At 71.6% G+C, this 114,881-nt stretch carries 104 protein-coding genes and 2 tRNA genes (2 of these 106 cut by a window edge); 69 read left to right on the top strand and 37 right to left on the bottom strand.

Annotated elements, in window-relative coordinates:
* On the top strand, positions 1-142 hold the 3' portion of the coding sequence (locus ABD831_RS06515; RefSeq protein ID WP_142177103.1) for a YgjP-like metallopeptidase domain-containing protein. Its footprint begins 410 nt before the window's first position; only the last 142 of its 552 coding nucleotides appear in the window; its start codon lies off the left edge, out of view; it ends in the stop codon at positions 140-142.
* A 74-nt stretch (positions 143-216) separates the two neighbouring features.
* Here the strand turns inward: ABD831_RS06515 and ABD831_RS06520 are convergent, their stop codons facing one another.
* A complete protein-coding gene (locus ABD831_RS06520; protein WP_344943320.1) occupies positions 217-828 on the bottom strand; it encodes an NUDIX hydrolase in 612 nt (203 codons plus the stop codon).
* Entirely contained in the window at positions 825-2,675 is a 1,851-nt protein-coding gene (locus ABD831_RS06525) for a zinc-dependent metalloprotease (RefSeq protein ID WP_344943323.1), read from the bottom strand. The genes ABD831_RS06520 and ABD831_RS06525 overlap by 4 nt, the downstream gene beginning before the upstream one ends.
* A gap of 174 nt (positions 2,676-2,849) precedes the next feature.
* Between ABD831_RS06525 and ABD831_RS06530 the strand changes: the two genes are divergently transcribed.
* On the top strand, positions 2,850-3,299 hold the full coding sequence (locus tag ABD831_RS06530; RefSeq protein ID WP_344943326.1) for a molybdenum cofactor biosynthesis protein MoaE: 450 nt from the start codon (positions 2,850-2,852) through the stop codon (positions 3,297-3,299).
* Between the two features lie 14 nt (positions 3,300-3,313).
* Positions 3,314-4,435 (top strand): YlbL family protein, encoded by a 1,122-nt coding sequence (locus ABD831_RS06535; RefSeq protein ID WP_344943329.1) that lies wholly within the window; start codon positions 3,314-3,316, stop codon positions 4,433-4,435.
* Between the two features lie 78 nt (positions 4,436-4,513).
* Here ABD831_RS06535 and ABD831_RS06540 read toward each other — a convergent pair whose 3' ends face one another.
* The gene (locus ABD831_RS06540; protein WP_344943332.1) at positions 4,514-5,044 is read right to left on the bottom strand and encodes a PPA1309 family protein; all 531 of its coding nucleotides are present in this window, start codon (positions 5,042-5,044) and stop codon (positions 4,514-4,516) included.
* A 197-nt stretch (positions 5,045-5,241) separates the two neighbouring features.
* On the opposite strand from ABD831_RS06540, the gene ABD831_RS06545 reads away from it, so the two are divergent.
* The 3 genes from ABD831_RS06545 (at position 5,242) to ABD831_RS06555 (ending at position 9,134) form a co-directional block, all read left to right on the top strand.
* A complete protein-coding gene (locus ABD831_RS06545; RefSeq protein WP_344943335.1) occupies positions 5,242-8,259 on the top strand; it encodes a UPF0182 family membrane protein in 3,018 nt (1,005 codons plus the stop codon).
* Between the two features lie 144 nt (positions 8,260-8,403).
* Positions 8,404-8,477, top strand: a tRNA-Met gene (locus ABD831_RS06550).
* 147 nt (positions 8,478-8,624) lie between these two features.
* Positions 8,625-9,134 carry a hypothetical protein gene (locus ABD831_RS06555; RefSeq protein ID WP_344943338.1) on the top strand — a complete coding sequence of 170 codons (510 nt, stop codon included), beginning with the start codon at positions 8,625-8,627 and terminating at the stop codon, positions 9,132-9,134.
* Positions 9,135-9,933: 799 nt separating this feature from the next.
* Here the strand turns inward: ABD831_RS06555 and ABD831_RS06560 are convergent.
* Positions 9,934-10,389, bottom strand: coding sequence for a hypothetical protein (locus ABD831_RS06560; RefSeq protein WP_344943340.1), 456 nt, complete (start codon positions 10,387-10,389; stop codon positions 9,934-9,936).
* A gap of 545 nt (positions 10,390-10,934) precedes the next feature.
* Between ABD831_RS06560 and ABD831_RS06565 the strand changes: the two genes are divergently transcribed.
* On the top strand, positions 10,935-11,567 hold the full coding sequence (locus tag ABD831_RS06565; RefSeq protein WP_344943342.1) for a carbohydrate ABC transporter permease: 633 nt from the start codon (positions 10,935-10,937) through the stop codon (positions 11,565-11,567).
* Between the two features lie 93 nt (positions 11,568-11,660).
* Positions 11,661-12,527, top strand: a complete 867-nt coding sequence (locus ABD831_RS06570; RefSeq protein ID WP_344943345.1) for a hypothetical protein — start codon at positions 11,661-11,663, stop codon at positions 12,525-12,527.
* Positions 12,528-12,566: 39 nt separating this feature from the next.
* Here ABD831_RS06570 and ABD831_RS06575 read toward each other — a convergent pair whose 3' ends face one another.
* Together ABD831_RS06575 and ABD831_RS06580 are read right to left on the bottom strand one after the other, a co-directional pair.
* Complete coding sequence (locus ABD831_RS06575) at positions 12,567-14,267, bottom strand: aminotransferase class V-fold PLP-dependent enzyme (RefSeq protein WP_344943349.1); 1,701 nt, start codon at positions 14,265-14,267, stop codon at positions 12,567-12,569.
* A gap of 88 nt (positions 14,268-14,355) precedes the next feature.
* The gene (locus ABD831_RS06580) at positions 14,356-14,721 is read right to left on the bottom strand and encodes a hypothetical protein (protein WP_344943352.1); all 366 of its coding nucleotides are present in this window, start codon (positions 14,719-14,721) and stop codon (positions 14,356-14,358) included.
* Between the two features lie 120 nt (positions 14,722-14,841).
* Between ABD831_RS06580 and ABD831_RS06585 the strand changes: the two genes are divergently transcribed.
* The gene (locus ABD831_RS06585; RefSeq protein ID WP_344943354.1) at positions 14,842-16,239 is read left to right on the top strand and encodes a M16 family metallopeptidase; all 1,398 of its coding nucleotides are present in this window, start codon (positions 14,842-14,844) and stop codon (positions 16,237-16,239) included.
* Positions 16,236-17,624 carry a M16 family metallopeptidase gene (locus tag ABD831_RS06590; RefSeq protein ID WP_344943357.1) on the top strand — a complete coding sequence of 463 codons (1,389 nt, stop codon included), beginning with the start codon at positions 16,236-16,238 and terminating at the stop codon, positions 17,622-17,624. The genes ABD831_RS06585 and ABD831_RS06590 overlap by 4 nt, the downstream gene beginning before the upstream one ends.
* On the opposite strand, the gene ABD831_RS06595 is transcribed toward ABD831_RS06590, so the two are convergent.
* The 5 genes from ABD831_RS06595 to ABD831_RS06615 all read right to left on the bottom strand — a co-directional run bounded on the left by ABD831_RS06595 (position 17,611) and on the right by ABD831_RS06615 (position 22,107).
* Positions 17,611-18,216 (bottom strand): GNAT family N-acetyltransferase, encoded by a 606-nt coding sequence (locus tag ABD831_RS06595; protein ID WP_344943360.1) that lies wholly within the window; start codon positions 18,214-18,216, stop codon positions 17,611-17,613. The two genes, ABD831_RS06590 and ABD831_RS06595, sit on opposite strands and share 14 nt — an antisense overlap.
* A 55-nt stretch (positions 18,217-18,271) precedes the next feature.
* Positions 18,272-19,063 carry a histidinol-phosphatase gene (gene hisN / locus ABD831_RS06600; protein WP_344943363.1) on the bottom strand — a complete coding sequence of 264 codons (792 nt, stop codon included), beginning with the start codon at positions 19,061-19,063 and terminating at the stop codon, positions 18,272-18,274.
* A 65-nt stretch (positions 19,064-19,128) separates the two neighbouring features.
* A complete protein-coding gene (gene rsgA, locus ABD831_RS06605) occupies positions 19,129-20,175 on the bottom strand; it encodes a ribosome small subunit-dependent GTPase A (protein WP_344943366.1) in 1,047 nt (348 codons plus the stop codon).
* A complete protein-coding gene (gene aroA, locus ABD831_RS06610; RefSeq protein ID WP_344943369.1) occupies positions 20,172-21,545 on the bottom strand; it encodes a 3-phosphoshikimate 1-carboxyvinyltransferase in 1,374 nt (457 codons plus the stop codon). Before aroA ends, rsgA begins: the two co-directional genes overlap by 4 nt.
* Positions 21,546-21,576: 31 nt before the next feature.
* The gene (locus ABD831_RS06615) at positions 21,577-22,107 is read right to left on the bottom strand and encodes a DoxX family membrane protein (protein WP_344943373.1); all 531 of its coding nucleotides are present in this window, start codon (positions 22,105-22,107) and stop codon (positions 21,577-21,579) included.
* 147 nt (positions 22,108-22,254) lie between these two features.
* On the opposite strand from ABD831_RS06615, the gene ABD831_RS06620 reads away from it, so the two are divergent.
* Genes ABD831_RS06620 through rsrA form a run of 4 tightly spaced genes read left to right on the top strand, consistent with a single transcriptional unit; the run spans position 22,255 to position 24,918 of the window.
* Positions 22,255-23,109, top strand: coding sequence for an SOS response-associated peptidase (locus ABD831_RS06620; RefSeq protein WP_344943376.1), 855 nt, complete (start codon positions 22,255-22,257; stop codon positions 23,107-23,109).
* Entirely contained in the window at positions 23,106-23,747 is a 642-nt protein-coding gene (locus ABD831_RS06625) for an alpha/beta hydrolase family protein (protein WP_344943379.1), read from the top strand. The genes ABD831_RS06620 and ABD831_RS06625 overlap by 4 nt, the downstream gene beginning before the upstream one ends.
* A 17-nt stretch (positions 23,748-23,764) precedes the next feature.
* On the top strand, positions 23,765-24,619 hold the full coding sequence (locus ABD831_RS06630) for a sigma-70 family RNA polymerase sigma factor (protein ID WP_344943382.1): 855 nt from the start codon (positions 23,765-23,767) through the stop codon (positions 24,617-24,619).
* Entirely contained in the window at positions 24,616-24,918 is a 303-nt protein-coding gene (gene rsrA / locus ABD831_RS06635; RefSeq protein ID WP_344943385.1) for a mycothiol system anti-sigma-R factor, read from the top strand. Before ABD831_RS06630 ends, rsrA begins: the two co-directional genes overlap by 4 nt.
* A gap of 83 nt (positions 24,919-25,001) precedes the next feature.
* Here the strand turns inward: rsrA and ABD831_RS22225 are convergent, their stop codons facing one another.
* The gene (locus tag ABD831_RS22225; RefSeq protein ID WP_369791897.1) at positions 25,002-25,076 is read right to left on the bottom strand and encodes a 50S ribosomal protein bL37; all 75 of its coding nucleotides are present in this window, start codon (positions 25,074-25,076) and stop codon (positions 25,002-25,004) included.
* Between the two features lie 493 nt (positions 25,077-25,569).
* On the opposite strand from ABD831_RS22225, the gene ABD831_RS06640 reads away from it, so the two are divergent.
* From ABD831_RS06640 to ABD831_RS06650, 3 genes are all read left to right on the top strand, one after another.
* Positions 25,570-26,847, top strand: coding sequence for an HD-GYP domain-containing protein (locus ABD831_RS06640; protein ID WP_344943388.1), 1,278 nt, complete (start codon positions 25,570-25,572; stop codon positions 26,845-26,847).
* Positions 26,844-28,136, top strand: a complete 1,293-nt coding sequence (locus tag ABD831_RS06645) for an HD-GYP domain-containing protein (protein WP_344943391.1) — start codon at positions 26,844-26,846, stop codon at positions 28,134-28,136. Before ABD831_RS06640 ends, ABD831_RS06645 begins: the two co-directional genes overlap by 4 nt.
* Positions 28,137-28,308: 172 nt before the next feature.
* The gene (locus ABD831_RS06650; protein ID WP_344943395.1) at positions 28,309-29,517 is read left to right on the top strand and encodes an NAD(P)-dependent malic enzyme; all 1,209 of its coding nucleotides are present in this window, start codon (positions 28,309-28,311) and stop codon (positions 29,515-29,517) included.
* On the opposite strand, the gene ABD831_RS06655 is transcribed toward ABD831_RS06650, so the two are convergent.
* From ABD831_RS06655 to ABD831_RS06665, 3 genes are read right to left on the bottom strand one after another with little or no spacing between them, the layout of a single operon-like run.
* On the bottom strand, positions 29,514-30,173 hold the full coding sequence (locus tag ABD831_RS06655) for a CbiQ family ECF transporter T component (RefSeq protein ID WP_344943398.1): 660 nt from the start codon (positions 30,171-30,173) through the stop codon (positions 29,514-29,516). The genes ABD831_RS06650 and ABD831_RS06655 overlap by 4 nt on opposite strands.
* Entirely contained in the window at positions 30,170-30,877 is a 708-nt protein-coding gene (locus ABD831_RS06660) for an energy-coupling factor ABC transporter ATP-binding protein (protein ID WP_344943401.1), read from the bottom strand. The genes ABD831_RS06655 and ABD831_RS06660 overlap by 4 nt, the downstream gene beginning before the upstream one ends.
* Before the next feature lie 7 nt (positions 30,878-30,884).
* A complete protein-coding gene (locus ABD831_RS06665) occupies positions 30,885-31,541 on the bottom strand; it encodes a biotin transporter BioY (protein ID WP_344943405.1) in 657 nt (218 codons plus the stop codon).
* Positions 31,542-31,593: 52 nt separating this feature from the next.
* Between ABD831_RS06665 and ABD831_RS06670 the strand changes: the two genes are divergently transcribed.
* Positions 31,594-32,565: a zinc-binding dehydrogenase gene (locus ABD831_RS06670; protein WP_344943408.1), complete on the top strand. Its 972-nt coding sequence runs from the start codon at positions 31,594-31,596 to the stop codon at positions 32,563-32,565.
* Between the two features lie 11 nt (positions 32,566-32,576).
* On the opposite strand, the gene ABD831_RS06675 is transcribed toward ABD831_RS06670, so the two are convergent.
* Both ABD831_RS06675 and cofD read right to left on the bottom strand, forming a co-directional pair.
* Entirely contained in the window at positions 32,577-33,635 is a 1,059-nt protein-coding gene (locus ABD831_RS06675; protein ID WP_344943411.1) for a coenzyme F420-0:L-glutamate ligase, read from the bottom strand.
* On the bottom strand, positions 33,632-34,639 hold the full coding sequence (gene cofD, locus ABD831_RS06680; RefSeq protein ID WP_344943414.1) for a 2-phospho-L-lactate transferase: 1,008 nt from the start codon (positions 34,637-34,639) through the stop codon (positions 33,632-33,634). The genes ABD831_RS06675 and cofD overlap by 4 nt, the downstream gene beginning before the upstream one ends.
* Positions 34,640-34,883: 244 nt before the next feature.
* Here cofD and ABD831_RS06685 point away from each other — a divergent pair, with 244 nt between their 5' ends.
* From ABD831_RS06685 to ABD831_RS06695, 3 genes are read left to right on the top strand one after another with little or no spacing between them, the layout of a single operon-like run.
* A complete protein-coding gene (locus ABD831_RS06685) occupies positions 34,884-35,150 on the top strand; it encodes a WhiB family transcriptional regulator (protein WP_020143018.1) in 267 nt (88 codons plus the stop codon).
* 52 nt (positions 35,151-35,202) lie between these two features.
* Entirely contained in the window at positions 35,203-38,457 is a 3,255-nt protein-coding gene (locus ABD831_RS06690) for a glycosyltransferase family 2 protein (protein ID WP_344943417.1), read from the top strand.
* Entirely contained in the window at positions 38,454-39,920 is a 1,467-nt protein-coding gene (locus ABD831_RS06695; RefSeq protein WP_344943420.1) for a DUF5719 family protein, read from the top strand. Before ABD831_RS06690 ends, ABD831_RS06695 begins: the two co-directional genes overlap by 4 nt.
* Before the next feature lie 86 nt (positions 39,921-40,006).
* Here the strand turns inward: ABD831_RS06695 and map are convergent, their stop codons facing one another.
* Positions 40,007-40,789, bottom strand: coding sequence for a type I methionyl aminopeptidase (gene map, locus ABD831_RS06700; protein WP_344943423.1), 783 nt, complete (start codon positions 40,787-40,789; stop codon positions 40,007-40,009).
* A gap of 62 nt (positions 40,790-40,851) precedes the next feature.
* Here map and ABD831_RS06705 point away from each other — a divergent pair, with 62 nt between their 5' ends.
* Complete coding sequence (locus tag ABD831_RS06705) at positions 40,852-41,154, top strand: helix-turn-helix domain-containing protein (protein WP_344943426.1); 303 nt, start codon at positions 40,852-40,854, stop codon at positions 41,152-41,154.
* Positions 41,155-41,194: 40 nt separating this feature from the next.
* Here ABD831_RS06705 and ABD831_RS06710 read toward each other — a convergent pair whose 3' ends face one another.
* Complete coding sequence (locus ABD831_RS06710; RefSeq protein WP_142177141.1) at positions 41,195-41,629, bottom strand: metallopeptidase family protein; 435 nt, start codon at positions 41,627-41,629, stop codon at positions 41,195-41,197.
* Positions 41,630-41,754: 125 nt separating this feature from the next.
* On the opposite strand from ABD831_RS06710, the gene ABD831_RS06715 reads away from it, so the two are divergent.
* From ABD831_RS06715 to ahcY, 7 genes are all read left to right on the top strand, one after another.
* Positions 41,755-42,147 (top strand): DUF3499 family protein, encoded by a 393-nt coding sequence (locus ABD831_RS06715; protein WP_142177142.1) that lies wholly within the window; start codon positions 41,755-41,757, stop codon positions 42,145-42,147.
* Between the two features lie 8 nt (positions 42,148-42,155).
* Positions 42,156-43,673, top strand: a complete 1,518-nt coding sequence (locus tag ABD831_RS06720) for a phosphomannomutase/phosphoglucomutase (protein WP_344943431.1) — start codon at positions 42,156-42,158, stop codon at positions 43,671-43,673.
* Complete coding sequence (locus ABD831_RS06725) at positions 43,670-43,903, top strand: Trm112 family protein (RefSeq protein ID WP_142177143.1); 234 nt, start codon at positions 43,670-43,672, stop codon at positions 43,901-43,903. Before ABD831_RS06720 ends, ABD831_RS06725 begins: the two co-directional genes overlap by 4 nt.
* Before the next feature lie 5 nt (positions 43,904-43,908).
* Entirely contained in the window at positions 43,909-45,057 is a 1,149-nt protein-coding gene (locus tag ABD831_RS06730) for an SIS domain-containing protein (protein WP_344943435.1), read from the top strand.
* Between the two features lie 93 nt (positions 45,058-45,150).
* Entirely contained in the window at positions 45,151-46,542 is a 1,392-nt protein-coding gene (locus ABD831_RS06735; RefSeq protein ID WP_344943438.1) for a mycothione reductase, read from the top strand.
* A 42-nt stretch (positions 46,543-46,584) separates the two neighbouring features.
* Positions 46,585-47,526 carry a DUF808 domain-containing protein gene (locus ABD831_RS06740; protein ID WP_344943441.1) on the top strand — a complete coding sequence of 314 codons (942 nt, stop codon included), beginning with the start codon at positions 46,585-46,587 and terminating at the stop codon, positions 47,524-47,526.
* 148 nt (positions 47,527-47,674) lie between these two features.
* Positions 47,675-49,111 (top strand): adenosylhomocysteinase, encoded by a 1,437-nt coding sequence (gene ahcY, locus ABD831_RS06745; RefSeq protein WP_344943443.1) that lies wholly within the window; start codon positions 47,675-47,677, stop codon positions 49,109-49,111.
* Positions 49,112-49,226: 115 nt separating this feature from the next.
* On the opposite strand, the gene ABD831_RS06750 is transcribed toward ahcY, so the two are convergent.
* Positions 49,227-50,690: a hypothetical protein gene (locus tag ABD831_RS06750; protein WP_344943446.1), complete on the bottom strand. Its 1,464-nt coding sequence runs from the start codon at positions 50,688-50,690 to the stop codon at positions 49,227-49,229.
* A gap of 168 nt (positions 50,691-50,858) precedes the next feature.
* Here ABD831_RS06750 and ABD831_RS06755 point away from each other — a divergent pair, with 168 nt between their 5' ends.
* The 9 genes from ABD831_RS06755 to secA all read left to right on the top strand — a co-directional run bounded on the left by ABD831_RS06755 (position 50,859) and on the right by secA (position 62,746).
* Positions 50,859-51,395, top strand: a complete 537-nt coding sequence (locus tag ABD831_RS06755; RefSeq protein WP_344943449.1) for a hypothetical protein — start codon at positions 50,859-50,861, stop codon at positions 51,393-51,395.
* Between the two features lie 118 nt (positions 51,396-51,513).
* Positions 51,514-52,191: an MtrAB system response regulator MtrA gene (gene mtrA / locus ABD831_RS06760; protein WP_185744626.1), complete on the top strand. Its 678-nt coding sequence runs from the start codon at positions 51,514-51,516 to the stop codon at positions 52,189-52,191.
* 1 nt (position 52,192) lies between these two features.
* The gene (gene mtrB, locus ABD831_RS06765; protein WP_344943454.1) at positions 52,193-53,932 is read left to right on the top strand and encodes an MtrAB system histidine kinase MtrB; all 1,740 of its coding nucleotides are present in this window, start codon (positions 52,193-52,195) and stop codon (positions 53,930-53,932) included.
* On the top strand, positions 53,929-55,725 hold the full coding sequence (locus ABD831_RS06770; protein WP_344943457.1) for an LpqB family beta-propeller domain-containing protein: 1,797 nt from the start codon (positions 53,929-53,931) through the stop codon (positions 55,723-55,725). The genes mtrB and ABD831_RS06770 overlap by 4 nt, the downstream gene beginning before the upstream one ends.
* A 433-nt stretch (positions 55,726-56,158) precedes the next feature.
* Complete coding sequence (locus ABD831_RS06775) at positions 56,159-56,704, top strand: ComF family protein (RefSeq protein ID WP_344943460.1); 546 nt, start codon at positions 56,159-56,161, stop codon at positions 56,702-56,704.
* 270 nt (positions 56,705-56,974) lie between these two features.
* Positions 56,975-57,628 (top strand): ribosome hibernation-promoting factor, HPF/YfiA family, encoded by a 654-nt coding sequence (hpf, locus tag ABD831_RS06780; RefSeq protein ID WP_344943464.1) that lies wholly within the window; start codon positions 56,975-56,977, stop codon positions 57,626-57,628.
* Between the two features lie 128 nt (positions 57,629-57,756).
* Entirely contained in the window at positions 57,757-58,446 is a 690-nt protein-coding gene (locus ABD831_RS06785; RefSeq protein ID WP_142177153.1) for a response regulator, read from the top strand.
* Positions 58,443-59,672: a winged helix-turn-helix domain-containing protein gene (locus ABD831_RS06790; protein WP_344943469.1), complete on the top strand. Its 1,230-nt coding sequence runs from the start codon at positions 58,443-58,445 to the stop codon at positions 59,670-59,672. Before ABD831_RS06785 ends, ABD831_RS06790 begins: the two co-directional genes overlap by 4 nt.
* Before the next feature lie 245 nt (positions 59,673-59,917).
* A complete protein-coding gene (gene secA, locus ABD831_RS06795) occupies positions 59,918-62,746 on the top strand; it encodes a preprotein translocase subunit SecA (RefSeq protein ID WP_344943471.1) in 2,829 nt (942 codons plus the stop codon).
* A 126-nt stretch (positions 62,747-62,872) separates the two neighbouring features.
* Here secA and ABD831_RS06800 read toward each other — a convergent pair whose 3' ends face one another.
* Positions 62,873-63,433, bottom strand: coding sequence for an Rv3235 family protein (locus tag ABD831_RS06800; protein ID WP_344943474.1), 561 nt, complete (start codon positions 63,431-63,433; stop codon positions 62,873-62,875).
* A complete protein-coding gene (locus ABD831_RS06805) occupies positions 63,433-64,341 on the bottom strand; it encodes a LysM peptidoglycan-binding domain-containing protein (RefSeq protein WP_344943476.1) in 909 nt (302 codons plus the stop codon). The genes ABD831_RS06800 and ABD831_RS06805 overlap by 1 nt, the downstream gene beginning before the upstream one ends.
* A 199-nt stretch (positions 64,342-64,540) precedes the next feature.
* Here ABD831_RS06805 and ABD831_RS06810 point away from each other — a divergent pair, with 199 nt between their 5' ends.
* Positions 64,541-65,086: a hypothetical protein gene (locus ABD831_RS06810; protein ID WP_344943479.1), complete on the top strand. Its 546-nt coding sequence runs from the start codon at positions 64,541-64,543 to the stop codon at positions 65,084-65,086.
* A gap of 45 nt (positions 65,087-65,131) precedes the next feature.
* Here the strand turns inward: ABD831_RS06810 and ABD831_RS06815 are convergent, their stop codons facing one another.
* Complete coding sequence (locus ABD831_RS06815; protein ID WP_142178454.1) at positions 65,132-65,359, bottom strand: helix-turn-helix domain-containing protein; 228 nt, start codon at positions 65,357-65,359, stop codon at positions 65,132-65,134.
* Between the two features lie 284 nt (positions 65,360-65,643).
* Here ABD831_RS06815 and ABD831_RS06820 point away from each other — a divergent pair, with 284 nt between their 5' ends.
* Together ABD831_RS06820 and ABD831_RS06825 are read left to right on the top strand one after the other, a co-directional pair.
* Positions 65,644-66,306 (top strand): SAF domain-containing protein, encoded by a 663-nt coding sequence (locus tag ABD831_RS06820; protein WP_344943482.1) that lies wholly within the window; start codon positions 65,644-65,646, stop codon positions 66,304-66,306.
* The gene (locus ABD831_RS06825) at positions 66,303-67,847 is read left to right on the top strand and encodes a CpaE/TadZ family protein (protein ID WP_344943484.1); all 1,545 of its coding nucleotides are present in this window, start codon (positions 66,303-66,305) and stop codon (positions 67,845-67,847) included. Before ABD831_RS06820 ends, ABD831_RS06825 begins: the two co-directional genes overlap by 4 nt.
* Positions 67,848-67,861: 14 nt before the next feature.
* Here ABD831_RS06825 and ABD831_RS06830 read toward each other — a convergent pair whose 3' ends face one another.
* A complete protein-coding gene (locus ABD831_RS06830) occupies positions 67,862-69,196 on the bottom strand; it encodes a hypothetical protein (RefSeq protein ID WP_344943486.1) in 1,335 nt (444 codons plus the stop codon).
* Between the two features lie 2 nt (positions 69,197-69,198).
* Entirely contained in the window at positions 69,199-69,585 is a 387-nt protein-coding gene (locus ABD831_RS06835) for a hypothetical protein (RefSeq protein WP_344943489.1), read from the bottom strand.
* Positions 69,586-69,625: 40 nt separating this feature from the next.
* On the opposite strand from ABD831_RS06835, the gene ABD831_RS06840 reads away from it, so the two are divergent.
* The 8 genes from ABD831_RS06840 to pruA all read left to right on the top strand — a co-directional run bounded on the left by ABD831_RS06840 (position 69,626) and on the right by pruA (position 76,830).
* Positions 69,626-71,047, top strand: coding sequence for a wax ester/triacylglycerol synthase family O-acyltransferase (locus ABD831_RS06840; protein ID WP_142177161.1), 1,422 nt, complete (start codon positions 69,626-69,628; stop codon positions 71,045-71,047).
* A complete protein-coding gene (locus ABD831_RS06845; protein ID WP_344943493.1) occupies positions 71,047-71,490 on the top strand; it encodes a DUF6912 family protein in 444 nt (147 codons plus the stop codon). Before ABD831_RS06840 ends, ABD831_RS06845 begins: the two co-directional genes overlap by 1 nt.
* Positions 71,491-71,502: 12 nt before the next feature.
* A complete protein-coding gene (locus tag ABD831_RS06850) occupies positions 71,503-72,018 on the top strand; it encodes an NUDIX domain-containing protein (protein WP_142177163.1) in 516 nt (171 codons plus the stop codon).
* Positions 72,019-72,069: 51 nt separating this feature from the next.
* Positions 72,070-72,681: a TetR/AcrR family transcriptional regulator gene (locus tag ABD831_RS06855; protein WP_344943497.1), complete on the top strand. Its 612-nt coding sequence runs from the start codon at positions 72,070-72,072 to the stop codon at positions 72,679-72,681.
* A 250-nt stretch (positions 72,682-72,931) separates the two neighbouring features.
* Positions 72,932-73,768 carry an alpha/beta hydrolase gene (locus tag ABD831_RS06860; protein ID WP_344943500.1) on the top strand — a complete coding sequence of 279 codons (837 nt, stop codon included), beginning with the start codon at positions 72,932-72,934 and terminating at the stop codon, positions 73,766-73,768.
* 60 nt (positions 73,769-73,828) lie between these two features.
* A complete protein-coding gene (locus ABD831_RS06865) occupies positions 73,829-74,542 on the top strand; it encodes an SGNH/GDSL hydrolase family protein (protein WP_344943503.1) in 714 nt (237 codons plus the stop codon).
* A gap of 154 nt (positions 74,543-74,696) precedes the next feature.
* Positions 74,697-75,095 carry a DUF4870 domain-containing protein gene (locus ABD831_RS06870; RefSeq protein WP_344943506.1) on the top strand — a complete coding sequence of 133 codons (399 nt, stop codon included), beginning with the start codon at positions 74,697-74,699 and terminating at the stop codon, positions 75,093-75,095.
* Between the two features lie 106 nt (positions 75,096-75,201).
* On the top strand, positions 75,202-76,830 hold the full coding sequence (pruA, locus tag ABD831_RS06875) for an L-glutamate gamma-semialdehyde dehydrogenase (protein WP_344943508.1): 1,629 nt from the start codon (positions 75,202-75,204) through the stop codon (positions 76,828-76,830).
* A 67-nt stretch (positions 76,831-76,897) separates the two neighbouring features.
* Here pruA and ABD831_RS06880 read toward each other — a convergent pair whose 3' ends face one another.
* The 3 genes from ABD831_RS06880 to ABD831_RS06890 all read right to left on the bottom strand — a co-directional run bounded on the left by ABD831_RS06880 (position 76,898) and on the right by ABD831_RS06890 (position 78,296).
* Positions 76,898-77,395: a DUF2505 domain-containing protein gene (locus ABD831_RS06880; RefSeq protein WP_344943511.1), complete on the bottom strand. Its 498-nt coding sequence runs from the start codon at positions 77,393-77,395 to the stop codon at positions 76,898-76,900.
* A 101-nt stretch (positions 77,396-77,496) separates the two neighbouring features.
* Positions 77,497-77,988, bottom strand: coding sequence for a hypothetical protein (locus ABD831_RS06885; RefSeq protein ID WP_344943513.1), 492 nt, complete (start codon positions 77,986-77,988; stop codon positions 77,497-77,499).
* Entirely contained in the window at positions 77,985-78,296 is a 312-nt protein-coding gene (locus ABD831_RS06890; RefSeq protein ID WP_344943516.1) for a hypothetical protein, read from the bottom strand. Before ABD831_RS06890 ends, ABD831_RS06885 begins: the two co-directional genes overlap by 4 nt.
* A 221-nt stretch (positions 78,297-78,517) precedes the next feature.
* Here ABD831_RS06890 and ABD831_RS06895 point away from each other — a divergent pair, with 221 nt between their 5' ends.
* Both ABD831_RS06895 and ABD831_RS06900 read left to right on the top strand, forming a co-directional pair.
* Positions 78,518-83,728, top strand: a complete 5,211-nt coding sequence (locus tag ABD831_RS06895) for an NAD-glutamate dehydrogenase domain-containing protein (protein ID WP_344943519.1) — start codon at positions 78,518-78,520, stop codon at positions 83,726-83,728.
* A gap of 148 nt (positions 83,729-83,876) precedes the next feature.
* Positions 83,877-85,364: a sensor histidine kinase gene (locus ABD831_RS06900; protein ID WP_344943523.1), complete on the top strand. Its 1,488-nt coding sequence runs from the start codon at positions 83,877-83,879 to the stop codon at positions 85,362-85,364.
* A 169-nt stretch (positions 85,365-85,533) separates the two neighbouring features.
* On the opposite strand, the gene ABD831_RS06905 is transcribed toward ABD831_RS06900, so the two are convergent.
* A complete protein-coding gene (locus ABD831_RS06905) occupies positions 85,534-85,782 on the bottom strand; it encodes a WhiB family transcriptional regulator (protein ID WP_142177174.1) in 249 nt (82 codons plus the stop codon).
* A 344-nt stretch (positions 85,783-86,126) separates the two neighbouring features.
* On the opposite strand from ABD831_RS06905, the gene ABD831_RS06910 reads away from it, so the two are divergent.
* Positions 86,127-86,609, top strand: a complete 483-nt coding sequence (locus ABD831_RS06910; RefSeq protein WP_344943526.1) for a hypothetical protein — start codon at positions 86,127-86,129, stop codon at positions 86,607-86,609.
* Here the strand turns inward: ABD831_RS06910 and ABD831_RS06915 are convergent.
* The 5 genes from ABD831_RS06915 to ABD831_RS06935 all read right to left on the bottom strand — a co-directional run bounded on the left by ABD831_RS06915 (position 86,602) and on the right by ABD831_RS06935 (position 93,737).
* Positions 86,602-87,450 (bottom strand): GDSL-type esterase/lipase family protein, encoded by an 849-nt coding sequence (locus ABD831_RS06915; RefSeq protein WP_344943529.1) that lies wholly within the window; start codon positions 87,448-87,450, stop codon positions 86,602-86,604. The genes ABD831_RS06910 and ABD831_RS06915 overlap by 8 nt on opposite strands.
* Positions 87,451-87,454: 4 nt before the next feature.
* The gene (locus ABD831_RS06920; RefSeq protein ID WP_142177175.1) at positions 87,455-87,631 is read right to left on the bottom strand and encodes a DUF6104 family protein; all 177 of its coding nucleotides are present in this window, start codon (positions 87,629-87,631) and stop codon (positions 87,455-87,457) included.
* 161 nt (positions 87,632-87,792) lie between these two features.
* Positions 87,793-91,734, bottom strand: a complete 3,942-nt coding sequence (locus ABD831_RS06925; RefSeq protein ID WP_344943533.1) for a multifunctional oxoglutarate decarboxylase/oxoglutarate dehydrogenase thiamine pyrophosphate-binding subunit/dihydrolipoyllysine-residue succinyltransferase subunit — start codon at positions 91,732-91,734, stop codon at positions 87,793-87,795.
* Between the two features lie 156 nt (positions 91,735-91,890).
* A complete protein-coding gene (locus ABD831_RS06930) occupies positions 91,891-92,694 on the bottom strand; it encodes an ABC transporter permease (protein ID WP_344943536.1) in 804 nt (267 codons plus the stop codon).
* Positions 92,691-93,737: an ABC transporter ATP-binding protein gene (locus ABD831_RS06935; RefSeq protein ID WP_344943538.1), complete on the bottom strand. Its 1,047-nt coding sequence runs from the start codon at positions 93,735-93,737 to the stop codon at positions 92,691-92,693. The genes ABD831_RS06930 and ABD831_RS06935 overlap by 4 nt, the downstream gene beginning before the upstream one ends.
* A 193-nt stretch (positions 93,738-93,930) precedes the next feature.
* Here ABD831_RS06935 and ABD831_RS06940 point away from each other — a divergent pair, with 193 nt between their 5' ends.
* Together ABD831_RS06940 and ABD831_RS06945 are read left to right on the top strand one after the other, a co-directional pair.
* Positions 93,931-95,334 carry a hemolysin family protein gene (locus ABD831_RS06940; RefSeq protein WP_344943541.1) on the top strand — a complete coding sequence of 468 codons (1,404 nt, stop codon included), beginning with the start codon at positions 93,931-93,933 and terminating at the stop codon, positions 95,332-95,334.
* Positions 95,331-96,368 carry a hemolysin family protein gene (locus ABD831_RS06945; protein ID WP_344943544.1) on the top strand — a complete coding sequence of 346 codons (1,038 nt, stop codon included), beginning with the start codon at positions 95,331-95,333 and terminating at the stop codon, positions 96,366-96,368. Before ABD831_RS06940 ends, ABD831_RS06945 begins: the two co-directional genes overlap by 4 nt.
* 40 nt (positions 96,369-96,408) lie before the next feature.
* On the opposite strand, the gene ABD831_RS06950 is transcribed toward ABD831_RS06945, so the two are convergent.
* Both ABD831_RS06950 and ABD831_RS06955 read right to left on the bottom strand, forming a co-directional pair.
* Positions 96,409-97,113 (bottom strand): ASCH domain-containing protein, encoded by a 705-nt coding sequence (locus tag ABD831_RS06950; protein WP_344943547.1) that lies wholly within the window; start codon positions 97,111-97,113, stop codon positions 96,409-96,411.
* Positions 97,114-97,255: 142 nt separating this feature from the next.
* Positions 97,256-97,330 (bottom strand) — tRNA-Arg (locus tag ABD831_RS06955).
* 98 nt (positions 97,331-97,428) lie between these two features.
* On the opposite strand from ABD831_RS06955, the gene ABD831_RS06960 reads away from it, so the two are divergent.
* The 13 genes from ABD831_RS06960 (at position 97,429) to prmC (ending at position 113,186) form a co-directional block, all read left to right on the top strand.
* Positions 97,429-98,223 carry a DALR anticodon-binding domain-containing protein gene (locus ABD831_RS06960; RefSeq protein WP_344943550.1) on the top strand — a complete coding sequence of 265 codons (795 nt, stop codon included), beginning with the start codon at positions 97,429-97,431 and terminating at the stop codon, positions 98,221-98,223.
* Between the two features lie 2 nt (positions 98,224-98,225).
* Positions 98,226-99,644, top strand: a complete 1,419-nt coding sequence (lysA, locus tag ABD831_RS06965; RefSeq protein ID WP_344943553.1) for a diaminopimelate decarboxylase — start codon at positions 98,226-98,228, stop codon at positions 99,642-99,644.
* A gap of 84 nt (positions 99,645-99,728) precedes the next feature.
* A complete protein-coding gene (locus tag ABD831_RS06970) occupies positions 99,729-101,045 on the top strand; it encodes a homoserine dehydrogenase (RefSeq protein ID WP_344943556.1) in 1,317 nt (438 codons plus the stop codon).
* Positions 101,045-102,139, top strand: coding sequence for a threonine synthase (gene thrC, locus ABD831_RS06975; protein ID WP_344943558.1), 1,095 nt, complete (start codon positions 101,045-101,047; stop codon positions 102,137-102,139). Before ABD831_RS06970 ends, thrC begins: the two co-directional genes overlap by 1 nt.
* Positions 102,140-102,143: 4 nt before the next feature.
* Positions 102,144-103,121, top strand: coding sequence for a homoserine kinase (locus tag ABD831_RS06980; protein ID WP_344943560.1), 978 nt, complete (start codon positions 102,144-102,146; stop codon positions 103,119-103,121).
* Between the two features lie 271 nt (positions 103,122-103,392).
* Complete coding sequence (gene rho / locus ABD831_RS06985; protein ID WP_425582803.1) at positions 103,393-105,570, top strand: transcription termination factor Rho; 2,178 nt, start codon at positions 103,393-103,395, stop codon at positions 105,568-105,570.
* A gap of 159 nt (positions 105,571-105,729) precedes the next feature.
* A complete protein-coding gene (locus tag ABD831_RS06990; RefSeq protein WP_142177187.1) occupies positions 105,730-106,131 on the top strand; it encodes a response regulator in 402 nt (133 codons plus the stop codon).
* A 13-nt stretch (positions 106,132-106,144) separates the two neighbouring features.
* A complete protein-coding gene (locus tag ABD831_RS06995) occupies positions 106,145-107,203 on the top strand; it encodes a HEAT repeat domain-containing protein (RefSeq protein ID WP_344943568.1) in 1,059 nt (352 codons plus the stop codon).
* Entirely contained in the window at positions 107,200-108,648 is a 1,449-nt protein-coding gene (locus ABD831_RS07000) for a glycosyltransferase family 2 protein (RefSeq protein WP_344943571.1), read from the top strand. Before ABD831_RS06995 ends, ABD831_RS07000 begins: the two co-directional genes overlap by 4 nt.
* Entirely contained in the window at positions 108,645-110,726 is a 2,082-nt protein-coding gene (locus ABD831_RS07005; protein WP_344943574.1) for a sensor histidine kinase, read from the top strand. The genes ABD831_RS07000 and ABD831_RS07005 overlap by 4 nt, the downstream gene beginning before the upstream one ends.
* Positions 110,727-110,913: 187 nt before the next feature.
* A complete protein-coding gene (rpmE, locus tag ABD831_RS07010) occupies positions 110,914-111,129 on the top strand; it encodes a 50S ribosomal protein L31 (protein WP_142177191.1) in 216 nt (71 codons plus the stop codon).
* A gap of 87 nt (positions 111,130-111,216) precedes the next feature.
* Positions 111,217-112,305, top strand: coding sequence for a peptide chain release factor 1 (prfA, locus tag ABD831_RS07015; RefSeq protein ID WP_344943578.1), 1,089 nt, complete (start codon positions 111,217-111,219; stop codon positions 112,303-112,305).
* An 8-nt stretch (positions 112,306-112,313) separates the two neighbouring features.
* The gene (gene prmC, locus ABD831_RS07020) at positions 112,314-113,186 is read left to right on the top strand and encodes a peptide chain release factor N(5)-glutamine methyltransferase (RefSeq protein WP_344943581.1); all 873 of its coding nucleotides are present in this window, start codon (positions 112,314-112,316) and stop codon (positions 113,184-113,186) included.
* Between the two features lie 31 nt (positions 113,187-113,217).
* On the opposite strand, the gene ABD831_RS07025 is transcribed toward prmC, so the two are convergent.
* A complete protein-coding gene (locus tag ABD831_RS07025) occupies positions 113,218-113,817 on the bottom strand; it encodes a TetR/AcrR family transcriptional regulator (protein WP_344943584.1) in 600 nt (199 codons plus the stop codon).
* 143 nt (positions 113,818-113,960) lie between these two features.
* On the opposite strand from ABD831_RS07025, the gene ABD831_RS07030 reads away from it, so the two are divergent.
* Complete coding sequence (locus ABD831_RS07030; protein WP_344943588.1) at positions 113,961-114,638, top strand: NADPH-dependent F420 reductase; 678 nt, start codon at positions 113,961-113,963, stop codon at positions 114,636-114,638.
* A 1-nt stretch (position 114,639) separates the two neighbouring features.
* Positions 114,640-114,881: the start of an SDR family oxidoreductase gene (locus tag ABD831_RS07035; protein ID WP_344943591.1), read on the top strand. 634 nt of this gene lie beyond the right edge of the window; only the first 242 of its 876 coding nucleotides appear in the window; it begins with the start codon at positions 114,640-114,642; its stop codon lies beyond the right edge, outside the window.

The following is a 114,881-nucleotide window of genomic DNA, read 5'->3' on the forward strand; positions in this document are numbered from 1 at the left end:
CCACGAGCTCGCACACCTGCTCCAGCCCGGTCACGGGCCGGACTTCTGGGAGCTGTTGCGCGGCTACCCGCGCCTCGAACGCGCCCGCGGCTACCTCCAGGGCGTCTCGGCGGCAGCGGGTCTCGATCTCAGCGACGAGTGAGCGCGCCCACCAGCTCCGCCTGACGGCATACGACCACGTATGCCGTGACGCGCGCTCCCGCACACCGCGTCGGTTCAGCGGGGGAGGCGGCGCAGAGCAGCGTCGACGAGCGGCTGCAGGTCCTCTCGTGTGCCCTCGGGCAGGCCGTCGACCGGCCACCACCGCACGTCGATCGACTCGGGGCTGACGGCGGCCTCGGCCGTGCGCGGGGTCACGGCTGCGAAGCGGATGTCCAGGTGCTCGCGGCACCGCCCGAAGTCACCGTCCAGCATGTGGCGGTCGAGCTGGACGATCTCCGGAAGGGCCGAGATGTCGGAGATGCCCGACTCCTCACGCGCCTCACGCGTTGCCGCATGCCACACCGAGGCGTCGCCCGGCTCGAAATGACCCCCGAACTGGAACCAGGCCCGGGCCCGGCGGTGCAGGGTGAGCAGAACCGATCCGCCGCCCTCGTCGAGCACGATGACGCTTCCCGTCAGGTGCGCCGGCGGTCCGGCCTTGCTCACGGCGTCAGGGTGCGCGTGCAGGTGGTCGAGGAAGTCGCGTCGCAGCGTCTCCTGCTGCTCGTCGGGCGCCTCCCACGTCTCCAGCCGGCGGACGACGTCGTCGTGGAGCCGGCGCCAGCTCGCGGCGTCGGTGCTGTCCGGTGGGGTGGGGCCGGTCAGGGCGGGTCCCGTCGCCGTCACCGGGTCGGGCCCGCGTCGCCCTGGGTGTCCGACGGTTCGTCGCCGTCGGAGCGGTCGGGCTGGTCGGTTTGGTCGGACCGGTCGCCCTCGGCTGTCGGTTCGGGAGCTGTCCCGCGCTCGCGGTCGGCGTCCTCGAGGATGCCTTGAAGCACGGAGTCGAGGTCGGCGCCCAGCCCAGCGCCCTCGGCTCCGGGGCTCGCGTCCGTCAGGGCGGCCTCCGAGCCGGTGCCGGTCGCGCGCTGGACGAAACCGATGGGGTCGTCGAGGTCGGCGGAGGTCGGCGCCAGGTCCGGGTGGGCCCAGCGACCGTCGCGCAGGGTCGCCCCTCCGCTGCTCTCGAGGGCCGCCCAGAGGTTCGCGGCGTCACGCAGCCGGCGCGGGCGCAGCTCGAGACCGACGAGCCCGGCGAAGGTCTTCTGCGCCGCACCACCGACGCGGCGTCGGCGGATCGTCTCGGCCAGCGCTGCCGACTGCGGCAGGTGCTGGGCCGTGGTGCGGTCGGTGACGTGGTCGACCCAGCCCTCCGCCAGGGCGAGGAGGGTCTCGAGGCGGTCGAGCGCGGCCCGTTGGGCGGGAGTGGGTTGGGGCCGGAAGAGGTTGCCCTGCAGCGCCGACCGGAGCGCCTCCGGGTCGGACGGGTCGATCGTCGACAGCGCGGACTCGATGGCCTCGGTGTCGATGGTGATGTTGCGGGCGTAGTCGGACACGGCCGAGAGCAGCTGCGGCCCGAGCCACGGCACCTGGGAGAAGAGGCGGACCCGTGCGGCCTCGCGCACGGCGAGGTAGAGACGCACCTGTGCCACATCGATCTCGAGCGACTCGGCCAGCTGGGCGACGTTGCCGGGCAGCAGGGCGACGAGGCCGGGCTCGGTCAGCGGCAGGCCGACCTCCGTGCCGCTCACGACCTCCGTCGCGAGCGTGCCGACGGCCTGGCCGAGCTGCGCCGAGAACATCTGCCGGCTGAGGTTGCCGAGCATCGGAGCCCACTGCTCGACCATCTGCCGCGGGTCGAAGCCTTCCGGCAGACCCTCGGGCAGCGCGTCGCCGAAGGCTTCCGGACCGAGCTCGCCGACCTGCTTGCGCATGGCCTCGGACGTCGCGGCGGTGACGCCGTCGGAGACGGGCTCGATGAGCTCGAACCAGCGCGGCATCGTCGCATCGACCCACTCGGCGCGGCTGAAGCCGGTCGCCCGCCACGCGGGGGAGTCGAGCGTCGTCTGCTCGTCGAGCCACAGGGTCGCCACGGCGACGGCGTCGGTCACCGCGCGAGCGGCGGCCTCGTCGTGCACGTCGTTGCCCTCGACGCCCATCACGTGGCGGCGGGCGACCTCGGTGGCCATGTCCCGCGAGCCGGTCGGCGACTCCTGCGCCGCCATGAAGGTGCCGAGCTGGGCTCGCATCGCGGCCTGCGTCGCGGGGTCCGTGGGGTCGACACCCATGCTCTTCATGACCTCGGCGAGCTCCGGGTTCTCGGCGGCCTCGCCGAGCACCTTCTCGAGCATCGCGCCGAGGTCGGAGGGGTCCATGCCGCCGAGGTCGGGCAGCCCCGGGAAGCCCCCACCGAACCCGCCGCCGGCACCCGCGCCGAAGCCGACCGGGCCCGACCCTTGGCCGGGCGAGCCCCCACCGGGGCGGTTCAGCGGCAGCCCGAACGGGGACCCCTCGCGCGGACGCCCCTCGTCGCCGGGTGTGCCCTGCTGGTCCGGGCCGTCCTGCGCGTGTCCGGTCTCAGGCTCGCCACCGGGCTCGACACCTCGCTCACCGCCGGGCTCACCGCCGGGCACCGTGCCGGACTCGTCGTCCTTGTCGCTGTGGTTGTCGTCACCGCGTCCACGGTCGTCGGCCATGCCTGCTCATCCCCACTCGAACGGATCTCGTCACGGCCGTCCGGCCGCACATCAAGACAACCACGGATCGACCCCGTTGGTTCCCGGTGCCGGGCCCGTCGGCGCCGTGTCCGGTGCTCCGGTCGCGACGGCAACGGCACGCGCGTGTCGGCCACGCGGCATACCATTGCGGGCGTGACGGTCACCCTGGTCGAGATCCGCGAGACACCCCTGTCTGTCGACGAGGTGCTCGCGAGCGTCTCCTCGCCCCGCGCCGGTGGGGTGTGCCTGTTCGTCGGGACCGTGCGTGACCACGACGGGCCGGCCGCCGCCGACGTCGACGGGGCAGCCGACAAGACGGTGGCCGCGCTCGACTACTCCGCGCACCCGCAGGCCGCCGAGACCGCACGGGTGCTCGCGGACCGGTTGGCCGGCGACGGTCGCGCGGTCCGGATCGCCGTCGTGCACCGCGTCGGGCACCTCGAGGTGGGCGACGTCGCCGTCGTCGTCGGGGTCAGCGCCGAGCACCGCGGTGAGGCCTTCGAGGTCTGCCGCGAGCTCATCGACGAGTTCAAGGCCACGATCCCGATCTGGAAGCACCAGAGGTTCGCCGACGGCGCCGACGAGTGGGTCGGGCTGCCGTGAGGACGATCAAGCGCGTGCCGGAGCAGCCCTCCGGCACCGACCTGCCGACGCGCGCCGAGGTGCTCGAGGACGAGGGCCGCGGTCGGTTGACGCGCGGCAACAAGGCGGTCCTCGCCGCCTTCTTCCTCTTCCTCGTGGTCATGGTCGTCGGCTCCGTCGTCCACCTGCCGTATGCCGTCATGAGCCCGGGCCCGACGCAGGACACCCTGGGCACCTCGACCGACGGCAAGGGAAAGCCGATCATCGCGATCTCGGGTCTGCCGACCTACCCGACCGACGGGGCGCTGCGCTTCACGACGGTGCGTGTCGAGGGCGGCCCCGGCTACCCCGTCGACGCCTGGGACATCCTGCAGGCGTGGATCGACCCGGCCCGCGACGTCCTCCCGGTCGACGACGTCTTCGACCCCAAGGTCACCCAGGAGCAGGTGGCCGAGGAGAACGCCATCCAGATGGAGGGCTCGCAGGAGGAGGCCACCGCCGTCGCGCTGCGGGCGATCGGCAAGCAGGTGCCGACCCACGTCGCCATCGCCGGCATCACCGACGCCTCCAAGGCCAAGGGATTGCTCGAGGTGGGGGACCGTCTCGACCGCATCGACGGCGTGGAGATCGCCTCCACCCAAGCGGTCCGCGACGTGCTGCAGAAGAAGAAGCCCGGTGACTCGGTGTCGATGACCGTCACCCGCAAGGGCAAGGAGCAAACGCTCGAGGTCCCGACAGTGGCCGGGCAGGGCGGACGTACCGCCCTCGGAGTGCTGCTCGGGCTCGACCACGACTTCCCGGCCAAGGTCGCCATCGATGCCGGGGCCATCGGCGGACCGTCCGCGGGGCTGATGTTCTCCCTCGGCATCTACGACAAGCTGACGCCCGGCCCCTTGGCCGGAGGCCGCCAGATCGCGGGCACCGGCACGATCGACGACCAGGGTGTGGTCGGTCCGATCGGCGGCATCCGGCAGAAGCTGGCCGGCGCCCGCTCGGACGGCGCGGAGTACTTCCTCGCCCCCGCCGACAACTGTGACGAGGTGGTCGGGCACGTGCCCGACGGCCTCGACGTCTTCAAGGTCGGCACCTTCGACGAGGGCCGCACGGCCGTCGAGGCCATCGCCAAGGGGCAGACGGGCTCGCTGCCGCGCTGCTGAAGTGCTGCCGGTGAGGCGCACCGGTGAGGTCGCGCCGCTGAGGTCCCGCCTGCGGACCCCGCCGACGCGGCCCTGAACTCAGTCCTCGAACGTCGCCTTGAGCGCCTCGACGAGCCCCGGCGCGATGTCCTTGCCGGTCGCGACGGCGTCGTCTGAGTCGTGGTCGCGCTGACGGAGCAGGCAGATCGACGCCCCGCCGCGCAGGACGGCCACGACGAGCCGCACGTCCTTGCGGTCCGGGTGGGCGGCGAGGTGGTCGACGGCGTCCTCGCCGCGCGACGGCAGCTCACGTTCGGCCTCGGGCGGCACCACCATCCGCTCGATGGCGAAGGCGCAGCCGTCGACCTCGTCGGGCCAGGCGAGCCGGCCGAGCAGGGTCTCGAGCGAGGTCGTCGTCGGCAGGCCCTCCTGCTCGATGGCCGTCAGGGCTCCCTCGGCGAGGTCCGAGGGTCCCATCTGCTCGCGCAGCTGCGGCTCGCGCTCGAGCAGGTCGGCGGTGCGCACGAGGGCGAAGAGCCGGGCCGGCTGGTCCCAGCCGGCGGCGGCGACGTGGCGCTCGGTGTCGAGGGCGGCGATGGCGAGGGGGTCGATGACGGGCTGTGCGTTCACGTGCCCATGCTGCCGTATGCCGGCGGCGGGGCCGGCACGAGACCCGCGAGGACCGGCCTGGTCTCGTGCCGGTCACGTTGGGGTATCACGCAGCGGGTGCGCCGGGAGCGCGGGTTATGGTTGCCGCAGGCGGCCGGAGGAGGCTGCCCACGGGTCCGCCCGACCACCTGCCCGCCCCAGCACCCAAGGCACTCGACGTGAGCGACAGCAACTTCGGCCCCCCGCCGGGCAACAAAGACGACGACTCGGGCCCGGCCCGACGCGGCGACACCACCGCGCTCCCACCCACACGGCGCCCGCTCGTCACCTCGCTCGTCGTGGCGGCAGCACTGCTCGTGGTGATCGCGATCGCGGCGCAGTTCTGGACCGAGGTGCTGTGGTACCAGTCGGTCGGATTCTCCGGTGTGTTCAGCACCCAGGTCGTCACGAAGATCCTGCTGGGTCTCGTCGGCGGTCTGCTGACGGCGGCGATGGTGTGGTCGAGCATCCACTTCGCCTACCGCAACCGGCCGATCTACGCCCCCTCGCCCGACACCCAGGCCATGGAGCACTACCGCCAGCTGGTCGAGCCGATGCGCCGCACCGCGACGGTTGCGGCGCCGCTCGCCGTCGGCCTCTTCGCCGGCCTGTCCGCCGCGACGCAGTGGGACACGTTCCTGCTCTGGCGCAACGGCAGCCCGTTCGGCACCAACGACCCCGAGTTCGGTCTGGACATCGGCTTCTTCGTCTTCGACCTGCCCTGGATCAACTTCGTCGTCGCGTTCCTGACGATGATCCTCGTCATCGGTTTCATCACCGCCGCGTTCACGCACTACCTCTACGGCGGCATCGTCGCCAGCACGAAGATGCGCTCGACGCAGGCGGCCCGCGTGCACCTGTCGGTCATCGCCGCCGTCCTGGTGCTCGTGCGGGCCGTGGCCTTCTGGATCGACCGCTACAATCTCGCGACCGCGCAGTCGACGAAGATCACCGGCATCCAGTACACCGAGTCGCACGCGATCATCCCGACGAAGGGGATCCTCGCGATCGCTGCCGTCATGTGCGCCGTCATGTTCCTCACGACGATCTGGACGCGTTCGTGGCGCCTGCCGCTCGTGGGGGTCGCGGTGCTCGCCGTCATCGTCGTCGCGGTCGGCGGCATCTACCCGGCTCTCGTGCAGTCGCTGAAGGTGCGACCGTCGGAGAAGTCGCTCGAGCTTCAGTACATCAAGCGCAACATCGAGGCGACGCGAGCGGCCTACGGCTTCAACGCCATCGACGTCCAGTCCTACGACACGAAGACCGTCGCAGCACCGGGCCAGCTGCGCGGTGACGCGGCCACGGTGCCGGGCATCCGCCTCATCGACCCCAACGTCGTGGGCCCGACCTTCAAGCAGCTCGAGGCGAGCAAGGGCTACTACCAGTTCGCCGACGTGCTCGACGTCGACCGCTACCAGATCGACGGCAAGTCCCAGGACACCGTCATCGCCGCCCGTGAGCTCGACCTCAACGGTGTGCCCGACGCGCAGCGCAACTGGCTCAACGACCACACCGTCTACACCCACGGCTACGGCGTCGTCGCGGCCAAGGGCAACACCCGCGAGAGCGACGGTCGTCCGACCTTCTTCGAGTCGCAGATCGGCACCGAGGGCGCGCTCGGCAAGTACGAGCCGCGCATCTACTTCGGCGAGAACTCGCCCGAGTACTCCATCGTCGGCGGCAACAAGCAGGAGTTCGATTACCCGGACCCCGAGGGCACCGGGCAGATCAACTACACCTACGCCGGCACGGGCGGCGTGCAGCTCGACGCCATCAAGCGTCTGGCGTATGCCGTGAAGTACCGCGAGATCAACTTCCTCCTCTCCGACGCGGTGACCAACGACTCGCGCGTGCTCGACCACCGCACGCCGCGAGAGCGCGTGCAGCGCGTCGCGCCGTGGCTCACCCTCGACGGCAACGCCTACCCGGCCGTCGTGGACAACCGGGTGCTCTGGGTCCTCGACGGCTACACGACGTCGGCCAACTACCCGTACTCGCAGAACACGACGCTCGACACCGCCACGGAGGACGCCGTCACGAGCACCCGCACCTCGGTGCGCGCCGTGCAGGCCGGTCAGGTCAACTACGTCCGCAACTCCGTCAAGGCCACGGTCGACGCCTACGACGGCACCGTGACGCTCTACCAGTGGGACGAGCAGGACCCCGTGCTCAAGGCGTGGATGTCGATCTTCCCCGGCACCGTCAAGCCGCTCAGCGACATCAAGGGCTCGCTCATGTCGCACCTGCGCTACCCGGAGGACCTCTTCAAGGTCCAGCGCACGCTGCTGGAGAAGTACCACGACCAGGACGCAGGGTCCTTCTACGGGGGCCAGAACTTCTGGCGGGTGCCCGACGACCCGACCCAGCCGGCCGAGAGCCTGCCCCAACCGCCGTACTACCTCTCGCTCGCCATGCCCGACCAGGCGAGTCCGGCCTTCTCCCTCACGTCGACCTTCATGCCGACCGGCGACCGCAACGTGCTCTCGGGCTTCCTCGCGGTCGACGGTGACGCCGGGTCCGAGACCGGGAAGAAGTCCTCGAACTACGGCAAGCTGCGCCTGCTCGAGACGACGGGCGGCTCGGTCAACGGGCCGGGCCTGGTCTACAACGACATGCGGACCTCGACCGTGACCTCGAACGACGCATCGCTCGGGCGGCAGCTGACCTTGGCCCAGTTCATCTCGACGACGTCGTCGACCGGGGCCAGCGTCATCTTCGGCAACCAGCTGACGCTGCCCGTCGGTGGGGGACTCCTCTACGTCCAGCCGATCTACGTCCAGGCTCGTTCGACCGGGTCGGGCACCTACCCTCGCCTGTCGGCGGTCGCGGTCGCCTTCGGAGACAAGATCGCCTGGGCCGGGTCGCTCGACGCGGCACTCAACGACCTCTTCGGTGGCTCGTCGGGAGCCCAGGCGGGTGACACCGGAACGACGCCCACCCCGGTACCGACCCCGACAGGGACTGCGACGCCCACCCCGACGCCGTCAGGCACCGCGACCCCGGCGCCGACCGGCACCCCGGACGCGGCCGCACTGTCCAAGGCGCTCAAGGATGCGCAGGCGGCCTACGTCAAGGGCGAGGCGGCCCTGCGCAAGGGTGACTTCGCGGCCTACGGCCAGGCGCAGTCCGAGCTCAAGAGCGCCCTCGAACGGGCGGTCAACGCCTCTCCGCAGGGCAGGGCGACAGCCACGCCCTGACGAACGACGCTCGACAACTGCTTGTGGCAGCACGCGAATCGCGTGCTGCCACAAGTCTTTTCGGCCTTCGGCACGCTGATTCAGCGCACATGGCCGTCTCGATTTGGTCCTGCGCGAGGTTTCGCGTAACGTTGCTCTTGCCGACGCGGGGTGGAGCAGCTCGGTAGCTCGCCGGGCTCATAACCCGGAGGTCGCAGGTTCAAATCCTGCCCCCGCTACTGATCGCGTCAGCGAAGACGAAGGGCCCGGAGAGATCCGGGCCCTTCGTCGCGTTCGGCTCCAGCACTGGCGTGTTTCCGCCCGTCAGGCAAGGCTGGTCCTCGAGGCGCCGACCGATGGCGCCTCGAGAGGCTGGAGGGGGCCACGTGGCGGAGACGGCGAGGACCCGAGGCCGGGCGACGCGCCTGATCGCGCGCGGCAACCCCGGAGGACTGCTCTACGGGGCGATCATCACCGGTGCCGTCATGAGCGCCACGGCCAACCATGCGCCCTCGACGGCGCGAGTCGTCGTCGCGGCGGTCTTCGTGCTCGGGGTCTACTGGCTGGCCGACGTCTACGTGCGCGCCTTCGCCGACCAGTTCGAGCACGGACGCTCGCCCCTGGCGCGGCGGCTGCTCGACGCCGCCCGTCACGAGTCGCGCGTGCTCCTCGGTGGCGTGCCCGCGCTCGTGGTGGTGGTGCTCGCCTCGCTGCTCGGTGCCGACACGGCCCTTGCCGTCTATCTCGCCCTGTGGTTGACCGTCGTCGAGCTCGGAGCCATCGGCTACCTCGCGGCCCGCCACGCCAGCGCGAGCCGCCGGGAGGCCTTCGTCGAGTCGCTCGCCGCAGCCCTGCTCGGGATCGTCATGGTCCTGGCCAAGACCTTCCTGCACTGAAGCCCGCCCAGGGTCGAGGGCGAAGTCCGCAGGCAGACCCTCGACCGTCACCTCGCCTGAGGCCTCGACGACGACCGAGACGGAGGCCTCACCGACCTGCAGCCCCTTGACCGTGAGTGCGCCGAACGGCAGGGGGAGGGCCGGACGCACACGCACGCGGGGGCCCGGAACGTCCACCGTGATCCCGAGCGCCACCGTGAGCAGCGCGGCGGCCCAGGCATGCGGGCAGCAGGATGCCGGGCATGGCGCCCACTGCCGGATCGTGGCCGAGTCGGCGACGAGCTCGATGAGGCGGCAGTCGAACGCCTCGCCGACGTCCAGTAGCTTGGTCGCGACCAGTGCGGCCCGATGGGTGTGGCCCTGGCGTGCCATCCCCAGGACGCAGGTGGCGGTGTCGTCCACCCACCGCGATCCCGCGTGGTAGCCGATCGAGTTGGGCCGCCGTTGTCGGTCGCGAGCGTCCGTGATGCCGAAGTCACCCAGCATCGTTGTGCCGACCAGCATGTCGGTGACGCGCTGGGCTTCGACTGAAGTGAGCGACCCTGTGCCGAGCGTGAATACGAGACCTCCGGGCGGTGCGAGAGTAGGCACTCCTCACATCACCCGGAGGTTCTCCTCGTCATCAACAGGTCGCCATCGTCCTAGCTGCCTACAACTAGAGCCGAAGCGAGTTCAGTGGGACGCAAAGACGATGACTAACACTGCTCAAGCCACAACCGTGTACTCGAGTGTCGCTGGCGGACTATACCGAGTGCTCCTGAGCGTGATTGGGCACGTCCAACTCGACGCAAAAAATTTGCTACGCGACCGGGGTCGCAAGCCACGCCCCCTTGACAGGCTGGAAAGACACACGCTGCGTCACGAGTGTGGGACCACGACCCCATACTCGTTCGAGATCTGCACCAATCGCCGCCTCCGAGAAGGAGTAATAGACGTGATCGTGAACAGAGTAGCCACTGTAAATGTAACGGTTGGGGTTGTAAGAGTAGCTCCGCACGTAGTTGAGTGCGAAGGTCGATCCAGACCAGATCTCGTCCCCGGCAACGTCACCCGCGCGTGCAAAGACGACGCCCCCGCGCGTGATCCCGTGCTTGGAACTGTAATCGCCGATGCCGTTGAAACCGCCAGAATAGGACATCGAAGAGTTGATCCAGTGAATCCCCACCGTTGTCCCCGCGCAGGTGCGCAGGTCACGATAGGTGACAGACGCGTTGATGGTTACCACGCCCGAGACGTATTTTCCCGTCTTTGTCATCGTGGCTGACTCGTAGCAGTAACTGGCCGCGTTGGCTGACGGAGCCGCCATGAGTGCGAAACAGCCTGCCAGAGCCGCGGTGATTGAAACGCTGAGTGCCCGCAAGAAGAACCTGCCACGAAACCTGCGACTAACCACAAAACACCTCCTCGCATAGAAACGAATTCGCCCGGACTCAGGCGTGCGCTTCAGTATGCACGTGTGGAGTGCAGGGCGGCGTCAAATCAGAAGCAAAGTCCCGCGGACGTGAAGCGGACATGGCTCTGCGCTTTCACGCATACCTCCAGCTGTGATTGCCGCCACAGAGGAGCGCCTGGAGGTTTGAGTTTCATGCGCCTGCCCAGCGCGGTTCACCTGTCACGTGGTTGACTCAGCGCGAGTCGCGACGAATTGCCGCCCCACCGAACAATGGCCATCAGGCAACGGGCGCGCTTCGTGAGGGCTGGGCAAGACTATGCGCTGTCGCTGGTGCCCAACCCCTTCACCGCGCAGGTGTGGCAGCGCATCTTCGGCCAAACCGGGGACTCGTCGGTCCCGGTCACGACGTGGGGGCAGAACTCGGTCCTCATCACCCTCGTCGTCACCGCGGCCCGCGTCTTCCTCGACTCGCTGGCCGGCTACGCGCTCTCCGGCTGCACTTCCGCGGCCGCAAGGCCGTCTTCGCCGGTCTCCTCGCCGTCATGGCGGTGCCGGGGGTCGCCCTGCTCATCCCGAAGTTCCTCATGGTCAACTACCTCGGCATCTACGACACCTACACGGCGATGATCCTGCCGCTCATCGTCGACGCCGCCGGTGTCTTCATCATGAAGCAGTTCTTCGACTCCGTCCCGGTGTCGGTCGAGGAGGCCGCCCGCATGGACGGCGCGAGCATCTTCCGGACCTTCTGGTCGGTCGTGCTCCCCATGGCCAAACCGGCCCTCATCACCCTGACCATCCTGTCCTTCCAGGGGTCGTGGAACGAGTTCTCGCACTTCCTCGTGGTGACCAAGGGGACCGCTGAGCACCAGACGCTCGTCACCGGCCTCGCGAGCCTGATCAGCGGCGGCCAGGGTGCCAGCACGCAGTACCCGCTCAAGCTCGGCACCGCCCTGCTCACGACGATCCCGGTCGCGCTGCTCTTCTTCGCCCTGCAGCGCTACTTCATCCGGGGCGCCAACGAGGGCGGCGTCAAGGGCTGATCCCCGGTCCTGTCTCTTGCGGATTTCGCCTGCCGGGCCGGGCCCCGTCTGCGACAGTCGCAGTCCCGGGGTCCGGCACGCAGGAGGTGCGTCATGTCATCGAGACCAAGGCTGTCGGCCGCGGCTGCGATGCTCGTGCTCATGGTCGGGTCGGTCGTGCTGTCGGCGCAGCCGTCGGCCGCCGCGACGGCGCCGGGCCGCGCGATGTGGGTCTGGTCGTGGACCGACGCCGGGTCCGTCGTCCAGCTCGCCCGGACCCGTGGTGTCGGCACGCTCTTCGTGGCCGTGCCCGCCGACCTGACGACGAGCCCGAGCCTGCCGAAGGTGCGCGACCTCGCGACGCAGGCCCGTTCTGCAGGACTGCGCGTCGACGCGCTCGGCGGCGACCCCGGCTGGGTCGACAACCCGACGTGGGCGGTCGACCACTGGGTCAACCCGACCATCGCGACGGGCCTGTTCACCGGGCTGCACGTCGATGTCGAGCCGTGGACGACGACGGCCTGGACGACGAGTCAGTCGACGACCGTGTCGAGGTACCTCTCGATGCTCGACCGGCTCGTGTCGGCGAGCGGCGCGCGTCCCGTCGAGGCGGACATCCCGTTCTGGTTCGACCAGATCAAGGCGGGCAGGAGGTCGACGCTCGACAAGGAGACGATGCGCCGCGTCTCGGCCGTCACGCTCATGGCCTACCGCAACACCGCAGCCGGGACGGACGGCACCCTCGCCATCGCTGCGTCGGAGCTCGCCTCGGCCGCCGCCATGGGCAAGCCGGTGCGCATCGGGCAGGAGACGACCTACCTCGGCAGCGACCCGACCGAGGTCAAGCAGACCTTCTACGGCCAGACCCTCACCCGGATGGACGATCAGCTCGCACAGGTGGACTCGGGGGCGAGCGCCTACGCGAGCTATGCCGGCATCGCCGTGCACGACTTCACGGGGTATGCCGCGATGGCCCCGTGACGCCCACCGGCGTCGACGCCCAGGGCCGGCCGGGCTCGGTCAGCGGGACAGGCTGCGGACCGGGAGCTCGAACCACCGCAGGTGGTCGAAGTCGGCGTTGACGTGGGCCTCGTCGCACCGCTCGGGTGTCGCAGCGGCGAGGACTGCGCGAGCGTCGGCGAGGTGACCGTCGAGAGCGTCCTCACCCAACCTCTCGTGCTGCGCCGGGTAGGTGAGGTGGCCCCCCTCGAAGGTGACCTGGTGAAGTCGCAGGGGCGGCTCGACGGGGCCGTCCTGGTGCTTCCACAGGCCCGTCGCCGGCTCGAAGACGTAGTCACCGAGGAGGCGCCAGCCGTCCCGCGCGACAAGGCGTACCGCCTCGATGACGTAGTCGGCGACGACGTCGGAGATGAAGTAGTTGAAGTTGACGCGCACCCATCCCGGCTTGATGCCCTCGCAGCCGCGCCCGATCTCCCGCTCGAACTCGTGGGAGCGCTCGAGGTCGATGCCGAGCAGGTAGTGGCCGTAGGGGCCGGCGCACGAGCACCCGCCCCGGGCCTGGATGCCGAACAGGTCGTTGAGGACGGCGACGACGAAGTTGTGGTGCAGGTAGCGCTCGCCGTGCGCGCGCACGACGAAGGAGACGATCGAGAGCCGTTCGGCGTCGAGGTTGCCGAGGATCTCGATCGCGGGCTCGTCCCGCCAGGCCGCCACGGCGCGCTGGAGGAAGCGGTCCTCACGGGCCCGGATCGTCGGGACGCCGACGGCCTCCTTGAGCTTGAGGACGAGCCCGGCGCGGATCGACTCGATGATGGCCGGGGTGCCGCCCTCCTCCCGGTGCGCGGGGTCGCTGAGGTAGTCGTGGTCGTCGGGGTTGACGTAGGCGACGGTGCCGCCGCCCGGCACGTCGGGCACCCGGTTGGTCATCAGCTCGCGGCGCACGACGAGGACGCCGGGTGTGCTCGGGCCGCCGATGAACTTGTGGGGGCTCAGGAAGACGGCGTCCTTGTATGCCGCGGGGTCTGCGACGCCGCGGCCGCCGCGGCCGTACATCTCGATGTCGACGTAGGGGGCCGCGGCGGCGTAGTCCCAGAACGCGAGGGCGTCGTGCTCGTGGAGCAGCGACGAGATGGCGTCGGTGTCGGTGACGATGCCCGTGACGTTGCTCGCCGCCGAGAAGGAGCCGATGCGCAGCGGGCGCTCGGCGTGCTCGACGAGACGCTGACGCAGCACGGCGATGTCGACGTGTCCGTCGAGGTCCTGCGGGATGACGACGACGTCGGCGACGCACTCACGCCACATGACCTCGTTGGAGTGGTGTTCGTAGGGGCCGATGAAGATGACGGGGCGTTGGTCGGCAGGGACGAGATCGCTGGCGTGCCAACGGTCCTCGAAGTTGGAGGGGATGCGCAGACCGAGGATGCCGACGAGCTTGTCGATGGCTCCCGTGCACCCTGAACCGGCGAAGACGACCACCGTCTCGTCGTCACCACCCACGGCGTCACGGATCGTCCGGCGGGCGTCCTCGCGCAGACGAGTCGTCTGCAGGCCCGTACCCGAGCTCTCGGTGTGCGTGTTGGCGTAGCGGGGGAGCACCTCGTCGCGGATGAAGTCCTCGATGAAGGACAGGCCGCGGCCGGAGGCGGTGTAGTCGGCGTAGGTGACGCGCCGCGGACCGTAGGGGCCGTGCATCACCTGGTCCTCGCCGATGACGCCGGCGCGGATCGTGTCGAGCAGGACGTCCTCCGGTGTTCCTTCCATGGGCTGATCATACCGATTGGTGATGCAAAGTAGAAACAGAATAACTATCAGTTATGAGTGAGCGAAGTGCCGCGGCGGGTGCTCCCGCTCAGGGCCCGCCCACCACGCACACGACCGTTCCCGTACCGCCTTGGGACAGCGCACTCGTGAAGGCCCGTGTTGACCCGTGCTCAGCGCACAGGCGACGCACCGACGCGTCGTCCGTGAAGGCGTTCCGCTGCACGAAGACGACCTTGCCGAGGGAGGAGGGGTCCTCGCAGTCGACCGTCCGCACGTCGTCGGCGTCGTTCGCCGTGACGCACTGGCCGGCTGCGAGGTCGCGGGTGCCGTCGTCGAACGTCACCGCGCGAAACACCAGGAAGGCGAGGACGGCGAGCAGCAGCGGTCCGAAACGACGCACGGCCGCCGTCCTCGAGGCGCCCGTCCCGGTGCCGTCCGCGTCATGGGTGGACATGTGAGCTGGCTCCTGACGGTTCGGTGGCGGGTGCGCCCTGCGCACTCTCCGCGGGCCGATGGCCACCGTAGGCGATCGTGGCCCCTCATCTTTCCCGCTCCGTCGCATAAGGTCGAGCCCGTGACAGCGATCTCCTACCCGCTCGTCGAGCGCACGCTGGCCAACGGCCTGCACGTCATCGTCAGCGAGGACCACACGGTGCCCAACGTCGCGGTGAACCTCTGGGTCGGGGTCGGCTCCCGGCACGAGACCCCCGGCCGCACCGGCTTCGCCCACCTCTTCGAGCACCTCATGTTCCAGGGCAGCCGCAACGTCGCCTCGGGCGAGCACTTCTCGGCCCTCATGGACGAGGGGGCGCGACTCAACGCGACGACGTGGTTCGACCGCACCAACTACTTCGAGACGGTCCCCACCGGGGCCCTCGAGCTGGCCCTGTGGCTCGAGGCCGACCGGCACGGCCACCTGCTCGACGCCCTGACGCAGGAGAACCTCGACAACCAGCGTGACGTCGTGAAGGAGGAGAAGCGCCAGCGCTACGACAACGTGCCCTACGGGTCGGCGCTCATCGACATCTACGCGACCGTCTTCCCGCCGGACCACCCCTACCACCACCCGACGATCGGGTCGATGGAGGACCTCGACGCCGCGACGCTCGAGGACGTCCACGCCTTCTACCGCGCCCACTACGGGCCCAACAACACCGTGCTGACCCTCGTCGGCGACGTCTCGCCCGAGGAGGGGTTCGCCGCCGCCGAGAGGTACTTCGGCCCGCTCCCGGCGATCGAGCTGCAGCCGCGGGAACGCCATCCTCAGCTGCCGCCGCTCGCCGAGCCCGTGCACCTCGACAGGGTCGGCGACGTGCCCAACGACCGCCTCTACATCTGCTTCCGGCTACCGGTCGACACCACCCCCGACTACCTCGCGTGCCAGGTGGCCGTCGACGTCCTCGGCGGACTGGCCAGCTCGCGGCTCGTCCGTCGGCTCGTGCGCACCGACGAGACGGCTGTCGCCGTGGGCGGCTGGACCATGGGCCTGGTGGACGGCTCGGGACTCGGCACGATCACCGTGGACGTGTCCGCCGGTGCGGACGTCCAGGAGATCGAGGATGCCGTGTGCGAGGAGATCCGCCGGTTCGTCGACGAGGGCCCCGATGCCGCAGAGCTGGAGTCCGTCATCGCCGACACCGAGCGCTCGTGGCTCAGTGCACTCGCCAGCATCGAGGAGCGTGCCGACCACATCAGCCACCACGCGCTGCTGACGGGCGACGCGACCTACGTCAACACCTTCGTCGACCGCATCCGCTCCGTGACCGCCGAGCAGGCCAAGGCGGCTGCCGCGGCGTGGCTCGCCCCCGGGTCGCGGGCGGTCGTGCGCTACCTCACCGAGGCGAGCGGCGGTGTCGACGTGCCGACCCTGGCCGAGGACACGACGGCGACAGGCACGACCGAACCGACAGACACGACCGACACGACCGGCGCGGCCGCCACGACCCGCCGAGAGTCGGAGGAGGCCTCATGAGCACCGTCGCCCGCCCCGTCGTCGCGCCGCCCGAACCATGGCAGTTCCCCGAGGGCAGCACCTACGACCTGCCCAACGGTCTGCGCCTGATCACCTACGACGTCCCGGGCCAGTACGTCGTCTCGGTCCGGCTCGGCCTGCCGGTCTCCCTGCGTGACGAGCCTCGGCAGCGCGAGGGGGTGGCCTCCATCATGGCTCGCACCCTCGACGAGGGCACCGAGAACCACACCGCCGAGGAGTTCGCGCGGCTGCTCGAGCGCAAGGGCGTCAGCTTCGGTTCCGGAATGGCGGACGCCGGCCTCTCGATCGACCTCGACGTCGTCAAGGGCAACCTCGAGCCGGCACTCGACCTGTTGCGGCAGATCCTCACGGAGCCTGCCTTCCCGCAGGTCGAGGTCGCCCGCCAGGTCCGCACCCGGATCGCCGAGATCGAGCAGGAGCGCTCGATCGCCGCGCACCGTGCGGGACTCGAGTTCGTCCGCACCTTCTACGCGCCCGACGACCGGTCGTCGCGACCCACCGGCGGCACGCGTGACACGGTGTCCTCCATCACCAGGGACGACGTCGCCGCCTTCCACGCGGAGCACGTCGTGGCCTCCGGCGTGACCGTCGTCGTCGCCGGCGACCTCGCCGGCCTGGACGTGCCGGTGCTCGTCGAGGCGGCCCTCGGCGGGTGGGTCAAGGGGCCGCGCCACCGTGAGCGCCACCTCCAGCACGCCGCAGTGCTGGCCCCCGACCGCAGCCGCATCGTGCTCGTGTCGCGACCGGGCTCGGTGCAGACCGAGTTCGTCATCGGCGCCCCGGGTCCCGACCGGTCCGTCGAGGGCGGATGGGCGCCCTATCCGGTGCTCGGCTTCGTCCTCGGGGGCTCGCCGAACGCCCGCATCGACGCGGTCCTGCGAGAGGAGAAGGGCTACACCTACGGCATCCGGTCGAGCTTCCGCCCGCGCCGCCGTGGTGGTGTCTTCCTCACCTCCGGCTCGGTCCGTGCGGACTCCACAGCCGAGTCACTCCGTCTGCTCGTCGAGATCCTCGAGGGCGGCCGAGAAGGATTCAGCGACAAGGAGATCCGTTCCGGCGTCGACTTCATCTCCAAGACCGCCCCGGGTCGCTACGCCACCGCCGACGCCATCGCCGACGAAGCGGTCGGCATGGCGCTCGACGGTCGCACGACGGCCTTCACCACGGCCAACCTGCGTGATCTGGCAACGGTCGACCGCAACCGCGTCGATGCCGCCTACGCGAGGTTCACCGAGGAGGCCGGCATCGGTGTGGGCGAGCCGGGCGCCGGATGGACCGTCGTCATGGTCGGCGACGCCGCAGCGCACCTCGGGGCGGTCGAGGCCCTCGGCCTCGGCCCCGTCACCGTCGTCACCGACCCGTGACCCCTGCTTCCCCGCCGACGCGGCGCTCCATGACGTAGTCGTCCTCGTGGACGCCGCCGACGAGGAACCGCTTGGTGCCCACGCGCTCGAAACCGCTCTTGCCGTAGAAGCGCTGGGCCCGCTCGTTCTGCTGGTTGACGCCGAGCCACACCCCGTTCGCGCCGGACGCCCGCGCCCACTCAAGGGCCTGGGCCATGAGCAGCGCAGCGGCACCGGTGCCGTGCGCCTGTGGCAGCACGTAGATCTTCGAGAGCTCGACCGTCGGCCGGAGCCGGATGGCGGCCCGGACGTCGTCGTCGGACGGCTCGCCCCCGACGAGCATGGCGTAGCCCAGCGCGACGCCCGCGCGCTCGGCCAGGAGGACGTGACGGGCGGGGTCGGCGACGTAGTCGGCGAAACGCTCGGGCGAGAGGACCTCGCCGATGAACGCCTCGACCCGGCTCGGGCTCATCGATGGAGGGCAGGCGAGTCCGAACGTCGCCGCTGCGACCGCAGCGAGGGTGGGGACGTCGCCGGTGTGGGCCGGGCGGACCGTCGCGGGGGAGGCTGGCGAGCCGGACGGGTCAGACGAGTCGCCGACGTGGGTGGTCATGCCGAAAGGCTAAGCTGCGCAGGGCGACTCGCCCAGTGACGCCCAGGCACCGGTCTCACGCGGACGGCATCCCGATCCGGGAGAGCACCTCGTCGTGCAGCAGTCCGTTGGTCGCGAGCGCGTTGCCGCTCCAGCAGCCGTCGCGGCCGTCGAGGCCGGTGAAGCGGCCGCCGGCCTCCTGCACGATCGCGACGAGGGCGGCCATGTCGTGGACCGCGAGCTCTGGCTCGGCCGCGATGTCGGCGGCTCCCTCGGCGACGAGCATGTAGGACCAGAAGTCGCCGTAGGCGCGGGTGCGCCAGCAGTCGTCCATGAGGTCGAGGAAGTCGTCGCGGCGGCCGCGCACGCGCCAGCCGGCGAGGGAGGAGTACGACAGCGACGCGTCGCCGAGCCGGCCGACCTGCGACACGGAGATCCGGCGGGCGGACGAGAGCGAGCGTCCCGTCCAGGCGCCTGAACCGGTGGCCGCCCACCAGCGCCGCTGGAGGGCGGGCGCCGCCACGAGGCCGAGCACCGGCACGTTGTCGACGACGAGCCCGATGAGGGTGGCCCACACGGGCACGCCGCGCACGAAGTTCTTGGTGCCGTCGATGGGGTCGATGATCCAGCGGCGGTGGCCATGACCGGTCGTCTCGAACTCCTCACCCTCCACGGCGTCGCGCGGGCGCGTGCGCTTCAGCTGGTGCCTGACGACCTCCTCGGCCGTGCGATCGGCGTCGGTGACGGGTGTGAGGTCCGGCTTGCTCTCGACGACGAGGTCGGCGGCCCGGAAGCGCGCCATCGTCACCCGCTCGACGGCATCCGCGAGGACGTGGGCCAGACGGAGGTCGTCGTCGTAGGAGGTCACCGGGTCAACCTAGCGGCATCGGGCAGCGGTGGGGGACTGGGGCCGAGGGCGTATGCCGCTGCGGCTCAGTGCTCCTCGGTCGTGCTCCGACTGCTGAGCAGCCGTCGGAGCGACTCGAGCCGTGACGGGCCTGCGGGTCCGGCGTGCCCGCCCGCCACCCAGGCGTCGAGCGCGCACTCCTCCTCGTCGTGGGTGCACCCGCGAGGGCAGCCGTCCGTGCCCTCCGCCAGGTCGGGAAAGTGGTCGATGATGTGGTCGACGTCGATGTGGGCGAGTCCGAACGAACGGATGCCCGGCGTGTCGATGACCCAGCCGTCGTCGGAGCCGTCGGCGCCCCGGAGGCGCAGCGCGACCGCGTTCGTGGACGTGTGCCGCCCGCGTCCTGTCGTGTCGTTGACGATGCCCGTGGCTCGCAGGGCTCCGGGAACGAGGCCGTTGACCAGGGTGCTCTTGCCGACTCCGGAGTGGCCGACGAGGACCGAGACCTTGCCCGAGAGCTTGGCGCGCAGGGCGTCGAGCCCCGAGAAGTCGCCGTCCTTCCACGAGGTGACGACGTGCTCGACCTCGAGCGGCGTGTAGTTGGCGAGGAACTCGGCGGGATCGACGAGGTCGGCCTTGGTCAGGGCCAGCAGGGGTTCGAGGTCGGCGTCGTAGGCGGCGACGAGGCACCGGTCGACCATGCGTGGACGAGGCTCGGGGTCAGCGAGCGCGGTGACGATGACGAGCTGGTCGGCGTTGGCCACGATGATCCGCTCGTAGGGATCGGTGTCGTCGGCCGTGCGACGCAGGACGGAACGTCGCTCCTCGATGCGCACGATGCGGGCGAGCGCGTCGGGCCCGCCCGCCAGGTCGCCGACGAGGGCGACGTCGTCACCGACGACGACCCGGGTGCGCCCGATGTCGCGGGCCTTCATGGCCGTGACGACGCGCTCGGGCTCCTTCTTGCCGAGGACCCCCTTGGGGATGAGGCACGTGTAGCGACCGCGGTCGACGCCGATCACCATGGCGACCACCGCGTCGGCGTGCGCGGGACGCTCCTTCGTGCGGGGCCTGGACCCCTTGCGACTCGGGCGGACCCGGATGTCGCCCTCGTCGAGGTCCCGCCAGCTCATCGCGCGAGCACGACCGGGGCGGAACGGTCGAGCATGCCCCGCCACAGTCCGACGAAGTCGGGGAGCGTCTTGCGGGTCGTGTCGATGTCCTCGACGTGCACGCCGGGCACGCGCAGGCCGATGATCGCGCCGGCGGTGGCCATCCGGTGGTCGTGGTAGGTGCGGAAACGCCCGCCGTGCAAGCGCGCCGGCGCGATCCGCAGGCCGTCCGCGGTCTCGACCACCGTGGCTCCGACACCGCTGAGCTCCGCGGTCAGTGCCGCGAGCCGGTCGGTCTCGTGCCCGCGGATGTGGGCGACGCCGCGGATCCAGGTCGGGGTCGAGGCGAGGGCGGCGAGCGCGGCCACCGTGGGGGTCAGCTCCGCGGCGTCGTGCAGGTCGATGTCGATGCCGACGAGCTCGCCGCTGCCGACGACGGTGAGGCCGGAGCGGTCGAGCCGCACGTCGGCGCCCATGGTGTCGAGGATCTCGCGCAGGAGGTCCCCGGCCTGGGTCGTGTGCTGCGGCCACCCGGGAACGCGGACCGTCCCGCCGGCGACGAGCGCCGCTGCGACGAAGGGCCCGGCGTTGCTGAGGTCGGGCTCGACCGAGACGTCGAGGGCGTTGATGTCGGACGGCTCGACGCGCCAGGTGTTGGGCTCGCTGTCGTCGACGATGGCGCCGGCGTCGCGCAACGTCTCCACCGTCATGAGGATGTGCGGCTCGCTGGGCACCGGCTTGCCGTCGTGGTGCACCGTGACACCGTCGTCGTAGCGCGCGCCGGCCAGCAGCAGCGCCGAGATGAACTGCGACGACGCCGAGGCGTCCATCGTCACCGATCCGCCCGGCACGCGCCCGCGGCCGTTGACCGTCACGGGGAGGTGTCCCTCGTCGTCGTCGACGTCGGCGCCCAGGGCCCGCAGGGCGTCGATGACCGGACCCATGGGCCGCACCCGCGCCTGCGGGTCCCCGTCGAGGCGCACGGGCCCGTCGGCGAGAGCGGCGACCGCCGGGAGGAAACGCATGACCGTCCCGGCCAGGCCGCAGTCGATGCCGACCCCACCGGTCAGCGTCTCGGGCGGCGTGACGACCCAGTCGGGCACGTCGCCGGCCACCGCCTCACCCTCGGGCGCGACGTCGTCGATCCGCACCCCCAGCGACCGCAGGGCATCGGCCATCAGCAGCGTGTCGCGCGACCGGAGCGGGGCCCGGAGGCGCGACCGCTCGGTCGCCAGCGCGGCGAGGACGAGGTAGCGGTTCGTCAGGGACTTGCTGCCCGGGAGGACGACGGTCGCGTCGAGCGGGCCCGGCGCGACCGGAGCCGACCAGTCGGGCACCGTCGACGAGGTGCCGTGACCGGTCGTGCCGGTCGTGCCGGTCGTCACGGACATCGGGTGAGGCGCTGGATCGGTGGGGCTCAACTCAGCTCACGACGTCCTGTGCTCGGTGGGCGAGCAGGCGCGCCTCGCGCTTGGCGGTCCGCTGGGCGTGGCGGGCCTCGCGACGCGTCGTCCTCGTGGCGTGCTGGGCACGCCAGGCGAGGCCGGGGCGACCCTCGGTGTCGACGGCGGCGAGAAGCAGGCCACCGAGCAGGCCGACGTTCTTGAGGAAGAGGCTGCGGCTCTGCGCCTTGCGGGTCGGGTCGGTCTCCTCCCAGAACGCGTGCTCGATGGCCGTGGTCGGGACGACGGAGGCAGCGAGCACGGTCGAGGCGAGACGCGGCATACGACCCGTGGCGAGGAGGAGGCCCCCGCCCAGGAGGGCGGCACCGTTGACCCGGACGAAGAGGTCGGGGTCCTTCGCGGCTACCTCCGCCCCCGGAACCTGGCCCGGGACCTTCTGGAGCAGGTGGGCGGCCTGTGGGGTGCGGGCGGCGGGGTTGCGCAGGGCTTCGACCCCTGCCGCGACGAAGACGGACGCGAGCAGCGGGCGGGCGAGACGGCGGACGATCATACGGTTTCCTCCTCTGGTCGCAGCGCGCCGGAGCGCGCCGTGGCCATCGTGGACGTGTGGACACCTACGGTATCGACATACCCGTAGGTCCCGGGCGCACGCCCATGTCCGGACCGCTCGTGGGCGACCCGGCATACGCTGTGGCGCATGTGCGGGAGGTATGCCGCGAGCGCGCGGCCCGACGAGCTCATCGAAGCCTTCGACGTCGACGAGGACCACACCGGCGAGCCCGCGCGCAGCGTGCTCAAGAGTCCCCAGAGCCCACCGGCCGGTGAGCCCGACTGGAACATGGCGCCCTCCAAGCAGGCGCCCGTCGTGCTGACCCGTCGGCCCCGCGGTGACGAGTCGAGCGAGGACGCCGGCGACCAGGTCCAGCCCACCCGCCAGCTCCGGCTCCTGACCTGGGGCCTCGTGCCGTCCTGGTCCAAGGACGTCAAGATGGGGCTGCGCATGACGAACGCCCGCGCCGAGTCCGTCCTCGGCAAGGGCGCCTTCGCCAAGGCCGCCCTGTCGCGTCGGTGCATCGTCCCGGCGGAGGGCTGGTACGAGTGGCAGGTGTCGCCGACGGCCGTGGATGCCAAGGGCAAGCCGCGCAAGCAGCCCTTCTTCGTCCACCGCGCCGACGGTGCACCCGTCGCCTTCGCCGGTCTCTACGAGTTCTGGCGCGACCGGGAGCTGCCCGACGGGGACCCGGGCGCGTGGCTCACGACGTTCACCGTCATCACCACGGCGGCCGACCCCGGCATGGACCGCATCCACGACCGCCAGCCCCTCGTCCTCGAGCCCGCGCAGTGGGAGCAGTGGCTCGACCCCGAGGAGAAGGACCCCGGCTACGTCCAGAGCGTCCTCGAGTTCGCCGAGCCCGGACGTTTCGAGGCCTACCCCGTCAGCCGCGCCGTCGGCGCCACCCGCAACAACGGTCCGTCGCTCGTGGAGCCGGTTCCCGAGTCCGAGCTCGAGGGCGTCGTCGACCCGATGACGGGCGAGGTGCTCGGCGCATGAGCGCCCCGATCCGCGAGACCGTCCGCGAGATCGAGACGCCGGGAGGCCCTGGACGCGCCCACGTCCGGCGCCCGTCGAGTCCGCGCGGCACCGTGGCTCTGGGCCACGGCGCCGGGGGAGGGCTCGGCGCGATCGACCTCGCCATCGCCCGCGAGGTCCTCGTGGGTGCCGGCTGGGCCGTCGTGCTCGTCGAGCAGCCCTGGCTCGTGGCGGGCCGCCGGGTGGCCGGACGTCCGCCCACGCTCGACGCCGCCTGGGTGCCCATCGTCGAGGCGCTGCTCACCGGACGCGGCCGGCTGCCCAGGCCACTCGTTCTCGGAGGGCGCAGCGCCGGCGCCCGGGTGGCGTGCCGCACGGCCGGTCCACTCGAGGCGGACGCGGCCCTGCTGCTCAGCTTCCCCCTGCACCTGCCCGGGCAGCCCGACAAGCTCCGCGCGCACGAGCTCGCCCTCGCCCCAGACCCCTCCTGGGTCGTCCAGGGCGCGACCGACGCGTTCGGCACCCCGGACGAGGTGCGGCCGCACCTCCCGCACGGGACCACGCTCCTCGAGGTGCCGGGTGCCCACAGCTTCCCGCGCAGCTCCCGGAGTGCCCTCACGGAGGCGCTGACGCGCATCGCGGGAATGCTCCCCGGCTAGGCGTCGTTGCAGGGGGCATGGTCACCTGCCCCACCCGTGAGCCCGAGAGCGTCACGACCGTGCCCGCTGCGCGCGCTCTGCTGCCACAGCCCGTCGGTCTAGGCTGGGAGGCGATGGCAAAGGACAAGAAGACCGATCCGAGCGCCGCCGTGCGCCTTGCGGACCCCAGCACCGATCCCGCCGAGGCAGCCACGGAGCCCCTGCTCGGGTTCGGCACCGACCCCGAGGACGTCGCGCGTGCAGACGCGAGCGTCGACGTGGCGAGCGAGAGCGAGCCGCAGCGCCGGGCGCGCTTCGAGCGCGAGGCGATGCCGCTGCTCGACCAGCTCTACAGCGCGGCCCTGCGCACGACGCGCAACCCGAGCGACGCCGAGGACCTCGTCCAGGAGACGTTCGCCAAGGCCTACGCCGCCTTCCACCAGTACAAGCCGGGGACCAACCTCAAGGCGTGGATGTACCGCATCCTCACCAACACCTACATCAACAGCTACCGCAAGAAGCAGCGCCAGCCGCTCGAGTCCGACGCAGCCCAGATCGAGGACTACCAGCTGGCTCGTGCCGAGTCGCACACGTCGGTGGGCCTGCGCTCCGCAGAGGCGGAGGCGCTCGACCACCTCCCGGACAGCGACGTCAAGCGGGCCCTGCAGGCGATCCCCGAGGAGTTCCGCCTCGCGGTCTACTTCGCCGACGTCGAGGGCTACTCCTACAAGGAGATCGCCGAGATCATGGAAACACCCATCGGTACCGTCATGAGTCGCCTGCACCGGGGACGACGCCAGCTGCGCGAGCTGCTCTCGGAGTATGCCGCTGACCGCGGTTTCGCTGCCGCCGGCACCTCCGACGGCGCGGGCGCCGAAGGAGGTCGGTCATGAGCGACCACACGACAGCCGGAGCGTCGACGCCGAGCGGCGACGGGGCCTCGCGCACCGACTGCTCCGAGGCTCTGCTGCGGGTCTACGAGTACCTCGACGGCGAGCTCGGCCCCGACGAGTGCGCAAAGATCCAGGCGCACCTCGACGAGTGCGGCCCGTGCCTGAAGGAGTACGACCTCGACACGACGCTGAAGTCGCTCATCAAGCGCTCCTGCGAGTGCGAGCAGGCGCCCGAGGCGTTGCGGATGACGATCATGTCGCGCATCTCGATGACCGTCATCCAGGTCGACCGCGGTTAGGCCTGCGAGCCCACCCGACCGTCACCGGACACGACGAAGGCCCGCCCCGAGATGATCGGGTGCGGGCCTTTGACGTCTGCGGCTCAGGCGTTGGGCTTGCGGCCGTGGTTGGCGGCGTTGCCCTTGCGGGAGCGGCGCTTGCGGGCGCGCTTGCTCATCGTCGGCTCTCCTTGGTCCTGCGGGTGCTCGCGCCCGTTCGGGCACGAAGCCCCGATTCTTCCACATCGGCACCCGTGCACCCAATTCGGTAGCGACCCCGGCCCCTGAACCTTAAAATCTTGGTATAGATCCGTCCGTTACGGCCGGGTCTACTTCCGTGCGCATCCTTATTGTTGGCATCCTGAGCGCTGAGGGAAACCTCGGTTGTTCTGTGCTGCCGCGAGCACCGCCCCTCCATGGCGCACGCATCCGGAACATCAATGCAATGAAGGAGCCCCCAACATGTTCGCTGCCCTGCTCTCCGCCCTCGCCGCCAACGACTTCACGACGCGTGCGATCACCTACTTCGCCAACACGTGGACGTGGCCGGGCTGACCGACCCCGTGCGCTGACTGGTACCGGGACAGGTTGCGACCTGTCCCGGTGCCGTCGCGTTAGCGTGACCCAGTGAGTGAGCGTGACGGCCCGGATCGGGAGAGAGGGCGGGCCCCGATGCGTCTTCGTGCCTATCTGGCCTTCGTCCTGCTCGTGTCCCTCGGCGTCGGTGCCTGGGCGTGGATCGTCGAAGGCCCGCCACAGCTCGGCCCCCTGGCACTCCTGGTGGCCATGGGAGTCCTGAGCTTCCAGCTGCGTGAGCCCGCCGTGAGCTCGCGTTTCGGCTTCTCGTTCCTGTCCATCATCCTGCTGGCGTCGGCCGTCATCACGGGAGTCTTCGGGTCCTGGCTGGTGGGGGTGGTGTCGACTGCCGTCGACCGCGACCAGCGCCGCTGGTCCGCGACGGTCTTCAACATGTCCATGACGGGGCTCGTCGGCGCCTCGGGTGCGGTCGTCTACCGCCTCGTCGGCGGGAACACCGCGCCGGACACCCTCGTGGGCCCGGCGGAGCTCGCGCTGCACGTCGGCCTGCCGCTCGTGGCCGCCGACGTCGTGGGCTGCCTCGTCAACGCGCTCGTGATCGCCGGCGTGTTCCACTTCGACCAAGGGGTCCCCTTCCTCGTGCTGGTGCGATCGGTGCTCGCGGGCTCGGGTCTCGCGTACATCGGCTACGGGGTCATCGGCTTCCTCTTCGTCGTGCTGTGGTACCCCGTCGACCTCGGGGCGTCGAGCGCGCTGCTCATCATGGCGCCGCTCCTCGCGGCCCGGTGGGCCTTCATCCAGTACGGCGAGGAGGTCCGCTCGCACGAACGGACCATCGACACGCTCGTGACCGCGCTCGGCACCAAGGAGCCGCCGGCCGTGCCTCGCAGCCGACGGGCGGCTCGGCTCGCCGAGTGGGTCGCGGAGGAGCTCGGTCTCGGGCCCCACCAGATCGAGACCGTGAGGTATGCAGCGACGCTGCACGAGATCGGCCACCTCGGAGTCCCGACCCGCCTGCTGCGCCGTGCCCCCGAGGCGGTCAGCGTCGCCGAGCGACGCGTCATCGACCGGCACTGCGTCATGGGAGCCCGGATGATCGAGGGCATCGACTTCCTCGAGGACGCCCGCTCCGGCATCCGGCACCAGCACGAGCGCTTCGACGGCGGCGGGCGGCCGGACGGCCTGGTCGGGCAGGACATCCCGGTCGCGGCCCGGATCGTGGCCGTCACCTCGGCCGTCGAGGACCTCCTGGAGGCCACGGGCGAGACCCAGTGGGACACCGACACCGCGGTCGTCGCACGGGCCCTCCAGTCCGACCCCGGTCGGTTCGACCCGGCGGTCGTCACCGCCGTTCTGGCCGTGCTGGAGAAGCACGGCCGTCCGCATGCCGCCTCCACCGGGGTGAGCCGGTGATCGGCGCAGCCCGTCGCCCCTTCGCCCTCGTGCTGGGACTCGTGGGCCTGCTGGTCTCCGTCGTGGTCACCTTCGTCACCGGGGACCTGCCGGCCGGAGGCACCCAGGAGGGCCTGGGGGTCGTCGCGGCCTTCGCGGTGGCCATCGTCCTCGGCGAGTGGTTCCTGCTGTCGGCGCCGGGCTTCCGCGGCTCGGCGCCCATGGCGATGGCCAGTGCCTTCGGCCTGGCGTTGACGACCGAGATCCCCGAAGGACACTTCGTCTCCTACGGCGCGGCGTTCGTCCTGGCCGTGTCCACCGTCGCGATGACCGTCGGGACGGCAACGCGCGTGCTGGCCGGTCGGGAGGCCAACATCGTCGAGACGACCGGGCGCCTGGTGGCGATCGCCGTCGTGACCATCCTCTACCGCGACGTGCACCTGGGCCAGTCACCGGGCACCCCGGCCCCGACCGACGGCCTCGTGCCGTGGCAGCAGGCCGCCCTGATGCTGGGCATCACGATGCTCGCCCTCGTCGCCGACACGCTCTTCACGTCGGTCCTGCGGGCCCTGTCGGCCACGGCCAACCTGCGACGCACCTTCGTCGAGGAGGTCCGCTCGTCGTTCGCCATGTCGATGGCCGTGGCCGTCACCGGCGTCCTCATCGCGCTCGCGGCCCCGGCGATGGGGATCGCCGCACTGCCGCTCTTCCTCATGCCGCTCGTGCTCACCCTCTTTGCGTTCCGCCGGTACGTCAGCATCCGGGCCACCTACCTCCAGAGCATCCGGACCCTCTCGCGCCTGACCGACGCGGCGGGCTACACCCCGGCCGGCCACTCCGAGCGGGTGGCCGCCCTCGCCGTGCGGGTCGGCCGCGAGCTGGGCCTGTCCGAGCGGGAGCTGCTCGACCTGGAGTACGCCGCCCTGCTGCACGACATCGGACAGGTGGCCCTCGTCGAGCCGATCCCCGGGGGAGCCACCGTCCTCGCGGCCCCGGCCGACCAGCGCCGCATCGAGGCCGACACCGTGGCGATCGTCCGCGAGACCGGTGTCTTCGAAGGCGTCGCGCAGATCCTGGAGCACCAGACCACGCCCTACCGGCAGGTGCGCGAGCTCGGCGAGGAGATCCCGCTGACGAGCCGCATCGTCAAGGTCGTCAACGCCTACGAGGACCTCACGGCCGGGGCGCGCAGCGCGCGGGCCCGGGAGGCCGCCGTGGAGCGGATCTACCTCGGCCTGGGCTACGAGTACGACCCGCGCGTCGTCGACGCCCTGCTCACCTCGATCGGGACCGGGGCCGACCAGGGCTGAGAGAGCCGTCACAGCGGCCTCGCGGCCCTTGGGTCCGGGAGGCCGGCGTGCCATGATGGCGACTTCGGGCAACCCCCGTCGCGAGAACGAGCTTGCAGGCCAGACCCCCGGCACTGTCTCACCAGTGAGGGCGCCTGCCCTCGTCTTCTCCGTGCGAACGAGGTGTCCCAGCATGAGTGCGTTGCCCATCACCCAGCTCTTCGACCCCAGCGACCCGGTGTTCCGGGCCCACGAGGGGGGCAAGCTCGGGGTGCACGCCACGTCGGACCTGCGAGACGCAGCCGACCTCTCCCTCCTCTACACCCCCGGCGTCGCGCAGGTCTCACGCGCCATCGCGGCCGACCCCACGCTCGCGGCCGTCTACACGAGCCGTCGCAACACCGTCGCCGTCGTCAGCGACGGCACCGCGGTCCTCGGTCTGGGCGACGTGGGGCCGCTGGCCGCCATGCCCGTCATGGAGGGCAAGGCGGTGCTCTTCAAGCACTTCGCCGACGTCGACGCGGTGCCGGTGTGCATGCAGACGGGCACCGTCGAGGAGATCGTCGACGCGGTGGTGCGGATCGCCCCCACCTATGGAGGCATCAACCTCGAGGACATCTCGGCCCCGCGCTGCTTCGAGATCGAGCGCCGCCTGCAGGCGCGCCTCGACATCCCCGTCTTCCACGACGACCAGCACGGGACGGCGATCGTCGCGCTGGCCGCCCTGCTCGGGGCCGTCCGAGTCGTCGACAAGGACCTCGCCGCGCTCACGGTCGTGGTGTCGGGAGCCGGCGCTGCCGGCGTCGCCGTGAGCCGGATCCTGCTCGCCGCAGGAGTGGAGGACGTCGTCGTCGTCGACTCGCGTGGCGTGCTGGGGCCAGACCGCGTGGATCTCGTGCCGCACAAGCAGCAGCTGCGCGACCTCACGAACCCGCGCGGGGTCACCGGCTCGATCGGGGACGCGCTGTGCGCCGCAGACGTCCTCATCGGCGTCTCCGGTGGCACCGTGGCCGAGCGCGACCTCCTGCGGATGGCGCCGCGGGCCATCATCTTCGCGCTCGCCAACCCGGACCCCGAGGTGCACCCCGTCGTGGCCGCCCGGTTCGCCGAGGTGGTCGCCACGGGCCGCTCGGACTTCCCGAACCAGATCAACAACGTGCTCGCCTTCCCCGGCATCTTCCGTGGGGCGCTCGACTCGGGTGCACGCCGGATCACCGAGGAGATGAAGCTCGCCGCCGCGTATGCCATCGCCGACCTCGTGGACGCCCCGACCGCTGATCGGATCGTGCCCAGCGTCTTCGACGACCGCGTGGCGCCGGCCGTGGCTGCCGCCGTGGCCGGTCAGGTGACCGGGCGCGTCGCCGGGCACGTCGTCGGGCCTGTGACTGCGTCCTCCTGCTAGGGCCTCGGGTCGCTCCCGGTCCGCTCGGGACCGGGAGCGTCGTCGCGCGGGTCGGTGAGGCCCCGCGCGGCCAGGGCCTCCCCGGTGGAACGGGCGAAGGCCACGACGTGCACGACCGTCGGGACGACGACGGCGCGCGGGTTGCGGTCCAGGCCGCGCGCCCGAGCCGACTCGCGCACGCTGGAGAAGGACCCGGCCACCCACGGGATCGACCGCACGACGACGCCCAGGGTGAGGGCCACGACCTCGGGGTCGACGAGACGGTGCAGCGGCCGGGCCGCGCGCACCGTGCCGTCGAGCAGGTCGGTGACGGGCGTCGTGACGGTGAGGATGCCGGCGGCCACGAACGCGTTGACGATGCCGAGGACGACGCGGACGGCATACGCCAGGTCGTGGGACCACCACTGGAAGACCAGCAGCAGGACGAGGACCGGCAGCAGCCCCCGCAGCGAACGCAGGAGGCGACGCGCCGGCAGGCGGGCGACGAGGACGACCCCGGCGAGCGCCACCGTGACGAGTGCGAGCACCCACGTGGGCGGGGCGATCCAGGGAAGGGCCCCGACGACAAGGACGCCGCCGAGCTTGAGCCACAAGGGCATCCGGTGCACGATCGACGTGCCCGGCACGTAGGCGGTGAAGAGCCCCGGCTCCCTCACGGCTCGTCGACCAGTGCGAGGTAGTGCTCCACGGCGGCTCGCGGTCGGCCGTCGAAGACGATGCGTCCCTCGTCGACGACGAGGGTGCGGTCGGACGCCGCCGCGAGGTCGAGGTCGTGGGTCGCCAGCACGACGGTCTGGGGGAGCGCGTCGAGCATCGCGCGCAGCCGAAGGGTGTTTCGCCGGTCGAGGAGCGTCGTCGGCTCGTCGAGGACGAGCAGGACGGGGTCGGTCGCGAGGACGACGGCGAGCGCCATCAGCTGGCGCTCCCCGCCGGACAGGTCGTAGACGCTCTGGTCGGCCAGGTGGGACAGCCCGAAGCGCCCGAGCACCCCCTCGGCCGCGGCCCGGCGGTCGCTGCGGGACCGATGCAGTCGACGGAGCGAGAGCTCGACGTCCTCCCGACCCGTCGGCATCACGAGCTGCGAGATCGGGTCGGTGAACGCGAAGGCCACGCGTCGGCGCACCCGTGATCCCTCGCGGACGGTGTCGAGGCCGTCGACCGTGACCGCCCCGGCGGTGGGGGACACGAGCCCGTTGAGCAGCCGGAGCAACGTCGACTTGCCCGAGCCGTTGGCCCCCACGACGCTCACCCGGCGCTCGGTCAGGACCAGATCGACCGGGCCGAGGATCGTGCGCGGGCCCCGGTCCGTGCCGTCGCCCGGCACCGTGACCGTGGCCGCGTCGAGGCGGACCTCCGTCACGGAGAGGTCACGTGCGAGAACCCGCGCGAGCACCTGCGCGAGGGCGGGCGAGCACGTCGGGGAAGGCGCGGTGCACGGCGACGGCCGCGACGACCGCGACGACATCCTTGACGAGGTCACCGGGCAGGAAGGGCAGGTCGGCGCTGACGGCGGCCGACAGCGACAGCCGGAGGTTGACCATGAGGCCCAGCACGCCGAGGACGTGGACGACCGCGACGGTCGCGGCGAAGGAGGCCACGAGCAGGAACGCCACCCAGAGCGAGCGCCGGGCACGCCGGACGGTCACCTGCGCCGCGAGTCCCACCACGACCGCCGCCACGAGGAACGAGACGAGGTAGCCGGCGGTCGGACCGCTCAGCACCTGCAGCCCCGACTGGCCGCGGCTGAAGACGGGCAGGCCGACGAAGCCCAGGAGCAGGTAGAGCAGGACGGCGAGACCGCCGCGCAGCGGGCCGAGCACGAGGCCGGTGAGCATGACGGCCAGGGTCTGCAGCGTGATCGGCACGCCGAGCCCGCCGAGGGGGATGCCCGGCACGACGGCCGCTGCCACCAGCAGCGCGGTGAAGACGGCCACGAGGGCCACGGACTGCGCGTCGACGCCGCCGGCACTCGTCATCGACGGCACGGGACGGGCCGCGCTGCGCACGGGCGTGTTGTCGGTCACGGGCAGGACCCTACCGGGGCGCAGGGAGGAGCTCGGTCACTATGGTGCTGGGATGCTCGCTGCCTACGCCGTCAGTCAGTCCGCCTCCGACCCGCTCTCCGGCCTGGTCGTGGGCGACCGCCCCGATCCCGAGACCCGTCCGGGCTGGAGCGTCGTCGACCTGCGCGCGGCTGCGCTCAACCACCACGACGTCTGGTCCCTGCGCGGGGTGGGGCTCTCGCCCGACCGGCTGCCGATGGTCCTCGGGTGCGACGGCGCCGGGGTCGATGCCGACGGCAACGAGGTCATCGTCCACGCCGTCGTCCCCTCGGACGGCTGGCGCGGGGACGAGACCCTCGACCCACGGCGCACGCTCCTGTCGGAGCTCCACGACGGCACGCTCGCCGAGAAGGTCCTCGTGCCCACCGGCAACGTCGTCCCCAAGCCGGGGTCGATGTCGTGGCAGACGGCCGCGTGCCTCTCGACGGCGTGGCTCACGGCATACCGCATGCTCTTCACGAACTCCGGTGTGCAGCCGGGAGGCACGGTGCTCGTCCAGGGCGCCGGGGGCGGAGTCGCCACCGCGCTCATCCAGCTCGGCTCGGCAGCGGGCTACCGGATGTGGGCCACCTCCCGCGACGAGGCTCGCGGGCAGCGGGCGCTCGAGATCGGCGCCGACCGCGTGTTCGGCTCCGGCGAGCGGCTCCCGGACCGCGTCGACGCCGTCATGGAGACCGTCGGCGCCGCCACCTGGTCGCACTCGGTCAACTCGCTGCGTCCCGGCGGCACCATCGTCATCTCCGGCGCCACCTCGGGCGACGCACCGGCCAAGGCCGAGCTGACGAAGATCTTCTTCAAGCAGCTGCGCGTCGTCGGCTCGACCATGGGCACCCGCGAGGAGCTGGCGCACCTGGCCCGCCTCGTCGACCAGCGGGGCATCGAGCCCGTGGTCGACTCCGTGATGCCCCTGGCCGACGCCCGTGACGGCTTCGCCCGGATGGTCGACGGCGACGTCTTCGGCAAGGTCGTCTTCACCGTCGGCTGAGGCGGGAGCCTTCAGGTCGAGTGTGCCCCCGTGACGTGGACGACGGCCGAGAGGCCGTCGGCCGATGGTGGGCCGGCCTCGCCGACGAGCCACTCGCACCAGAGGGCGGTGGTGAGGCGTGCGACGAGCCGGCCGAGCTCGTAGGGGCTGTCGGCACCGAGGGTGACCGAGAGACGGCCGACGTCGGCGGTGCCGGACTCGACGCCGTGCAGCGCGACCCGCACGGCCCGCGACACCGCGTCGAGTCGGGTGTCGTCGCCCGCGGGCGCGACCCCGACGGCGCGCGCCTCGGGACTGCCGGGCTCGATGCCCAGTGCGGCCCGCACGGCTTCGACCCGGCCGTAGCCGAACCAGTCGCCGGGGCCGGTGCGCACGAGGTCGCGTCCGCGGGGGTGTGACTCGAGGGGCTCGTCGACGAGAAGCCCCGGGATGCCGCGGAGCACGGCGACTGGCACGGCAGCCACCTTGCCCTTGACGAGGTCGGCGGCCGCTGCGATCTCGTCGGCGACCGCGCGGGCCGTCACCTCGAGCGGCTTGCCGTCGGCGTCGCTGCCCCCGCGGAGGTCGTCGAGGACGCGGAGCCCGTGGGCGCCGAGGGCGAAGTCGACCTGGCCCACGCGCCACGCCCGGCCGGCGGTGTCACTGAGCACGACTCCGAGCCGCACCCCGTGTCGGGCCGTCAGCGCCTGGTGGACGCGCTCGCAGACGCCGTCGGGGTCATGGGGGAGCAGGAGCCACCCTCCGCGGTCTCCGGTGTTGGAGCCGTCGACGCCGGCCGCCGCCATGATCGGGCCGGCCTTGGCCCGGACGATGCGCGTGACACGGTCACCGACCGCGCGCTCGGCGACGACGTACTCGGTCTCCCCCCGCACGACGCGGTCCTTGTCCGGGTCGTGCGTGACGAGGCCGAGGGCCTTGCTCGCGACCTTGCTCGAGATGACGACGACGTCACCGTCGGCCAGCCGCACGCCGGCGTGGTCGAGGCCGACCTGGACGACGTCGGCGAGGTCGTCGCCCTCACGGACCTCGGGTATGCCGGTGAGCGGGGTGATCGTGACCGGTGCGCTCACGCGGGTGCCCGCTCCGCACGCAGTCGCAGGCCGAGCTCGAGGGCGGCGCCGGCCATGTCGGCTGCCGCCTCGACCGAGCTCATGAGCAGGGGACGACGGACGACCTCGAGACCCCGGCGACCCGGCATCGGGTCGTCCTCGTCGACGAGCCAGCCGTCGAGGAAGTCCGCGTAGAGGCCCGCCACGCCGGCGCTCGTCTCCTCGACCCCGATCGTGCGCAGGCAGACGTCGGCGTGCCCGCGCACCGGCCGTCCTCCGACCAGGGGGGAGACCCCGATGACCGGGGCCCGGGTGCCGCGCAGGGCGTCGCGCACGCCGGGGACGCCGAGGATGATGCCGATCGAGACGACCGGGTTGCTGGGCGGGAGGATGACGACGTCGGCCTCGCGGATGGCGTCGAGCACGCCGGGCGCCGGGGCCGCCCGGTCGAGGCCGGCCACGACGAACCGCTCGGCCGGCAGCTCGGCCCGGTGCCGCACCCACCACTCCTGGAAGTGGATCGCGCGCTGCTCACCATCCGGCTCGCCCTCGGGTGTCACCACGACGTGGGTCTCGACCGGGGTGTCGGTCATGGGCAGGAGCCGGACCCCGAGGTCGCCGAGACCCCAGCGGGCCGAGAGCCGGTCGACGACCGCGCTCAGCGGCATACCCTGGCCGAGCAGCTGCGAGCGGTAGACGTGGGTGCCGAAGTCCTTGTCGCCGAGCGTGAACCACTGCGGCTCCGCCCCCAGGGCGGCGAGCTCTTCGGCCAGGTGGTGGGACTCGTCGGAGCGCCCCCAGCCCTGGCCCTCGTGGATGCCACCGCCCAGCGTGTAGAGCAGCGTGTCTATGTCAGGACACACCCTCAGCCCGAAGAGCGTGATGTCGTCGCCGGTGTTGCCGATGACGGTCAGCTGCAGAGGATCGGAATCCGGCGACAGGGGGTAGGTCTGTCGGGCGTGGTGGAGAAGGCCTCGGAGGAACCGGGCGCCGCCGACTCCTCCGGCGAGAGCGGTGATGCGCATGCGCCGATCCTCTCAGCAGGCCGCCCCCTGCTGCTCGCGCGGGGTGGGTCCTGGGACTTCTGCCCTCGAATATCACCAACGGGCTTGACTCAGGGCGTATGACACGCATGTAATTTCATTGTTGTATTCGGTCGGGGCCGTGCTTCTGGAATCAATGGACCAATTTGTCCAGAACCTCCGGAGAACGAACTCGCTCGGTGCGACAGTGCATCCACTAGGTGCACGTCAGGGTCGAGGAGGGGTCATGCACGAGTTGATGGTGGTTTGGTCGGACACGGGTGAGCAGGAGGGTGAGCTCTCCTGGCAGGAGCGCTCGCTCTGCGCCCAGACCGACCCGGAGGCGTTCTTCCCGGAGAAGGGCGGCTCCACGCGCGAGGCCAAGAAGGTCTGCGTCGGTTGCGAGGTGCGCTCCGAGTGCCTCGAGTACGCCCTGTCCAATGACGAGAGGTTCGGCATCTGGGGCGGACTGTCCGAGCGAGAGCGCCGCAAGCTGAAGAAGCGCGCGGTCTGATCGTGAGGTTCGAACCCGGTGCCCTGCAGGTGTCCGGGTGAAGGTTGCCGCTGTGCCCGATGAGCTGGCCGAGGTCCCCGGCACCCCCGCAGGCGCGGGGAGTGCGTCGTCCGCGTCGTTGTCTGCCCCTCCCTCCACCGGGCAACGACCGGACGTGACCGTCGAGGCGATCGTCGTCGTGCACAACGGAGCCACGTGGCTGGCGCAGTGTCTCGACGGCGTTGCCGCCCAGACGCTGCCGCCGGCGCGGCTCGTCATCGTCGACGTCGCGAGCAGCGACACGTCGAACGCCATCGCCCGCGCCCACTCCGGGGTGCGCCGCGCCATCGCGTCCGTCGAGGTCGTGCGCCTCGACGCCCGGGTCCCGATCGGTCGTGCCGTCGAACGCGGCATCGACGCGCTGCCCGTCCCGGCCGACCCGTCGTCGAGCTGGGTCTGGGTGCTGCACGACGACTCCGTTCCGCGGGGCAACGCCCTGGCCCAACTGCTCCAGGCGGGCCTGCGCTCGAAGTCCGTCGGGGTCGCCGGGCCCAAGCTCGTCAGCTGGGACGACCCGCGGCGCCTCGTCGAGATGGGCATCCAGATCACCCGCACCGGGCGCCGGCTCGGTTCGCCCGTCCGGGGCGAGGCCGACCAGGGCCAGTACGACCACCGCGCGGACGTCCTCGCGGTGAGCACGAGCGGCATGCTCGTGCGCCGTTCCGTCCACGACGACATCGGCGGTTTCGACCCCGTGTTCGTCGACCACGGAGCCGACCTCGACTTCGGCTGGCGGGCCCAGCTCGCCGGTCACCGCGTCATCGTCGTCCCCGGTGCCGTCGTGCGTGACGCCTCGGCGAGCCTCGACGGACGCCGCCCCGGTGTCGCCGCGCCGCGCGAGCTCGAACGCCGTGGCCGGCGAGCCGCCCGGCAGGTCACCCTCGCCCGGTGCTCACCGCTCGCTGCCCCCTTCCTCGCGTTCTGGATGGCGCTGTCGGCCGTCGTCTCCTCGCTCACCCTGCTCGTGGCCAAGCGTCCGAGACTGGCCTGGCGTGAGCTGACGGACGTGTCGGCCCTGATGCACCCGTTCGCGACCTTCGGTGCCCGCTGGCGCGGTCGGCGGACCAAACGACTGCGCCGTGACCACCTCGGCACCCTCTTCGTGGCGCCGTCCGTCGCGGCCCGCACGACCGTCGACCACATCCAGGACGCCATCACGCCGGAGCGCGCGCGCGCCCGCCGCGAGGCGGCTGCCACGACCGAGACCGGGCCCGTCGCGGACGAGTCCGAGTCGCTCGACAACCTCCCCGCCTCGCTGCCCCGCCGCGTGGTCAGCCACCCGGGCTTCCTCGCCGTCGCTGCCGTCCTCGTCGTCACCGTCGCGGCCTGGCGCGACACCATCCGCGCCGGCGCGCTGTCTCCGACCAACGCGGGCGTGGCCGGAGGGGAGCTGCGTCCCGTCACCACTGACTCGTCGGGCCTCTGGCACGCGTTCCGCGACGCCTGGCACGGCGCCGGTCTCGGGACCGGAGCCGAGTCCGGTCCGCACCTCGCCGTCCTCTCCGCGCTGACGTGGCTGGCCGAGCGCGTGCCCGGTGTCGCCGAGAGCCGCTCGAGCGCCGGCGTCACCATCGCCTGGCTGCTCTTCCTGACTCCGGCGCTCGCCGCCTGGTCCACCTACCTCGCCGCCCGCGTCGTCACGCCCTCACGTCCGGCGCGCGCGCTCGCCGCGCTGGCCTGGGGCACGGCGGGAGTCGCCGCGTCCGGGATCGCCGACGGCCGCGTGAGCGTGGCGGTCGTGCACGTGCTGCTGCCCTTCGTCCTCGCCGGCTTCTGCCTGGCGGCCCGGCGCGACGGCACCTTCACGGCCACCTTCGCGACGGCCCTCGCCACCGCCGTGCTCGGGGCCTTCGCGCCGCCCCTGCTCGCGCTGGCCGCCGTCGCGGCGCTGGTCCTGCTCGTCCTGGGACCGGGGCTGCGCCGGGCCCGGGCGCTCGTCCTGCTCGTCGTGCCCGCCGCGCTGCTGGGTCCGTGGATGGCGCGCTTCCTCGACGACCCTCGGCTGCTGCTGTCCGGGCCCGGCCTGGTCGCGACCTCCGCGGACCGCAGCCCGTGGGGAGTCCTCGGCCACGTGCTCGGAGAGAGCGGCGCCACCACCTGGGTGGCCTGGCTGGCGGCTCCGCTCGTCGTGCTCGGAGTCATCGGCCTCGCGACACGCGGACGCACCCGTGCCGAGTCCATCGGGATGCTCGTCGGCGCCCTGCTCGCCGTGGTGGGACTCGCCGGGGCGCTCGCCGCGGACCACGTCGTCCTCGGCTCGGCCGAGACCGGTGTGGGTCAGTCCGCCGCAGCCCACCTCTGGGCCGGCCTGGGCGTGCAGCTGTGGTGGGCGGGCCTGCTCGTCGGCGTGCTCGCCGGCAGCCGTCCCGTGCTCGCATCATTGCGTCGACCCGGTCGCCGGTGGGGCTTCGTCGCGGCCGTCGCCGCTGCGGTCCTCGCGGTCGTGCCCGTCGTCGCGGGCGCCGTCGTGTGGGGCGTGCAGGGCATCGGCCGCACCCTCTCGGTCGGCCAGGCCACGCTTCCCGCCATCGCCATCGAGCAGGGCGGTGGCCCCCTCGGCAACCGTCTGCTGCTGCTCCGTCCCTCCGACGAGGTGGTCGACTTCGTCCTCGCCGGGCAGGAGCCGGGCGAGCTGCTCCGCGACCTCGACCGGGCCCCCGACGCCGACGACGCGCCCCTGGTCGACGCCGTCGCCAACATCGTCGGCGGTCGGGGCGCCGACTCGCTGGACTCCAAGGCCCTGGCCCGTCTCGGCATCGGTTTCGTCCAGGTGCGGGCGACCGCCGACTCGGCCCTCGCCCGCCGACTCGACTCCTCCGAGGGACTCAGCCGGCTCGGCTCGAGCGTGCGCGGCATCCTCTGGAAGGTCCAGCCGCTCCCGGCCGCCGAGGGCGCCGAGGCGTCCACGGCGCCGTCCCGCGCGCGGCTCGTCGACGCTGACGGCTCGCTGCTCCAGGTGGTCCCCACGGTGGGTCCGCACGCAGCGGTCGACACGACGCTCCCGGCCGGTGCCACGCCTCGCTCCGTCGTCCTGGCCGAGCCCGCCGAGTGGTCGCAGGAGGCGCGTGTGACCTTCGACGGCGTGCAGCTCCAGCCCGTGGCGGGCACGGCCCAGCCGACGTATGCCGTGCCACCCACCTCGGGTGCGCTCCAGGTCGACCTCGCGGCGGCGCAGCCGTGGTGGCGTCTCGGCCAGGCGGCGCTGCTGGCCTTTGTGGTCTTCATGGCCGTCCCCTTCGGCAACCGACGCTCGAGGAGGCGCACATGAGGAACGTGTCCGGCATCGTCCGGGCGGGAGCCGTGGCGTTGGTCGCCGCTGGCCTCGCCGTGGGCGCGACCCGCGTGAGCGGGTCCCTGCAGCTGGCGACCCCGGGGGAGCGCGTCGGCCTGCCCGAGTCCTCCAGCGTGCTGGTCGACTCGGCCTCGCTTGTGTGCCCCGGTCAGCAACGACTGGGCGCCACGGGACTGCGCGACGTCAAGGGCGAGGTCACGGTCGCCGCAGCGTCACCGGACCCGGGCGTGGTGCAGGGGGCGCCCGGCGGGGGCTCCGGAGGCATCCAGCTCCTGGGCGGCTCGTCCGCCAAGGGTCTCGCCCAGACCACCGACCGGGGTGCCGTGGTCTCTGCTCCGGTGCCCGGACCCGACGTCGTCGTCGCCCGGGCGAACGCCGCCCTCGCGCCCGGCCTCGTGGCCACGCAGGTGTGGCGTCACGCCGGTGACGACGACCGCGGCCTCGCCGTGACCCCGTGCCAGCAGCCGTCCTCGGACGCGTGGCTCGTCGGGGGCGGCGGTGGACCGTCCCGCACCGAGCGCGTCATCGTCAGCAACCCCGGAGCCAACGCCGTGTCCGTCTCCTTCGAGATCCTCGGCGCCTCCGGTCGCATCGATGCGGCGGCCGATCGCAACGTCTCCATCCCGCCGCTGTCCCGCGAGGTCGTCTCGCTCGACGCCATCGCCCCCGCCGAGACCGCCCCCGTCGTCCACGTGACCGCCACCGGCGGCGTCGTGACGGCGGTGCTCGACGACCAGTGGATCCTCGGTGCCACCGGACGCGGCATCGACGACGCGACCCGGGCCGGCTCGCCGGGCACCGACCTCGTCGTGCCCGGTGTCGAGACCGGCGGCGGCTCGTCCCTGCGTCTGGCCAACCCCGGCGACACCGAGGCGCTGGCCCAGGTGCGGCTGCTCACAGACAAGGGGGCGGTGCAGCGTGACGAGCTCAGGGCCATCCGGGTTCCGGCCGAGTCGACCCTCGACGTCCCGTTGCCCGCCAACGGTGCGGCCATGGGCCTCGGCATCCGCTCCGACCAGCCGCTCGTGGCGGCAGCGTGGGCCGAGCGCCGCGCGACGACCGCCGACCAGATGGGCGACTTCGCGTGGACGCCCGCGACGCCGGCCCTGCGTGGTGTGGCCGGGATCCTCCTGCCCGGACTGGAGGGCACGACCAAACGCCTGCTCCTGACCGCGGGTTCGACGCCTGCGACCGTCCAGGCCCGGTTCGGCACCGGCGACGGCGCGAAGGTCTCCACCGTCGAGGTCCCGGCCGACTCGACCGTCGCGGTCGCCGTCGGCGACGCCGACAGCGTCTGGGTCGTCCCGACGTCGGGCACGCCACGAGCAGCCGTCTCCGTCGCAGGCGTGGACGGGGGAGTGCCGTTCTTCTCGGTGGCGTCCCTCACCGACGCGCCGGTGCGGGCCCTGTCCGTGCCGGTCCGGCAGGTGCGCAACTGACCGGGCAGCGCGTTGGGCTCGTCACGGCTCGTCATGGCCCGACCGGTTCGTGTCACGCCTCGATCCGCGCGGTCTGACCGCCGGGTTCAGCCAGCCGTGGTGGACGGCAGGGTCAGGACCTCGGCACCGTCGTCGGTGATGGCGATGGTGTGCTCGCTGTGCGCGGTCCGACAGCCGGTCGCGCTCCGCAGCGTCCACCCGTCCGCGTCGGTGACGAGCTCGTCGGTGTCCGCCATGACCCACGGCTCCAGGGCGAGCAGCAGACCCGGGCGCAGCGTGTAGCCGCGGCCGGCCCGGCCGGTGTTGGAGACGTGCGGGTCCTGGTGCATGCTCGACCCGAGGCCGTGCCCACCGAACTCGGTGTTGATGGCGTAGCCCGCTCCGGAGAGCACCTCGCCGATGGCGTGGGAGATGTCGCCGATCCGGGCCCCGGGGCCGGCGGCGGCGATCCCGGCGGCCAGTGCGCGTTCGGTGGCACTGATCATCTCGACGCTCTCCGGGGGCCTGGCATCGCCCACGACGAAGCTCACGGCCGAGTCGGCGACGACTCCACCCTGGGAGACGGCGAGGTCGAGCGAGAGCAGGTCGCCGTCCGCGAGCAGGTAGTCGTACGGCAGGCCGTGGAGCACGGCGTCGTTGACCGAGGTGCAGACGTGGTGGCCGAACGGACCGCGGCCGAAGGACGGTGCATAGTCGACGTAGCAGGAGGTCGCTCCCGCCGCGACGATCATCTCCCGGGCCCAGCGGTCGAGGTCGAGCAGGCTCGTGCCGACCGTGCTGCGGCTCTTGAGCGCCTGCAGGATGTCGGCGACCAGGACGCCGGCCTCCCGCGCCCGGTCGAGCTCGGTCGGGTTCAGGATCTCGATCATGCGGCCTCTCTCGTCCAATAACTATCCCGGTAATGTTATCCCGCTGGGTTAGGATTCGGTGCATGGTCAGGCTCCCGCTCACCCCCGCCGAGCTCGCGCGTGGACAGCGCCTCGGCGCGCTCCTGCGTCGCGCTCGCGGGGAGCGCTCGATGCTCGAGACCGCCCTGGACGCGCAGGTGTCACCCGAGACCCTCCGCAAGATCGAGTCGGGCCGCGTCGCCACGCCCGCCTTCCCGACCATCGCCGCCATCGCCGACGTCCTCGGGCTCTCGCTCGACGCGGTGTGGGCCGAGGTCAACGAGCCCGAGTCGCGCGCAGCACGAGCCGTCAGCCGCTCCGGTCAGGTGAGTGACCTCGCCTCGTAGCCTCGCGGCGTCCGCCGGCTCGGCGGCGCGGGCCGTCAGGTCACTCCCCGAAGCCTGGGTCGAGCTCCTCGGGTGACACGCCGAGGAGGCCGGCCACCTGCTCGGTCACGATGTCGGCGACCAGGGCCGCGACGTCGCGCCGGTCGGTGACTCGCGTCTCGACCGGCCGACGGTAGACGACGATGCGTGCCGGACGGGCGCTCGTGGCCGGGAAGAGGCGGCCGAGCGGCACCTCGCGGTGGTCCCACGGCGCAGGGCCTCGTGGAACATCTTCGACCGCGAACTCCACTGCAGGAAAAGCGCGCCCACACGTCGCCTCGAGCCGGGCGGCGGCGTCGAGGACGAAGTCGTCGAACTCGTCGCGACGCGACACCATGGCCGGGACCGGTGGCCACGCCAGCGGTCCGCGCCGGCCGCGGCCGTGCCGGTCGCGCCGTCGGCTGCGCCCGGAACTGCGGGGCTCCAGGGTGTCCACGACCCCACTGTAGATCGACGGAGCCGGCCGTCGTCACCGCGCCATACGGCATACGCGGCAGGGATTCGTGCGGGGACGGCGTGGTGATTCGTCCTCGTCGGGAGGGCGGACTACAGTCCCGGATCGTGGGTCTGACACGTGGTTGCTCGAAGACGGGATGCGCCCGTCCCGCCGTGGCGACCCTGACGTATGCCTACGCCGACCGTGCCGTCGTCGTGGGACCGCTCGCGACCTACGCCGAGCCGCACACCTACGACCTCTGTCTCGAGCACGCCGAGCGCATGACGGCTCCCCGTGGCTGGGAGGTCGTGCGGGTGGGGGGCGAGTTCCCCGAGCCCGCCCTCGCCGCCGACGACCTGCTCGCCCTGGCCGACGCCGTCCGCGAGGCCGGCCGGCCGCGCACGAGCCGACCGAACGAGCCGCGCACGACCTCCCGGGGTCAGGCGAACGCCGAGGCCGACTCGGGAGCCGTGGAGTCCGGCCGCCGCGGACACCTACGCATCCTCAAGGACTCCTGACCACTAGGGTGATCGGCGTGCCCCACCTCGCAGACTTCGTCAAGGCCTACGACGTGCGTGGACTCGTCCCCGACCAGCTCTCGCCCGAGGTGGCCCACGCCATCGGCGCCGCGTTCGCCGAGGTCGTGGCCGTCCCGGACGGCTCCGACGGTGTCGTCATCGGCCACGACATGCGCCCCAGCTCGCCCGAGCTCTCCGCCGCCTTCGCCGCCGGGGTGACCTCGCGCGGGGTCGACGTCACCGTCATCGGGCTGTGCTCGACCGACGGGCTCTACTACGCGAGCGGCGCGCTCGACCTTCCGGGCGCGATGTTCACGGCGAGCCACAACCCCGCGCAGTACAACGGCATCAAGCTGTGCCGCTCGGCGGCGCGCCCGGTGGGGCAGGACTCGGGTCTCGCCGAGATCCGCGACCTGGCCCAGTGGATGCTCGGCGGCGGCACGGGCCTGGCTCGACCGGCCGGTGGCCCCGGCAGCGTGACGACCCGCGACCTGCTCGGTGACTACGCCGCGTTCCTCCGCAGCCTCGTCGACCTCTCCGGCTCGCGCCCCCTCAAGGTGGTCGTCGACGCCGGCAACGGCATGGGCGGCCACACCGTCCCAGCGGTGCTCGGCACGGCCGCAGGGCTGCCCGAGCTGCCCCTCGAGATCGTCCCGCTCTACTTCGAGCTCGACGGCACGTTCCCGAACCACGAGGCCAACCCCCTCGACCCGGCCAACCTCGTCGACCTGCAGGCCGCCGTGCGCGAGCACGGCGCCGACATCGGACTCGCCTTCGACGGCGACGCCGACCGCTGCTTCGTCGTCGACGCGGACGGCGAGCCGGTCTCGCCGAGCGCGGTGACCGGCCTCGTCGCGGTCCGCGAGATCAACCGGGCGCGCGCCGGCGGCGACACGAGCGTGTCCATCGTGCACAACGTCATCACGAGCGCTGCAGTCCGCGAGATCGTGCTCGAGGCCGATGCGACACCCGTGCGCACCCGAGTCGGCCACTCGTTCATCAAGGCCGAGATGGCCCGTGCCGGAGCCGTCTTCGGTGGCGAGCACTCCGCCCACTACTACTTCCGCGACTTCTGGTTCGCCGACACCGGCATGCTCGCGGCCATGCACGTGCTCGCCGCGCTCGGCGAGCAGGACGCCCCCCTCTCCGAGCTCTGCGCCGAGTACGAGCGTTACGTCGCCTCCGGAGAGATCAACTCGACCGTCACCGACCAGGCGGCCGTCGTCGAGCAGGTCCGGGCCTGGGCCCAGGTGCGCGGGGCCACCACCGACGTGCTCGACGGACTCACCGTCAGCAGCCCCGCCGGGGACGCCCCGATGTGGTGGTTCAACGTCCGAGCCTCCAACACCGAACCGCTCCTGCGGCTCAACGTCGAGGCAGCCGACCGTGAGACGATGCAGGACGTGCGCGACGAGCTGCTCGCCCTCATCCGGTCGGGCGCCGAGACGACAGGCGCGGCCGATGCACCCGACGAACCCGACAACGGCGGGTCCACCACCGCCCAGGACGCAGGAGACGCTTCGTGAACCAGAGCCAGCAGACCATCGAGCCGTGGCTGCGCGGGATCATCCGGTGCCCGCAGTGCAAGGGCGAGGTCGTCGACGCGAGCGCCGAGACCACTGCTGACTCCGGTGCTGACTCGGGTGCTGAGGCCGCCGTCACCGAGCTGCGCTGCGACACCTGCCATCTCGCCTATCCCGTCGAGGGCGGCGTTCCCGTTCTCCTCGTCGACCTCGCCCGCCGCACCGACGGCTGACCGCCGTGGGCGCCGTGTTCGACGAAGCCCGCCTCGACGACGAGGATGCCCTGGCATCCCTCGACCCCAGCGACACCCTCCGTGCGCTCGCCGGGGCCGGCGCCCAGGTGCGGCGCACGATGGCCGCTGCCGGGGAGGCCGGGCTCGACCGCCTGCGTGATGTCGAGCCTCGCGGTGTCGTCGTCGCGGCGGCCGGTGGTTCGGTCGCGGTCGCCGACCTGTTCGAGGCCGTCTCGCGCGGCGCAGCAGCCCTCCCGGTCCAGAGCTGTTCGTCCGGCTCGCTGCCGGGGTGGGTGGGCGCCCTCGACGTCGTCCTCGCCGTGTCACAGTCCGGCCGGGCCGCCGGCACGCTCGCCCTCGCCGCCGAGGCTGCGAGGCGGGGCGCGTTCCTCGTCACCGTCGGCGCCTCGGACTCCCCGCTCGCCGACGTGTGCGCGCGCGCCCACGGGGTGCACGTCCCGATCGCCGTCGAGGGTTCGTCGTCCCGCACGTCGGTGTGGGCGCAGGCCACTCCGGCGCTGCTCGCCGCGGACGCTTTGGGCATCGCCTCGATCAACCACGAGACGTTGGCCGGGATCGCCGACGTGCTCGACCGCACCGCCACCGATGCGCGCCCGTGGTCCGAGTCCTTCGTCAACCCCGCCAAGATCCTCGCGACCGAGCTGGCCGAGTCCACTCCGATCGTCCTGGGCGAGGGACCCTTCGGCGACGTCACCGCGCGCCGGGCCGCCGCGATGTTCGGGCGCACCGGTCGCGTGCCCGTCGCCCACGGCTGCCTGCCCGACGCGGCCAGCCAGATCGTCGCCTGCTTCGACGGGCCGCTGGCTCCCGGTCAGTCCGGCGGGGGCGGCCAGGACGACATCTTCGCCGACCCGTTCCTCGACGGCCCGAGCCGAGCGCCGCTACGCCTCATCATGATGCGTGACACCTCGCCGGGAGACGGGCACGGCCTGACGGACACCGTCGTGGCCGGCGCCGAGGATGCCGGCGTGCGCGTGTCGCTCGTCGACGCCCCAGCGGCCGACCCGCTCCTTCGGCTCGCGTACCACGTGGCGCTCACCGACTTCGCCGCGACCTACCTCGCGCTCGGCTTCGGCTTCGACCCGGCCACCTCACCCCACGTCCGCCTGCTGCGGGGCGCCCGAGACGCCTGAGCCTGCGCGTCACCGATGGCGTATGCCGCCGGCTCCCTCCCCACGCAGCGGCCCTTCCCGAGACGGCCGGAAGGGTCAACGTAGGCTGCGACGGTGACCCAGCACTTCGACCTCGCCATCATCGGGAGCGGTTCGGGCAACTCGCTCGTGACCCCCGACTTCGACGACAAGCGCGTCGCCGTGATCGAGGGCGGGACCTTCGGCGGGACCTGCCTCAACGTCGGGTGCATCCCGACGAAGATGTTCGTCTACGCGGCCGACGTGGCGCGGGAGGTGCGCGAGGCCGGCCGTTACGGCGTCGACGCCACGCTCGAGGGCGTGCGCTGGAGCGACGTGCGGGACCGCGTGTTCGGGCGCATCGACCCCATCTCCGACGGCGGGCGCCGCTACCGCGCCGACGGGCCCAACACCACGGCGTTCCTCGGTCACGCGCGCTTCACCGGTGACCGCACGCTCACGATCGACCTCGCCAACGGCGGGCAGGAGACGCTCACGGCCGACCAGGTGGTCGTGGCCGCAGGCGCACACCCGGTCGTGCCCGACGTCGTCACCGAGTCCGGCGTGCCGTTCCACACCTCTGACACGGTCATGCGCATCGACGCCCTGCCGAAGCGGCTCGCGATCATCGGCGGCGGCTTCATCGCGGCGGAGATGGCGCACGTCTTCGCCTCCTTCGGCGTGCACGTGACGGTCGTGGCGCGGTCCTCGAACCTGCTGCGCCACCTCGACACCGACCTCGCGCAGCGCTTCACCGACCTGGCCCGCGAGCAGTGGGACGTCCGCACCGGCGCCAACGTCGTCCGCGTGGAGGCCGGCGCCGGGGGAGCAGGCGTGCGCCTCCACCTCGACAGCACCGCGGTCGTCGACGCCGACCTCCTTCTCGTGGCGACCGGGCGCCAGCCCAACACGGCCGACCTCGGCGTCGACGCCGGGGGCCTGCGGCTGCTCGAGGACGGTCGCATCGACGTCGACGCCCACGGCCGCACGAGCGCACCGGGCGTCTGGGCCCTCGGGGACGTCAGCGCGCCCTACCAGCTCAAGCACGTCGCCAACGCCGAGGCGCGGACCATCGCGCACAACCTCGCGCACCCGGAGGACCTGCGCCGGCTGCCGCTCGAGCACGTGCCGTCGGGGGTCTTCAGCCACCCCCAGATCGCCACCGTCGGCCTGACCGAGCAGGAGTGCGTCGACCAGGGACGCGACCACGTCACGTCGGTCCAGGCCTTCGGCGACACGGCATACGGCTGGGCCATGGAGGACACGACGAGCGTGTGCAAGCTCGTCGCCGACCCGGGCACGGGGCTGCTGCTCGGCGCCCACCTGATGGGACCGCAGGCGACCTCGCTCATCCAGCCGCTCGTGCAGGGCATGGCGTTCGGCACGAGGGTGCACGACCTCGCCCGCGGGCAGTACTGGATCCACCCGGCGCTCGCAGAGGTGGTCGAGAACGCCCTCCTCGGGCTCAAGCTCGACGTGACGGCCTGAGCGCGTTCCCAGCCGACTCCCAGACCGCCCTAGGATGACGCCATGGCAGGCGGACTCGTAGCCCTACTCGACGACATCGCGGCGCTCGTGAAGCTCGCGGCGGCGTCCGTCGACGACGTGGGCGCCGCCGCCGCGAAGGCGAGCGTCAAGGCCACCGGAGTCGTCGTCGACGACACCGCGGTGACGCCGCGCTACGTGGAGGGCCTCGCACCCGAGCGCGAGCTGCCGATCATCAAGAAGATCGCGCTCGGCTCGCTGCGCAACAAGCTTCTCATCATCCTCCCGGTCATCATGGTGCTCAGCCAGTTCGTGCCGTGGCTGCTGACCCCGATCCTCATGGTCGGCGGCGCCTACCTCGCCTACGAGGGCGCCGAGAAGGTCTGGGAGATCGTCTCCGGACACCGCGAGGAGGAGGCCGAGGTCGGGCAGGTCGACGAGAAGGCCGTCGTCTCCGGCGCCATCCGCACCGACTTCATCCTCTCGGCCGAGATCATGGTCATCGCCCTCAACGAGGTCGACACCGAGCCGTTCGTCTCGCGCCTCATCATCCTCGTCATCGTGGCGCTGCTCATCACCGCGCTCGTCTACGGCGTCGTCGGGCTCATCGTCAAGATGGACGACGTCGGTCTGCACCTCGCGGGACGGGAGTCCGGGGCGTCGCAGCGGGTCGGCCGCGGACTCGTCAAGGGCATGCCGAAGCTGCTGTCGGTCCTGTCGACCGTCGGCATCGCCGCGATGCTCTGGGTCGGAGGACACATCCTGCTGGTCGGAGTCGACGAGCTCGGCTGGCACGCCCTCTACGACCTGGTCCATCACCTGGAGGAGGGTGTGGCCGGCGTGGCGGGCATCGGGGGCCTTCTCGCGTGGGTGGTCAACACCCTTGCCTCGGCGCTCATCGGTCTCGTCGTGGGCGCGACCATCGTCGCCGTCCTGCACGTCATCCCGAGGCGCAGGAAGCACGACGGGGCCGCAGCCGCGCACTGACGTCGTGCTCCAGGCCTCGACAGACGATTCGAGGCCAACCGCGCGCGCGGCTAGGATGGGGGACTGCCGGCGTGGGTGATGACCCGCCACGAGAGCCCAGAGGGGCGCGCCGGGTCTGCACACCGACGATCAAAGGAACCGATCACTCATGTCCTTCGACTACAAGGTTGCCGACCTGAGCCTCGCCGAGGCCGGCCGACACCAGCTCCGACTCGCCGAGCACGAGATGCCCGGCCTCATGGCGATCCGCGAGGAGTACGCCGCGGCCCAGCCGCTCAAGGGCGCGCGCATCGCCGGCTCCCTCCACATGACGGTCCAGACGGCCGTGCTCATCGAGACGCTCACCGCTCTCGGCGCCGAGGTCCGCTGGGCCTCGTGCAACATCTACTCGACGCAGGACGAGGCCGCCGCGGCCGTCGTCGTGGGTCCCAAGGGCAGCGCCGACGACCTGCAGGGTGTCCCCGTCTTCGCCTGGAAGGGCGAGACGCTGCCCGAGTACTGGTGGTGCACCGACCAGATCCTCACCTGGCCCGGCGGTGAGGGTCCCAACATGATCCTCGACGACGGTGGCGACGCCACGATGCTCGTCCACAAGGGCCGCGAGTGGGAGCAGGCCGGCCAGGTGCCGCCCACCACCGACGAGGACTCCGAGGAGTTCGGCGTCTTCAAGGAGCTCGTGCGCCAGACGCTGACCACCGACCCGCAGAAGTGGACGACGGTCGCCGCCGGGATCAAGGGCGTCACCGAGGAGACCACGACGGGCGTCCACCGCCTCTACCAGCTGGCCGAGGCCGGCGAGCTGCTCTTCCCGGCCATCAACGTCAACGACGCGGTGACCAAGAGCAAGTTCGACAACACCTACGGCTGCCGTCACTCGCTCATCGACGGCCTCAACCGCGCGACCGACGTCCTCATCGGCGGCAAGGTCGCCGTCGTCGCCGGCTACGGCGACGTGGGCAAGGGCTGCGCCGAGTCGCTCCGCGGCCAGGGCGCGCGCGTCATCGTCACCGAGATCGACCCGATCTGCGCGCTGCAGGCCGCGATGGAGGGCTTCCAGGTCGCCCGCCTCGAGGACGTCGTCGAGACCGCCGACATCTTCATCACGACGACCGGCTGCTACGACGTCATCACGGCCGAGCACATGACGAAGATGAAGAACAAGGCGATCGTGGCCAACATCGGCCACTTCGACAACGAGATCGACATGGCCGGCCTCGGCCGTGTCCCCGGCATCCAGAAGACCGAGATCAAGCCGCAGGTCCACGAGTGGACCTTCACCTCGGGCAGCTCGATCATCGTGCTCTCCGAGGGCCGCCTGATGAACCTCGGCAACGCCACCGGCCACCCGAGCTTCGTCATGAGCAACAGCTTCAGCAACCAGACGATCGCCCAGATCGAGCTCTTCACCAAGACCGGTGACTACGACAAGCAGGTCTACACGCTGCCGAAGCACCTCGACGAGAAGGTCGCCCGTCTGCACCTCGACGCCCTCGGCGTCCGGCTCACCGAGCTGACCAAGGGCCAGGCCGAGTACCTCGGCGTCGACGTCGCCGGCCCCTACAAGCCGGAGCACTACCGCTACTGAGCTGCGGGGGCCGCAGGCCACCGCCGCTGCACCAGCCGAACGAGAACGTATGCCGTCCCCCTCACGAGAGGGGGACGGCATACGTCCGTCGGGGGTCGTCCGGGGTCGTCCGGCCTCAGCCCGGGACCGAGGGTGACCGCAGGAGCGAGTACGTCGCGCCGCGCGCGGCCACGGTCCAGTGGGCCTGCCGGACGAGGGCCTCGGCGACGGGAAGGTCAGAGGGGACGAGGGCCCACCGGCAACCGGTCCGCTCGAGGTAGGCGTCCCAGCCCGGGGCGGCGCTCTGGAAGGTCATGTACGCCTCGACGTGCGAGACGGCGTAGACCTCCGTGCGCCCGTCGATGGCGGGACGGACGTTGGGGTGCTTCCAGATCAGCCAGCCACCGCTGCCGTAGTCGTTGCACAGCACGGTCCCCGACGGGAGGGCCGCGATCTGGCGGTCGAGGTCGTTGGGACCCCATTCCGGCAGCGCACCCCGCGACGGCGCCAGGAACCCGGCGACGGCCAGCGCCGACGCCGTGAGGCCCAGTGTCAGGACGACCTCACGACGGGCGACCGGCTCGCGGGGGAGCCCCACCACGCGGGCGAGGGAGAGGGCCGTCACGGGGGCGACGATCGCGGCACCGACCGCGATGGTGCGCACGTAGAGCAGGGCAAAGCCGACCGCGAGCCCGACGAGGAGGATCTCGGTCCATGGCGTGCGACGACGCTCGCGCGACCAGATCAGCAGGACCACGGCCGCGCTGACGAGGAACGCGACGAAGGCGACGTCGGTCAGCGCCGGTGAGCGCCACTCCGTGACGAACTGGGCGTACTCGCGCACGGCGAACGGCGCCGTCAGCAGCTCCGGGCCGACCGGGGTGACGGCGGCCGCGGCGAGCGACCCGAGCGGGACGAGGGCCAGTCGCAGCCAGGCCCGTCCGCGGGCGGCGCCGTCGAGGAAGAGGCCGACCAGCGACACGATCCCGATCGCCACGCCGACGAACCACATGCCGTGGCTGCACGCCCACACCCACGTCAGGGGGACGAGCCACCAGCGGGCCCTGCCGTCACGACGTGTGGCGAGCCAAGCGCCGGTCGTCACGGTCGCGAGGGCGAAGGACACGAGGTGTGGTCTCAGCGAGAGGCTGCCGCTCATCCCGACGAGGGCGACGACGAGCACGATCGTCGTGACGAGCAGGGGCGCCTCGCGGCGCAGCACCGCCCACAGGCAGAGTGCGATCACCGCGACACCGAAGGGCAGCAGCCACGAGACCCCCGCGAGCCCGAACACCTGCTGGGCCCAGCTCATGAGCAGCTCCGGCAGCCACTCGTGCAGCCGCCACGGCTGGGTCGACATCGTGCTCCACGGGTCGGCCCCGCTGAACGACCACGTCTCGCGCAGGTGGTCACCGGCCGCGAGGTGCCAGAAGGTGTCGGGGTCGCCGACGGGCTGGACCATGCGCAGGACGGTGAAGAACACGACGAGCCCGGGGAGCACCTGTCGCAGCATCAGCGGAAGCCCCGAGGCCCTCACGGCTCCGGGCGTCGGGCCGGTCTGCTCGGCGGGCGCGGCACGGTCCCGAGTGTCGCTCGTCACCGGGAGATCATCCCCGGTGAGGAGCGCCGCGGAGGCCTTTTGGGCGGATTGGCACCTGTGGTCGTGCGTGGACACCGCGCCGTCGGGTCGACGGCTCACCGGTCGCTGCGGCGTGTGCCGTGGGAGGATCGGAGGGCTCACCGATCACACGTCTGGCAGGGACCCTCCATGAACAAGCTCCTGACCGGTGCCCTGGCACTGGCGTTGTCCGTCTCGCTCGCCGCCTGCTCGAAGTCCGTCGACCAGGGCTCGACGCCGAGCGGTGCGGCCGGATCGACGTCGTCCGCGACCACCCCGACGGACACGATGTCGTCCGCGACGACCGACGACACGGGCTCCAGCACGGGCGGCGCCACGGCGGGGCCGGTCGACCAGACCACGCCCGAGGGCGTGATGACGTCGTGGCTCAGCGCCATGGTGGCCGGCGACGGCAACACCGTGTGCGGGCTCATGGCCACGAACGGCAAGGCCATCTCGAGCATCCCCAACGCCGCCGCAGCCTGCGGCAAGACCATCACGCCCATGCTCGACCAGATCAAGGAGCTGGGCGCGGCCTTCAAGGGCCTCAAGATCAGCGGAGCCACCGTCAACGGCAACCAGGCCACGTTCGAGAGCGTCACGACCGAACCGGCCCTGGCCGCGGACGTCGTCGCCAGCTTCAAGGCCGTCAAGATCGGCGGAAAGTGGTACGTCACGCAGGGCTGACCCCGGCCTGCTCGACCACCGACGAGCCGAGGAGCGTCAGCGGGCGGTCAGGCGTGTGTGATGATTTGGTCAGGACATACGGGGCCGCGTGATCCGCGTTCCCTGGAAGGAGTCTGTCGTGAAGGGTCGGGTTCTGGTCGTCGACGACGACCTCGCACTCGCCGAGATGCTTGGGATCGTGCTGCGCAACGAGGGGCTCGAGGTCACGCACGTGGCCGACGGCTCCGAGGCGGTGGGCGCGTTCCGTGAGTCGCGGCCCGACCTCGTGCTGCTCGACGTCATGCTCCCCGGACTCGACGGGATGGAGGTGTGCCGTCGCATCCGCGCCGAGAGCGGAGTGCCCATCGTCATGCTCACCGCCCGCACCGACACCGTCGACGTCGTCGTCGGACTCGAGTCCGGTGCCGACGACTACGTGGTCAAGCCGTTCAAGCCGCAGGAGCTCATCGCGCGGGTCCGCGCCCGGCTCCGCCGCGGCGACGAGCCGGCGCCCGAGCGGCTCGCCATCGGCGACCTCGAGATCGACGTGGCCGGCCACTCGGTGAAGCGGGCGGGCGAGTCGCTGTCGCTGACGCCGCTCGAGTTCGACCTGCTCGTGGCCCTGGCGCGCAAACCGTGGCAGGTGTTCACCCGCGAGGTGCTGCTGGAGCAGGTGTGGGGCTACCGCCATGCCGGCGACACCCGCCTCGTCAACGTCCACGTGCAGCGGCTGCGCTCGAAGATCGAGCACGACCCTGAGCGGCCCGAGATCGTCGTGACCGTGCGCGGGGTCGGCTACAAGGCGGGTCCGTCCTGACATGACGGAGCGCGCGGCCCGGAGCGGACCCGCGGGCGTGGCCTCGCGGGCCGGTTCGATGCTGCGCAGCGCGTGGCGCCGGGTCCTGCACCTCTGGCGCGCATCGCTCGGCTTCCGCGTCGTCATCGTGACGATGCTGCTCGGCATCCTCGTGCTCACGGCCGTCGGCACCTACCTCTACGGGTCGATCGCCCAGGGTCTCGTCGACAGCCGGCAACGCATCGCGTCCGAGGACAGCCTGCGTGACGCCACCGATGCGCAGGGACAGTTCGACTCGACCGACCAGACCGACACGCAGGCCAAGCTGACGCAGTTCGCGACGACGCTGATCAACACCTACCGGCGCGACGCCGGCAACGAGACGCGCTACGTCGTGCTGACGCGGTTCGACGACAACAGCTCGCCCTTCATCGTCGGTCCGATCGAGAGTGGCAGCGTCGGGGTCCGCTTCATCCCGGACGAGCTGCGCCAGCAGGTCGCGGCCCAGCCCGACCGCCAGCACCTGCAGGTCGTGACCATCGACGAGGGCGGCGACCCCATCTCGGCGGTCATCGTCGGACAGAAGGTCGAGCTGCCGGTGGCCGGCAACTACGGCCTCTACTTCATCTACCCGATGGACCGCGAGCGCGAGATCATCAGCTTCATCGGGCAGACGTTCCTCTTCGGGGGCGCGGCGCTCATCCTGCTCATCGGCGCGATCGCCTTCGTCGTGACCCGCCTCGTCGCCGACCCCGTGCGCCGCGCCGCGGCCGTCGCGGAGCGCTTCGCGGAGGGCAACCTCAACGAGCGCATGCGCGCCAAGGGCGAGGACGACCTCGCCCGGCTCGGCACCTCCTTCAACGGCATGGCCGCCTCGATCCAGCAGCAGATCGCCCAGCTCGAGAACCTCTCGCGCGTCCAGCAGCGTTTCGTCTCCGACGTCTCGCACGAGCTGCGCACGCCGCTGACGACGATCCGGATGGCCGGCGACCTGATCCACGACTCCCGTGGGGACTTCGAGCCGACCGTCGCGAGGTCGGCCGAGCTGCTCCGCGGCGAGCTCGACCGGTTCGAGTCGCTGCTCAGCGACCTGCTCGAGATCTCCCGGTTCGATGCCGGTGCGGCGGAGCTCGAGGTCGAGGCGAGCGACCTTCGTGCGTGCGTCGAACGAGCCGTGGACGCCCACCGCACCCTCGCCGCCCGCAAGGGCACGCAGCTCGTCGTCAACGCCCCGTCGAACCCCGTGGTGGCCGACATGGACTCGCGCCGGATCGAGCGGATCCTGCGCAACCTCGTCGCGAACGCCATCGAGCACGGCGAGGGCAAGCCCATCGAGGTGACCATCGGGGAGAACGACACCGCCGTCGCCGTCACCGTGCGCGACCACGGGGTCGGCCTCCGGCCCGGTGAGGCGGCTCTCGTCTTCACCCGGTTCTGGCGGGCCGACCCGGCCAGGGCCCGGACGACCGGCGGGACGGGCCTCGGGCTCGCGATCGCCCTCGAGGACGCGCGACTGCACGCAGGGCGTCTCGAGGCCTGGGGCGCTCTCGGCGAGGGCTCCTGCTTCCGCCTGACCCTGCCGCTGCGCGCCGATGCGACGATCACCAGCTCACCGCTGCCACTCAGCCCCCTCGCGGCCGAGGCGGCCCGCCGTCGCTCGGCCGGCGACGACCAGGGCGCCGACCCGCCCTCGGATCCCGGCGGGCCGGCCGACGACGACACGCTCCGGTTGCGGCGCATCGTGGTGGAGCGAGCGCCGTGAGAGCTCGCCTTCTTGCCTGCCTGCTCCTCGTCGCCTCCCTGGTCCTGTCGGCCTGCGGAGGCGGCCTGCCCGGCACCGGTCCCGTCGTCGAGGGACGCGCGCTGGGCGAGGTGCTCAACGAGCCTGTCCGCGTCGTGGCAGTCGGCCCGGTCGACGGCGCCAGCCAGGAAGCCATCGTGCGGGGGTTCCTGCGCGCGGGCGAGGACACCGACGAGACCCACGCCACGGGACGGTCGTTCCTCGCCCCGCAGTCGGTCGACCTCTGGAGGTGGTCGAGCGAGGACGTCGTGGTCTACGACGGGGACCTCACGATCAAGCGGCTGGGGGACGACGCAGTCGAGGTCAGCGCGTCAGGCATGGCGCGCCTGACGCCTGACGGCCGCTACATCGAGCAACCTCCGGGGGCCCGCGAGAAGGTCACGTTCGGCCTGACCAAGGTCGGTGGAGAGTGGCGGATCGAGCTCCCGGCGAGCGGGTTCGGGCTGTGGCTCGACAAGGACCAGTTCAACCGCGTCTTCGTCAAGCAGTTCATCCACTACGTCAGCCGAAACGGCCGGGACCTCGTCCCGGATGCCCGCTGGTTCCCCATCGGGACCCGCCTGGCGACGACCCTGGCGCGAGCCCAGCTGAGCGCCGTGCCCCCGTACCTCGCCGGCGCCGTCTCGACCGGCGTGCCGCCGGGCACGCGCCTCGCGGTCAACGCCGTCCCGGTCACAGCGGGCAAGGCCCAGGTCAACCTCAGCAGCGAGGCGCTCTCGGCCGACCCGGCCAACCGCGCCGCGATGTGGGCGCAGCTGACGAAGACGCTCAGCCAGGTCTCCTCGGTGGGCTCGGTGTCCCTCGCGGTCGACAACACCCAGCTCGAGCTGCCGGGTGGGGTGACGTCGGTGACGTCTGCGGCCGACCTGGGCTACGACACCGTGCCCCAGACGGTCTTCGACACCGCACTGCTGCGCAACGGGGACGCCATCCGTCGGTTCGACCCTCGCTACGTCCCCGACACGCAGGCCTCCAAGCGCCCGGACCTCAAGCCCAAGGACGGGGACATCGCCAGGATCCCCGACACGTGGGAAAGCCTCGCCCTCTCCGTCGACGGCAAGCAGGTGGCGGCGGTCTCGGGTGACCGGCGTGTCCTGTCGATCTGGCGGGCCACCGCGCAGATGAAGTCCGTCGCCCCGTTCGCCTCCTCGCTCACGCGGCCCGTCTACGACGCCGAGGGCTACCTCTGGATCGCCGGCAGCGACGACAGCGGCGACGACCAGGTGTTCGTCCTCGACTCCGTCTCGGGCGACCCGAGTGCCGCGGCGAGGCCGGTCAGCACTCCGTGGCTGAAACAACGACGTGTCAAGGCCATGGCGGTCTCTGCGGATGCCACCCGAGTGCTCATCGTGACGACCGACCGCAACGGCGCTGACGTGCAGATGGGGCTGAGCGGGATCGTGCGTGCGACGAACGGCGAGCCCCAGGCGCTGGCGCAGCCCCTGCGGCAGGCGCAGTCCCTGACCCGGATCCAGGACGTCACCTGGCTCGATCCGGCCAGCTACGCGGTGCTGGGCCAGGTGCGGGCGAACGACGCGATGCGACCCTGGCTCGCCTCCATCGGGGCCGGCGTCGACGGGACACGACCCGGGATCGGGCAGCTGAGCGCGGTCCCCGGCGGCGTGACCATCACGACGGTCGGTGGACCGCGCGGCATCCTCATCGTCACGAGCGACAACCGAGTGCTGGCCCGTGCCGGCTCCAACTGGCCACTGATCGAGCGCGGCAGCGACGTGCTCGTCCCCGGCGGCTGAGCCGGCCACCGGCCCTGCGTCCACACCCCCTCGGCGTGGCGCCCCGTCGTCCCCAGGCCGGTCCGGGCGCGTCGTGGCGCCGGGTGTCGTGCGCTGTGCTTGGCCGGTGGCAGGGCTGGTGGGTGGACGGGACCGGACGGGACCGGACGGTTCCCACGGTCGCCCCGGCCGCGGAGGTGTGGTGGGCCGGGCGTTGGCCCGGCTCAGGGACAGCGACCTCGTCGACCTCGTCCTACCTCGGGAGTGCGGCGGGTGCCTGCGCCCCGGGACCGACTGGTGCCCACGATGCGTCTCCGCCCTCCGGGGGCTGGCGTTCGACCCGGCCGGGACGGACCCACCACGGCAGGAGCGCCGGGGCGGCCCGGCAGCGCGGGTCGCACCGGACGCGCACGGCGGCGGACCGTGGGTGGTGCCGCACCCCACGCCGGACGGCATGCCCCCGGTGCACGCGTGGGGCGTCTATGCCGACCCCCTCCGCGCCGCCGTCTCGGCGTGGAAGGACGTCGGTCGTCGCGACCTCGGAGTCGTCCTGACGCCCCTGCTCGCAGCCTCGGTGGACGGCGCGCTCACGGGTGTCGGATGGCACGAGGGGGTCGTGGTCGTCGTCCCGGCGCCCTCGGCGCGACGCGCCGTGCGTGAGCGCGGCGACACGCCGATGGTCACGCTGTGTCGTGCGGCGGTGGAGGAGCTGGCCGGATCGACGGGACCCACGCTCCGGGTGGCTCCCGCCCTGCGCCACGTGCGCCGGGTGGAGGACCAGTCCGGGCTGGGGACGGTCGAGCGACGTGGCAACCTCGCGAGCGCCCTGTCCGTGATCCCGCTGTGGCACAACGTGATCCGTGGGCGCCGCATCCTGCTGGTCGACGACGTCGTGACGACGGGGGCGACGTTCGCCGAGGCCGCCAGGGCCCTGCGAGCGGCCGGTTCCGGCTCCGTGGTCGGTGCCTCGATGGCCGCCACGCAGCGCACTCGTGGGTGATTCCCCGGCCCTGACGGCGGCCGACGGTGTGCCCCGCACGAGTGGTTCCACGGTGATGACCCGCACGCCTTCCAGTGGGCGCGCGGCCCAAGTAGGGTCGAGTCATGACCCCGTCCCACGGGGAACGGCCTCCTGGCCGCGCGCCCCGGGACGAGATCGACAGGAAGGGGTGGTGCCCCGTTGACCGGCGGGCCCGTCCAAGGTGACCAGAGGCCCGGAACCACTCTCACTGCCCCGCACGAAGAAGACGTGCGCGATCAAGGAGGAACCGTGGAGATCGTCGTCACTGGACGCCACGTCCAGATCCCCGACCGATTCCGTGAGCAGCTCGACGAGCGACTGGCCAAGGTGTCCGCGCTCGCACCCAAGGTGCATCGCATCGACGTCGTCGTCACCCACGAGCGGGTTGCCCGCGGGTCCGAGAAGGTCGAGATCACCTGCCACGCGAAGGGGCCCGTGATCCGGGCGGAGGCGTGTCTCGATGACAAGTACGCCGCCCTCGACGCGGCCGTGGACAAGCTCATGGAGCGCCTGAGGCGGGTGCACGACAAGAAGCGGGTCAGCCGCGGACGACGGATCCCCGAGTCCGTCGCGCAGGCGACCGCCCGCATCGACTCCACGGCGAACGGGGCTGCGGCACCCGGCTCCGAGCCCACCGAGACCGGTGACGGCCGGGTCGATGACCTCGAGCGCTTCGGTGCGCTCGGCAACTCGCCCATCGAGGTCCGCGAGAAGATCCACACGGCAGCGCCCATGTCGCTCGAAGAGGCCGTGAACGAGATGGAGCTCGTCGGACACGACTTCTTCCTCTTCCACGACGCGGACACCGACCGCCCGAGCGTGGTCTACCGGCGACGCGGCTGGAGCTACGGGGTGCTGCACCTCGAGACCGACGCGGACGCCGACGTCGCCGCCACGGGCTGACCCCCTGCTCCCCTCGCGATGACGTCGTCGGGGCGCTCCCTCCCGAGGGGGCGCCCCGACGGGCGTCCGTGGCGTGGCGTGGCCCCACCGGCGGGCGCGCTGTCCGTGCCGTGCGCCAAGATGGGGACGTGAACCCGCCGCCCCACGATGTCATCCGCGTCCTCATCGTCGACGACCACGCGCTCTACCGGCGGGGCCTGCAGACCGTCCTTGCCGTCGAGGAGGGCATCGAGGTCGTGGGTGAGGCGGCGGACGGGGTCGAGGCCGTCGACCAGGCCGAGGAGATCCTGCCCGACGTCATCGTCATGGACGTCGGCATGCCCAAGCGGGGCGGGATCGACGCGTGCCGGGTCATCAAGCAGCGGGTTCCTTCCGCGCGCATCCTCATGCTGACGAGCTCCGACGACGAGGCCAACCTCTTCGAGGCGGTCCGAGCGGGCGCCAACGGCTACCTCCTCAAGGACGTGCCGCCCGAGGAGGTCGCGGCGGGCATCCGGGGTGTCTTCCACGGCCAGTCCCTGCTCTCGCCGCTGATGGCCTCCAAGCTGCTCGAGGAGTTCAAGCAGATCAGCCAGCGTGAGACGGCGCCGGCGCCGATCTCCGGGCTCGAGCTGCCCCGCCTGACCGAGCGCGAGCTCGGCATCCTGCGGCTCGTGGCGCGCGGCCGCCTCAACCGTGAGATCGCGGGAGAGCTGTTCATCTCCGAGAACACCGTGCGCAACCACATCCGAAACATCCTCGACAAGCTGCAGATGCACTCGCGCATGGAGGCGGCCATGTATGCCGTGCGCCAGCGCCTCATCGATCCGGGCGAATGAGCGTCGCCACCCGCTCCCTGACCCGTGGTCAGGCACGGAGGATCGCCATCGCAGCCCAGGGCTTCCTCGACCCGAGGCCCGAGCCCTTCGCCGCGACGATGCGCCACGTCCAGCGCGTCGTCGACCGGGTCGGCGTCGTCCAGATCGACAGCGTCAACGTGCTGGCCCGCAGCCAGTACCTCCCGTTCTTCTCCCGGCTCGGCCCCTACGACACCGCCCTGCTCGACCGCGCCCGTGACCGTGCGCCGCGCCGGCTCGTGGAGTACTGGGCGCACGAGGCCAGTCTCGTGCCGCCGTCGACGTGGCCACTGCTCGACTTCCGCATGCGCGCGGCGGCCGAGAAGGCGTGGGGCGGGATGCGCCGGATCCTCGAGGAGCGCCCGGACTACGTCGACCTCGTCAGGGCGGAGGTCGAGGCTCGTGGGCCGATGACCGCCCGTGAGGTCGAGGTCGCCCTCGCCCACGACCAGCCCCGTCGCACCGACCACTGGGGCTGGAACTGGTCCGAGGTGAAGCAGGCGCTCGAGTACCTCTTCTGGGCCGGGCAGATCAGCTCGGTCGGACGCACGACCCAGTTCGAGCGCCGGTACGCCGCCCTGGCCGCCACCGCGCCACCCTCCCTGCGCGCCGCGTGGACCGAGCGCCCCGGCCCCGAGGCCGACCCGGAGCGTCACCTCGAGCTCGTCCGCATCGCGGCACGCGCCCACGGCGTCGGCACCGAGCTCTGCCTCGCGGACTACTTCCGGCTCAGGCGCGAGGACGCCCGACCGGCCATCGCCCGGCTCGTCGCCTCGGGAGAGCTCATCCCGGTCACCGTGCCCGGCTGGAAGCCGGCCTGGCTGCACGCCGAGGCCCGGCTGCCGCGCCGGGTCCACGCGGAGGCGCTCCTCAGCCCCTTCGACTCCCTCGTCTGGCAGCGGGAGCGCATCCACGCCCTCTGGGACTTCCACTACCGCATCGAGATCTACACGCCCGCCGAGAAGCGCGTGCACGGCTACTACGTGCTGCCCTTCCTCCACGGCGACGCCCTCGTGGCGCGCTGCGACCTCAAGGCCGACCGGCTCGCGGGCGTGCTCCGGTGCCATCGCGTCACGTGGGAGCCGGGTGCCCCGACCGAGGCCCGTGCGGCCCTGCTCACCAACCTCGAGGCGATGGCGAGCTGGCTCGGCCTCGGTCGCGTCGACCTGCCCGTCGGTGAGGCCACCGGGTCGGTGGCCGCAGTCTGAGCGCGGGTGGCCACCCGGCATACGCCCTCGGAGACGACTGCCGGCGCACCCCGAGACGTGCCGTGGGACGCGCCGCGGGCGGGGACGGGACCGGCGCGCAGGGGGTCGGAACCGCGCCGAGCCCCGATGCGTTGGTCGTTGTGTCCGGAAGGCGGCTAGCCTAGGCGGGTCCCGTGACCCATCACGGGCGATGGAGCCCGCCCACCGGGCGCGTCCACACGTTCAGTCGGGAGTGAGATCACCAGATGGCCGTCATCGAGAAGCTGCTTCGCGCCGGCGAAGGCCGGACCCTGAAGAAGCTCCAGGGCCTCGCCAAGCAGGTCAACGCCCTCGAGGCCGACTTCGAGAAGCTCACCGACGAGGAGCTGCGCGACGAGACCAAGGGTTTCCGCGAGCGCCTCGACAACGGCGAGACGCTCGACATGCTCCTGCCCGAGGCGTTCGCCGCCGTCCGCGAGGCGAGCAAGCGCACCCTCGGCAAGCGGCACTTCGACGTGCAGCTGATGGGCGGCGCGGCGCTCCACCAGGGCAACGTCGCCGAGATGAAGACCGGTGAGGGCAAGACGCTCGTCGCGACCCTGCCGAGCTACCTCAACGCGTTGTCCGGCAAGGGCGTCCACGTCATCACCGTCAACGACTTCCTCGCCGAGTACCAGTCCGAGCTGATGGGCCGCGTGCACCGGGCGCTCGGCATGGAGACCGGCTGCATCCTCAGCCAGATGACGCCCGAGCAGCGCCGCGCCGAGTACGCCAAGGACATCACCTACGGCACCAACAACGAGTTCGGCTTCGACTACCTGCGCGACAACATGGCGTGGGACCCGTCCGAGCTCGTCCAGCGTGGCCACAACTTCTGCATCGTCGACGAGGTCGACTCGATCCTCATCGACGAGGCCCGCACGCCGCTCATCATCTCCGGCCCGGCCGACCTCGCGACGAAGTGGTACGTCGAGTTCGCCCGCATCGCCGCGCGCCTCAACCGGGGCGAGGACGGCCGCGGCGACTACGAGGTCGACGAGAAGAAGCGCACCGTCGGCGTCCTCGAGTCCGGCATCGCGCGCGTCGAGGACCTCCTCGGGATCGACAACCTCTACGACACGGTCAACACGCCGCTCATCGGCTACCTGAACAACTCCATCAAGGCCAAGGAGCTGTTCAAGAAGGACAAGGACTACGTCGTCATGAACGGCGAGATCCTCATCGTCGACGAGCACACCGGCCGCATGCTTCCCGGTCGCCGCTACAACGAGGGCATGCACCAGGCGATCGAGGCGAAGGAGAACGTCGAGATCAAGAACGAGAACCAGACGCTCGCCACGATCACGCTGCAGAACTACTTCCGCATGTACGACAAGCTCTCCGGCATGACGGGCACCGCCCAGACCGAGGCGGCCGAGCTGAACTCGATCTACAAGCTCGGCGTCATCCCGATCCCGACGAACCGACCCATGATCCGCAAGGACCAGGCCGACCTCGTCTACCGCACCGAGGTCGCGAAGTACGACGCCGTCGTCGACGACATCGCCGAGAAGCACGCCGTCGGCCAGCCCGTGCTCGTCGGCACCGTGTCCGTCGAGAAGAGCGAGTACCTCTCCCAGCAGCTGAAGAAGCGCGGGATCAAGCACGAGGTGCTCAACGCCAAGCAGCACGAGCGCGAGGCCGCCATCGTCGCCGACGCCGGCCGCAAGGGCGCCGTCACGGTCGCGACGAACATGGCCGGTCGAGGCACCGACATCATGCTCGGCGGCAACTCGGAGTTCCGTGCCGTCGCGGAGCTGAAGCGCCGTGGTCTCGACCCGCACGAGACGCCGGAGGAGTACGAAGCAGCCTGGGACGAGGCGCTCGCCGCGGCCGAGCGCGCCGTCGCGGCCGAGCACGAGGAGGTCACCGAGCTCGGCGGTCTCTACGTCCTGGGCACCGAGCGCCACGAGTCGCGCCGCATCGACAACCAGCTGCGCGGTCGCTCCGGTCGTCAGGGTGACCCCGGCGAGTCGCGCTTCTACCTCTCGCTCAACGACGACCTCATGCGCCTGTTCAACGCCGGCCTCGTCGACCGCTTCATGCAGACCGCCGGCATGGAGGACAACGTGCCGATCGAGTCCAAGATGGTGACGAACTCGATCCAGAAGGCGCAGGGCTCCGTCGAGGCCCAGAACTACGAGATCCGCAAGAACGTCCTCAAGTACGACGACGTCATGAACCGTCAGCGCCAGGTCATCTACGACGAGCGTCGCGCGGTGCTCATGGGGGAGGACCTGCACGAGCAGCTGCGCCTCTTCGTCAACGACGTCGTGAACTCCTACGTCGACGCGGCCACGTCGGAGGGCTTCGCCGCCGACTGGGATCTCGAGAAGCTCTGGGACGCGATGCGCCAGGTGTTCCCGGTCTCCCTCACCATCGAGGAGGTCGAGGACATGGCCGGCGGCCGTCAGGCCATCACGGCCGACCTCCTGCGCGAGCAGCTGATGTCCGACGCGCACCACGCCTACGACCAGCGTGAGGAGACACTCGGCTCCGAGACGATGCGCGAGGTCGAGCGCCGGGTCGTCCTGTCGGTCCTCGACCGCAAGTGGCGTGAGCACCTCTACGAGATGGACTACCTCCAGGAGGGCATCGGCCTGCGCGCGATGGCCCAGCGTGACCCGCTCATCGAGTACCAGCGTGAGGGCTTCCAGCTCTTCGAGGCGATGATGGAGGCCATCAAGGAGGAGTCGGTCAGCCACCTCTTCTCCGTCGAGGTGCAGCTGCCGCAGCCGACTGCTGCTCCCGTCGGGGCCGCTCCCATGTCGGTAGGTGACCTCATGGGGGGCCTCGCAGACCGCGGCCACGTGGCCGACGACGTCACCGGTGCATCGGCGGAGGACGGGGACGAGGCGGAGGTCGCTGCGCGCCGCCCCTTCGGGTCCGGCGTCGTGGTGTCCGGCGTGGACCTCGAGACCGACGGCCAGCGTTCGGGTGGCCTGCGCTACACCGCTCCCGGTGAGGACGGGCGTGCCGTGGAGACCGGCGGTCAGCAGACGGTGGAGCGCAAGGCCGACCGCCGTGGCAAGAAGGTCAAGCGCAAGCGTCGCTGAGCGACCCCGCACGAAACTGCGTGACGGCCCGGGCACCCTTGGTGCCCGGGCCGTCCGCGTGCACGGGCCGTCCGGCTGCACAGGCCGTTCGTGGCCCGGCCCTGGCCGGGTCGTATGCCGTGTGGTTCAGCCGATCGTGAGGGCCGTGACGAGCCAGCGCCCGTCGAGCCCCTCGAGCCGGAGGGCCATGGCCCGGACCCTGCCGTTCGACACCACGACCGCGCAGGCCTCGACGATCCCGTCGGCGGGCTCGCACACCCGCACGCGGCGCACGATCGCGGGGCGACGCGGCCCCGGCGTGCGCCGTCGCCCGGCCACCATGGCCTGACGTGCGATGACGGAGTAGATGGTCGGCGCGGTGTGCCTGATGAGCTGTGGGGCGGGCCGCTGACCCGCGACCACCTCGATGATGGCCTGCGCGAGGCGACCCACGAGTGGCTCGGGCTCGGGGAGCTGGCTCGTGCGCGTGGGCTGTCGGCCGAAGTCCTCGTCGTCACGGGCGCCGAAGAAGTCGAGGGCGAGGGCGTCCTGGGCGTAGGGCTGTTCGCCGTGCCAGGCCTCGTCGGCGCTGATGATCCGGGGCGCAGTCTGAGGGATGCGCCGCACGGTGAAGCCCCCTGACGTCGAGGTGGGAGTCGGGGTGGGAGTGGGGGTGGGAGTCGGGTCGGTCGTGGTCGTTCGCGCCATCACTGGGCTCCTTGCTGTCCAGGGGCGCTCGTCTCGGCGCCGGCCGTGGGGGAGGAGGGGTGAGGGGCGGAGGGGCGGGAGTCGGACCTGCTCGGTGGTCGCAGCAGCTGCCCGGGGGTCAGCAGGTCAGGGTCGTCACCCACGACGTCCCGGTTCGCGGCGTACCACCGCGGCCACTCCCAGGCCACCTCGGCGTCGCTGGCGGTTGGCCCCAGGTGTCGGGCGGCGATGGACCAGAGCGAGTCGCCTCGGCGGACGGGGACGAGGTCGTGTGCCGCGGTCGTCGCTCGGGGTGCCGGCGCCAGCAGCCGGGAGCGGTCGGCGTCGTGGACGGCTGGGGGTGCGGTGGGCACGTAGCCGGGGCTGCAGCCGACCCCGGGTGCCCTGCTGTCGGTCCCGATGAGGTCGACCGTCGGGACGAAGCCCGGGCTCGCCTCGCTCGGCGTGAAGCCCGGCGTGAGACCCGCCGTTGAACCCGAGGTGGAATCCGGCGTGATGTCCCTCGTCGCGGCTTCACCCGCACCGGGTGCCTGAGGGTCGGTGCTCCGTGTGACCGGGCCTGAGCCGGCGACGGACGCCAGGGCCGGGGGCAGGGCCAACGAACCGACCGAGGCCCCCAGGACGAGGGCCAGGACCTTGCGCACCGCCACCGGGGTGACGCGATCCGCGATGCTCGCCGCCGCGCGCCCAGCCGTCCCGGGAAGCAGCGCGGCCACGGCCAGGAGGCAGCCCAGGGCGAGCCAGGCCGCCATCAGCAGCCCCACCCATCCGAGGAGGACGAGCAGGACGTCGTCGGGTCGCGTCGCGCCTGGTATCGCCGGGGCCCGACGGACGACGGTCACGAAGAGCGTCAGTGCGGCGGCGGCGACAGCGAGGCCGACCATGGAGCCCAGGACCTCGCGGAGCATGAGTCTCGGCCCTGGTGGATCTCCGTGGTGAACGGCCGGCGTCAGCGCTCGGCGCGTGGCGGCACCATCCCGTGCGTGGTCGTGCGATCCCCTGTACATGACTTCATTTAATGCAGTTTGCTTTCGTTTGGTCAAGTATGGTCTTGGTCAAGACAGATTCCGAGTGGCAGTGGCCGCTCGTGCGAGGAAGGGTGACCGCATGCGATGGGACCGGCTCTTCGAGGATCTGGAGGCACAGCTCGCCCTGGACGAGGTGCGCGGGCTCGAGTCGGAGGTCGCGGACCGGACCCGGCGGGAGCGTGCGCTGCTCGACGTGCACACCCGGCTGCTGGCCAACCTCGACGCACCCCGGGCCGTGCTGCGCCTGCCCGGACGCGTCGTCGCCGGCCGTCTCGTCGACGTCGGGCCCGACTGGGCGCTCGTGGAGACCGCTCCGAATCGTCCCGTCCTCGTGGCACTTCCCGCTGTCCGCGCCGTCTCCGGGGTCGGACCCGGGGCGCGCACGCCGTCGGTCGTGGCCCGACGGTTCGGCATGGGCGCAGCCCTGCGCGCCGTCAGCCGAGACAGGGCGGGCGTCGAGGTCACCGACGTGGACGGCCAGGCGGCGACCGGCACCATCGACGTCGTGGGGGCCGACCACCTCGAGCTGGCCGAGCACGCGTCCGACGAGACCCGGCGCACGGCGAACGTCACCGGACGGCTGATCGTGCCCTTCTGGTCACTCGGGTCGGTCCGACGGCTCTAGGTTCGTGTGCGAGTCGTGCCGGCACGGGTGCGCGGCGACCCACGGTCACTCCTCGCCGGTGCCGCCGAAGGGGTGCGCCTGCACGAAGGACTTCGTCTCGGCGTACATCCGCTGGATGTAGCCCTCGAGCTCGGTGGCCTCGACCCGCCACTGGCCCCGGCCGCCGATCTTGATGGCCGGCAGCTCGCCCGAGCGCACCAGGGCGTAGGCCTGGGCCGAGGAGATGTTGAGGATCTCGGACACCTCGGCGAGCTGCAGGAACCGCTGGGCCACGTTGACTTCCTCCTCTGGCGCGGTCGTCATGACCGCTCGATCTCACCCTTACCCTCGTCGAGGGTCCGGGCACGCCCCTCGCGGAAGGGCGTGTCGCCGGCGACACGGCATCGTCCGTCCGGGGACGTCCTCATCCTAGAGATCTGCCGGCGCGGTCTCGTCGGTTGTCCCCACCTGTGCACCTCGGGAGGCGTGGCGGGCGTCGTTGATGCAAGATGATGCCGCGTCGTCCGGTGCGGCACCGGCGACACCCAGCCATCCATCGACGGACCACAGGGGGTCCCATGACCGAGCTGGCCACTCCCAGCGCCAAACGCCTCCAGCGACCGTCCTGGCGCGACAGTCGCCTCGTCGTGGGCGTGCTCCTCGTCGTCGTGGCCGCGACGCTCGGGGCCAAGGCGGTTGCCAGCGCCGATGACCGGGTGCCGGTCTGGGTGGCCGCCGGCAACCTCGTCGCGGGTGACGAGGTCGAGCAGACCTCCTTCGCCCGCGCGGACGTGCGGCTCGCGGACGGGATGAACGGCTACCTGCCCGCCGACGCGCCGGCCCCGACCGGGGCGTTCATGCTCCGCGATGTGCGCGCCGGGGAGCTGGTGCCCGTCTCGGCCGTCGGCGGCGCCGACGCCGTCGACGTGCAGCGGGTGACCGTGCGAGCCGATGCGATGTCCACGAGCGGCCTGACCCGCGGCAGCCGCGTCGACGTCTTCGTGACGCCGAAGGCCCCCAGCGGGAGCGGCTCGGACACGAGCCCCACGAAGAAGGTCCTCGAGTCCGCCGCGGTGGCAGCAGTGCTGACGAGCAGCGGTGGTTTCGGTGCCGGCTCGATGACCTCGGTGCAGATCTACGTGCCCTCCGACAAGGTCCAGCCACTCGTCGAGGCGGTGGACGGCGAGGCGAAGCTGACGTTGGTGCCGTCGGTGGGGGCGGCCACCGGCGGCGGAGCATGAGCGAGGTCCTGACCGCTCTCAGCCACCAGTGGGAGTCGGCCGTGGCCACGATCCTCGAGGGGGTGCGCGGCGTGACGGTGAGCCGTCGTTGTGCCGACGTGTCAGAGCTCCTGTCGGTGGCCGAGGCGGGTCTCGGTGACACCGCCGTCATCTCCTCCGACCTGCGCGGGATCGACCTGGCGGTCGTGAATCGTCTGCGCGCCAACCGGATCCGCGTCATCGGTGTCCACCCGCCGGACGACGAGGCCGGTGAGCGCAGGCTGCGCCAGCTCGGCGTGACGATCACCCTCCCCGTCGATGCGGACGCCGAGCGCTGGGGGACCGCCCTCGAGGAGGGCCGCGCAGCCGTCGACGAGCTCGAGGCCTCGCTCCGGGGGGCCGGGACACCCGGCCCGTCCGACCTCTCCGAGCTGTCGGAGCTCTCCGAGCTGTCGGGACCGCCTGGCCCGGGGGCCACCCAAGGGCTGCACCCGTCCGGGGACGGTCACGGTGACGGGTCCGGCGACACCGCCCCGGGATGGAGACCGGCAGGCATCGACGACAGGCAGGCGGCCGAACACGCCGACGTGGCGACCGGCGGCGAGGGACCCGAGGCGAGCCTCGGGGGAGAGGCCCCACCGGCCGATGCGCGTCGCGGTCCGGATCGGGCCCCCGTCCTCGCAGTCTGGGGGCCCACCGGCGCCCCGGGACGCACGACGGTCGCGACGACGCTGGCTGCCGAGATCGCCGGTCGCGGCGTCGAGGTGCTGCTCGTCGACGCCGACACGTACGGCGGGTGTGTGGCCCAGACCCTGGGACTGCTCGACGAGGCGCCCGGGATCGCGGCCGCCTGCCGCGCCGCGGACCAGGGCCTGCTCGACCTGCCCGCACTGTCGCGCATCGCCCCCACCGTCGCCCCCGCACTGCGGGTGCTGACCGGTCTGCCCAAGGCGGAGCGCTGGCCCGAGGTGCGCGCGGCCGCCCTCGAGCGCGTCCTCGAGCTGAGTCGGTCACTCGTGCAGGTGGTCGTGGTCGACTGCGGCTTCTGTCTCGAGGACGACGAGGAGCTGAGCTATGACACCGTCGCGCCGCGGCGCAACGAGGCGACCCTGACCTCACTCGCGGCCTCCGACCTCGTCGTCGCCGTCGGGGGCGCCGACCCGGTGGCGCTGCAGAGGTTCGTCCGAGGACTCCAGGAGCTCGGCACCGTGCCGTCAGGTGAGCCGGTCCCCGTCGTCAACCGGGTCCGCAGCGGTGCCGTCGGATCCCGGCCCGAGTCACGCATCGCAGACTCGCTGCTGCGTTTCGCCGGACTGACCTCGGTGCGCTTCGTGCCCGACGATCCGGCGACCCTCGATGCGGCCCTGCTCGCCGGGCGCTCGCTCGTCGAGCACGCACCCGAGTCATCGGTGCGCGCCGCCGTGGCCGACCTCGCCACCGCGATGTTGCCGTGGACCGTGCCGCCCGACCAGCGCCGCGACCGACTCGACCGTCGCAGCCGTCGCGCCGCGCGGCGCCGGCGGTCCCTGCGTGGCGGGTCCTCCGCTGCCGTCGGGGCCTGAGGGCGGCGGTCGGGTCAGGGGGCGAAGAGGATCGTGAGCCCGCCCAGCGTGTAGATGACCATGACGACCATGAGTGGCACCTGGCCGACCACGGCGGCGCGGCGGTCGAGCACCGTGATGGCGCGCTCATGGGCGGCGAGGACTCCGAGCAGGTGCCCGATGACGATGCTGACGGCCTGGATCGTCGCGACGAGGGTCGGCGCGATGAGCAGGTCGTTCGGGGTGAGGTCGGCGGTGCCGAGCAGGTCGGCGCCGGTGCCGAGCGGGTCGGTGAGCAGGCGCCACGCGTACTGGCCCTGGTAGACCCACAGCGACCAGTAGTGCGCGACGACGTAGCCACCGGCGATCGGGATGAGCGACGGCGCGATGTCGCTGACGAAGGAGAAGGATCGGGAGAAGGGCTCGCGCGCGAGCCGGACCGACACCACGGACGCCAGCCAGATCGTCACGGCCACGAGCCCGAAGAAGGCGAGCAGGGTCGCCGTCTTGAGCAGCGACGACGGAACGGACGAGGTCTGCACGAACGTCGCCCAGGACAGGTTCGCCGAGAAGCCGTCGTATGCCGTGCCGCCGAGCATGACGGCGACCGTGGGCACGAGCCCGCGCTGGCCGCGCAGGCCGTTGACGCCGTGGAGGGGAGTGCGCAGCACCCAGCGGCCGTCGTGACGGCGCCCGAGGGGTGAGAGCAGCCCGAGCAGCCGTGACCACGCCTCGAAGGGGTCGGCGTGGTCGAACCACGTGCGGCCGAAGACGGCTGACCCCAGCAGGGAGATCGCGAAGAAGCCCGCGACGAGGAGCTGGAGGAAGCCGAGCGACGTGTTGTCCTCGGCCACGAGCTCCAGCCACGTGAAGGTGCCGAGGCCGATCGCGGCAGGCCACAGCCCCCAGCGGTAGGGGAGGACAGCGAGGTCCGGCGAGACCCGGGCGAGTCGGAGCAGCCCTGCGTGAAGGGCCCGGAGCGGGTTGATGACCCGCCACACCGGGCCGAGGAGCATCGAGGAGAAGGCGAGGCCGACCCACAGCCACACGTAGACCACGTGAGGCACCGGGTTCCGGGCCGAGTCGGGACCGAGGACCAGCGCGGTCAGGGTCCATACCGTGAGGACCGCCGCGAGGACCCGCGCCACGACGCGGAGCGAGCGCGAGTCGAGGCACGCCGCGACCGGTCCCGGCAGCAGGACGCCGTCGGTGTCCCGCAGGCGCGGCTCTCGCCACAGCGTCCCGATGGCGACGAACGAGATGACGAGGGCAGCGACGGCCGCGAGGACGAGTGCGGTGAAGGGCAGTGGCAGGTCGCCGCGACTGCCGACGCCGTGCGCCGGGGTCAGTGCGGGAGCGAGGAGGACCACGGTCAGCGGACGGCGACCGTGAGCAGCGTCAGGGCCGGCTCGTGCGTCTCGACCTCGTAGGAGCCTGCCTCCTTGCCCGTCAGCCGGATGGTCGTCGGCACGCCGGCCTTGAGCGGGGCCTCGACGTCGAAGCCGTGCGCGTGCAGCTCGTCGTCGTGGTCGCTCGTCACGACGAGCTCCAGCGTCGACCCGATCGGCAGGTCTACCTGCGCCGGGGCCGGCGTCACGGTCGTTCCCGTGATCGTCACCGCGAGGCGCCTGACGCTGCCGGTCGAGACGACGCCGCCCGCTCCACCGGCGCCCGGCTCGGGGCTGGCGGAGGAGCAGGCGCCGGCGCCGACGAGGGCGAGGACGCACACGGCATACGGGAGGGGTCGAAACGCACGCATGGCCACGATCCTAGGCAGGGCCGTCTGGCAGAGTGTGACCATGTCTGACCGCCTGACCTCGCTCGACGCGTCATTCCTCTACCTCGAGGAGTCCACCACGTCGATGCACGTCGGGTCGGTCATGGTCTTCCAGCCACCGCGTGAGGGCTTCGACTACGACCAGCTCGTCCGGATCATCGAGAGCCGCATCGGCGCGATCCCGCGCTTCCGGCAGAAGGTCCTCGACGTGCCGGGACGCATCGCCAACCCCGTGTGGGTCGACGACGAGGCCTTCGACATGGGCTACCACGTCCGTCGGGCCGGCCTGCCCCGGCCGGGCAGCGACCGGCAGCTGCAGGACTTCGTCGCCCGCGTCCAGCCGCGCAAGCTCGACCGGACCCGGCCGCTGTGGGAGGTCTATCTCGTCGAGGGGCTGCACGACGGTCGCTTCGCCATCGTCACCAAGACCCACCACGCCCTCATCGACGGCGTCAACGCGCTCGACATCGCGCACGTCATCGTCGACGCCGTCAAGGGCGAGGACCTCGACGACCTCGTGGCGCCCTGGGAGCCGAGCCGGCCGCCCTCCTCGGTCGAGCTCGTGACGGGCGCGGTCGTGGACGCGGTGCGCCGGCCGACCCAGGTCGTCGACCTCGTGCGCGGCGGCCTCAACGACGCCCTCAACGTCGGCATGCGGGCCATGGAGTCCGCCGGCCAGGTGCTCTCGACCGTCGCCCGCACGGCCGCCCGCCCGGCACCCGACTCGCCCCTGAACGCGGAGATCGGGTCGGCTCGCCGGTGGGTCATGATCGCGACCGACCTCGACGACTACCGCCTGGTGCGCAAGCGCCTGGCCCGCGGGGCGTATGCCGAGGACGTGACGATCAACGACGTCGTCCTCGCCACCATCGCCGGCGGCTTCCGCACGTGGCTGCTCGGCCGCGGCGAGGCGGTCAGCCCCCACACGTCGGTGCGCGCCATGGTGCCGGTCAGCATCTACGGCGACGACCCGGCCGGGATGTATGCCAACCAGGTGATGGCCTGTGTCGTCAACCTCCCGGTCGGCGAACCGGGCGCCTCGATGCGGCTGCACCAGATCGCGTTCGCGATGCGCCAGCAGATGGAGGGCGGCCAGGCGGTCGGAGCCACGTCGCTCGCCAACCTCGCCGGGTTCGCACCGCCCACCCTGCACGCGCTCGGGGCCCGACTCGGCTCGGCGATGTCGCGGCGGCTCTACAACGTCATGATCACCAACGTGCCGGGGCCGCAGACCCCGCTGTACGCCGGCGACGCCGAGATGCTCTCGACCTACCCGGTCACGCCGCTCGCCAAGGGCCAGGCCCTCTCGATCGGCATCACCTCGTACAACGGTGGCGTCTACTTCGGCCTCAACGCCGACCGGGACGCGATGCCAGACGTGGACGTGCTCGGCCAGTCCATCGTCGACTCGCTCGCCGAGCTGGCGAGCGGGAGGGAGTCCTGATGCCGGTCGTGCGCGTCTACGTGCCGTTGGGTCGAGCCGCACTCGAGGAGCTCGCCTCGACCGGCGCGCTCGCGGCCGGCCCGGGCGCGCCACGGACGGCGTATGCCGTCACGTCGCGTCTCGAGCAGGCCGCGCCGGGTCTCGACGTGGAGGACCTCGAGTACGCCGCCTTCAGCGATGCCGTCGAGGCGGCTGCCGGGCTCCGGTCGGCGCGCTCGGACCGCCGCGTCGTCGCGGCCGCCGACGCCGACCCTGCCTGGGTGTCCCCGCGTGACGGGGCGCCCGTGTCGAAGGTGGTGCTCACCGCGCCCGTTCCGCTCTCGCGGGTCGCCTCGTTCCACATCGACGACGAGGTCACGGCCGGCATGGACGAGGAGGCCGACGAGCTGCTCTGGTACGACGTCACCGAGCTCGACGACGTGCGCTCCTTCTTCGTCGGCTGAGGGCCCCGGGTCATGGTCGACGAGGTGGTCGCGCTCTACGACGAGGCAGGCGAGGTCACGGGGTCGGCGCCGCGCTCGGTCATGCGGGCGCGCAACCTGCGCCACGCGGCCTCGTCCATCGTCGTGCGCGACCCGCTGGGCCGGGTCTACCTGCACCGACGCACGACGACGAAGGACGTCTTCCCGGGTCTGCTCGACCTCGCGGCAGGGGGAGTCGTGCTGGCGGGGGAGGACCCGGCGGCCGGCGCCGTGCGTGAGGTCGAGGAGGAGCTCGGTGTCACCGGGGTGCCGCTCGAGGCCCTCGGTGTCGCGGACTACGCCGACGAGCACACGCGCTACCGCGCCTTCCGTTTCGTGGCGACGTGGGCCGGACCGATCCGGTGGCAGCCCGAGGAGGTGTCCTGGGGTGACTGGGTCACGGTCGAGGAGCTCGTGCGCCGCCTCGACGACGAGGCGGGCAGCATCGTGCCGGACAGCGTCGCCGTGTGGTCCGAGATCGTGCGGTCGTGGCACGCGGGCCGGTCCTGAGGGGGCGCCCCCACTGCTGCACCCTTGTCACGACCGAACGATCGTGCTTTTATGGTCGACGTGGGTAAAGGTGAGAGCACGAAGGTGGCGATCCTCGACGAGGCGGCCGAGCTCGCCTCGCTCGTCGGGCTCGGCGGCCTGACGATCGGCACCCTGGCCGCGGCGACGAAGCTGAGCAAGAGCGGCCTCTATGCCCACTTCGACTCGAAAGAGGCGTTGCAGGTGCAGGTGCTCCAGCATGCCCGCGACCGGTTCACCGACGTGGTGATGCGCCCGACGATCGCTGCCCCGCGTGGGGAGGCGAGGGTGCGCGAGTTCTTCGAGCGCTGGATCACGTGGCAGTCCACGGCCTTCGACGGTGGCTGCATCTTCGTCGACGCGGCAAGCGAGTTCGACGACCAGGAGGGCCCGGTCCGAGACGAGCTCGTGCGCGCCGAGCGCGACAAGCTCGAGTCCCTGACCCTCATCGTCGGCACGGCGGTCAGTGAGGGTCACTTCCGCGACGACGTCGACCCCGAGCAGTTCGCCTACGAGCTCGAGGGCATCGTGCTCGCCCATCACCATGCCCGTCGGCTCATGCGCGACGGCCGGGCGGAGGAGCGTGCGCGTCGGGCGTTCGACCGGCTCGTCGACGACTGCCGCCCCGCCGCACCGTCGGCCTGACCCGCCGCCTCGGCGCGAGCGCTGATCGCCCCACCCTCCACCCCAGACCTTTCCGCACCCGCCCACCACCGATGCAGGAGTAGTCATGGCACAGGTTTCATCAACGAAAAGCACGATCGTTCGGTCTATTATCAGAACAACGCTCAGAGCGGTCGACCCCGTCGCGCCCGGTGTCGGAGCCCGCGTCGCCGAGCGTCTCTGGTTCAGGCTCCCCGCCGAGCGCCCGCAGGCCCTGGCACCCATCACCTCCGTGCCGGTCCGTGAGCTGCTCGGATCGCCGTTCGAGGCGCTGCTCCGCGGTCGCAGCGTCCGGGGATGGACGTGGGGTGAGGGCCCGGTCGTCTACCTCGTGCACGGCTGGGGCGGGACGCTCGAGCAGCTGACCCCGCTCGTCGGGCCGCTGCTCGACCGCGGGATGCAGGTCGTGGCCTTCGACGGGCTGAGCCACGGCCGCTCCGACCCCGGCGCCCACGGCCCGGCCTCGAGCGACGCCGTCGAGCTCGGCCGGTCGCTCGACGCCGTCGCGACCCGCTTCGGGCCGGCGAGAGCCGTCGTCGCGCACTCGATGGGCGCGCTCAGCGCGCTCCTGGCGATCCGGGACGGCTGGCTCGCGGCGGAGCGACTCGTGCTCGTCGCCCCGCCGAGCGGCATACCCGACCTGCTCGCCGTGCTCGAGCGGGAGCTGGACCTCGGCACGCGGACGATGCGACGTCTCGTCGAGCGCGTCCGCCTCCGCACCGGCTACGCCCCCGACGAGCTCGACCTCGTCACGGTCGCGCGCGCTCTGGCGGTGCACGAGCGCCCGGAGCTCCTCGTCGTCCACGACCTCCATGACCGCGAGGCGCCGCACGAGGCCTCGATGCGCCTGGTGAGGTCCTGGCCCGGGGCCCAGCTGCTCTCGACCGCCGGGCTGGGTCATCGGCGGGTGCTCGCCGACGCCGCCGTCGGGGGAGCGGTGGCGAGGTTCGTCGACCGGCTGCCGGTGGAGGCGAGCCTTCACGGCGAGGACCGGCCGCAGCCCCTCACGTCCGAGCTGGGGCCCGATGCCGCGGCGCTGCCCGACCGGTTCCGTGCGGGGGCGGCCTGACCGTCCCACGTGCTGGTCCGGGGGAGTCGCCGCCGAGTGATCCCTTGTTACCTTGCGCGGATGGACTTCACCGCTGACGAGTACGCCCGCCGCGATGCCGACCGCCTCCGCGAGATCCTCGCCGGGCCCCCGGTGACCTGGGTGTTCCTCGGCGACAGCATCACCCAGGGCGTCACGCACACCCACGGGCGCCGCGGCTACGTCGAGCACTTCGCCGAGCGCGTCCGCGGTGAGCTCGGACGACGTGGCGACGCCGTCATCAACTCCGGGGTGGCAGGGGCCACGACCGAGGACCTGCTGCCCGAGTTCCACTGGCGCGCGGGCCGGTTCGCCCCTGACGTCGTCTTCGTGATGTTCGGCACCAATGACATCCTGGCCGGCGAGGACGGCGTGCGCGGGTTCCGCTACCGCCTCGACCAGATCGTCCAGCGCTCCCGCGACGTCGGTGCCACGGTCGTGCTCCAGACCCCACCCCCGGTGCTCGAGGACGGCGGTCGCAGTCCGCGCCTCATCGCGCTCTACGCCGAGGCGGTGCGCGAGGTCGCACGCGACCTCGGCGTCCTCGTCGTCGACCACGCCGGCGCCTGGGCGTCCGCGGCGACCGACTCCGGCGACGCGGTGGCTCCCGCGGGCTGGCTCGACGACACGTTCCACCCCGGCGCGCGTGGACACCACGAGCTGACACTCACGCTCCTGTCGACGCTCGGCATCGCCGACCCGGACAGCGACGTCTGCTCGCTCGACGCCGACGACAGCGTGGGCGCGTCCGCCTGACCACTCGGCACACGACACCCGGAACACGCGCCTGAGCCAGCGAGAGGTCGGCGCCGGGCCGGCGTCAGGGCGCCGCTCGGTCAGGGGCGGGTCAGGGTCGGATCAGGGGGCTCCCCGGCAGCGCGAGACGCCCCGTCCGCGCGACGATGGAGTCATGACACAACCGATCCCGAACCCGTCCGGCCAGTCCCTCACGCCGACGAGCGACGAGCGCACGTGGGCCATCCTCGGTCACCTCGCCGCCATCGTCGCCGCCGTCATCTCCGTGGGGTGGCTCAGCTTCGTCGGCCCGCTCGTCATCTGGGCCATCTACAAGGACCGGAGTGCCTTCGTGCGTCAGGCGGCCGCTGGGTCCTTCAACTTCAACCTGGCCGTCTGGGCCGCGATCATCGTCGGCTGGGTCATGTTCTTCACCGTCATCCTCATCCCGATCGCCATCATCGTGTGGATCGTCGCCGTCGTGGCCGCTCTCTGGTTCCACATCAAGGCGGCGCTGGCGGCCAACCGCGGTGAGTCGTTCCGCTACCCGTGGAGCATCCCCGTGCTGCACTGACGGCGCCGGTGGCTGGCATGGAACGATGGGGTGGCTCCGCCCACGAGGCGGGCCACCCCACTCGCCCTGGTGGGCGAGACCCCGTGCCAACCCGCAGGAGAACTTGATGGACGCCGTGACCCACGTGCCCGCACCGGCCAACGAGCCGGTGCTCGACTACGCGCCGGGCTCGCCCGAGCGAGCCGCGCTCGAGGTCGCCCTCGCCGAGCTGGGTTCGACCCAGACCGAGCTGCCGCACACGATCAACGGCGAGCGCGTCGTCGGCACCGGCCGCAAGATCGCCGTCCGTCAGCCGCACGCCCACCGCAAGGTCCTCGGCACGCTGCGCAACGCCACGGTCAAGGAGGGCCAGGCCGCCGTCGACGCCGCCAAGGCGGCTGCCCCGATGTGGCGCGAGCTGTCGTTCGACGACCGGGCAGCGATCCTGCTCAAGGCCGCCGAGCTGCTCTCCGGCCCGTGGCGGGCTCGCCTCAACGCCGCCACGATGCTCGGCCAGAGCAAGACGGCCTACCAGGCCGAGATCGACGCCGCGTGCGAGCTCATCGACTTCTGGCGCATCAACGTCCACTTCGCCCGCCAGATCCTCGAGCAGCAGCCGCCGCTCAACGCCAAGGGCATCTGGAACCGCTCCGACTACCGCTCGCTCGAGGGCTTCGTCTACGCCATCACGCCCTTCAACTTCACCGCCATCGCCGGCAACCTGCCCACCGCGCCGGCGCTCATGGGCAACACCGTCGTCTGGAAGCCCAGCCCCACGCAGCAGCTCGCGGCGCAGCTGACGATGGAGCTGCTCGAGGAGGCCGGCATGCCGCCGGGCGTCATCAACCTGGTGACGGGCGACGGCATCAACGTCAGCAAGGCAGCCCTGCGCGACGAGGACCTCGCCGGCATCCACTTCACGGGTTCGACGCCGACCTTCAGGCACCTGTGGCACGAGGTCGGCACCAACCTCGACCGCTACCGCACCTACCCGCGGCTCGTCGGCGAGACCGGCGGCAAGGACTTCATCCTCGCGCACCCCAGCGCCGACCCGGCCGTCCTGCGCACCGCCATGATCCGCGGCGCCTTCGAGTTCCAGGGCCAGAAGTGCTCGGCCGCCTCGCGCGCCTACGTCCCGGCCTCGGTGTGGAAGCAGATCAAGGGCGACCTCGTCGACATCACCAACGGGCTGAGCCAGGGCGACGTCACCGACCTGTCCAACTTCATGGGTGCCGTCATCGACGACCGCGCCTTCGCCAAGCACAAGGACGCGATCGACCGCGCGCACGCCACGACGGGAATCGACGTCGTCGCTGGTGGCACCTACGACGACTCGGTCGGCTACTTCGTGCGTCCCACGGTCCTCGAGATCAAGGACGCGGCGGACGAGTCGTTCCGCACCGAGTACTTCGGCCCGATCCTGTCGGTGCACGTCTTCCCCGACGCGCAGTACGACGCGGTGCTCGACCAGATGGAGCGCTTCGCGCCCTACGGCCTGACCGGCTCGATCATCGCCCAGGACCGTCGTGTCATCGCCGACGCCACGAAGCGCCTGCGCTTCGCGGCGGGCAACTTCTACGTCAACGACAAGCCCACCGGCGCGGTCGTCGGGCAGCAGCCGTTCGGTGGGGGCCGCGCGTCGGGCACCAACGACAAGGCCGGCGCCGCCCAGAACCTGCTGCGCTGGACGAGCGTCCGCTCGATCAAGGAGACGTTCGTCCCGCCGACCGACCACACCTACCCGCACATGGGCTGACCGGCCCGAGCACGTATGCCGCTGGGCCCGTCTCCGTCGGAGGCGGGCCCAGCGCCGTGCGGGGTGGTCAGCCGCGCTCGGCGAGCCAGGCGTTGCCGGTGCGCTGCTCGCTGCGGATGGCGTCGATGACCGCCGGCGCGGCCGCCTTCTCGACCTTGCCGCCGAAGAGTGGGATGGAGGCCTTGAGGTCGCCGTCGATGGTGATCTGCGTGCCGCCGCCCGCCGGGGCGAGCCGGACCGTCGACCGCATCGCGACCGGCGCACCGGCGACCTCGACCGTGAGCGTGCCGGTGCGGGTGCCGTCAGTGGCGGGGCCGCCCCACTCGTAGGTCTCCGTCACCGACAGGGTGGGGCCGACGATCGACTTCGCGAAGTCGGGGAGGTCGTCCGCCGGCAGGTCGCGCTTCGTCACGACGCGGGCGCCCTCGCCGGCCGGGCTGACCGCGGCCTCGTGGCGCTGGGCGTGGGCCTCGACGCACTTGCGCTCCTGGAAAGCGCGGTCGGTGACCATGGCGTAGACGGTCTCGGGGGGTGCGGCATACGTGATCGTCTCGGAGATCTTCATGGCCGACACGCTATTGCACGGGGTCACGCTCCCCGAGGACGTATGCCGTCGGGCTGCGGCGGTGCCGTCCGTGGCCCCCGGTCGGCTGCGTCGTCGGACACTCAGGCGCCCGAGCGGGCCCGGTCGGACAGGCCCGCCAGCGTCGTGCCGGACGTCTCGACCTCGCGGCGCAGCCGGGCCTGCTCGCGCGAGCGCACGGCCGTCACGCGGTTGAGCAGCTCCTGGAGGCGCTCGCGCTCGGCCAGCCTCTCGGTGGGCTCGACGCGGCTCGGACCCGAGCGTTCGACGACCAGGTGCCCGTCGATGACGAGGTCGCAGCGGATGAGCGCCGGCTCGAGGGCGCGCACGCGGGCCGCCGACTCGACGCTGGTGGTGGTCCAGGACTGGAGCAGGCCGCCCACACGGTCGAGCTCGGTTGCGGTGCGGGTGACGAGGTCGCGCTCACGGTCGGTGGAGTCCGGGGACCCGGCGCGCCGCGCTCGGCGTGCGGCCGTGTCGAGCTCCACGACGAGGTCGGCCAGTCGGGCCGCCTGGGTGCGCAGCGCGCCACCCAGGGCAGACGTCGAACCGGCGTCCCCGGCCGAGAGGCTCACCGCAGGTCACCGGTACGCGAGGCCGATCCGGTTGCCCCGGAGAGAGATCCGTCGTCGAGCGCGTGCTGAGTGGTTCGCGTGGACCCGAGGTCGAGCAGTCGCTCCTCCAGTGCCTCGGACAGGGCACGCAGGGTGTCTGCCGCCTGCTCGACCCACGCGTCGAGGGCGCGCTGGGTCGGCAGGTCACCGAGGTCGGGCAGGTGCGTCAGCAGCTCGTCGGACATGGTCCGCGTCGCGGAGCGGGCGGTCGTGAGGGCTCGCAGGATCGCAGGGTCCGCAGCACCCGCCCCCGGGCTCCCGTCGGTCATGCCACCACTCTAGGGACTGCCGGACCCGACGCCCCGGAGTTCTCCACCACCACTGCGCCGGAACCCCGGATGTCCGGCGGGCCGGTGCCGGCATGCTGGCGGACGGCGATAGGCTCACATGGTGAGATGCGCGGCACAACGACGTGTCGCCGCACAGGCCGCACGGTGAGGAACCCGACAACCGCATGTCCGCGTCACTCGAACAGTCTCGAATCGACGTCATGAAGGCCGCTGCCGCGGCTGTGGCGCCCGTCCCTCGCCGGGGGCGGGGCCGATCCGGCGGTGCAGCGCCGGGCGACGTCGAGGAGTTCCTCCTCGCCTACTACCGCCTCGTCGCGACCGAGGACCTGCTGGCCCGCCCAGCACGCGAGCTGGCGACGATCGCCACCCAGCACCGCGCCTTCGCCCAGCACCGCCAGGTCGGCACGTTCAACGTGCGCGCCTTCAACCCGACGGCCGAGGACGAGGGGTGGTCGACGAGCCACTCCGTCGTGCAGATCGTCGTCGACGACATGCCCTTCCTCGTCGACTCGGTCGTGGCGGCGCTCGGCGGCTTCGACCGGGGCGTGCACCTCATCGTCCACCCGCAGATGACGGTGTCGCGCGACATCACCGGCGAGCTCAAGTCGGTCATCACCGACGGGTCCACGACCGTGCAGTCCAGCTCGGTGGGACTCGTCCGCGAGTCGTGGATGCACCTCGAGATCGACCGCCTGCCCACCGATGCGCTGCCCGACGTCGAGGCCCGCCTGCGCCACGTCCTCGAGAACGTCCGCGACTCGGTCGAGGACTGGCCCAAGATGCGTGCCCACGCGCTCACCATCGCGAGCGAGCTGCGCTCGGCCACCCCGCCCGGCACCGATCCCCACCACGCCCGAGAGGCGGGCCGCTTCCTCGAGTGGCTCGCCCACAACAACTTCACCTTCCTCGGCTACCGCGAGTACTCGCTGTCGCACGAGAACGGCAAGGACGTCTCGCGCCAGGTCCCGGGCACGGGTCTGGGCCTGTTGCGCTACGACCGGCCTTCTGCCGCAAAGGGACTCGTGCTCACGCCGGCTGCCAGTCGGGCTGCCCGCGACTCCAGCATCCTCATCATCACCAAGGCGAACTCGCGCGCGACGGTGCACCGCGACGTCTACCTCGACTACATCTCGGTCAAGCGCTTCGACGCGCGGGGCGAGTGCGTCGGCGAGCAGCGCTTCCTCGGCCTCTACGCATCGGCCGCCTACAACGACACGATCCACGACATCCCGCTGCTCGACGTGCGCGCCCAGGAGGTGCTGCGCCTCACGGGTCTCAGCGCCGACAGCCACTCGGGCAAGGACATCCTGCAGATCCTCGAGACCTACCCGCGCGACGAGCTCTTCCAGACGAGCCCGACCCAGCTGGCCGAGATCGCGACGAGCGTCCTGCACCTGCAGGAGCGGCGCAAGACCAAGCTCTTCCTGCGTCGCGACGAGTTCGGACGCTTCGTCTCGTGCCTCGTCTACCTCCCGCGCGACCGCTACAACACGACCGTGCGCCTGCGCATCGAGTCCATCCTGCTGGAAGCCTTCGGCGGCGAGAACATCGACAACACGACGCGCGTCAGCGAGTCCACCCTGGCCCGCCTGCACTTCGTCGTGCGGATGCCGTCGGGCACCGACATCCCCGACGTCGACGAGGTGGCCCTCGAGAGGCGCGTCATCGACGCGACCCGCACCTGGGACGAGGACCTCTCCGAGGCGCTCGGGCAGGCACGAGGGCTCGAGGGGGCGGCGCGGACGATGGCTGCCTACGCCAAGGCGCTGCCCGAGGCGTACAAGGAGGACTTCGACGTCTCGACGGCCGTCGACGACCTCGACCGCATCGACGCCCTCGGTGACGGCGACCGCACGACCGGACTCCACCTCTACGACGACCCGGCGTCCGACGACCCGCGCGAGCGGCGCTTCAAGCTCTACCGCCGCACCGACCTCTCGCTGACGCAGGTGCTGCCGCTCTTCACCCACCTCGGCGTCGAGGTGACCGACGAGCGTCCCTACGAGGTGCCCGGCTCCGACGGCCGCACCCTCCACATCTTCGACTTCGGCCTGTGCGCCGACGCGCGGACGTGGGGCTCTGGCGACGCAGCCCTCGCCGTCGACGTCCGTGACCGCTTCGAGGAGGCCTTCCGGGCCGTCTGGGACGGCCGCGCCGAGTCCGACGGCTTCAACGCCCTCGTCCTGGCGGCCGGCCTCACCTGGCGCCAGGTCGTCATCCTGCGCACCGTCGCGAAGTACCTCCGCCAGACCGGCTCCACGTTCTCGCAGGACTACGTCGAGTCGGCCCTCGCCGCCAACACCGGCATCGCCCGCAGCCTCGTGGAGCTCTTCGAGGCGCGCTTCGACCCGGATGCCTTCCCCGACACCGACGCGGGCCGCGACAAGCGCGCCGCCCGCCAGAAGCACATCGTCACGAAGGTCAAGGAGGCGCTCGACGACGTCGCCAGCCTCGACCACGACCGCATCGTCCGCGCGCTGCTCGGTGTCATCCAGGCGAGCCTGCGCACGAACTTCTACCAGCCCGACGCCAACGGCAACGACAAGTCGTACGTCTCGCTCAAGCTCAACCCCAAGAAGGTTCCCGACCTGCCGGCGCCCCGCCCGATGTTCGAGATCTGGGTCTACAGCCCTCGGGTCGAGGGCGTGCACCTGCGCTTCGGCAAGGTGGCCCGCGGTGGCCTGCGCTGGTCCGACCGGCGCGAGGACTTCCGCACCGAGGTCCTCGGCCTCGTCAAGGCGCAGATGGTCAAGAACGCCGTCATCGTGCCCACCGGCAGCAAGGGCGGCTTCTACGCCAAGCAGCTGCCCGACCCGGCCGTCGACCGGGCCGCGTGGATGGACGAGGGCATCTCGTCCTACAAGCTCTTCATCTCCGGGCTGCTCGACGTCACGGACAACCTCGTGTCCGGCGCGGCCGTGCCGCCCCACCGGGTCGTGCGTCACGACGAGGACGACACCTACCTCGTCGTCGCCGCCGACAAGGGCACGGCGAAGTTCTCCGACATCGCCAACGGTCTGTCGGCCGACTACGGCTTCTGGCTCGACGACGCCTTCGCCTCCGGCGGCTCGGCCGGCTACGACCACAAGGGCATGGGCATCACCGCCCGTGGCGCGTGGGAGTCGGTCAAGCGGCACTTCCGCGAGCTCGGCGTCGACACGCAGTCGCAGGAGTTCACGGTCGTCGGTGTCGGAGACATGAGCGGTGACGTCTTCGGCAACGGGATGCTCCTGTCGGAGCACATCCGCCTCGTCGCCGCCTTCGACCACCGGCACATCTTCGTCGACCCGAACCCCGACGCGGCCATCTCGTATGCCGAGCGCCGGCGGATGTTCGACCTGCCGGGGTCGTCCTGGGCCGACTACGACGAGAAGCTGATCAGCAAGGGCGGCGGCATCTTCCCCCGGTCGGCCAAGTCGGTGCCGGTCAGCCCCCAGATGGTCGCGGCACTGGGCCTGCGTGCCAACACGAAGTCGCTGACGCCGGCCGAGCTGATGAAGGCGATCCTGCTCGCACCGGTCGACCTGCTGTGGAACGGCGGCATCGGCACCTACGTCAAGGCGGCCGGCGAGACCAACAGCGAGATCGGCGACCGCGCCAACGACGCCATCCGCGTCAACGGCGGCGACCTGCGCTGCAAGGTCGTGGGTGAGGGAGGCAACCTCGGGGCGAGCCAGCTCGGCCGCATCGAGGCGGCGCTCGCGGGCGTGCGCGTCAACACCGACGCCATCGACAACAGCGCGGGCGTCGACACCTCCGACCACGAGGTCAATATCAAGATCCTCCTCACCGAGCTGACCCGCTCGGGCGAGCTGACGACGAAGCGCCGCAACACCCTGCTCGCATCGATGACCGACGAGGTCGCCGAGCAGGTGCTGCGCGACAACTACGAGCAGAACGTCCTGCTCGGCAACGCCCGGGCGCAGCAGCACGCGATGCTCGGTGTCCACGAGCGGCTCATCCAGTTCCTCGAGGCCGAGGGCGACCTCGACCGCTCGCTCGAGTTCCTCCCGAGCGACGCGACCATCGCGCGCCGGCAGAAGGACGGGCTCGGCCTCGCGTCGCCGGAGTTCTCGGTGCTCGTCGCCTACGCCAAGCTCTACCTCAAGAACCAGCTGATCGCCACGTCGCTGCCCGACGACCCGTGGTTCGCCTCGACCCTCGCGGAGTACTTCCCCAAGCCGTTGCGCGGCAAGTACGCCGAGCAGATCGCGGCCCACCCCCTGCGGCGCGAGATCATCACCAACGCCGTGGCCAACTCGATGGTCAACCGTGGCGGCATCACCTTCGCCTACCGGGCCGGCGAGGAGACCGGCGCGACGCCTGAGCAGGTCGCCCGGGCCTACGTCGTCTGCCGCGAGGTGTTCGACCTCGCGGGCTTCGTGCGGCGGGTGGAGGCGACCGACAACGTCGTGAGCACCGGGGCGCAGACGGCGCTCTACCTGGAGTTTCGGCGGCTCATCGACCGCTCGGTGCGCTGGTTCCTCACCTCACGCCCTGCCTCCCTCGACATCGCCGCGGAGGTCGCGCGCTTCCGGCCCGGCATCGAGGCGTTCTCCGGCCGCATCGGTGAGCTGCTGCAGGGCAGTGAGCGCACCCGCCTGCAGCGACGGGCCCGCGAGCTCGAGGGCAAGGGCGTCCCCGAGGAGCTCGCGCTCGGGGCGGCGTCGCTGCTCGACCTCTACTCGCTGCTCGACTGCATCGAGATCGCCGAGGACACGGGCGAGAAGCTCGACGACGTCGTGGGGGTCTACTTCCTGACCTCGGAGACCTTCTCGATCGACGCCATGCTGACGCGGGTCACGATGCTGCCGCGCGACGACCGGTGGGACGCCATGGCCCGCGGGGCGCTGCGTGACGATCTCTACGCCGTGCTCGAGAGCCTGACGCGCTCGGTGCTCGACGTCAGCAACGCACGTCACGACGCGGCAGGACGGCTCGCCGAGTGGTCCGAGCTCAACGCGGACGCCCTCGGGCGGGCGCGGGCGGCGCTGGGCGGGATCGAGCGGATGAGCCACGCCGGCATCGCCGCGCTCTCGGTCGCCCTCCGCACGCTGCGCACGGTGACCAAGCCGGCCGCCTCCGGCCAGCCGGTCCCGGTCGAGGTGAAGTCTCCGGCAGCCGACAGGACGCCCGGTGCGCCGAAGGCCGCGAAGAAGGCTCCGGCAGCTGCCGCGACGCCCACGAAGGCCGTGACCACCAAGGCTTCGGCAGAGAGGCCGGCACCGAAGAAGACGCAGTCCACGAAGCCTGCGCCCCAGAAGAAGGTGCCGGCCACCCGGTCGGTGCCCACCAAGTCGGTGGCCACCAAGTCGGTGCCCACCAAGACGGCAGCGACGAAGGCGGCAGCCGCCAAGGCGGCAGTCACGAAGCCGACCACCAAGAAGTCGGCGCCCAAGAAGTCGGCCTAGACGTCGAGCCGCTCGACGCCCGCTCACTCGAGTGGCCTCGTCACCTCACGCGTACCGGCTTCTCGGAGCCGAGCGGGTGGGACGACGGGGCCGCTCGGGGGAAGGGGTGCGGGCCGGACGCTGAGCCGAGGCTCACTAGGCTCGCTGTGTGGCAACCCTGAGCGAGCTCCTGCGCGGCCGGACGAACCTGCCCGACCACGACGTCGAGTGGCTGCAGCTGCTCGTCGGTGACTGGCAGCTCGTCGCCGACCTGTCCTTCGCCGACCTCGTCCTCTGGGTGCGGTCGACCAGGGAGCGGTGGGAGGCCGTGGCCCACGTGCGTCCCACCACGGGCCAGCTCGTCTTCGTCGACGACCAGGTGGGCCGGGTCGCCGACCCGGGCCGCACGCGCGACCTGCTCGACGAGGCCGCCTCCGAGCAGCGCATCCTGCGGGTTCGCCAGGTCGTCGTGCCGCACGAGCAGGGCCCGGACCAGTCGGTCCGCGAGGAGTACATCCCCGTGGTCCGCGGCGGTCACGTCGTGGCCGTGATGACGCGACACACCAACCTCTGGACCACCCGCACGCCCAGCCGCCTGGAGCTGACCTACCTCGCCACCGCTGACGCCCTCTGTCGCATGGTCACCGGGGGAGAGTTCCCACACAGCGGCGCCCCGACCGGTCTGCGCCGAGGTGCGCCGCGGGTGGGTGACGGCGTCATCCGGCTCGACGTCGACGGGGTGGTCACCTACGCGAGTCCGAATGCCGTCTCCGCGCTCCACCGTCTCGGGCACCTCGGCGAGGTGGTGGGGGCGAGCCTCGCGCAGATCGTCACCGACAACGTCCGCGAGTCCTCCCCGGTCGACGAGGGGCTGCCTCTCGTCGTCACCGGACGCCAGCCCTGGCGCACCGAGGTCGTCGCGGGCGGCACGACCGTGTCGATGCGGGCGATCCCGCTCACCGAGGCCGGACAGCGATTCGGCGCCATCGTGCTCATGCGCGACGTCGGCGAGCTGCGGCGCCGCGAGCGCGAGCTGCTGACCAAGGACGCGACGATCCGCGAGATCCACCACCGGGTCAAGAACAACCTGCAGTCGGTGGCCGCGCTGCTGCGCCTGCAGTCGCGGCGACTGCCAGACGGCGAGGCCAAGATCGCGTTGGCCGAGGCCGAGCGTCGGGTCGGGACGATCGCCATGGTCCACGACCAGCTGAGCCAGGGCTTCGACGAGACGGTCGACTTCGACACGATCGCCCAGCGCGGCCTCAACGCCGTCGTCGAGGTCTCGGCCAACGGTGCGCCCGTCCACACGGTGACGCAGGGCTCCTTCGGTCGGCTGCGCGCCGAGGACGCGACCTCGCTCGCGATGATCATGAGCGAGCTCGTCCAGAACGCCATCGAGCACGGCCTCGGCGACGCCGGGGGAGAGGTCCGCATCTTCATCGAGCGCCGGTCCGACGTGCGGGGCCAGTCGGTCCTCGTCGTCTCGATCGAGGACGACGGCAAGGGCATCGACCCCGCCCGGCGACCCGGGTCGGGTCTGGGCACCCAGATCGTCCAGTCGCTCGTCGGCGACCTCCAGGGCCGCATCACGTGGGAGCCCGTCGAGCCGCACGGCACCCGGGCCCGGTTCACCGCGACCCTGCGGCCGATCACCTGAGGGCTCGCCCCACGGCCCTCCACTCGCGACGGGCGGGTACCTGCGCTCGGGGACACACGGCATACGGAATCCGGCGCGCCGTGCGCGGGCAGCCAAAAGCCCGGCGACCGTGACGGTCACCGGGCTCGCGGACGGTTGTCGTGCGGAGGGTGGGAGGTGGTCGAAGGGGTCAGCCAGCGCGGCGGGCGCGAGCGTTGCGACGCTTCAGGGCGCGTCGCTCGTCCTCGGAGAGGCCGCCCCAGACGCCGGCGTCCTGGCCGGTCTCGATGGCCCACTTCAGGCAGGTGTCCATGACCGGACAGGTCCGGCACACGGCCTTCGCCTCCTCGATCTGCAGGATGGCCGGGCCGGTGTTCCCGATGGGGAAGAACAGCTCCGGATCGGCCTCGAGGCAGGCAGCGCGGTCGCGCCAATCCATGTGGCGTGCTCCTTCATGTATGTCGGTTCGGCACCGACGTCCGGGTGTCGGTCGCGGTGCATGTGCGGGGCGCCAGCGTCGTTGTCGGAGCCAAGTCATGGTGTCGTCGTGCCCTGGGGGATGACCCCCTGACCAACGGAAACGCGCACGAAAATGTTCCGTACGCGTTGCAGGCCATGATCCAGTGTGACCAGAGACCATGTCCGTGTTCAACGCTTGGGCGCCGATCACACCAAGGATTGAGTCTATCGGCACTCGGCTCCCAGTTCCATACCTCACGGCCACGAGTGGGCCCGCAGTCCCGACCCGATCGGCCGGCAGCGAGGGATCGATAGGCTGGCGGCGTGACCGATTCGACGTCTCCGACCCGCGAGGTGCGCGGATCCCACCGTGCAGCAGGGCTGCTCACGCTCCTCGAGGCCATCGCGGTCCTCGGCTTCGCCGCCTTCTACGTCTACGAGATGGTGACGGGCGCCACAGAGGACCTGACGCGCGCGGCGACGTCCGGCGCGCTCATCCTCGTCTTCGGTGTCGCCCTGCTCGCACTGGCCCGGGGTTGGTCGCACGCGGCGGACTGGCCGCGGACCCCCACGGTGCTGTGGAACGCGCTCCTGCTGCCGGTGGCGTGGTCGCTGCACGAGTCCGGTCGCACGCCGGTCGCGCTCGCGGTGGCCCTCGTCGCGATCGCGAGCATCGGGGCGGCCGTCTCGGCGCCCGGACGACGCGACGGCCTCGGCGACCCGCAGACCGGATCCGACAATGCCGACCATGCCGACAATGCGGACACGGACGGCGGTGGCCACGCGGGCCCCGGCAGGGTCAGCTGAGCGAGAGCCAGTCGTTCCAGCCGTTGTGGAGCACCAGCCAGGCGATGAGGCCGTAGCCGGCCTGGCCCGGGTGCGCCCGGTCGGGGCTCGCCGCGAGGTCGGCCATCCACTGGTCGTGGGTGGCGAGTGGGCGGTAGCAGTCGACGTAGGTGATGCCTCGGCGTGAGCAGACGTCGGCCTGCGCCTCGGCGAGCGCCTCGATCTTGCGGTTCATCTCAGCATCGAGGGTCGGCGTCAGCCCCACGACGAAGACGCCGATGCCGGCGTTGGTCGCCTCGTCGAGGACGTTGGCGAGGTTGAGCCGGGAGCGGGCCATGGTCATGCCCGAGGTGACGTCGCCCGTGCCGACGCTGAGCACGAGGCGGCGCTCCGAGCGTCCCTTCCACCGGGGGTGGCACTCGGCGCCCCAGCGCGCCACGACGTCGGCGGACGTGTTGCCGCGGACGCCGAGGTTGTAGGCGGTGAGGTCGATGTCGGGGTGCTGGGTGCGGGCGACGACCCGACCGACCCAGCCGAGGCCCTTGGGGTCGCCGTAGCCGGCCGTCATCGAGGCGCCGACGAAGATCATCCCGACGTCGCGGATCCCGTCGGCGACGGTGAACTCGGCGCTCGGCGCGTAGTACGGGTCGGCTGCCGGAGCCGCCGGCTCGGGGGCGTCCGAGGACGCGGCGGGAGCGGCGGGTGCCGTGGGCTCGGGGGTGGCCGCCGCGGCATACCGTCCCGGGTTGTCGGTGGTGAACCGGGTGTGGGAGGAGGGGTAGGCAGGGCCCACGCCGTAGGGCTCCCTCGGTGCGTCGGGGTGCGTCTCGGCGGTGTCGCCTCGGTCGCTGCGGTCGCTCACGTGCTCAGTCCTCGTCGTCGTCCAGTCGGGCGAGCCACGTCGCGAGTCGCTCGACCGGCACCTCGAACTCGGGGTTGAGGTCGACGAACGTGCGCAGCTGCTCGGCCAGCCACTCGATGCTGACCTGCTCCTCGCCGCGCCGGGTCGCCAGCTCCTCGATGCCCCTGTCGGTGAAGTACACGATGGGAGGTTATCGCGTGCGGGGGCGCGGCTTGCGCAGGCGGGCCGAGGACGTGGGCCCGATCTCGGCCGAGAGAGCCTCAGGGGAGTATGCCGTCACCCCGGGACGGCAGCGAGGGACCCCGCCGACGTGGCGGGGTCCCTCGCTGTGGCCTGTCCGGCTCAGCGGCCGAAGGCGCGCTCCATGAGCTCGGCCTGCTCGGCGGCGTGCTTCTTCGACGAGCCGGTGGCGGGCGACGCGGCGGCCTTGCGGGCCACGACGCGCCACGGCCGGGTCTCGCCGAGGTCGCAGAGGTCCTCGTGGAGCCACTGGGCCATGAGCGGCCACGCGCCCTGGTTGCGCGGCTCGTCCTGCACCCAGACCAGCTCGGCACCGGGGTACTTCGAGGCGGCGTCGACGATCTCCTGCTCGGGGATCGGGTAGAGCTGCTCGACGCGGATGACGGCCGTCGAGGTGTCGCCGCGCTTCTCACGCTCGGCGTCGAGCTCGTGGACGATCTTGCCGCTCGCGAAGAGGACGCGTGTGACGTCCTTGGTGACGCCCTCGTGGTCGGCGAGTACGGGCTGGAAGCCGCCCGCGGTGAAGGCCTCCACGGAGCTCGCCGCCGCCTTGCTGCGCAGCATCGACTTCGGGGTGAAGACGACGAGCGGAGTGCGCGGTCGGGCGTAGGCCTGACGGCGCAGCAGGTGGAAGTAGCTCGCTGCCGTCGACGGGTAGGCGACCGTCATGTTGTTCTCTGCGCACAGCTGCAGGTAGCGCTCGATGCGCGCCGAGCTGTGGTCGGGTCCCTGTCCCTCGTAGCCGTGCGGCAGGAGCAGCACGACCGAGCTGCGCTGGCCCCACTTCTGCTCGGAGCTGGAGATGAACTCATCGACGATCGTCTGGGCGCCGTTGCCGAAGTCACCGAACTGCGCTTCCCACAGCACGAGGGCATCGGGGCGCTCGACGGAGTAGCCGTACTCGAAGCCCATCGCGGCGTACTCCGACAGGAGCGAGTCGTAGACCCAGAAGCGGGCCTGGCCCTCACCGAGGTAGAGCAGCGGCGTCCACTCCTCCGCGTTGTTCTTGTCGATGAGCACCGCGTGGCGCTGGACGAACGTGCCACGGCGGCTGTCCTGGCCGGCGAGCCGGATCGGGGTGCCCTCCTTGAGCAGCGTGCCGAAGGCGAGCAGCTCGGCCATGGGCCAGTCGATGCCGCCCTCGTGCACCATCTGGGCGCGCTTGTCCATGAGCTGCTTGAGCTTCGGGTGGATCGTGAAGCCCTCGGGGGGGCTCGCGAACGTCTCACCGATGTGCACCAGCTCGCTGGCCGGGACGCCCGTCTCGGTGGCCGAGCGCACCGGCGCCACGTCGTCCTGGACCTGCGCCGTCGGGCGCTCGAGGCCGGCGTTGTCCGGGGCGTCCGAGTCACGGTCGCTCGCGGAGGCCGCGGCGGCTGCGGCGGCGGACTGCGCCTTCTTGGCCTCACGCGTCTCCACGAAGACCCGCTCCAGCTGCTGCTGGTAGTCGCGCAGCGCGGCCTCGGCGTCCTCGACGCTGATGTCGCCGCGGCCGATGAGCGATTCGGTGTAGAGCTTGCGGACCGAGCGCTTGGCCTCGATGAGGTTGTACATCAGCGGCTGGGTCATCGACGGGTCGTCGCCCTCGTTGTGACCGCGACGGCGGTAGCACACCATGTCGATGACGACGTCCTTGTTGAACTCCTGGCGGAACTCGTAGGCCAGCTCGGCCACGCGCACGCAGGCCTCGGGGTCGTCACCGTTCACGTGGAAGATCGGCGCCTGGATCATCCGTGCGACGTCGGTCGAGTACACCGACGAGCGCGAGCTGCTCGGCGACGTCGTGAAGCCGACCTGGTTGTTGATGACGACGTGGATCGTGCCGCCGGTGCGGTAGCCGCGCAGCTGCGAGAGGTTGAGCGTCTCGGCCACGACACCCTGACCCGCGAAGGCCGCGTCGCCGTGCATGAGCACGGGCAGCACGGTGAACGACTCGCCGGCCAGGTTGAGGCGATCCTGCTTGGCCCGGACGATGCCCTCGAGCACGGGGTTGACCGCCTCGAGGTGCGAGGGGTTGGCGGCGAGGTAGACCTTGGTCTTGCTGCCGTCCTCGGAGACGAACTCACCCTCGGTGCCGAGGTGGTACTTCACGTCGCCGGAGCCCTGGACCGACTTGGGGTCCTGGGTGCCCTCGAACTCGCGGAAGATCTGGCCGTAGGACTTGCCCGCGATGTTGGCGAGCACGTTGAGCCGGCCACGGTGGGGCATGCCGATGCAGACCTCGTCGAGCTTCTCGCTCGCGGCGCGGCACAGGATGCGGTCGAGGAGCGCGATGACGGACTCGCCGCCCTCGAGCGAGAAGCGCTTCTGCCCGACGAACTTCGTCTGGAGGAAGGTCTCGAAGGCCTCGGCGGCGTTGAGACGGCGCATGATGCGCATCTGCTCGTCGCGGTTGGCCTTCTCGTAGGGCCGCTCGACCTTGTTCTGGATCCACTTGCGCTGGTCGGGGTCCTGGATGTGCATGTACTCGATGCCGACGGTGCGGCAGTACGAGTCACGCAGGATGCCGAGGATCTTGCGCAGCTTGAGGAACGGGTAGCCACCGAAACCGCCGGTCGCGAACGTCCGGTCGAGGTCCCACAGCGTCAGGCCGTGCGTCGTGACGTCGAGGTCGTGGTGACGGCGCTGCTTGTACTCGAGCGGGTCCGTGTCGGCCATCAGGTGGCCGCGCACGCGGTAGGCGTGGATGAGCTCCTGGACGCGGGCGACCTTGTTGATGTCGTCGTCGTGCGAGGAGTCGATGTCCTGGATCCAGCGGACCGGCTCGTAGGGGATGCGCAGCGACTCGAAGATCTCGTCGTAGAAGCGGTTGTCGCCCAGGAGCAGCTGGTGGATGATCCGCAGGTAGTCACCGCTCTGGGCGCCCTGGATGATCCGGTGGTCGTAGGTCGAGGTGAGCGTGAGGATCTTGCTCACGGCGTTCTTGTTGAGCGTCTCGTTGCTCGCGCCCTGCCACTCGGCGGGGTAGTCGAGGGCGCCGACGCCGATGATGGCGCCCTGGCCCTTCATGAGGCGCGGCACGGAGTGGACCGTGCCGATGCCGCCCGGGTTGGTCAGCGAGATCGTCGTGCCCTGGAAGTCCTCGACCGTCAGCTTGTTGGCGCGCGCCTTGCGGACGATGTCCTCGTAGGCGGTCCAGAAGTGGACGAAGTCCATCTCCTCGGCCGACTTGATCGAGGGCACGACGAGGGTGCGGCTGCCGTCGTCCTTCTGCAGGTCGATGGCGAGACCGAAGTTGACGTGGGCCGGCCGCACGAGCGCGGGCTTGCCGTCCTTCTCGGTGAAGCCGTTGTTCATCTCCGGCATGAGGGCCAGGGCCTTGACCATGGCGTAGCCGATGAGGTGCGTGAAGCTGACCTTGCCGCCCCTGGAGCGGGCCAGGTGGTTGTTGACGACGACGCGGTTGTCGATGAGCAGCTTGGCCGGGACGGCGCGCACGCTCGTCGCGGTCGGGACGGTGAGCGAGACCTCCATGTTGGCCACGACGCGCGAGGACGCACCGCGCAGCGGGGTCACGACGTCCTCGTTGACCGGGCCCGTGCCCTTGACGGCCGGCATGTCGCGCGGCTTCGGGGCCGCGGGCTCCGCCTTGGGCTCCGCCTTGGGCTCCGTCTTGGGCTCCGTCTTGGGCTCCGTCTTGGGCTCCGCCTTGGGCTCCGCCTTCGCCTCGGGTGTCTTCGCAGCGACGGGCGCAGGGGGAGCCGGCGCAGCGGCCGGCGCGGCCGGAGCCGTCTTCGTGGCGGTCTTCGCGGCGGACGGGGTGGCCGAGCCGTTGCTCGGGCCGTTCGCCGACCCGTTGGACGGGACGGTCGTCGGGACCGTCGCCGTCTGCGGCTTGGTCGTGGTGGCGGTCGCGGTCGCCGTCGTGCGGTTCGAGGCCGCGCCCGTGTCGGCCTCACCCGGCCGGTAGTCCTCGAAGAACCCCCACCAGGCCTTGTCGACCGACGTCTTGTCGGTCAGGAACTGCTGGTAGAGCTCGTCGACGAGCCATTCGTTCGGCCCGAACGCTGCTATCGGGTCACCGGACGTGGACTGATCGGACACGACGAATGCGCCTCTTTCGTTGGCTTGGGTGCGTCTTTGCCTATACAGGGGTCAAGCCTAGCCCCGAAGCCACGGATACCCGCCTGAGGCTCGGATGTCGAACCGGCCGGCTCGGGAGGCGTTGGTCACGTCGGCCGGCCGGTGCGCGCCGACGGGTCAGCTGATGTCGGAGCGCAGCGTGCGCCACGTGCCGAGACCGGCCATGACGGCGGCATACGCCATGAGAACGAGGGCGCCGGCCCACCAGGAGAGCTGGGCGACCGGCTGCCCGTCGAAGCCGCCGCTGGACGACTCGAGCATGGCGCTCGTGGCCCGGCTCGGCAGGTAGGGGGAGATGCTCTTGCCCCAGTCGGTGAGGGCGAGCACGAGGCCGAGCACGGGCTCGACGATCCAGGCCACTGCCACGGAGATGAGCAGGGCCGCGACCTGGTTGGGGATGAGGATGCCTGCGCCGAGACCGATGAGGGCCCACAGGCCGAGGACGAGCATCGACAGGGCCAGCGTGCGCCAGATCGAGCTGTCGGCGAACGGCGCGACCCCCTTGGAGGTCAGCACGACCGTGCCCGCGCCGACGGCGCCAGCGAGGGAGAGGAGCCCGTAGAAGGCCCCGACGGCGAGCAGCGAGATGACCTTGGCAGCCATGACCCGGCCGCGTCGCGGGATGGCGAGGAAGGTCGCGGTGATCGTCTGGTGGCGGTACTCCGAGCCGATCGTCAGCACCCCGATGGAGAGGGTGAGCAGGTAGCCGACCTGGAGGCCGCCGGTGAAGACGGCCTTGGCGAGGGCGGCGTCCGTGCGGGGGGCCGCTGCTGCCTGGGGCCCACGTACCGCGTCGCTGGTGAACACGAAGGCGAAGAGCACGGCGAACGCCGCGCCGCTGAGCAGCACCGCGATGGCCATGCCCCACCACAGGCGGGTGGTGAAGAGCTTGCGGAACTCGGCCCTGACCGCCGCGGTCATCGTGGGTCTCCGTCGTTGTCGGGCGTGCCGGTGCGCACAGCGGGCTCGGCGAGCAGGGCCGGGTCGATCGGGGGACCGCTCGGTGGCGGCAGGTCGACGGGGACGCCGTCCGGTGGACGGGCGTCGAGGTTGCGGTTGCGGTGCTCCTCGCTCTCGGTGAGGTTGAAGAAGAGCTCCTCGAGGTGCGTCTGCTCGCTGCGCAGCTCGTGGATCGCGACGTCGCTGGCGTGCGCCACGTCGCCCACGACGGCGAGGTCCTCAGTCGTGACACGCAGGCCTCGCCCGCTCGGGGAGACGGCGAGCCCTCGGGCGCGCAGCGCCTGGCCGAGCCGGTCGGGGTCGGACGTGCGGACGTAGGCCGTGGGCTCCCCGCGCAGCTCGGCGACGGTTCCCTGGGCGACGCGTCTGCCGTTGGCGATGATGACGACGTCGTCGACCGTCTGCTCGACCTCGGAGAGCATGTGGCTGGAGATGAGGAGCGTGCGGCCCTCGTCGGCAAGGTGGCGCAGGAAACCCCGCAGCCACCGGATGCCCTCGGGGTCGAGGCCGTTGGCCGGCTCGTCGAGGATGATGACGTGGGGGTCGCCGAGCAGGGCACCGGCGAGGCCGAGCCGCTGGCGCATCCCCATCGAGTAGCCGCCGGCGCGCTTGCGGGCGGCGGCGGGGATGCCGACGAGCTCGAGCAGCTCGTCGACGCGCGAGTCCGGCACGCCGGCGACGGCTGCCTGGACGCGCAGGTGGTTGCGTCCCGTGCGCCCCGGGTGGAAGTTCGTCGCCTCGAGCGCGGAGCCGACGACCCGGAGCGGGTTGGGGATCTCGGCGTAGCGGTGGCCACCGATGGTGGCCGTGCCGTCGGTCGCGCGCACGAGTCCGAGGAGCATGCGCAGGGTCGTGGTCTTCCCGCTGCCGTTGGGGCCGAGGAATCCCGTGACCCGTCCCGGCTCGACGTCGAAGTCGAGGTGGTCGACGGCGGTCAGGGACCCGAACCGCTTCGTCAGGCCGCGCACCTCGATGCGCCCGGTGAACTCCGGTCGTCCGTGCACCACCGTGATCCCTCCCTCGGCCGGCGCGCGAGCCGAGAGGCCCCCGCCGTGATGGGCCCAACTCAACCACACGGCATACCCCATCCACACGCAGGTGGTCCGGGCGGTCCGGACCGGCGGGCCCGCCCGCTGATCCTTATAGTGGGCGCACCATGACCTTCCCTCCCGTCCCGGCCGAACGGGCGGTCGGCCAGTGACCGAGTGGCTCCTCGTCCTCGGCGCCGTGCTGCTCACCGCGGGCACCGCGTTGTTCGTCGCCGCCGAGTTCTCCCTCGTCGCCATCGACCGACCCACGGTCCAGCGCGCCATCGACGAGGGCGACGCGCGAGCCAGGGTCGTGCTCCAGTCGCTCAAGCAGCTCTCGACCCAGCTGTCGGCGGCGCAGGTCGGCATCACGATCACGACGCTCGTCGTCGGCTACCTCGCCCAGCCGTCGATCGGCGTCCTCCTGTCGGGCCCGCTCACCGGACTAGGACTGGGCGCCGGGGCCGTCGAGGCGGTGTCGAGCAGCGTGGCCCTGCTCATCGCGACGGTCTTCTCGATGATCTTCGGAGAGCTGCTCCCGCAGTTCCTCGGCATCTCCGCGCCCCTCGCCACGGCGAAGGTCGTGGCCCTGCCCGTCCGCGTCTTCGCCGTCATCGCCAAGCCCCTCATCCTCGTGCTCAACGGCTCGGCCAACGCCTTCCTCCGCGCCTTCGGCATCGAACCGCAGGAGGAGCTGTCCGGCGCTCGCACGCCCCAGGAGCTCGCGAGCCTCGTCCAGCGCTCGGCCGAGGCCGGCACGCTCGACGTCACGACCGCGCGCATGCTGACGCGGTCGCTCGGCTTCGGGGAGCGCACGGCCGACGACGTCATGACGCCGCGCGTGCGCTGCACGGGCATCCACCGGGAGGAGTCCGCCGACGACGTGCTGCGCCTGTCACGGCGCACCGGCCACTCGCGCTTCCCGGTGCTCGGCGAGGACTGGGACGACATCGACGGAGTCGTCCACGTCAAGAAGGCCATGGCGGTGCCGCACGAGCGGCGCAAGGACGTGCCCGTCTCGGCCCTCATGTCCGACCGCCTCGTCGTGCCCGAGACGATCCGTCTCGACCCGCTGCTGCGCGAGCTGCGCGAAGGCGGCTTCCAGATGGCCGTCGTGGTCGACGAGTACGGCGGGACGTCGGGCATCGTCACGCTCGAGGACGTCGTGGAGGAGATCGTCGGCGAGGTGTCCGACGAGCACGACCGCAGCCGCCAGGGCGGACGCGAGCTCATCGACGGGTCGTGGACGGTGCCCGGCCTGTGGCGCCCGGACGAGGTGCGCGACGCCTTCGACGCCGAGGTGCCCGACGGGTCGACCTACGAGACCATGGGCGGCTTCGTCATGACGAGTCTCGGCCGGGTGCCGGTCGTCGGCGACGTCGTGCGGCTGCCGGGGTGGCGCATCCACGTCGTGGGCATGGAGGGTCGCAGGGTCGACCGGCTGCGCTTCGTGCCGGACCCGGAGTCGCTGCCGCACGACGGCGTTGGGGACGACGGCGGCGCCGGCGACGCGGCGGGCGCCGCACCCGGCGGGCGTATGCCGTCCGGCGGGGGAGCGGGGGAGCCGTCGTGAGCGGCCCCTGGGTCTACGTCGTCTCGGTGTTCCTCCTCCTCGGCAACGCCTTCTTCGTCGGTGCGGAGTTCGCGGCCATGGCGGTCCGACGCTCCACGCTCGAACCTCTCGCCGACGCCGGCAGCAAGCGGGCGCAGTCGTGCCTGCTCGCCCTCGAACGGCTCGGGTCGATGCTCGCGACCGCGCAGCTCGGCATCACCGTGTGTTCCGTGGGGCTGGGCGCGCTGGCCGAGGCGGCCCTCCACCACCTGCTCGAGCCGGTCTTCCACACGTGGGGCCTGTCCGACGCGTGGGCGAGCGGCGTGGCGCTCGCGCTGGCGCTGCTCATCGTGTCCTACCTGCACGTCGTCGTCGGCGAGATGATCCCCAAGAACCTCGCCATCGCCGGTCCCGACCGGGCGGCCCTCGTCCTCGTGCCCTCGCTCTTCTTCATCGCGAGCGCGCTGCGACCGATCATCCACGCCATGGAGACCGTCGCGAAGGCCCTCGTGCGGCTGTTCCGGGTCGAGCCCAAGGACGAGATCACCTCGGCGTTCACCGCCGAGGAGGTCGCCCACATCGTCGGCGAGTCGAGGCGCGAGGGCCTCATCGAGGAGGAGCGCCACGGCCTCGTCGCCAAGACGCTCGAGTTCTCCGACAAGCGTGCCCGCGAGGTCGCCGTCGACGTGCGCTCCCTGACCACGGTCGAGCTCGGGGCGACACCTGCCGACATCGAGCGGCTCGTCGCCAAGCAGGGCTTCTCGCGCTACCCCGTCCGCGACGCCGCCGGCGAGATCGCCGGCTACCTCCACCTCAAGGACATCCTCTACGCCGACGACGAGCGCCACGAGCAGCCGGTCCCGCCCAAGCGGGTCCGTCGGCTCGCCACGGTGCGCGAGGACGACGACATCGAGGACGTGCTGGCCACGATGCAGCTGACGGGCGCGCACCTCGCGCGCGTCATCGACGACGATGGGGCGGTGACCGGCGTCGTCTTCCTCGAGGACGTGCTGGAGGAGCTCGTCGGTGAGGTGACGGACACGACCCAGCGCTGACCCGATCACGACACGCGTGCGCCCGGTCTCGTCGAGCCCGTCAATCGTCCCCGCGCTCGAGCCAGGCGAGGTATGCCGTGCCGCGCGGTGACAGCTCGTAGCCGACGTCGTGGCTGATGGTCAGCCCGAGGCTCTTGAGCTTGCGGATGTCGACCTTCATGGGGAGCAGCTCGACGCCGCGCAGGGCCGCGAGCTCCTTGGACACGACCCGGGGGTTGTCGCGGATCCACTCGAGGATCTCGCGCGTCCACGGGCCGGTGGGTCGGGCGTCGAGCCGTCCCAGTCGAGCGGCGATGTCGCCCAGGCTGTCGTCGTCGGGGAGGGTCTCGCGCAGTGCGATGCGGGGGTCCTCGCCGGCCCAGCTGAGCGTGATGCGGTAGACGGTGTCCCCACCGCGGCCGCCGCGCGGGGACGGCTTGCGCTCACGCGGGGCCAGGAACCGCTGCAGCGTGGCGAGGTCCTTGACGCCGGCCTTCTTCGCGTCACGTTCCGTCAGGCGGTCCGGATCACGCACCCGGCTGACGGCCTCGAACCGGATGAGACCGGCAGAGGTCAGCTGGAGGCCGCCGACCTTGACCCGCGGGGCGTCCCAGCGGCGGAAGGCCTGCGTGACCGTTCCGGCCCGGACTGCCTCGGCGACGGGCTTGGAGATCAGCACCTCGTCATCGTGGCACGAGCGGATCGGATGCCCCGCCCACGACCACTGGACGCCTGCGGCGTCGTGCCCCGGCAGGACTCCGAACACGTCTTCGTTCGTTGGTGCCCCCGGCAGGACTCCGGTGGCGTCTTCGTTCCTCAGACGCGACCTCCCCGAGTCCCTCGGGGGCACAGACATCGAAGGGCCGACCTGAGGGGCGCTTCGCGCCTTCAGGTCGGCCCTTCGATGATGGTGCCCCCGGCAGGATTCGAACCTGCGCTCCCGCCTCCGGAGGGCGGTGCTCTATCCCCTGAGCTACGGGGGCGGCTCGCACTTTCGTGCGCCCGGCGAGATTAGCAGGACCGGACCGGGATCGCTGAATGCACCCCCGGTGTCACCCATCCCCACTCGTAGACTCACGGCATGACGCCGGAGCAGCTGCGTGCCCTCCTGGAGGAGGTCGCCGCGCAGGCGGCCCGCACCGGCGACCTGCCGGACGAGGCCGGGGCCGGTCCTCCTGCGGGACCGGTCTTCCGTCCCGCCGACACCCGTGCCGCCGGTGTCGTCGCCGACTGGGTGACACCGGTCGCCCAGCGCTGGGCCCCGCGTCTGGACCTCGCGCCCCGCGACCTCGCTCGGGTGCTCGCGCAGGCGCTGACGCTCCAGAGGCCCGTCGCCGCCGTCGAGGTCGCCCCGAGCGGTCTCGTCGCCCTCACCCTCGAGGACTGGGCGCGGTCCGAGATCGTCCCGCGCGTCCTCGAGGAGCAGGACCACTACGCCCTCGTCGACGGTGACGGGCGTCCCGAGATCGTCGAGGCCGCCGGCAGCCGGGACCCGGACGACCCCGTCCGCGCTGCCCAGCTCGCCCATGCGCGCGTGTGCCGGATCATCCGCAACGCCGAGGCCGCCGGAGTGGAGCGCCGGTCCTCGGCGCGCCTCGGGGAGCTGACGCACGTCGCCGAACGCCACCTCCTGGTCGCTCTCGCCGACCTGCCGCAGCGGCTCGACAGGCACGCCGGCGACGCGGTCCAGCAGCGCCGTGCGGTGACCGACCTCGCGGCGCTCGCCGACGCCTGGGACCACCCCGTCCGACCCGTCGCGGTCGGCGTCCACCCCGCGCCGATCCACGGCGCCCGGCTGCTCCTCGCCGACGCCGTCCGGATCGTCTTGCGCAATGGACTGACGCGCCTGGGTGCGGCGGCCCCGGAGAGGATGTAGGCATGCGCGCACACGAAGCAGGAGCGCTGCACGCGGAGGGCTATCGCGGCCCCGCGTGGCTCCAGACCCCCGTCGACGTCAACGCCCTCGTCCCGTCCCTGTGGGCGACGTCCGTGGGTCGGGGGAGCGACGGCGTCCTCACGGTCGGTGGGCTGAGCGTCACCGAGCTGGCCCGCGAGTTCGGCACCCCGGCATACGTCATCGACGAGGAGGACTTCCGCACGCGCGCAAGGGATTTCAAGCAGACGTATGCCGAGGTGTTCGACGGCCTGTCGGGCGGGGCGGACGTGTTCTACGCCGGCAAGGCGTTCCTGTGCACCGAGGTCGCGCGGTGGGTCCACGACGAGGGTCTGCACCTCGACGTGTGCACGGGCGGCGAGCTCGCGGTGGCGAAGCGGGCCGGAGTCCCCGGCGAGCGCATCGGCCTGCACGGCAACAACAAGAGCGTCGCCGAGATCCGCGACGCCCTCGACTACGGCGTGGGGCGCATCGTCGTCGACTCCTTCGACGAGATCGAGCGCATCGCGGCGGTCGCGACCGAGCTCGGCGTGGTGGCGCCCGTCCTCGTCCGCGTCACCGTCGGCGTGGAGGCACACACCCACGAGTTCATCGCCACCGCGCACGAGGACCAGAAGTTCGGTCTGTCGCTGGCCGGTGGCCACGCCTTCGAGGCGGCGCGTCGCATCCTCGACAGACCCGAGTCGCTGCGCCTGCTCGGGCTCCACAGCCACATCGGTTCGCAGATCTTCGACACCGCAGGCTTCGAGGTCTCGGCGCGGCGCATCGTCGGCCTGCACACCCAGATCGCGCGTGAGCTCGGCGTCGAGCTGCCCGAGCTCGACCTCGGCGGTGGGTTCGGCATCGCCTACACGACCGAGCACGACCCGCTGCCGCCCAAGAACCTCGCCGCCGGCATGGCCGAGATCATCGAGCGCGAGTGCCGCGCCGACGGGGTGGCGGTGCCCCGCATCTCCATCGAACCGGGTCGTGCCATCGCCGGCCCGAGCACCTTCACCCTCTACGAGGTCGGCACCGTCAAGCCGGTCGACCTCGACGGCGGCGCGCAGCGCGTCTACGTCTCCGTCGACGGCGGCATGAGCGACAACGTCCGCACGGCCCTCTACGACGCCAACTACTCGTGCACCGTGGCGAGCCGCGCCTCGACGGCCACTCCCGTGCTGGCTCGCGTCGTCGGCAGACACTGCGAGAGCGGCGACATCGTGGTCAAGGACGAGTTCCTTCCCGGCGACGTCGGGGCCGGTGACCTGCTCGCCGTCCCCGGCACCGGGGCCTACTGCCGGTCCCTGTCGAGCCAGTACAACCACACGCCCCGACCCCCGGTCGTCGCGGTCCGCGACGGCGTGGCCCGCGTCATCGTCCGGCGCGAGACGATCGCCGACCTGCTCGCCCTCGACGTCTGATGGCGCTGCAGATCCTTCGCCGCGGATGTCCGGATCGCGAAACAATGACCGTCCAGCACCCGGACACGCGGCAGGATTGCCGCCGTGGACAGCGCCGTGAGTGACCCCCAGCCGTTGCGCGTCGCCCTGCTCGGGGCCGGCGTCGTGGGCGGAGCCGTCGCGCGACTGCTCACCGAGCACGCCGACGACATGGCTGCGCGGGTCGGTGCGCCGCTCGAGATCGCGGGCATCGCGGTGCGCCGCGCCGGTCGCGACCGCGCCGCGCTCGGCGTCGACCCGGCGCTCTTCACGACCGACGCCGAGGACCTCGTGACGCGTGCCGACGTCGTCGTCGAGGTCATCGGCGGCATCGAGCCGGCCCGGTCCCTCATCCTGCGTGCGATGGAGCACGGGGCGTCCGTGGTCACGGCCAACAAGGCGCTCCTCGCCGAGGACGGTCCCGCCCTCTACGACGCGGCCGCCCGCCACGGCGTGGACCTCTACTACGAGGCTGCGGTCGCCGGGGCCATCCCGCTGCTCCGGCCGCTGCGTGAGTCGCTGGCGGGGGACGAGGTGCGCAGGGTCCTGGGCATCGTCAACGGCACCACCAACTACGTCCTCGACAAGATGGACACGACAGGGGCGGGCTTCGACGACGCCGTGGAGCAGGCCCAGGCGCTCGGCTACGCGGAGGCCGACCCGACCGCCGACGTCGAGGGGTTCGACGCCGCTGCGAAGGCGGCCATCCTCGCCTCGCTCGCCTTCCACACCCGCGTCTCGGGCGCCGACGTCTACCGCGAGGGCATCACCGAGGTGACGGCCGCAGACGTCGCGGCCGCGCGCGAGATGGACGCCGTCGTCAAGCTCCTGGCGATCTGCGAGCGCAGCGACAAGGGCGTCAGCGTGCGCGTGCACCCGGCGATGATCCCGCGCTCGCACCCGCTGGCCGGGGTCCGCGAGGCCTTCAACGCCGTCTTCGTCGAAGCCGACGCCGCCGGCGAGCTGATGTTCTACGGCAAGGGCGCCGGGGGCGACCCCACCGCCTCCGCGGTCCTCGGTGACCTCGTGGCCGTGGCGCGCCACCGGGTGGGTGGCGGCCTGGGCCCGGGGGAGTCGAGCTATGCCGACCTGCCGGTGCTGACGATGGGCGACGCCCAGACGAGGTACCACATCAGCCTGGACGTCGAGGACCGCTCAGGGGTGCTCGCCCAGGTCGCGGCAGCCTTCGCCGACCACGACGTCTCGATCGAGACGGTGCGCCAGCAGCTCGTTCCCGCCGGTGACGGCCAGGGCGCCCGCGCCAACCTCATCATCGTCACGCACTCCGCGAGCGATGCGGCCCTGTCGTCCACGGTCGAGCGACTGCGCACGCTCGACGTCGTCCGTGGAGTCAACTCCGTGATGCGCGTGGAAGGCTCGTGATGGCTCACCAGTGGCGCGGAGTGATCCGCGAGTACGCCGACCGCCTTCCCATGCTCGAGGGTGCGCCGGTCGTCACGCTCCACGAGGGCGGTACCCCACTCATCCACGCCGAGAAGCTCTCTGCGCTGGTCGGTGCCGAGGTCCACCTCAAGTACGAAGGTCTCAACCCCACCGGCTCGTTCAAGGACCGTGGCATGACGACCGCGATCAGCGTCGCCGCCCGCAAGGGCGCCAAGGCCGTCATCTGCGCGAGCACCGGCAACACCAGCGCGTCGGCGGCGGCATACGCCACCAAGGCCGGCATGACGTGCGGTGTCCTCGTGCCCGAGGGCAAGATCGCGATGGGCAAGCTGAGCCAGGCGATCGCGCACGGCGCGACGCTGCTGCAGGTCGACGGCAACTTCGACGACTGCCTCACGCTCGCGCGCAAGCTCGCCGAGGCCTACCCCGTCGAGCTCGTCAACTCGGTCAACCCGGCCCGCATCGAGGGCCAGAAGACGGCGAGCTTCGAGGTGGTGGACGCGCTCGGCGACGCCCCTGACATCCACTGCCTGCCCGTCGGCAACGCCGGCAACATCACGGCGTACTGGCGGGGCTACCGCGAGTACTCGTCGGACCCGTCGGTCAGCGACAAGCCGGGCCCGGCCACACGGCTCCCGCAGATGTGGGGCTTCCAGGCCGCCGGGGCGGCTCCGATCGTCCTCGGCCACCCCGTCGACCATCCCGAGACCATCGCGACCGCCATCCGCATCGGAAACCCCGCGTCGTGGGAGCAGGCCATCGCCGCGAGGGACGAGTCCGGAGGCCGCATCGACGCGGTCACCGACGAGCAGATCCTCGAGGCGCACCGCTACCTGTCGGCGCAGGAGGGTGTCTTCGTCGAGCCCGGTTCGGCCGCCTCCGTCGCCGGGCTGCTTGCGAGCCACGCGGCGGGTCTCGTGCCGCCGGGTGCGCGGATCGTGTGCACGGTCACCGGTCACGGTCTCAAGGACCCCCAGTGGGCGCTGCGCACGGCCGACGGGGGAGAGGTCGTGCCGACCAGGGTCTCGGTCGACGCGTTCTCGGCGGCCCAGGCGCTGGGGCTCGAGGGCTGACCGCGTGAACCGGGTGCCCGCGGGCCGCTCCGTCAGCGTGCGTGTGCCGGCGAGCAGCGCCAACCTCGGTCCCGGCTTCGACTCCGTCGGCCTGGCGCTGGGGCTCTGGGACGACTACGTCGTGACGACGTCCGACAGTGCCGGGCTGGTCATCGAGGTCACGGGTGAGGGCGCCGACGACGTGCCCACGGACGAGCGGCACCTCGTGCACGTCACGATGCAGCACACCTGGCGCGCCCTGGGCGTCGCGGCGCCCGCTGGCCTGCGTCTCGAGGCCGTCAACGGGGTCCCGCACAGCCGTGGCCTGGGCTCGTCCGCCACCGCCATCGTGGCGGGCGTCGTTGCCGCACAAGCGCTTTCGTGCGGCGTTCACGAGAGTGTGTATGCCGCGTGGCCGGCTCCCGGTGACCCCGTTCCCGTCGACCTCGGGCTGTCGACGCACCTGGCGAGCGAGTTCGAAGGGCATCCTGACAACGCCTCGGCGAGCGTCCTGGGTGGTCTCACCGTCAGCTGGATGCCCGACGGCACGGGTCTCGACCGTGGAGAGCGCACCGTGACGGCCCGCATCGACCTGCACCCTGACGTCGAAGTCGTCGTCTTCGTCCCGGACACCCGGCTGGCGACGCGCACGGCCCGCGCCGTGCTGCCCGAGACGGTGCCGCTCGTGGCCGCAGCCGCCGGCGCCGGTCGAGCGGCTCTGCTCGTCCACGCCATGACCGCAGACCCCTCTCACCTGCACGCTGCCACCCGCGACTGGCTGCACCAGGAGGCCCGCCGAGCCTCCTACCCGGCCACGATGGAGCTCGTCGACCTGTTGCGCGCCCAGGGTCGCGCAGCGGTCGTGTCGGGGGCCGGTCCGAGCGTCCTCGTCCTCACGACGCGGGACGCCGCAGCCGACGTTCAGGCCGGCCACCTCGCCTCTCACTGGGAACGGCTCACGCCCTCCGTGCCGACCCAGGGAGTGCAGGTGCACGCGCGCTGACCTGCGACACCAGTGGCGCCATCACCCGGTCCGAGGCCGCCGGGTGCTATTCTGACCTCGCACCACACGCCGCGACATCGCAGGCCGGTGCATCACCCCCACACTGAGGCGAATTCTTGTGTCTCTGGGCGCGTTCTGCGCCGAAGTGGATCTCAGACGGCCAGGTCACCTGGTCCAAGTCCGGCCCGCTGGAATGTCCCGGGCCGCAAACGAGGGGGAAGGATCCTTCGTGTCAGAAACAACCACCCGTCCGCTCTCCGGCCTGTCGGCCATGAAGCTGGACGAGCTCAAGGGCGTCGCGTCGTCGATGGGTATCACCGGGACGACGAAGATGCGCAAGAGCGACCTCGTCGAGGCGATCAAGGCTCGTCAGGCCGGCGGCTCGTCGGCTCCTGCAGCTGCGCCCGCCACGTCGGGTTCGACGGGCTCCGGCGACGCCGCGCCCGCCCAGGCCGCCCCGGCCCGCGCATCGCGCCGCGTCAGCCGTCCGGCAGGCTCGGCCACGACGGCCGAGGCGCCCGCCGAGACCCAGGCACCCGAGACCCAGGCACCCGAGACCCGGGCCTCCGAGACCCAGGCCCCCGAGGCCCAGGTCCCAGCGACCGCCGCCGCCCCGGAGCGCGACGAGGCCCCGGCCGAGCGCGCTCCCCGTGCCGAGCGCACGACGCGAGCCTCGCGTGAGTCGCGGGCTGCTCGCTCCGACGAGCAGGAAGCAGCCGCGGACCAGGGCGCCGAGGGCGGCGAGAAGCCGGCATCCGAGGGCCACGAGGACGCGAGCCGGCAGCGTGACCGGGGCCAGCAGGGTGGTCGCCAGCAGGGCGACCGTCAGCAGGGCGACCGTCAGCAGGGCGACCGTCAGCAGGGCGAGCGTCAGCAGGGCGACCGCCAGGGCAACCGGGCAGAGCGCCAGAACGACCGGGGGCAGCAGGCCGAGCGGCACGGCGATCGCGAGCAGCAGGACCGTCAGCAGGACCGACAGCAAGGCAACCGTGCTGACCGTCAGAACGACCGTCAGCAGACGCGTCAGCTCGACCGTCAGCAGGACCGTCAGCAGGACCGTCAGCAGGACCGTCAGCAGGACCGTCAGCAGGACCGCCAGCAGGATCGGCAGCAGGACCGCCAGCAGGGCGAGGCCAACGACCAGAACCGCGGCCAGCAGGCCGGCTACGACGACGACGGTGGCAGCCGCCGCAGCCGTAACCGCCAGCGCAGCCGGGACCGCAAGCGCGGCCGCGGCCGTGAGGGTGGCCAGGACTGGAACGACGCCGAGCTGCAGGTCGGTGACGACGACGTCCTCGTCCCCGTCGGGGGCATCCTCGACGTCCTCGACAACTACGCGTTCGTCCGGACCTCCGGCTACCTCGCCGGCCCGAACGACGTCTACGTGCCGCTCGGGATCGTCAAGAAGAACGGCCTGCGCAAGGGCGACGCCGTGACCGGGGCCGTCAAGGCGCTGCGCGACGGCGAGCAGCCCTCGGGCAGCGTCGGACGCCAGAAGTTCAACGCGCTGGTGCGCCTCGACACCGTCAACGGCCAGACGCCGGAGGAGGCTGCCAAGCGGGTCGAGTTCGGCAAGCTGACGCCGCTCTACCCGCAGCAGCGACTGCGGCTCGAGACCGAGCCCAACGTGCTGACGACGCGCATCATCGACCTCGTCGCCCCGATCGGCAAGGGTCAGCGCGGCCTCATCGTGGCGCCGGCCAAGGCCGGCAAGACGATGATCATGCAGACCCTCGCCAACGCGATCACGACGAACAACCCGGAGTGCCACCTCATGGTCGTCCTCGTCGACGAGCGCCCCGAGGAGGTCACCGACATGCAGCGCGCCGTCAAGGGCGAGGTCATCTCCTCGACCTTCGACCGGCCGGCCGAGGACCACACGACGGTCGCCGAGCTCGCCATCGAGCGTGCCAAGCGCCTCGTCGAGCTCGGTCACGACGTCGTCGTGCTGCTCGACTCGATCACCAAGCTGGGTCGTGCGTACAACCTGGCGGCACCGGCGAGCGGTCGCATCCTGTCCGGCGGTGTCGACTCGGCTGCGCTCTACCCGCCGAAGAAGTTCTTCGGCGCGGCGCGCAACATCGAGAACGGTGGCTCGCTCACCATCCTCGCGACGGCCCTCGTCGAGACCGGCTCGAAGATGGACGAGGTGATCTTCGAGGAGTTCAAGGGCACGGGCAACATGGAGCTGCGCCTCAGCCGGGACCTGGCCAACCGCCGGATCTTCCCGGCCGTCGACATCAACAGCTCCGGCACGCGCCGCGAGGAGATCCTGCTCGCGAGCGAGGAGCTGAAGATCATGTGGAAGCTGCGCAGGGTCCTCGGTGGTCTCGACTCGCAGCAGGCGATCGAGCTGCTCATCGACCGGCTCAAGAAGACGCGCACCAACTACGAGTTCCTCACCCAGGTCCAGGCCACGAGCGGTTCGCGGCTCGGCGACGAGTCCTGACCCGCTCCTCGAGGTCCTGAGGCACCAGGACCCGACCGCGGACCCTCGACCGAGAGGGGACGACGCCATCCGGCGCCGTCCCCTTTCGGCGTTTCACGGGGCAATGGTGCGAAATGTCCATAAAATGGGGAGACCACCCGATCCCCATCATGGAGTGCCATGTCTGCGCCTGCCGGCGACCCCGATGCCAGCCCTGTCCGCGTTCTCGTCGCGGACGACGACGCCGACATCCGCGACCTCGTGGAGTTCAAGCTGACCCAGGCGGGGTATGCCGTCGAGGCCGTCCCGGACGGCATCAGCGCCTGGGAGGCCTTCGAGGCCAACCCGCCGCAGCTGGCCGTCCTCGACGTCATGATGCCCGGGCTCTCGGGCATCGACGTCCTGCGCAAGATCCGGGAGAGCGAGTTCCCCACGGTGCCGGTGCTGCTCCTCAGCGCCAAGTCACGCGACTCCGACGTCGACACGGGCTTTGCCGTGGGCGCCGACGACTACGTCATCAAGCCGTTCAGCCCGCGGGAGCTGCTGCACCGCGTCAACGGCATGCTCGCCAGGGCCCGATGAGCGCCGGGTCCGCGTGATCATCGGAGCGGCGCTCCTGCTCGGAGTCACCCTCGTCGTCCTCGGCGCGTGCGTGCTCCTCATCGTCCTCGTCGTCGCCGTCCGCGCGAGGCGACACAGTCGCACCCAGCGCGACGAGATGCTGCTCTCCCCGCTGCGCCCGCCGTTGATCACGGTGGCCTCGGGCGAGGACGACGACGGCTCGGCTGCCGAGGAGCTGACCTGGGCGACCGGCGTGTCGCGCACCGTGCTCGACCGCAACATCGTCGAGATGCTCACCAAGATCCGTGGCGTGCCGGCCGAGCAGCTCGTCCACGTGCTCGAGGTGCACGGCGCCGTCGACGCCGCGGTCGAGGAGCTGACGAGCCGGTCCAGCGTGAAGCGGGCCCGCGCCGCCCAGCTGCTCGGCCTGGCCCGTGCCGAGGCCACCGTGCCGCAGCTCGTGGTCGCGCTCGGTGACGAGGCCATGGAGGTGCGCAACAGCGCCGCCTACGCGCTGGGCCTCATCGGCGACCCGGCGGCCGCCGGCCCGGTGCTGGCGGCGATCGGCGCCCCGGAGCGGGGACTGCCTGCGGCCACGGCGGCCGAGGCGTTGCAGTCGATGGGTGTCGGCATCTCGGAGGTGCTGCGCGAGGGCATGGCCGACCGCGACGCCCGCACCCGCATGGTCGCCGCGCACCTGAGCGGCGAGCGCAGCTTCACCCAGGGCCTGCCCGAGCTGCGCAGCCTCCTCGACGCCGACCCCGACGTCACGGTCCGCGAGACGAGTGCGACGGCGATCGGCCGGCTCGGCCGCGGCGAGGACGTCGACATCCTCGTGCGCCACACCGTCGACTCGGAGCCGCTCGCGCTGCGGCGTGCCTGCGTCGTCGCGCTGGACGAGCTCGGCGACCCGGCGGCGGTCCCGGCCCTGAGCGCCCTCCTGGCCGACGCCGACCCGCGCCTCGCCGAGCTGGCCGCGACCGCGCTGCTCACGATGGGCCCCGACGGCAGCAGTGCGCTCCTCGGCCACGAGGACGATGCCGCGGTGCGCTCGGCGCGACTCATGGCGAGCCTGCAGAGGGCGAGCGCATGAGCTGGGACGGTCTCGTCGAGGGGCTGCGCTCCTTCGTCGTCTGGGTGATGGACGTCTCGAGCGTGCCGATCATCATCTACTTCGTGCTCATCAACACCTCGTTGCTCGTGCTCATCGGCCTCGCCTACCTCGAGTTCCGGGCGCAGCAGCGGCGCCGGGCCACAGCCCTGACGTGGCAGGGCGCCGGCCTCGCGCCCGGGGTGTCACTGCTCGTGCCGGCGTACAACGAGGAGGCCGGCATCGTCACCGCCGTCAAGTCCTTCCTCACCCTGCGCTACCCGCGGCACGAGGTCGTCGTCGTCGACGACGGCAGCAGCGACCAGACCTTCGCCCGGCTGGAGGAGGCCTTCGACCTCGTCCAGGTGCCGCGCGAGCTGCCGCACGAGGTCCCCGTCCGAGCCAGGATCCTCGGGATCTGGGTGCCTCGCGACGGCCGCACCCGCCTCGTCGTCGTGCGCAAGGAGAACTCCGGTCGCTCCGAGGCCATCAACGTCGCCATCAACGCCGCGAGCGAGCCGCTCGTCGCGATGATCGACGGCGACTCGATCCTCGAGCCCGACGGCCTGCTCCACGTCACGCGTCCCTTCGCCGACGACCCGACCCGCATGGTCGCGACCGGCGGCGCCATCCGCCCCGTCAACGGCAGCCGTGTCGTCTCGGGCCGCATCGTGCGCGTCGAGATGCCCCAGACCTGGATCCCGCGGATCCAGCTCGTCGAGTACCTCCGGGCCTTCCTGCTCGGCCGCACCGGCTGGTCGCGCCTCGGCGGCCTCATCCTCATCAGCGGCGCGTTCGGGCTGTTCCGGCGCGACGTCGTGGTCGAGGTCGGCGGTCTCGACCCCGACAGCATCGGCGAGGACTTCGAGCTCGTCATGCGCATCCACAAGCGCATGCGTGACGAGGGGCGTGACTACAAGGTCGAGTTCGTGCCCGAGCCGGTCTCGTGGACCGAGGTGCCCGTCACGGCCACGGTCCTGCGCAACCAGCGACGCCGCTGGCACCGTGGCCTCTGGGAGACCCTGTGGGCCTACCGCTCGATGCTCTTCCGGCCGAAGTACGGCCGGATCGGCTTCCTGGCGCTGCCGTACTACTGGCTCTTCGAGCTCATCGCTCCGCTCCTCGAGCTCTTCGGCATCCTCATCGTCCCGCTCGCCCTGCTCCTCGGCGTCGTCAACGTGCCCTTCGCGATCCTCTTCCTCGTGCTCGCCTACGGGTATGCCGTGCTCGTGACCCTGTCGGCGATGGTCGTCGACGAGTGGGCCTTCCACAAGCACGACCGGTGGCGCGCCATCTGGCAGACGATCGCCGCGTCCGTCCTCGAGAACATCGGCTACCGCCAGGCCACCGTGTGGTGGCGCCTCGAGGGGTGGTGGTCGAGCCTGCGCGGGAAGAAGCATGTCTGGGGTGTCATGACCCGCACCGGCTTCGACGAGGACCCCGCGTGACGAACGTTCTGCCGGTCGTCTCCAGGCGCTCCGTCGGCAGCCAGATCCGGCTGCTCATCACGATCCTCGTCATCCTCGTACCCGTCGGTGCGATCGTCTCGGTCGCCACGATCCACTCGCAGGGAGCAGCCGTGAGGGCCCTGACCCTCGCGCTCGGTCCGGCGCGCGAGGCCAACGGCGACGTGCTCCTCGACATGACGCGCGCCGAGGGCGCCTGGCGGCAGGTGGCCGGCGGCATCCCGTCCGGGCTCGACCCGTTGAGCCTCCAGCCGAAAGTCGAGGCCGAGCTCGACCGCCTGACGACGGCGACGCGCAGCGAGGAGCTCTCGAGCGCCGACCGCGCCCGCTACCTCGCCCTCGTCGCCGAGGAGCGCGCCGCGGTCGACGCCTGGTTCCTCGCCGCACGAGAGTCCCTGCAGGGCCTGGTCCCGGGCACGTCGGCGACCGCGCCCGACCGCGCTCGAACCGTCGCGGCATACGCGCGCTTCCGCTCGACCAACGACTCGCTGGGGTCGAGCATCCAGACGCAGCGCGACGCGGCTCGCGTCGACTCGCGAGAGGCCACGGCCGTCACGTCCGGCGTCATCATCGTCGTCGCCGGCGCGGTGCTCCTCGTGCTCGTCGCCGCGGGCTTCGGGATGGACCGTGCGGTCGGCCGCCCGCTCGCCCGGCTGCGCGAGGTGGTGCGGCGACAGGCAGAGGAGGACGTCATCGCGATGGCCAACCAGGAGGAGGGCGCCCTCGAGGTCCGCATGCTGGCGCGCGACTTCAACGACCTCACCCGGGCCAATGCACGGCTGGTCGACCAGCAGGCCGCCGTCCTCGAGATGCAGGAGCTCGTCCTCGACGTGGGCCGCACCGTGCGCTCGGCGGTCGACGTCCACGAGGCGCTCCAGCGCGTCACGACCAAGCTCGGTGCCGGCCTCGGCGCGGACCGCGTGCTGCTCTACACCCTCGGCGACGACGGGCAGACGATCGAGGACCGCCTGCAGTGGCACACCGACGACCTGCCCGACCTCCCTCCGCTGCCGCGGTCGCTCGCGCAGCAGGTGGGGGTCGTCAACGACGAGCTGCGCCGCGACGTCGGCTTCTTCGACCTCGGCGACCTGCTCGCCCACCAGGCCTACGACGACGAACGGGCGCGCGCCTTCCACCGGGCCACCGGGGCCCGGTCGCTGCTCATGCTGCCCGTGGGCACCGGTGGTCGGGGACTCGGGATCCTCTCGGTGATGATGGTCAGCGCTCCCCGCCGCTGGCACCGCCACGAGATCCAGGCGGCCCAGCAGTGCTCGGCCATCGCAGCCCAGTCCATCGTCGCGCTGCGGCTCTCGCAGATGCAGGACGAGCAGGTGAAGCGCCTGACCGAGCTCGACCGCCAGAAGACCGACTTCATGGCGACCGTCAGCCATGAGCTGCGGACCCCCCTCACCTCGATCAGCGGCTACCTCGAGCTGCTCGTCGACGGTGACTTCGGCGACGTCAGCGACGGGCAGCACGTGGCCCTCGACATCATCGGCCGCAACGCCACTCGCCTGCGGGGGCTCATCGAGGACCTCCTCGTGCTCAACAAGATCGAGATCAGCGGACTGCAGTCGGTGTCCGAGGAGGTCGCCGTGCGCGACCTGCTGCGCACCGTCACCGAGACGATGGAGCCCGTCGCGGCGGGTGGGGGCGTCCAGCTCATCTGCACCGACGTGCCCGACGACCTCGTGGTCCGGGTCGACCGGGGCCAGGTCGAGCGGGCCCTGATCAACCTCGGTTCCAACGCCGTGAAGTTCACCCCGGAGGGCGGGCAGGTCCTGCTGTCGGCCGAGCGTTCGGGGGAGTCGACGGTCATCTCCGTGCACGACACCGGGATCGGCATCCCGGCCACCGACCTCGCGCGACTGTCGGAGCGCTTCTTCCGTGCCGGCAACGCCACCGCGGCCGCGATCCCGGGCACGGGGCTGGGCCTTGCCATCGTGCGTGCCATCGTCGAGGGCCACGGCGGCGAGCTCGTCATCGCCTCCGTCGAGGGGGAGGGCACGACGATGCAGGTCGTGCTGCCCGTCGCCCAACCTGCCCCCGTGCGCGCCTGACGGACGCCGGGGCGTCAGGACCCGCCCCTCGACCGCCGGGCGGGGGAATGCGAGGAGCCCCTCTCGCGTTTGGGAGGAGGTGCGCCTTTCTGGCACACTCTTCCTTTGGACCGGTTCACGGGAGAGCAGCTCCACCAGCGGAGCGGCGCCGACCCCGACCCGGCCGATCATTCTCGAGGAGACCACGTTGAAGAAGGACCTTCACCCCGACTACGTCGACACCACGGTGACCTGCACCTGTGGCAACACGTTCACCACCCGCAGCACCGAGACGTCCGGCAAGATCTCTGCCGACGTCTGCTCGCAGTGCCACCCGTTCTACACGGGCAAGCAGAAGATCCTCGACACCGGTGGCCGCGTGGCCCGGTTCGAGGCCCGATACGGCAAGAAGGCCGCCAAGTAGGTCTCCCGCACGCCGGCTCCCACGACTTCGGTCGTCGGGGGCCGGCGTTCGTCGTATCCGTCCGTCCCCCGAGCCGAAGGGCCTGCCGTGCTCGAATCCGTCCAGTCGATCCTCGACGAGTACGCCGAGCTCGAGCAGCAGCTTGCCGACCCTGCCGTGCACGGCGACCAGGACCTCGTGCGGACCCTCAACAAGCGGTATGCCGCGCTGGCGCCGACCGTGGCCGCCGCCCGTGAGTGGACGGCCGCCGGTGACGACCTCTCGGCCGCCCGCGAGCTGGCCGCCGACGACGAGTCGTTCGCCGAGGAGGTGCCCTCGCTCGAGGCCCGTCTCGCAACCGCGGAGGAGCACCTGCGCCGGATGCTCGTGCCCCGTGACCCCGACGACGACCGCGACGTGATCCTCGAGGTCAAGGCGGGGGAGGGCGGTGACGAGTCCGCCCTCTTCGCGGGCGACCTGCTGAGGATGTACCTGCGCTACGCCGAGCAGCGCGGCTGGCGCACCGCCATCGAGGACGCGACCGAGAGCGACCTCGGCGGCTACAAGGACGTGCGGGTCTCGGTGCGCGCCAAGGGCACTCCGGGCCTGGGCGAGGGACCGTGGGCGCGCCTCAAGTACGAAGGTGGGGTGCACCGTGTCCAGCGCGTGCCCGTCACCGAGAGCCAGGGCCGCATCCACACCTCGGCCGCGGGCGTGCTCGTCATGCCCGAGGCTGAGGAGGTCGAGGTGACCATCGACCCCAACGACCTGCGCATCGACGTCTACCGCAGCAGCGGCCCCGGCGGCCAGAGCGTCAACACCACCGACTCGGCCGTGCGCATCACGCACCTGCCGACGGGACTGGTCGTGTCGTGCCAGAACGAGAAGTCTCAGCTGCAGAACAAGGAGGCCGCGCTGCGCGTCCTCCGGGCCCGTCTGCACCAGCTGGCGAAGGACGAGGCCGACGCGGAGGCCAGCGCCGCCCGCCGGTCGCAGGTGCGCACCGTCGACCGCTCGGAGCGCATCCGCACCTACAACTTCCCGGAGAACCGCATCTCCGACCATCGCACCGGCTACAAGTCCTACAACCTCGACGCGGTGCTCGACGGCGACCTCGACCCCGTCGTGCAGTCAGCGCTCGACGCGGACGAGGCAGCCAAGCTCGCGGCGCTCGCCGACGACGGCTCCAAGGGGTGACGGACGCCATGACCGACCTGCGTGACGGCGTCCGGGCCGCGGCCGTCCGGTTGCGGGACGCCGGGGTCACCTCGGCCGACGTCGATGCGGTCGAGCTCGCCGCCCACGTGCTCGGCATCGAGGCCTCGGAGGTGCGCCGCCTCATGGTGCTGGGCGGGCGCACGCTCCCGGGGACGTATGCCGTCCTCGTCGACGAGCGGGCCAGTCGCGTCCCGCTCCAGCACCTCACGGGGCGGGCCCACTTCCGGCGGCTGACCCTCGCGGTCGGTCCGGGGGTCTTCGTGCCCCGCCCGGAGACCGAGGTGCTGGTCGAGCTGGCTCTCGCCGAGGTCGACCGCGTCGAGGCGCGCGACGCGCCCCGGCCCGTCCGCCTCGTGGACCTGTGCTCGGGGTCCGGCGCGATCGCGCTGTCGACCAAGGACGAGCGGCCAGGCGTCGAGGTCCGCGCTCTGGAGCTCTCGCCCGACGCCCACGCCTGGGCGGTCGCCAACCGCGACCGGCTCGGCCTCGACGTCGACCTCGTGCAGGGCGACGCGACCCTGGCCTGCTTCGAGGACTGGGCGGGCGCCGTCGACGTGGTGACGATCAACCCGCCCTACATCCCTGTCGGAGCGGTGCCCGTCGACCCCGAGGTGCGCGACCACGACCCTGACGTCGCGCTCTACGGCGGCAGCGAGGACGGCCTGGCGATCCCGCTCGCCGTCGCCCGGGTCGCAGCAGGTCTGCTCCGGCCGGGCGGCCTCGTCCTCGTGGAGCACGCGGACTCGCAGGGCGAGAGCCTGCCGCGCCGTCTCTCGGCCACCGGCGAGTGGGTCGACGTGACCGACCATCCCGACCTCGGTGGTCGCCCCCGCGTCACCACCGCGCGTCGCGCCGGCTGACCTGCCCGACGGCCGGGACGCCCGCGGGCCCTCAGTCGACGGGGGCGGTTGCGCCGGTTGCCGCAGCCACGAGTGCCCGGGCGCACGCCCGGGCCGCCTCCGGGGCCTCAGGGCTCGCGTCCAGCGCACCGCTCGCGAGGCCGCCGTCGAGCAGCAGCGTCAGCGACCGGGCGAGGGACTGCGGGTCCTGGGCACCGGCCTGCTCGGCGAGGTCGCGCACCCACGTCAGCACGGCGGCCTTGTGCGCCACGGTGCGGTCGTGAACCGGGGTGCCCGGCTGCGACTCGGCCGCCGCATTGATGAAGGCACACCCCCGGTAGCCCTCGCGCCGGCAGGCCGTGCCGAGGGCGTCGAAGAGCCCGACCAGCTGAGCAGCGGGGGCGTCTCCGGCAGCCTGCGCTGCCTGCCTGAGCTGTCCCGTCCAGATGCCGTCGACCTTGTCGAGGTAGGCGACGACGAGGTCGTCCTTGGCGGGGAAGTGCTTGTAGAACGTCGCCTTCGCCACACCCGACTCGGCGACGATGAGGTCGACCCCCACGGCGCGGATGCCCCGGGCGTAGAAGAGCGAGAAGGCCGTCTCGAGAACGCGTTCGCGCGCGGCGCTCGGGCGGGTCGGCGTGGCAGTGGACATCGGGCTCCTCGGGTGGTGCAGCGGCTTCGTCCTGAGCATACCTTGCCAGTAGACAGACCTGTCTGTTACGTTCGCCCCCTGAGGTAGACAGACTTGTCTGCCCAGCACTGAACCCCCTTCGCCCTTTTTTCAGGAGAACCCCCATGAAGATCGCAGTCCTCGGCACCGGCATGGTCGGCCAGACCATCGCAGCCCGACTGGCCGGCCTCGGCCACGAGGTCACCGTCGGCACGCGCGACCCGCAGGGCACTCTTGCCCGCACCGAGCCCGACGGCATGGGCAACCCGGCCTATCCGGTCTGGGCGGCAGCGCACCCGGAGGTACGCCTCGCCACCTTCGCCGACGCAGCGGCCGGCGCCGAGCTCGTCGTCAACGCCACGAGCGGGCACGGTGCGCTCCCGGCCCTGGAAGCAGCCGGCGCCGACAACCTCGCGGGCAAGGTGCTCCTCGACATCTCGAACCCTCTCGACTTCTCGGGCGGCTTCCCTCCCACCCTCTTCGTCAAGGACACCGACTCGCTCGGTGAGCAGGTGCAGCGCGCGTTCCCCGACGCCCTGGTCGTCAAGACCCTCAACACCCTCAACGCCGACCTCATGGTGGACCCGGCGAGCCTCGGCGAGCCCTCGTCCGTGTTCGTGTCCGGCAACGACGAGACCGCGAAGGCCACCGTGACCGAGCTGCTCACCTCGTTCGGCCACACCGACGTCATCGACCTCGGCGACATCAGCACCGCGCGTGGCACCGAGATGCTGCTCCCGGTGTGGCTGCGTCTCATGGGCGCCCTCGGTACGGCAGCGTTCAACTTCAGGATCGTCCGCTGACATGGCGGGCCCCGTGACCGGCGCGGCCGGGTCGATGACCGGAAGGACGGTGCTGGTCACCGGTGGGACCGGCGGGATCGGGCTGGCCACCGCCACGCGCCTCGCAGGGCTCGGGGCCCGCGTCGGGATCGTCGGCAGGGACGCCTCCCGCGCCGAGGCGGCCGCCCAGGCGATCCGCGCTGACGGCGCGGAGGTCGACGTCTTCGTGGCGGACCTCTCGGTCCAGCGCGACGTGCGCTCGCT

The organism is Terrabacter ginsenosidimutans, assembly GCF_039539425.1.
GTDB classification, from domain to species: domain Bacteria; phylum Actinomycetota; class Actinomycetes; order Actinomycetales; family Dermatophilaceae; genus Terrabacter; species Terrabacter ginsenosidimutans.

Excerpts from the sequence above, each read along its gene's own strand:
- ABD831_RS06525 (WP_344943323.1), bottom strand. The coding sequence starts at position 2,675 with ATGGCCGACGACCGTGGACGCGGTGACGACAACCACAGCGACAAGGAC.
- ABD831_RS06560 (WP_344943340.1), bottom strand. The coding sequence starts at position 10,389 with ATGACAAAGACGGGAAAATACGTCTCGGGCGTGGTAACCATCAACGCG.
- ABD831_RS06570 (WP_344943345.1), top strand. The coding sequence starts at position 11,661 with ATGTCATCGAGACCAAGGCTGTCGGCCGCGGCTGCGATGCTCGTGCTC.
- ABD831_RS06575 (WP_344943349.1), bottom strand. The coding sequence starts at position 14,267 with ATGGAAGGAACACCGGAGGACGTCCTGCTCGACACGATCCGCGCCGGC.
- ABD831_RS06580 (WP_344943352.1), bottom strand. The coding sequence starts at position 14,721 with ATGTCCACCCATGACGCGGACGGCACCGGGACGGGCGCCTCGAGGACG.
- ABD831_RS06590 (WP_344943357.1), top strand. The coding sequence starts at position 16,236 with ATGAGCACCGTCGCCCGCCCCGTCGTCGCGCCGCCCGAACCATGGCAG.
- ABD831_RS06595 (WP_344943360.1), bottom strand. The coding sequence starts at position 18,216 with ATGACCACCCACGTCGGCGACTCGTCTGACCCGTCCGGCTCGCCAGCC.
- rsgA (WP_344943366.1), bottom strand. The coding sequence starts at position 20,175 with ATGAGCTGGCGGGACCTCGACGAGGGCGACATCCGGGTCCGCCCGAGT.
- aroA (WP_344943369.1), bottom strand. The coding sequence starts at position 21,545 with ATGTCCGTGACGACCGGCACGACCGGCACGACCGGTCACGGCACCTCG.
- ABD831_RS06615 (WP_344943373.1), bottom strand. The coding sequence starts at position 22,107 with ATGATCGTCCGCCGTCTCGCCCGCCCGCTGCTCGCGTCCGTCTTCGTC.
- ABD831_RS06620 (WP_344943376.1), top strand. The coding sequence starts at position 22,255 with ATGTGCGGGAGGTATGCCGCGAGCGCGCGGCCCGACGAGCTCATCGAA.
- ABD831_RS06625 (WP_344943379.1), top strand. The coding sequence starts at position 23,106 with ATGAGCGCCCCGATCCGCGAGACCGTCCGCGAGATCGAGACGCCGGGA.
- ABD831_RS06630 (WP_344943382.1), top strand. The coding sequence starts at position 23,765 with ATGGTCACCTGCCCCACCCGTGAGCCCGAGAGCGTCACGACCGTGCCC.
- rsrA (WP_344943385.1), top strand. The coding sequence starts at position 24,616 with ATGAGCGACCACACGACAGCCGGAGCGTCGACGCCGAGCGGCGACGGG.
- ABD831_RS06640 (WP_344943388.1), top strand. The coding sequence starts at position 25,570 with ATGCGTCTTCGTGCCTATCTGGCCTTCGTCCTGCTCGTGTCCCTCGGC.
- ABD831_RS06650 (WP_344943395.1), top strand. The coding sequence starts at position 28,309 with ATGAGTGCGTTGCCCATCACCCAGCTCTTCGACCCCAGCGACCCGGTG.
- ABD831_RS06670 (WP_344943408.1), top strand. The coding sequence starts at position 31,594 with ATGCTCGCTGCCTACGCCGTCAGTCAGTCCGCCTCCGACCCGCTCTCC.
- cofD (WP_344943414.1), bottom strand. The coding sequence starts at position 34,639 with ATGCGCATCACCGCTCTCGCCGGAGGAGTCGGCGGCGCCCGGTTCCTC.
- ABD831_RS06685 (WP_020143018.1), top strand. The coding sequence starts at position 34,884 with ATGCACGAGTTGATGGTGGTTTGGTCGGACACGGGTGAGCAGGAGGGT.
- ABD831_RS06695 (WP_344943420.1), top strand. The coding sequence starts at position 38,454 with ATGAGGAACGTGTCCGGCATCGTCCGGGCGGGAGCCGTGGCGTTGGTC.
- map (WP_344943423.1), bottom strand. The coding sequence starts at position 40,789 with ATGATCGAGATCCTGAACCCGACCGAGCTCGACCGGGCGCGGGAGGCC.
- ABD831_RS06705 (WP_344943426.1), top strand. The coding sequence starts at position 40,852 with ATGGTCAGGCTCCCGCTCACCCCCGCCGAGCTCGCGCGTGGACAGCGC.
- ABD831_RS06740 (WP_344943441.1), top strand. The coding sequence starts at position 46,585 with ATGGCAGGCGGACTCGTAGCCCTACTCGACGACATCGCGGCGCTCGTG.
- ahcY (WP_344943443.1), top strand. The coding sequence starts at position 47,675 with ATGTCCTTCGACTACAAGGTTGCCGACCTGAGCCTCGCCGAGGCCGGC.
- ABD831_RS06755 (WP_344943449.1), top strand. The coding sequence starts at position 50,859 with ATGAACAAGCTCCTGACCGGTGCCCTGGCACTGGCGTTGTCCGTCTCG.
- mtrB (WP_344943454.1), top strand. The coding sequence starts at position 52,193 with ATGACGGAGCGCGCGGCCCGGAGCGGACCCGCGGGCGTGGCCTCGCGG.
- ABD831_RS06775 (WP_344943460.1), top strand. The coding sequence starts at position 56,159 with ATGCCCCCGGTGCACGCGTGGGGCGTCTATGCCGACCCCCTCCGCGCC.
- ABD831_RS06790 (WP_344943469.1), top strand. The coding sequence starts at position 58,443 with ATGAGCGTCGCCACCCGCTCCCTGACCCGTGGTCAGGCACGGAGGATC.
- secA (WP_344943471.1), top strand. The coding sequence starts at position 59,918 with ATGGCCGTCATCGAGAAGCTGCTTCGCGCCGGCGAAGGCCGGACCCTG.
- ABD831_RS06800 (WP_344943474.1), bottom strand. The coding sequence starts at position 63,433 with ATGGCGCGAACGACCACGACCGACCCGACTCCCACCCCCACTCCCACC.
- ABD831_RS06805 (WP_344943476.1), bottom strand. The coding sequence starts at position 64,341 with ATGCTCCGCGAGGTCCTGGGCTCCATGGTCGGCCTCGCTGTCGCCGCC.
- ABD831_RS06810 (WP_344943479.1), top strand. The coding sequence starts at position 64,541 with ATGCGATGGGACCGGCTCTTCGAGGATCTGGAGGCACAGCTCGCCCTG.
- ABD831_RS06820 (WP_344943482.1), top strand. The coding sequence starts at position 65,644 with ATGACCGAGCTGGCCACTCCCAGCGCCAAACGCCTCCAGCGACCGTCC.
- ABD831_RS06825 (WP_344943484.1), top strand. The coding sequence starts at position 66,303 with ATGAGCGAGGTCCTGACCGCTCTCAGCCACCAGTGGGAGTCGGCCGTG.
- ABD831_RS06835 (WP_344943489.1), bottom strand. The coding sequence starts at position 69,585 with ATGCGTGCGTTTCGACCCCTCCCGTATGCCGTGTGCGTCCTCGCCCTC.
- ABD831_RS06840 (WP_142177161.1), top strand. The coding sequence starts at position 69,626 with ATGTCTGACCGCCTGACCTCGCTCGACGCGTCATTCCTCTACCTCGAG.
- ABD831_RS06845 (WP_344943493.1), top strand. The coding sequence starts at position 71,047 with ATGCCGGTCGTGCGCGTCTACGTGCCGTTGGGTCGAGCCGCACTCGAG.
- ABD831_RS06850 (WP_142177163.1), top strand. The coding sequence starts at position 71,503 with ATGGTCGACGAGGTGGTCGCGCTCTACGACGAGGCAGGCGAGGTCACG.
- ABD831_RS06855 (WP_344943497.1), top strand. The coding sequence starts at position 72,070 with ATGGTCGACGTGGGTAAAGGTGAGAGCACGAAGGTGGCGATCCTCGAC.
- ABD831_RS06865 (WP_344943503.1), top strand. The coding sequence starts at position 73,829 with ATGGACTTCACCGCTGACGAGTACGCCCGCCGCGATGCCGACCGCCTC.
- ABD831_RS06870 (WP_344943506.1), top strand. The coding sequence starts at position 74,697 with ATGACACAACCGATCCCGAACCCGTCCGGCCAGTCCCTCACGCCGACG.
- pruA (WP_344943508.1), top strand. The coding sequence starts at position 75,202 with ATGGACGCCGTGACCCACGTGCCCGCACCGGCCAACGAGCCGGTGCTC.
- ABD831_RS06880 (WP_344943511.1), bottom strand. The coding sequence starts at position 77,395 with ATGAAGATCTCCGAGACGATCACGTATGCCGCACCCCCCGAGACCGTC.
- ABD831_RS06890 (WP_344943516.1), bottom strand. The coding sequence starts at position 78,296 with ATGACCGACGGGAGCCCGGGGGCGGGTGCTGCGGACCCTGCGATCCTG.
- ABD831_RS06895 (WP_344943519.1), top strand. The coding sequence starts at position 78,518 with ATGAAGGCCGCTGCCGCGGCTGTGGCGCCCGTCCCTCGCCGGGGGCGG.
- ABD831_RS06905 (WP_142177174.1), bottom strand. The coding sequence starts at position 85,782 with ATGGATTGGCGCGACCGCGCTGCCTGCCTCGAGGCCGATCCGGAGCTG.
- ABD831_RS06930 (WP_344943536.1), bottom strand. The coding sequence starts at position 92,694 with ATGACCGCGGCGGTCAGGGCCGAGTTCCGCAAGCTCTTCACCACCCGC.
- ABD831_RS06960 (WP_344943550.1), top strand. The coding sequence starts at position 97,429 with ATGACGCCGGAGCAGCTGCGTGCCCTCCTGGAGGAGGTCGCCGCGCAG.
- lysA (WP_344943553.1), top strand. The coding sequence starts at position 98,226 with ATGCGCGCACACGAAGCAGGAGCGCTGCACGCGGAGGGCTATCGCGGC.
- thrC (WP_344943558.1), top strand. The coding sequence starts at position 101,045 with ATGGCTCACCAGTGGCGCGGAGTGATCCGCGAGTACGCCGACCGCCTT.
- rho (WP_425582803.1), top strand. The coding sequence starts at position 103,393 with ATGAAGCTGGACGAGCTCAAGGGCGTCGCGTCGTCGATGGGTATCACC.
- ABD831_RS06990 (WP_142177187.1), top strand. The coding sequence starts at position 105,730 with ATGTCTGCGCCTGCCGGCGACCCCGATGCCAGCCCTGTCCGCGTTCTC.
- ABD831_RS07000 (WP_344943571.1), top strand. The coding sequence starts at position 107,200 with ATGAGCTGGGACGGTCTCGTCGAGGGGCTGCGCTCCTTCGTCGTCTGG.
- prmC (WP_344943581.1), top strand. The coding sequence starts at position 112,314 with ATGACCGACCTGCGTGACGGCGTCCGGGCCGCGGCCGTCCGGTTGCGG.
- ABD831_RS07025 (WP_344943584.1), bottom strand. The coding sequence starts at position 113,817 with ATGTCCACTGCCACGCCGACCCGCCCGAGCGCCGCGCGCGAACGCGTT.
- ABD831_RS07030 (WP_344943588.1), top strand. The coding sequence starts at position 113,961 with ATGAAGATCGCAGTCCTCGGCACCGGCATGGTCGGCCAGACCATCGCA.